Origin of the sequence: Naumannella cuiyingiana (assembly GCF_013408305.1) — a bacterium.
Classification (GTDB): domain Bacteria; phylum Actinomycetota; class Actinomycetes; order Propionibacteriales; family Propionibacteriaceae; genus Naumannella; species Naumannella cuiyingiana.
This window is the reverse complement of record NZ_JACBZS010000001.1, coordinates 228147-341569: the sequence shown is the minus strand read 5'-3', so window position 1 is coordinate 341569 and position 113423 is coordinate 228147. Positions and strand designations below refer to the sequence as shown.

The 113423-nt window shown below is 71.3% G+C and carries 101 protein-coding genes, 1 tRNA gene and 2 pseudogenes (2 of these 104 cut by a window edge); 61 read left to right on the top strand and 43 right to left on the bottom strand.

From position 1 onward, the window contains the following. From GGQ54_RS01470 to GGQ54_RS01455, 4 genes are all read right to left on the bottom strand, one after another. On the bottom strand, positions 1–258 hold the 5' end (the start) of the coding sequence (locus tag GGQ54_RS01470; protein ID WP_179443769.1) for an ABC transporter substrate-binding protein. It extends 630 nt beyond the left edge of the window; 258 of the gene's 888 nt are visible here — the first part of the coding sequence; the start codon lies at positions 256–258; its stop codon lies beyond the left edge, outside the window. Positions 259–372: 114 nt separating this feature from the next. After that, positions 373–4221, bottom strand: coding sequence for a multifunctional oxoglutarate decarboxylase/oxoglutarate dehydrogenase thiamine pyrophosphate-binding subunit/dihydrolipoyllysine-residue succinyltransferase subunit (locus GGQ54_RS01465; protein WP_179443768.1), 3849 nt, complete (start codon positions 4219–4221; stop codon positions 373–375). Positions 4222–4269: 48 nt separating this feature from the next. Then, positions 4270–5598, bottom strand: coding sequence for a glycosyltransferase 87 family protein (locus tag GGQ54_RS01460; protein ID WP_179443767.1), 1329 nt, complete (start codon positions 5596–5598; stop codon positions 4270–4272). 19 nt (positions 5599–5617) lie between these two features. Further along, positions 5618–5689 (bottom strand) — tRNA-Arg (locus GGQ54_RS01455). Between the two features lie 101 nt (positions 5690–5790). Between GGQ54_RS01455 and lysA the strand changes: the two genes are divergently transcribed. From lysA to rho, 5 genes are all read left to right on the top strand, one after another. Beyond that, positions 5791–7191 carry a diaminopimelate decarboxylase gene (lysA, locus tag GGQ54_RS01450; protein ID WP_179443766.1) on the top strand — a complete coding sequence of 467 codons (1401 nt, stop codon included), beginning with the start codon at positions 5791–5793 and terminating at the stop codon, positions 7189–7191. 126 nt (positions 7192–7317) lie between these two features. Beyond that, positions 7318–8655: a homoserine dehydrogenase gene (locus GGQ54_RS01445; RefSeq protein ID WP_179443765.1), complete on the top strand. Its 1338-nt coding sequence runs from the start codon at positions 7318–7320 to the stop codon at positions 8653–8655. 151 nt (positions 8656–8806) lie between these two features. Then, positions 8807–9883, top strand: coding sequence for a threonine synthase (gene thrC, locus GGQ54_RS01440; RefSeq protein ID WP_179446362.1), 1077 nt, complete (start codon positions 8807–8809; stop codon positions 9881–9883). A 5-nt stretch (positions 9884–9888) separates the two neighbouring features. Next, on the top strand, positions 9889–10767 hold the full coding sequence (thrB, locus tag GGQ54_RS01435) for a homoserine kinase (protein WP_425487413.1): 879 nt from the start codon (positions 9889–9891) through the stop codon (positions 10765–10767). Positions 10768–11076: 309 nt separating this feature from the next. Beyond that, positions 11077–12927 (top strand): transcription termination factor Rho, encoded by a 1851-nt coding sequence (gene rho / locus GGQ54_RS01430; RefSeq protein ID WP_246292781.1) that lies wholly within the window; start codon positions 11077–11079, stop codon positions 12925–12927. Between the two features lie 69 nt (positions 12928–12996). Here the strand turns inward: rho and GGQ54_RS01425 are convergent, their stop codons facing one another. Then, entirely contained in the window at positions 12997–13833 is an 837-nt protein-coding gene (locus GGQ54_RS01425; RefSeq protein WP_179443762.1) for an MFS transporter, read from the bottom strand. 55 nt (positions 13834–13888) lie between these two features. Here GGQ54_RS01425 and GGQ54_RS17725 point away from each other — a divergent pair. Next, positions 13889–13990, top strand: a pseudogene (locus GGQ54_RS17725) (hypothetical protein); the annotation flags it as partial. A 36-nt stretch (positions 13991–14026) separates the two neighbouring features. After that, a complete protein-coding gene (locus tag GGQ54_RS01415) occupies positions 14027–14866 on the top strand; it encodes a hypothetical protein (RefSeq protein WP_179443761.1) in 840 nt (279 codons plus the stop codon). On the opposite strand, the gene GGQ54_RS01410 is transcribed toward GGQ54_RS01415, so the two are convergent. Continuing rightward, entirely contained in the window at positions 14867–15283 is a 417-nt protein-coding gene (locus tag GGQ54_RS01410; RefSeq protein ID WP_179443760.1) for a PaaI family thioesterase, read from the bottom strand. Further along, positions 15273–15713 (bottom strand): pyrimidine dimer DNA glycosylase/endonuclease V, encoded by a 441-nt coding sequence (locus GGQ54_RS01405; protein ID WP_179443759.1) that lies wholly within the window; start codon positions 15711–15713, stop codon positions 15273–15275. The genes GGQ54_RS01410 and GGQ54_RS01405 overlap by 11 nt, the downstream gene beginning before the upstream one ends. Positions 15714–15828: 115 nt before the next feature. Here GGQ54_RS01405 and GGQ54_RS01400 point away from each other — a divergent pair, with 115 nt between their 5' ends. From GGQ54_RS01400 to GGQ54_RS01385, 4 genes are read left to right on the top strand one after another with little or no spacing between them, the layout of a single operon-like run. After that, positions 15829–17379 (top strand): ABC transporter substrate-binding protein, encoded by a 1551-nt coding sequence (locus GGQ54_RS01400; protein WP_218843607.1) that lies wholly within the window; start codon positions 15829–15831, stop codon positions 17377–17379. A 30-nt stretch (positions 17380–17409) separates the two neighbouring features. Next, complete coding sequence (locus tag GGQ54_RS01395) at positions 17410–18471, top strand: ABC transporter permease (protein WP_179443757.1); 1062 nt, start codon at positions 17410–17412, stop codon at positions 18469–18471. Further along, positions 18468–19283 (top strand): ABC transporter permease, encoded by an 816-nt coding sequence (locus GGQ54_RS01390; RefSeq protein WP_179443756.1) that lies wholly within the window; start codon positions 18468–18470, stop codon positions 19281–19283. The genes GGQ54_RS01395 and GGQ54_RS01390 overlap by 4 nt, the downstream gene beginning before the upstream one ends. Continuing rightward, the gene (locus tag GGQ54_RS01385) at positions 19283–21121 is read left to right on the top strand and encodes an ABC transporter ATP-binding protein (RefSeq protein ID WP_179443755.1); all 1839 of its coding nucleotides are present in this window, start codon (positions 19283–19285) and stop codon (positions 21119–21121) included. Before GGQ54_RS01390 ends, GGQ54_RS01385 begins: the two co-directional genes overlap by 1 nt. 13 nt (positions 21122–21134) lie before the next feature. Here GGQ54_RS01385 and GGQ54_RS01380 read toward each other — a convergent pair whose 3' ends face one another. Both GGQ54_RS01380 and GGQ54_RS01375 read right to left on the bottom strand, forming a co-directional pair. Then, positions 21135–22502 (bottom strand): short-chain fatty acid transporter, encoded by a 1368-nt coding sequence (locus GGQ54_RS01380; RefSeq protein WP_218843600.1) that lies wholly within the window; start codon positions 22500–22502, stop codon positions 21135–21137. A gap of 127 nt (positions 22503–22629) precedes the next feature. After that, entirely contained in the window at positions 22630–23832 is a 1203-nt protein-coding gene (locus tag GGQ54_RS01375; protein ID WP_179443754.1) for a glycoside hydrolase family 27 protein, read from the bottom strand. 278 nt (positions 23833–24110) lie between these two features. Here GGQ54_RS01375 and rpmE point away from each other — a divergent pair, with 278 nt between their 5' ends. From rpmE to GGQ54_RS01295, 16 genes are all read left to right on the top strand, one after another. Continuing rightward, positions 24111–24320 (top strand): 50S ribosomal protein L31, encoded by a 210-nt coding sequence (gene rpmE, locus GGQ54_RS01370; RefSeq protein ID WP_179443753.1) that lies wholly within the window; start codon positions 24111–24113, stop codon positions 24318–24320. Between the two features lie 15 nt (positions 24321–24335). Beyond that, positions 24336–25427, top strand: coding sequence for a peptide chain release factor 1 (gene prfA / locus GGQ54_RS01365; protein WP_179446360.1), 1092 nt, complete (start codon positions 24336–24338; stop codon positions 25425–25427). Beyond that, positions 25424–26302, top strand: coding sequence for a peptide chain release factor N(5)-glutamine methyltransferase (prmC, locus tag GGQ54_RS01360; RefSeq protein WP_179443752.1), 879 nt, complete (start codon positions 25424–25426; stop codon positions 26300–26302). Before prfA ends, prmC begins: the two co-directional genes overlap by 4 nt. A gap of 50 nt (positions 26303–26352) precedes the next feature. Continuing rightward, on the top strand, positions 26353–27045 hold the full coding sequence (locus tag GGQ54_RS01355; protein ID WP_425487412.1) for an L-threonylcarbamoyladenylate synthase: 693 nt from the start codon (positions 26353–26355) through the stop codon (positions 27043–27045). Then, positions 27038–28171, top strand: a complete 1134-nt coding sequence (locus tag GGQ54_RS01350) for a glycosyltransferase family 4 protein (RefSeq protein WP_179443750.1) — start codon at positions 27038–27040, stop codon at positions 28169–28171. The genes GGQ54_RS01355 and GGQ54_RS01350 overlap by 8 nt, the downstream gene beginning before the upstream one ends. 115 nt (positions 28172–28286) lie before the next feature. Then, positions 28287–28808 carry a hypothetical protein gene (locus tag GGQ54_RS01345; protein WP_179443749.1) on the top strand — a complete coding sequence of 174 codons (522 nt, stop codon included), beginning with the start codon at positions 28287–28289 and terminating at the stop codon, positions 28806–28808. A 110-nt stretch (positions 28809–28918) separates the two neighbouring features. Next, positions 28919–29086, top strand: coding sequence for a hypothetical protein (locus GGQ54_RS01340; RefSeq protein ID WP_179443748.1), 168 nt, complete (start codon positions 28919–28921; stop codon positions 29084–29086). Between the two features lie 37 nt (positions 29087–29123). Further along, positions 29124–29954, top strand: a complete 831-nt coding sequence (gene atpB / locus GGQ54_RS01335; RefSeq protein WP_179446359.1) for a F0F1 ATP synthase subunit A — start codon at positions 29124–29126, stop codon at positions 29952–29954. A gap of 80 nt (positions 29955–30034) precedes the next feature. Beyond that, on the top strand, positions 30035–30253 hold the full coding sequence (locus GGQ54_RS01330) for an ATP synthase F0 subunit C (protein ID WP_179443747.1): 219 nt from the start codon (positions 30035–30037) through the stop codon (positions 30251–30253). 26 nt (positions 30254–30279) lie between these two features. Further along, positions 30280–30816, top strand: a complete 537-nt coding sequence (locus tag GGQ54_RS01325; protein ID WP_179443746.1) for a F0F1 ATP synthase subunit B — start codon at positions 30280–30282, stop codon at positions 30814–30816. Then, on the top strand, positions 30813–31682 hold the full coding sequence (locus GGQ54_RS01320; RefSeq protein ID WP_179443745.1) for a F0F1 ATP synthase subunit delta: 870 nt from the start codon (positions 30813–30815) through the stop codon (positions 31680–31682). Before GGQ54_RS01325 ends, GGQ54_RS01320 begins: the two co-directional genes overlap by 4 nt. Before the next feature lie 78 nt (positions 31683–31760). Beyond that, positions 31761–33398 (top strand): F0F1 ATP synthase subunit alpha, encoded by a 1638-nt coding sequence (gene atpA, locus GGQ54_RS01315; RefSeq protein ID WP_179443744.1) that lies wholly within the window; start codon positions 31761–31763, stop codon positions 33396–33398. A 33-nt stretch (positions 33399–33431) separates the two neighbouring features. Continuing rightward, entirely contained in the window at positions 33432–34337 is a 906-nt protein-coding gene (locus GGQ54_RS01310) for a F0F1 ATP synthase subunit gamma (protein ID WP_179443743.1), read from the top strand. A 7-nt stretch (positions 34338–34344) separates the two neighbouring features. Next, complete coding sequence (gene atpD / locus GGQ54_RS01305) at positions 34345–35805, top strand: F0F1 ATP synthase subunit beta (protein ID WP_179443742.1); 1461 nt, start codon at positions 34345–34347, stop codon at positions 35803–35805. 1 nt (position 35806) lies between these two features. Then, positions 35807–36223 carry a F0F1 ATP synthase subunit epsilon gene (locus GGQ54_RS01300; protein WP_179443741.1) on the top strand — a complete coding sequence of 139 codons (417 nt, stop codon included), beginning with the start codon at positions 35807–35809 and terminating at the stop codon, positions 36221–36223. Between the two features lie 128 nt (positions 36224–36351). Beyond that, positions 36352–36798 (top strand): DUF2550 domain-containing protein, encoded by a 447-nt coding sequence (locus GGQ54_RS01295; RefSeq protein WP_179443740.1) that lies wholly within the window; start codon positions 36352–36354, stop codon positions 36796–36798. A 24-nt stretch (positions 36799–36822) separates the two neighbouring features. Here the strand turns inward: GGQ54_RS01295 and GGQ54_RS01290 are convergent, their stop codons facing one another. Then, the gene (locus tag GGQ54_RS01290; protein WP_179443739.1) at positions 36823–37434 is read right to left on the bottom strand and encodes a cob(I)yrinic acid a,c-diamide adenosyltransferase; all 612 of its coding nucleotides are present in this window, start codon (positions 37432–37434) and stop codon (positions 36823–36825) included. 64 nt (positions 37435–37498) lie between these two features. Between GGQ54_RS01290 and GGQ54_RS01285 the strand changes: the two genes are divergently transcribed. Next, positions 37499–38164: a peptidylprolyl isomerase gene (locus tag GGQ54_RS01285; RefSeq protein WP_343045816.1), complete on the top strand. Its 666-nt coding sequence runs from the start codon at positions 37499–37501 to the stop codon at positions 38162–38164. A gap of 2 nt (positions 38165–38166) precedes the next feature. Here the strand turns inward: GGQ54_RS01285 and GGQ54_RS01280 are convergent, their stop codons facing one another. Together GGQ54_RS01280 and GGQ54_RS01275 are read right to left on the bottom strand one after the other, a co-directional pair. After that, positions 38167–38937 (bottom strand): alpha/beta fold hydrolase, encoded by a 771-nt coding sequence (locus GGQ54_RS01280; protein ID WP_179443737.1) that lies wholly within the window; start codon positions 38935–38937, stop codon positions 38167–38169. Continuing rightward, the gene (locus GGQ54_RS01275; RefSeq protein ID WP_218843598.1) at positions 38934–39200 is read right to left on the bottom strand and encodes a hypothetical protein; all 267 of its coding nucleotides are present in this window, start codon (positions 39198–39200) and stop codon (positions 38934–38936) included. Before GGQ54_RS01275 ends, GGQ54_RS01280 begins: the two co-directional genes overlap by 4 nt. Positions 39201–39278: 78 nt before the next feature. On the opposite strand from GGQ54_RS01275, the gene nucS reads away from it, so the two are divergent. Further along, complete coding sequence (gene nucS / locus GGQ54_RS01270; RefSeq protein WP_179443736.1) at positions 39279–39980, top strand: endonuclease NucS; 702 nt, start codon at positions 39279–39281, stop codon at positions 39978–39980. On the opposite strand, the gene GGQ54_RS01265 is transcribed toward nucS, so the two are convergent. Further along, positions 39932–40618, bottom strand: a complete 687-nt coding sequence (locus GGQ54_RS01265; RefSeq protein ID WP_179443735.1) for a GyrI-like domain-containing protein — start codon at positions 40616–40618, stop codon at positions 39932–39934. The two genes, nucS and GGQ54_RS01265, sit on opposite strands and share 49 nt — an antisense overlap. 47 nt (positions 40619–40665) lie before the next feature. Between GGQ54_RS01265 and GGQ54_RS01260 the strand changes: the two genes are divergently transcribed. Beyond that, positions 40666–41823 carry an alpha/beta hydrolase gene (locus tag GGQ54_RS01260; RefSeq protein ID WP_179443734.1) on the top strand — a complete coding sequence of 386 codons (1158 nt, stop codon included), beginning with the start codon at positions 40666–40668 and terminating at the stop codon, positions 41821–41823. On the opposite strand, the gene GGQ54_RS01255 is transcribed toward GGQ54_RS01260, so the two are convergent. The 4 genes from GGQ54_RS01255 to mce form a co-directional block, all read right to left on the bottom strand. Continuing rightward, positions 41817–42314 (bottom strand): nucleoside deaminase, encoded by a 498-nt coding sequence (locus GGQ54_RS01255; RefSeq protein WP_179443733.1) that lies wholly within the window; start codon positions 42312–42314, stop codon positions 41817–41819. The genes GGQ54_RS01260 and GGQ54_RS01255 overlap by 7 nt on opposite strands. A gap of 39 nt (positions 42315–42353) precedes the next feature. After that, the gene (locus GGQ54_RS01250; RefSeq protein WP_179443732.1) at positions 42354–43538 is read right to left on the bottom strand and encodes an AI-2E family transporter; all 1185 of its coding nucleotides are present in this window, start codon (positions 43536–43538) and stop codon (positions 42354–42356) included. A 28-nt stretch (positions 43539–43566) separates the two neighbouring features. Then, positions 43567–44925, bottom strand: a complete 1359-nt coding sequence (locus GGQ54_RS01245) for a coiled-coil domain-containing protein (protein WP_179443731.1) — start codon at positions 44923–44925, stop codon at positions 43567–43569. Between the two features lie 84 nt (positions 44926–45009). Beyond that, complete coding sequence (mce, locus tag GGQ54_RS01240; protein ID WP_218843593.1) at positions 45010–45459, bottom strand: methylmalonyl-CoA epimerase; 450 nt, start codon at positions 45457–45459, stop codon at positions 45010–45012. A 100-nt stretch (positions 45460–45559) separates the two neighbouring features. On the opposite strand from mce, the gene GGQ54_RS01235 reads away from it, so the two are divergent. From GGQ54_RS01235 to GGQ54_RS01220, 4 genes are all read left to right on the top strand, one after another. Then, positions 45560–46795 carry an acetyl-CoA C-acetyltransferase gene (locus tag GGQ54_RS01235; protein ID WP_179443729.1) on the top strand — a complete coding sequence of 412 codons (1236 nt, stop codon included), beginning with the start codon at positions 45560–45562 and terminating at the stop codon, positions 46793–46795. 43 nt (positions 46796–46838) lie between these two features. After that, entirely contained in the window at positions 46839–47975 is a 1137-nt protein-coding gene (locus GGQ54_RS01230; protein WP_179443728.1) for a DUF6716 putative glycosyltransferase, read from the top strand. A gap of 90 nt (positions 47976–48065) precedes the next feature. Then, complete coding sequence (gene lon / locus GGQ54_RS01225) at positions 48066–50381, top strand: endopeptidase La (protein WP_343045815.1); 2316 nt, start codon at positions 48066–48068, stop codon at positions 50379–50381. Between the two features lie 79 nt (positions 50382–50460). Next, positions 50461–51282 carry an LLM class flavin-dependent oxidoreductase gene (locus GGQ54_RS01220; RefSeq protein ID WP_179443727.1) on the top strand — a complete coding sequence of 274 codons (822 nt, stop codon included), beginning with the start codon at positions 50461–50463 and terminating at the stop codon, positions 51280–51282. Here the strand turns inward: GGQ54_RS01220 and fmdA are convergent. From fmdA to GGQ54_RS16810, 4 genes are all read right to left on the bottom strand, one after another. After that, complete coding sequence (gene fmdA / locus GGQ54_RS01215) at positions 51272–52522, bottom strand: formamidase (RefSeq protein ID WP_179443726.1); 1251 nt, start codon at positions 52520–52522, stop codon at positions 51272–51274. The two genes, GGQ54_RS01220 and fmdA, sit on opposite strands and share 11 nt — an antisense overlap. Positions 52523–52581: 59 nt before the next feature. Continuing rightward, on the bottom strand, positions 52582–53235 hold the full coding sequence (locus GGQ54_RS01210; protein ID WP_179443725.1) for an AmiS/UreI family transporter: 654 nt from the start codon (positions 53233–53235) through the stop codon (positions 52582–52584). 2 nt (positions 53236–53237) lie between these two features. Next, positions 53238–53525 carry an FmdB family zinc ribbon protein gene (locus GGQ54_RS17720; protein WP_179446356.1) on the bottom strand — a complete coding sequence of 96 codons (288 nt, stop codon included), beginning with the start codon at positions 53523–53525 and terminating at the stop codon, positions 53238–53240. Positions 53526–53593: 68 nt separating this feature from the next. Beyond that, on the bottom strand, positions 53594–54025 hold the full coding sequence (locus GGQ54_RS16810; RefSeq protein WP_179443724.1) for a MarR family transcriptional regulator: 432 nt from the start codon (positions 54023–54025) through the stop codon (positions 53594–53596). Between the two features lie 75 nt (positions 54026–54100). Here GGQ54_RS16810 and GGQ54_RS01195 point away from each other — a divergent pair, with 75 nt between their 5' ends. Beyond that, positions 54101–55177: a substrate-binding domain-containing protein gene (locus GGQ54_RS01195; protein ID WP_343045814.1), complete on the top strand. Its 1077-nt coding sequence runs from the start codon at positions 54101–54103 to the stop codon at positions 55175–55177. 57 nt (positions 55178–55234) lie between these two features. On the opposite strand, the gene pgm is transcribed toward GGQ54_RS01195, so the two are convergent. Beyond that, a complete protein-coding gene (pgm, locus tag GGQ54_RS01190) occupies positions 55235–56863 on the bottom strand; it encodes a phosphoglucomutase (alpha-D-glucose-1,6-bisphosphate-dependent) (RefSeq protein WP_179443723.1) in 1629 nt (542 codons plus the stop codon). Between the two features lie 81 nt (positions 56864–56944). Between pgm and GGQ54_RS01185 the strand changes: the two genes are divergently transcribed. Both GGQ54_RS01185 and GGQ54_RS01175 read left to right on the top strand, forming a co-directional pair. Next, the gene (locus GGQ54_RS01185; protein ID WP_179443722.1) at positions 56945–57877 is read left to right on the top strand and encodes a tetratricopeptide repeat protein; all 933 of its coding nucleotides are present in this window, start codon (positions 56945–56947) and stop codon (positions 57875–57877) included. Beyond that, on the top strand, positions 57877–60504 hold the full coding sequence (locus GGQ54_RS01175) for a GNAT family N-acetyltransferase (protein ID WP_246292506.1): 2628 nt from the start codon (positions 57877–57879) through the stop codon (positions 60502–60504). Before GGQ54_RS01185 ends, GGQ54_RS01175 begins: the two co-directional genes overlap by 1 nt. A gap of 3 nt (positions 60505–60507) precedes the next feature. On the opposite strand, the gene GGQ54_RS01170 is transcribed toward GGQ54_RS01175, so the two are convergent. Then, positions 60508–61677, bottom strand: a complete 1170-nt coding sequence (locus GGQ54_RS01170) for an MFS transporter (protein WP_179443721.1) — start codon at positions 61675–61677, stop codon at positions 60508–60510. A 58-nt stretch (positions 61678–61735) separates the two neighbouring features. Here GGQ54_RS01170 and GGQ54_RS01165 point away from each other — a divergent pair, with 58 nt between their 5' ends. Continuing rightward, positions 61736–62701 (top strand): ArsR/SmtB family transcription factor, encoded by a 966-nt coding sequence (locus tag GGQ54_RS01165; RefSeq protein WP_179443720.1) that lies wholly within the window; start codon positions 61736–61738, stop codon positions 62699–62701. Positions 62702–62714: 13 nt separating this feature from the next. Here the strand turns inward: GGQ54_RS01165 and GGQ54_RS01160 are convergent, their stop codons facing one another. The 7 genes and pseudogenes from GGQ54_RS01160 to GGQ54_RS01135 all read right to left on the bottom strand — a co-directional run bounded on the left by GGQ54_RS01160 (position 62715) and on the right by GGQ54_RS01135 (position 72545). Continuing rightward, complete coding sequence (locus tag GGQ54_RS01160; protein WP_179443719.1) at positions 62715–64886, bottom strand: SGNH/GDSL hydrolase family protein; 2172 nt, start codon at positions 64884–64886, stop codon at positions 62715–62717. Positions 64887–65003: 117 nt separating this feature from the next. After that, positions 65004–65597 (bottom strand): hypothetical protein, encoded by a 594-nt coding sequence (locus GGQ54_RS01155; RefSeq protein ID WP_179443718.1) that lies wholly within the window; start codon positions 65595–65597, stop codon positions 65004–65006. Positions 65598–65623: 26 nt separating this feature from the next. Then, complete coding sequence (locus GGQ54_RS01150) at positions 65624–66397, bottom strand: NUDIX hydrolase (RefSeq protein ID WP_179443717.1); 774 nt, start codon at positions 66395–66397, stop codon at positions 65624–65626. After that, positions 66384–68273 (bottom strand): 1,4-alpha-glucan branching protein GlgB, encoded by a 1890-nt coding sequence (glgB, locus tag GGQ54_RS16805; RefSeq protein ID WP_246292765.1) that lies wholly within the window; start codon positions 68271–68273, stop codon positions 66384–66386. Before glgB ends, GGQ54_RS01150 begins: the two co-directional genes overlap by 14 nt. A 1209-nt stretch (positions 68274–69482) precedes the next feature. Next, positions 69483–69761, bottom strand: a pseudogene (locus GGQ54_RS16800) (maltokinase N-terminal cap-like domain-containing protein); the annotation flags it as partial. After that, positions 69758–71764: an alpha-1,4-glucan--maltose-1-phosphate maltosyltransferase gene (locus tag GGQ54_RS01140; RefSeq protein WP_343046007.1), complete on the bottom strand. Its 2007-nt coding sequence runs from the start codon at positions 71762–71764 to the stop codon at positions 69758–69760. The gene GGQ54_RS01140 and the pseudogene GGQ54_RS16800, both read right to left, overlap by 4 nt. 196 nt (positions 71765–71960) lie before the next feature. Then, complete coding sequence (locus GGQ54_RS01135) at positions 71961–72545, bottom strand: FadR/GntR family transcriptional regulator (protein WP_179443714.1); 585 nt, start codon at positions 72543–72545, stop codon at positions 71961–71963. A 104-nt stretch (positions 72546–72649) separates the two neighbouring features. On the opposite strand from GGQ54_RS01135, the gene GGQ54_RS01130 reads away from it, so the two are divergent. Genes GGQ54_RS01130 through GGQ54_RS01120 form a run of 3 tightly spaced genes read left to right on the top strand, consistent with a single transcriptional unit; the run spans position 72650 to position 76687 of the window. After that, a complete protein-coding gene (locus GGQ54_RS01130; RefSeq protein WP_179443713.1) occupies positions 72650–74005 on the top strand; it encodes an SLC13 family permease in 1356 nt (451 codons plus the stop codon). Continuing rightward, positions 74005–75216 carry a CaiB/BaiF CoA transferase family protein gene (locus GGQ54_RS01125; protein ID WP_179443712.1) on the top strand — a complete coding sequence of 404 codons (1212 nt, stop codon included), beginning with the start codon at positions 74005–74007 and terminating at the stop codon, positions 75214–75216. Before GGQ54_RS01130 ends, GGQ54_RS01125 begins: the two co-directional genes overlap by 1 nt. Continuing rightward, positions 75209–76687 (top strand): carboxyl transferase domain-containing protein, encoded by a 1479-nt coding sequence (locus tag GGQ54_RS01120; RefSeq protein ID WP_179443711.1) that lies wholly within the window; start codon positions 75209–75211, stop codon positions 76685–76687. The genes GGQ54_RS01125 and GGQ54_RS01120 overlap by 8 nt, the downstream gene beginning before the upstream one ends. Positions 76688–76714: 27 nt before the next feature. On the opposite strand, the gene glgX is transcribed toward GGQ54_RS01120, so the two are convergent. Beyond that, positions 76715–78901 carry a glycogen debranching protein GlgX gene (glgX, locus tag GGQ54_RS01115; RefSeq protein WP_179443710.1) on the bottom strand — a complete coding sequence of 729 codons (2187 nt, stop codon included), beginning with the start codon at positions 78899–78901 and terminating at the stop codon, positions 76715–76717. A 214-nt stretch (positions 78902–79115) separates the two neighbouring features. On the opposite strand from glgX, the gene GGQ54_RS01110 reads away from it, so the two are divergent. Genes GGQ54_RS01110 through GGQ54_RS01100 form a run of 3 tightly spaced genes read left to right on the top strand, consistent with a single transcriptional unit; the run spans position 79116 to position 82022 of the window. After that, entirely contained in the window at positions 79116–79898 is a 783-nt protein-coding gene (locus GGQ54_RS01110) for an electron transfer flavoprotein subunit beta/FixA family protein (protein WP_179443709.1), read from the top strand. Between the two features lie 31 nt (positions 79899–79929). Next, entirely contained in the window at positions 79930–80877 is a 948-nt protein-coding gene (locus tag GGQ54_RS01105) for an electron transfer flavoprotein subunit alpha/FixB family protein (RefSeq protein WP_179443708.1), read from the top strand. A gap of 2 nt (positions 80878–80879) precedes the next feature. Further along, on the top strand, positions 80880–82022 hold the full coding sequence (locus GGQ54_RS01100) for a cysteine desulfurase family protein (RefSeq protein ID WP_343045813.1): 1143 nt from the start codon (positions 80880–80882) through the stop codon (positions 82020–82022). Positions 82023–82038: 16 nt separating this feature from the next. Here the strand turns inward: GGQ54_RS01100 and GGQ54_RS01095 are convergent, their stop codons facing one another. Further along, positions 82039–83295: an Ig-like domain-containing protein gene (locus GGQ54_RS01095; protein ID WP_179443707.1), complete on the bottom strand. Its 1257-nt coding sequence runs from the start codon at positions 83293–83295 to the stop codon at positions 82039–82041. A gap of 195 nt (positions 83296–83490) precedes the next feature. Here GGQ54_RS01095 and mnmA point away from each other — a divergent pair, with 195 nt between their 5' ends. Further along, a complete protein-coding gene (mnmA, locus tag GGQ54_RS01090; RefSeq protein ID WP_179443706.1) occupies positions 83491–84564 on the top strand; it encodes a tRNA 2-thiouridine(34) synthase MnmA in 1074 nt (357 codons plus the stop codon). Beyond that, complete coding sequence (locus GGQ54_RS01085) at positions 84564–85565, top strand: uroporphyrinogen decarboxylase/cobalamine-independent methonine synthase family protein (protein WP_246292758.1); 1002 nt, start codon at positions 84564–84566, stop codon at positions 85563–85565. Before mnmA ends, GGQ54_RS01085 begins: the two co-directional genes overlap by 1 nt. A 6-nt stretch (positions 85566–85571) precedes the next feature. Here the strand turns inward: GGQ54_RS01085 and GGQ54_RS17260 are convergent, their stop codons facing one another. Together GGQ54_RS17260 and GGQ54_RS01080 are read right to left on the bottom strand one after the other, a co-directional pair. Then, on the bottom strand, positions 85572–85706 hold the full coding sequence (locus GGQ54_RS17260; RefSeq protein WP_281370011.1) for a hypothetical protein: 135 nt from the start codon (positions 85704–85706) through the stop codon (positions 85572–85574). 89 nt (positions 85707–85795) lie between these two features. Then, positions 85796–86056, bottom strand: coding sequence for a hypothetical protein (locus tag GGQ54_RS01080; RefSeq protein ID WP_179443704.1), 261 nt, complete (start codon positions 86054–86056; stop codon positions 85796–85798). A 176-nt stretch (positions 86057–86232) separates the two neighbouring features. Between GGQ54_RS01080 and GGQ54_RS01075 the strand changes: the two genes are divergently transcribed. Genes GGQ54_RS01075 through ligA form a run of 3 tightly spaced genes read left to right on the top strand, consistent with a single transcriptional unit; the run spans position 86233 to position 91316 of the window. Next, on the top strand, positions 86233–87753 hold the full coding sequence (locus GGQ54_RS01075) for a Re/Si-specific NAD(P)(+) transhydrogenase subunit alpha (protein ID WP_179443703.1): 1521 nt from the start codon (positions 86233–86235) through the stop codon (positions 87751–87753). Then, positions 87753–89177, top strand: a complete 1425-nt coding sequence (pntB, locus tag GGQ54_RS01070) for a Re/Si-specific NAD(P)(+) transhydrogenase subunit beta (RefSeq protein WP_179443702.1) — start codon at positions 87753–87755, stop codon at positions 89175–89177. Before GGQ54_RS01075 ends, pntB begins: the two co-directional genes overlap by 1 nt. A 30-nt stretch (positions 89178–89207) precedes the next feature. Then, a complete protein-coding gene (ligA, locus tag GGQ54_RS01065; protein ID WP_179443701.1) occupies positions 89208–91316 on the top strand; it encodes an NAD-dependent DNA ligase LigA in 2109 nt (702 codons plus the stop codon). A gap of 9 nt (positions 91317–91325) precedes the next feature. Here the strand turns inward: ligA and GGQ54_RS01060 are convergent, their stop codons facing one another. Further along, positions 91326–91670 (bottom strand): MGMT family protein, encoded by a 345-nt coding sequence (locus GGQ54_RS01060; protein WP_179443700.1) that lies wholly within the window; start codon positions 91668–91670, stop codon positions 91326–91328. Continuing rightward, complete coding sequence (gene mftR / locus GGQ54_RS01055; protein WP_179443699.1) at positions 91663–92298, bottom strand: mycofactocin system transcriptional regulator; 636 nt, start codon at positions 92296–92298, stop codon at positions 91663–91665. The genes GGQ54_RS01060 and mftR overlap by 8 nt, the downstream gene beginning before the upstream one ends. Positions 92299–92400: 102 nt before the next feature. Between mftR and mftA the strand changes: the two genes are divergently transcribed. Genes mftA through mftD form a run of 6 tightly spaced genes read left to right on the top strand, consistent with a single transcriptional unit; the run spans position 92401 to position 97436 of the window. Continuing rightward, positions 92401–92550 (top strand): mycofactocin precursor MftA, encoded by a 150-nt coding sequence (mftA, locus tag GGQ54_RS01050; protein ID WP_179443698.1) that lies wholly within the window; start codon positions 92401–92403, stop codon positions 92548–92550. A 12-nt stretch (positions 92551–92562) separates the two neighbouring features. Then, the gene (gene mftB, locus GGQ54_RS01045; protein WP_179443697.1) at positions 92563–92895 is read left to right on the top strand and encodes a mycofactocin biosynthesis chaperone MftB; all 333 of its coding nucleotides are present in this window, start codon (positions 92563–92565) and stop codon (positions 92893–92895) included. Then, positions 92892–94058, top strand: a complete 1167-nt coding sequence (gene mftC / locus GGQ54_RS01040) for a mycofactocin radical SAM maturase (protein WP_179443696.1) — start codon at positions 92892–92894, stop codon at positions 94056–94058. The genes mftB and mftC overlap by 4 nt, the downstream gene beginning before the upstream one ends. Beyond that, positions 94058–94867, top strand: coding sequence for a mycofactocin-coupled SDR family oxidoreductase (locus tag GGQ54_RS01035; RefSeq protein ID WP_179443695.1), 810 nt, complete (start codon positions 94058–94060; stop codon positions 94865–94867). Before mftC ends, GGQ54_RS01035 begins: the two co-directional genes overlap by 1 nt. Then, positions 94864–96264, top strand: coding sequence for a mycofactocin biosynthesis glycosyltransferase MftF (gene mftF / locus GGQ54_RS01030; protein WP_218843585.1), 1401 nt, complete (start codon positions 94864–94866; stop codon positions 96262–96264). The genes GGQ54_RS01035 and mftF overlap by 4 nt, the downstream gene beginning before the upstream one ends. Beyond that, positions 96261–97436 (top strand): pre-mycofactocin synthase MftD, encoded by a 1176-nt coding sequence (mftD, locus tag GGQ54_RS01025; protein WP_179443694.1) that lies wholly within the window; start codon positions 96261–96263, stop codon positions 97434–97436. Before mftF ends, mftD begins: the two co-directional genes overlap by 4 nt. A gap of 40 nt (positions 97437–97476) precedes the next feature. Here mftD and GGQ54_RS01020 read toward each other — a convergent pair whose 3' ends face one another. Beyond that, the gene (locus tag GGQ54_RS01020) at positions 97477–98601 is read right to left on the bottom strand and encodes an NDMA-dependent alcohol dehydrogenase (protein WP_179443693.1); all 1125 of its coding nucleotides are present in this window, start codon (positions 98599–98601) and stop codon (positions 97477–97479) included. A gap of 154 nt (positions 98602–98755) precedes the next feature. Between GGQ54_RS01020 and GGQ54_RS01015 the strand changes: the two genes are divergently transcribed. Next, the gene (locus GGQ54_RS01015) at positions 98756–98989 is read left to right on the top strand and encodes a hypothetical protein (protein ID WP_179443515.1); all 234 of its coding nucleotides are present in this window, start codon (positions 98756–98758) and stop codon (positions 98987–98989) included. Positions 98990–99021: 32 nt separating this feature from the next. Here the strand turns inward: GGQ54_RS01015 and GGQ54_RS01010 are convergent, their stop codons facing one another. Further along, positions 99022–99525: a hypothetical protein gene (locus tag GGQ54_RS01010; RefSeq protein ID WP_179443692.1), complete on the bottom strand. Its 504-nt coding sequence runs from the start codon at positions 99523–99525 to the stop codon at positions 99022–99024. 17 nt (positions 99526–99542) lie between these two features. After that, the gene (locus tag GGQ54_RS01005; protein ID WP_179446351.1) at positions 99543–100157 is read right to left on the bottom strand and encodes an ACT domain-containing protein; all 615 of its coding nucleotides are present in this window, start codon (positions 100155–100157) and stop codon (positions 99543–99545) included. 206 nt (positions 100158–100363) lie between these two features. Between GGQ54_RS01005 and GGQ54_RS01000 the strand changes: the two genes are divergently transcribed. From GGQ54_RS01000 to gatB, 4 genes are all read left to right on the top strand, one after another. Then, the gene (locus tag GGQ54_RS01000; protein ID WP_218843584.1) at positions 100364–102016 is read left to right on the top strand and encodes a M28 family peptidase; all 1653 of its coding nucleotides are present in this window, start codon (positions 100364–100366) and stop codon (positions 102014–102016) included. A gap of 222 nt (positions 102017–102238) precedes the next feature. Further along, positions 102239–102556 (top strand): Asp-tRNA(Asn)/Glu-tRNA(Gln) amidotransferase subunit GatC, encoded by a 318-nt coding sequence (gatC, locus tag GGQ54_RS00995; protein ID WP_179443691.1) that lies wholly within the window; start codon positions 102239–102241, stop codon positions 102554–102556. Continuing rightward, positions 102553–104043: an Asp-tRNA(Asn)/Glu-tRNA(Gln) amidotransferase subunit GatA gene (gene gatA / locus GGQ54_RS00990; protein ID WP_179443690.1), complete on the top strand. Its 1491-nt coding sequence runs from the start codon at positions 102553–102555 to the stop codon at positions 104041–104043. The genes gatC and gatA overlap by 4 nt, the downstream gene beginning before the upstream one ends. Before the next feature lie 26 nt (positions 104044–104069). Next, on the top strand, positions 104070–105563 hold the full coding sequence (gene gatB, locus GGQ54_RS00985; RefSeq protein WP_179446349.1) for an Asp-tRNA(Asn)/Glu-tRNA(Gln) amidotransferase subunit GatB: 1494 nt from the start codon (positions 104070–104072) through the stop codon (positions 105561–105563). A 16-nt stretch (positions 105564–105579) separates the two neighbouring features. Here gatB and GGQ54_RS00980 read toward each other — a convergent pair whose 3' ends face one another. From GGQ54_RS00980 to GGQ54_RS00970, 3 genes are all read right to left on the bottom strand, one after another. Next, positions 105580–106077: an FBP domain-containing protein gene (locus GGQ54_RS00980; RefSeq protein ID WP_179443689.1), complete on the bottom strand. Its 498-nt coding sequence runs from the start codon at positions 106075–106077 to the stop codon at positions 105580–105582. Between the two features lie 193 nt (positions 106078–106270). Next, positions 106271–111844, bottom strand: coding sequence for an ATP-binding protein (locus tag GGQ54_RS00975; RefSeq protein ID WP_343045812.1), 5574 nt, complete (start codon positions 111842–111844; stop codon positions 106271–106273). 115 nt (positions 111845–111959) lie between these two features. After that, a complete protein-coding gene (locus GGQ54_RS00970) occupies positions 111960–112484 on the bottom strand; it encodes an SRPBCC family protein (RefSeq protein ID WP_179443687.1) in 525 nt (174 codons plus the stop codon). 74 nt (positions 112485–112558) lie between these two features. Here GGQ54_RS00970 and GGQ54_RS00965 point away from each other — a divergent pair, with 74 nt between their 5' ends. Next, positions 112559–113128, top strand: coding sequence for a TetR family transcriptional regulator (locus GGQ54_RS00965; RefSeq protein WP_218843582.1), 570 nt, complete (start codon positions 112559–112561; stop codon positions 113126–113128). A gap of 3 nt (positions 113129–113131) precedes the next feature. Here the strand turns inward: GGQ54_RS00965 and GGQ54_RS00960 are convergent, their stop codons facing one another. Further along, on the bottom strand, positions 113132–113423 hold the 3' portion of the coding sequence (locus GGQ54_RS00960) for a TIGR03085 family metal-binding protein (protein ID WP_179443685.1). 368 nt of this gene lie beyond the right edge of the window; only the last 292 of its 660 coding nucleotides appear in the window; the start codon falls outside the window, past its right edge; its stop codon occupies positions 113132–113134.

Sequence of the window (113423 nt, the reverse complement as noted above, 5' to 3'; positions counted from 1 at the left end):
GATGTCCATCCCGATGATCGTCTTGCCGTCGGCGTCGAGGAACTCGTTCGGAGCGTAGGACGCGTCCGTGCCGACCACGATCTTGCCCGAGGACTTGATCTTCTCCGGCAGCTTCGCATTCAGCGCCGGGTCGGCCTGCACCTGCGGGGCGGGGGTGTCGGCGCCATCCGGCGCGTTGCCCGTCAGCGAGGTCGAGCCGCAGCCGGCCAGGGCGATCGCCGCGGCCGCGGCGCCGGCGAGTGCGAGCCTCGTCTTCATTGGATGCCTCCCGTCGTGCCGCGCCGATGCGCGGTCGGTCGTTTCGGACATGGTGGCACCAACCGGCGCCACGCGTGGTCGGCCCGGGGCGGTTGCGACCCAGTTGTTACCTGCTCAGGCCTCCAGCGCGCGACGCATCAGGTCCTTGGACTGGTCGTCCGAGGCCTTGTGTACGCCGACCGCGGGGGCCGACGAGGCCGGCCGCGTCACCTTCTGCAACCGCACCTTGGGCAGCTCGCCGCTGGCGGCGACCTTCTCGGCCAGGTGCAGCGCGATGAAGGGCCACGGGCCCTGGTTCTCCGGCTCGTCCTGGACCCAGCGGAAGTCCGTGACCTGGGAATAGGGCGCGAGCGCCTCGACGATCCCGTCGGTCGGCAGCGGGTAGAGCTGCTCCAGCGCGATGATCGCCACCTCGCCCTCCAGGCCCGCCTTCTCCCGAGCCTTGACCAGGTCCCAGCGCACCTTGCCCGAGCAGAGCAGCACCCGGGACACCTTGCTCGGGTCCGTGATCGTCTGGTCGGTCAGCACGGGCTTCCAGGTGTTGTCGGTGAAGTCGCTCGGCTGCGACGTCGCCAGCTTGTTGCGCAGCATCGACTTCGGCGTTGCCACCACCAGCGGCCGGTGCGCGTCGGCGAAGGCCTGGTCGCGCAGCAGGTGGAAGTAGCTGGCCGGGGTCGAGGGCTGCGCGATCCGGAACGCGTCCTCTGCGGCGAGCTGCAGCCAGCGCTCCAGCCGCGCAGACGAGTGATCCGGCCCCTGGCCCTCGTAGCCGTGCGGCAACAGCAGCACCACGCCGGACTTCTGGCCCCACTTGGCCTCCCCGGCGGCGAAGAACTCGTCGGAGATGATCTGCCCGCCGTTGACGAAGTCGCCGAACTGGGCCTCCCAGAGCACCAGCGCCTCGGGGCGGGCGACCGAGTAGCCGTACTCGAAGCCCATCACCCCGTACTCGCTGAGCGGGGAGTCGAAGATCATGAACTTGCCCTGGTCCTCGGCCATGTTGCGCAGCGGCACCCAGGCGTCCCCGTTGCGGCGGTCGATCACCGCGGCGAACCGCTGGGTGAACGTTCCGCGCCGGGAGTCCTGCCCGGTCAGGCGTACCGGACGACCCTCGAGCAGCAGCGAACCGAAGGCCAACAGCTCCGCCGAGGCCCAGTCGATCGGCCCCTCGACCATCGCCTTCGCCCGCCGCTTCAACTGCGGATCGACCTTCGGATGCACGGTGAACCCGTCCGGCACGTTCGTGTGGGCCTCCGCGATCGTCTGCAGCACCGAGGCGTCCACCGAGGTGCCGAGATTGGATCCGGCCTTCTTCGGGTAGTTCGGAACGCGGCGGTACTCCGGTTCGTCCTCGGGCACCGAGCCGCCCTCGCGGACCTCGGAGAAGACCTCCTCCAGCCGCTTCTGGAAGCGCTTCATCGCCGCCTCGGCGTCCTCGATGGAGATCTCGCCCCGGCCGACCAGCGCCTCGGCGTACAGCTTGCGGACGCTGCGCTTGTTCTCGATCAGGTCATACATCAGCGGCTGGGTGAAGCTCGGGTCATCGCCCTCGTTGTGCCCGCGCCGGCGGTAGGAGATCAGGTCGATCACCACGTCCTTGTTGAATGCCTTGCGGAAGTCGAAGGCCAGCCGGGCGACGCGGACCACGGCCTCGGGGTCGTCGCCGTTGACGTGGAAGACCGGTGCCTGGATCGTCTTCGCGACATCGGTCGAGTACAGCGACGAGCGCGACTCGGTCGGCGAGGTGGTGAAACCGACCTGGTTGTTGACGACCAGATGGATGGTGCCGCCGGTGCGGTAGCCGCGCAGTTGCGACATCTGCAACACCTCCATCACCACGCCCTGACCGGCGAAGGCCGCGTCGCCGTGCATCAGCAGCGGCAGGACGGGGAAGTCGGTGCCCTTGTCCAAGATGTCCTGCTTGGCGCGCGCGATTCCCTCGAGCACCGGATCGACGGCCTCCAGGTGGCTGGGATTGGCGGCCACCGAGGTCTTGATCGTCGAGCCGTCGAGCGCGGTGAAGTGGCCCTCGGCGCCGAGGTGGTACTTCACATCGCCCGAGCCCTGCACCGAGCGCGGGTCGATGTTGCCCTCGAACTCGCGGAAGATCTGCCCGTAGGACTTGCCGACCACATTGGCCAGCACGTTCAGCCGGCCGCGGTGCGGCATGCCGATCGCCACCTCGTCCAGGCCGTCCATCGCCGCCTGCTCGCAGATCTCGTCGAGCATCACGATGGTCGACTCGCTGCCCTCCAGCGAGAACCGCTTCTGGCCCACGTACTTGGTCTGCAGGAAGTGCTCGAAGACCTCGGCCTCGTTGAGCTTGTCCAGCACCCGCAGGTGCTCCTCGCGGGGCAGCGACTCGTGCGGCTTCTCGACCCGGTCCTGGATCCAGCGGCGCTGCTCCGGGTCGGCGATGTACATGTACTCGATGCCGATCTGACGGCAGTAGGAGTCGCGCAGCACGCCGAGGATGTCGCGCAGCTTCATCAACGGGCGGCTCGGGCCGCCGAAGGAGCCGGTGGCGAACTCGCGGTCGAGATCCCACAGCGTCAGCCCGTGCGTCTGCACGTCGAGATCGGGGTGGTTGCGCATCCGGTACTCGACCGGATCCGTGTCGGCCATCAGGTGGCCGCGGCTGCGATAGGCGTTGATCAACTCGAAGACCCGGGCCTGCTTGGAGACCTGGTCCTCGTGGTGGGCGCTGCGGTCGGGCGCCCAGCGGATCGGCTCGTAGGGGATCCGCAGCGAGGCGAAGATCTCGTCGTAGAACTCGTCGCTGAGCAGGATGCGTTCCATCTGGGCGAGGAACTCGCCGGACACCGCGCCCTGGATGATCCGATGGTCGTAGGTGGAGGTCAGAGTGAGGATCTTGGAGACCCCGAGGTCGTTCAGCCGCTCGGGGTCGGTGCCGGCGTACTCCGGCGGGTAGCCGATCGAACCGACGCCGATGATCGCGCCCTGGCCGTTCATCAACCGCGGCACCGAGTGGTTGGTGCCGATCGTGCCCGGGTTGGTCAGGGTGATCGTGGTGCCCTGGAAGTCCTCCAGCGTCAGCTTGCCGTCGCGCGCCTTCTTGACCAGCGTCTCGTACGCCGCCCAGAACTGCGCGAAATCGAGCTGTTCGGTGCCCTTGATCGACGGCACCAGGAGCTGGCGGTTGCCGTCCTTGCCGGGCAGGTCGATCGCGAGGCCGAGGTTGATGTGGGCCGGCTCGACGAGCATCGGCTTGCCGTCGGCCTCGGCGAAGGCGTTGTTCATCGCCGGCACCTGCTGGGCCGCCTTGACCAGCGCCCAGCCGAGGATGTGGGTGAAGGAGACCTTGCCGCCGCGGGCCCGGCGCAGGTGGTTGTTGATCACCACGCGCTGGTCGGTGATCAACTTCATCGGGATGGCGCGGACCGAGGTGGCGGTGGGGACGGTCAGCGACGCATCCATGTTCTTCACCGCGCGGGCGGCGGCGCCGCGCAGCGCGACCTGGCTCGACTCCTTGGCCTCGCTGGCCTCCCGGACGGTCGGATTGGGCGGATCGGCCGGTACGCCGCCCGGGGTGCCGGGCTTGGCGGGCCGCGGCTCGCGCACGGTGTTCGGCGGCTCGACCCGGGCCTTCGGCTTGGCCGACCCGTTGGTGGTCGCGGGGGCGTTGGTCGCGGGGGCGTTGGTGGCCGCGGGTGCCTGCTGCTCGGTCGGCGCGGCAGCGGTCTTCGGGGCGGGCTTCTTCTTCGGCGTCGCGGGCTCGGCGGCGGGCTGCTTGGCCGACGCCGAGCCGGTCGGGGCGCCGTTCGCACCGGCGCGGGCCGCGAAGAAGTCCTGCCACTGCTTGTCGACCGAAGTCGGGTCGGCCGAGTAGCGCTCGTACATCTCCTCGGCGAGCCAGTCGTTGGCGCCGAATTCGTCCACTGCTTCAGTTGTCTTCTGGTCGGGCGCGGTGGCCACAATCGCCTTCTTCCAAGGTTGCGTCATTGACACGGGGCGGTGCGCGATCCGCCGCCGTCGATGTTACTCGACCGATCAGACCAGCGGTGCAGTGGTACGCCCCGCGTCGGCGGCTTTTTCCGGCCCCTTCGGCCACGCCCTCCGCACCGCGTACCAAGCGACATCGAGGGTGAGCCAGACCAGGACCAGATTGCGGCCGAGCAGGGCGGCACCCGGCAGCGTCATGTTCTCCGCCTCGCGGGTCATGGTCAGGTCGCTGTAGGTGAGCGGGAAGACCAGTTGGGTGAGCACGGCGACCAGGCAGGCCAGGGCCATCCAGCGCACCGCCGGCCCGCGCTGCTCGTCGTCGGCGACGAGCACGGCAGCGGCGACGGGCGCGCCGAGCCACGCGATGTATTGCGGGCTGAGCGTCTTGTTCACCACCAGCACGATGCAGGTGATCGCGACGACCAGGACAGCGAGAGTGAACGCGGGTGTCGGGTCGCGGCCGCCGCGCATCCGCCAGGCCGTCAGCCCGACCAGGCCGAGACAAGCAGCGACGCCGAGGATGCTCGCGACATCGGCGAGCGCCAGCACCTCCTCCCGGCCGGGTCCGAAGATCTCGAACGCCTTCCACTCGGTGTAGCGCACCGGCCACTGCGGCGGATCGGACATCCGGGCGATCACCAGGGGGATCGCCGGCACCGATTCCACGTGCAGCCCGCGGCCGGACTGGTAGGACAGCGGCGAGAGCAGCCGCGTCGGCCCGGCGATGAGCAGCGCGACGATCCCGACGGCACCGGCAGTCAGCGCGAATCCGGCGGCGGCGTGCCGCCAGCGGCGGCGTTCGGCGAGCAGCGGCAGCGCCAGCACGGCGGGCCAGATCCGCAGCCAGGCCGCCGCGGCGACCAGGGCTCCCGCGACTCCCGGGTGGCGCGCGGCCACCACGACGACGGTGCCCAGCAGCACCCCGAGCAGCAGATCGATGCGCAGCCACAACACCGAGCCGAGCCCGGCGCAGAAGAAGCACCACAGCACCGCTGCCAGGGCGCCGGCGCGGTGATCGCCCCGGCGTACCCCCGCCAGCCAGAGGATCGCGGTGAACGCGACGCCGAGCAGGGCGACCAGAACGACGAAGGCGTCCCGATAGCCCTCGACGCTGCCGTCGGAGAGCAGTCGGGGCAGGTCGAGCACCCAGACCGCCGGGACCGGGTACTCCGGCATCGCCTCCCGGATGCCCGCGACCAGCCCGTGATCGGCAATCGAGGTCAGCGAGTCGAAGTAGTAGCGGGTGTCACCGAACTCGCGCCCACGGAACTTCGCCCAGGTCAGCCACGTGATCGCCGACGACAGCAACTGGGAGATCACGACCACGGTCAACAGACGGCCGCGATGGCGCGGCGGGGCGGGTGGCCGGTCGCTCACGATCGGCGACCCTAGCAAGCGCCCCCGGAAGGATTCGAACCTTCGCACCCGCCTCCGGAGGGCGGTGCTCTATCCCCTGAGCTACGGGGGCTCAGCGCGAAGTGCACTGTAGCAAACCGGGGCCGTCGCGGGCACATCTCACCCGGCGCGGGCCGTGCGCCCGGCGGTGGCGGCGTTTGTAGCATTCGACGCATGAGCCACACCCATGTCGCGGGGTCGATCCACGCCGACGTCTCCGCGCCGGCTCCGGGCTGGCTGCGCCGGCCCGACGACGTCAACGCACTCCTGCCCCAGTTGTGGGCCCGGGGGGTGACGCGATCGCCCTCGGGCGAGCTGGAGGTGGCGGGGATCGGGGTCACCCGGCTGGCGGCCGAGGCCGGTACGCCGGCCTATGTCTTCGACGAGGCCGACCTGCGGGCCCGCGCCCGCGCGTTCGCCGATGCCTTCGCCGGCTGGCAGGTCTACTACGCCGGCAAGTCCTTCCTGTGCACCGCGGTCGCCCGCTGGGTCGCCGAGGAGGGGCTGTCGCTGGACGTGTGTACCGGTGGCGAACTCGCCGTCGCCCTGCGCGCCGGCGTCGACCCCGCGCGGATCGGCTTCCACGGGAACAACAAGTCGGTGGCCGAGCTGGCCGCCGCGCTCGATGCCGGGGTCGGCCGGATCGTGGTCGACTCGACCATCGAGCTGGAACGCCTGTCCGCGCTCGCCGCCGAGCGCGGCGTACGGGCCCCGGTGCTGATCCGGGTCACCGTCGGCGTCGAGGCGCACACCCACGAGTACATCGCGACGGCCCACGAGGACCAGAAGTTCGGCTTCTCGCTGGTGACGGGGGAGGCGATGGCGGCGGTCGAGTCGTGCCTGGCGGCGCCCGGGATCGACCTGCGGGGCATTCACTCCCACATCGGCTCGCAGATCTTCGAGACCTCCGGCTTCGAGATCGCAGTCCGTCGCACGGTCGGCATGCTCGCCGACATCGCTTCCCGGACGGGCCGCGAACTGCCCGAGCTCGACCTCGGTGGCGGGTTCGGGATCGCCTACACGACCCTCGACGACCCGGCCCCGCCGCAGCAGCTCGCCGACGAGCTCGCGGCGCTGGTGCGGGCCGAGTGCGCGGCGCGGGGGATCGGCGTACCGGAACTGTCGATCGAGCCTGGCCGCGCGATCAGCGGCCCGGCGGCGTTCATGCTGTACGAGGTCGGCACGGTCAAGCCGGTGACGCTGTCCGGCGGCGGCGTGCGTACCTATCTGTCGGTGGACGGGGGGATGAGCGACAACATCCGCACGGCGCTGTACGCCGCGGAGTACTCGGCGACCCTGGCCAACCGCGCCTCCGACGCGCCGCCGGTGCTCTGTCGGGTCGTCGGCAAACACTGCGAATCGGGCGACATCGTCGTCCGCGACGAGTTCCTGCCCGGCGACATCGTGCCGGGCGACCTGATCGCGGTGCCCGGCGCCGGGGCGTACGCCCGATCGATGGCGAGCAACTACAACCACGTGCCGCGGCCGCCGGTGATCGCCGCCGCCGACGGCGAGTGGCGCACCCTGGTCCGCCGCGAGACCGTCGACGACCTGCTCGCGCTGGACGTTGGTTGAATCCCGGATGCTGATACTAAGGTGCGCCTCGGGTGGCGCCCCGGCGAGGATCGGCATCGCACCCCTTCCCGAATCGGCGGACGGTGAACCCGCGAGCCCGGGCCCACGAACAAATGGAGCCAGACGATGACCGAGTCCCGCCAGCCGCCGGCCGCCGGGGAGCCCCTGCGGATCGCCCTGCTCGGCTGCGGGGTCGTCGGCTCCGAGGTGGCGCGCCTGATCACGGGCTCCGCAGACGATCTGCGCGCGCGGATCGGCCGGCCACTGGAGCTGGTCGGGATCGGGGTACGCCGGACCGGGATCGAGCGCCCCGGCATCGACCCCGCGCTGTTCACCACCGACACCGCTGCGCTGGTCGCCCGCGACGACGTGGACATCGTGATCGAGCTGATCGGTGGGATCGAGCCCGCCCGGTCCTTGATCACCTCCGCGATCGATCATGGTGCCTCGGTGATCACCGCGAACAAGGCGCTGCTGGCCGAGGACGGCGCGAGCCTGTTCGCCGCGGCCGAGCAGGCCGGTGTCGATCTCTACTTCGAGGCGGCGGTCGCGGGCGCGATCCCGATCATCCGGCCGCTGCGCGAATCGCTGGTCGGCGACGAGATCACCCAGGTGATGGGCATCGTCAACGGCACCACGAACTTCATCCTCGACAAGATGCACAGCCAGGGCGCCGGGTACGCCGATGTGCTCGCCGAGGCCCAGGCGCTCGGCTATGCCGAGGCCGATCCGACCGCCGACGTCGAGGGCTTCGACGCGGCCGCCAAGGCCGCGATCCTGGCCGGACTCGCCTTCCACAGCCGGGTTTCCGGCGCCGATGTGCACCGCGAGGGGATCACCGAGGTCACCCGCAGCGACATCGCCTCGGCTCGCGACATGGGTTGCGTGGTGAAACTGCTGGCGATCTGTGAGTTGTCCGGGGACGGGGCGGACGCGACGATCAACGCCCGCGTGCACCCGGCGATGATCCCGGACTCGCATCCGCTCGCCTCCGTCGGCGGGGCGTACAACGCGGTCTTCGTGCAGTCCCGCTCGGCCGGGCAACTGATGTTCTACGGCCCGGGCGCCGGCGGTAGCCCCACCGCCTCGGCCGTTCTCGGCGATCTTGTCACCGTGGCCCGCAACCGGGTCCGCGAGACCTCGGGTCCCGGGGAATCCAGCTATGCGAGGCGACCGGTGCGCAGCATCGGCGAGGTGGTCACCCGCTACCACCTGAGCCTCGAGGTCGACGACCGGGCCGGCGTGCTGGCCGCCATCGCGAACTGCTTCGCCGAGCACGATGTGTCCGTGCAGACCCTGCGCCAGGTGACCAGCCCGGGCGACGGGGCCGAGGCCCGGATTGTGGTGGTCACCCATCCCGCACCCGACGCGGCGTTGAGCGCCTGCGTCACGGCCCTGTCCGACCTGCCGGCGGTGCACGAGGTGCTCAGCGTGATGCGGGTGGAGGGCATGACCACCCCGTGACCGGATCCGGGCCGGGGTGCCGGACTGATCAATCACGGATCGATCAAACCCGGATCGGTCGGGGGACGCTGGTCAGGAAGAGCTTGATCAACAAGAAGATGATCACCAGAAGGTGATCAACCAGAAGATGATCAAAGAGGAGGCAGCCGCGATGGGCGACGCATCGAGGGCGACCACCAACGGGCTGATCGCCCGCTATCGGGACCGCTTGCCGATCGGCGACGAGGACCCGGTGATCAGCCTGGGGGAAGGCGGGACCCCGCTGGTGCGGGCGGACCACCTGTCCGACCGGCTCGCCTGCGAGGTCTGGATCAAGGTCGAGGGGGCGAACCCGACGGGATCCTTCAAGGACCGCGGCATGACGGTGGCGATCAGCCGGGCCGTGGCCGACGGGGCGAACGCGGTGGTCTGCGCCTCCACCGGCAACACCTCGGCCTCGGCGGCGGCCTATGCCGCTCGCGCCGGGCTGCGCGCGCTGGTCCTGCTGCCGGCCGGGCGGATCGCGACCGGGAAGCTCGCCCAGGCGGTGGTGCACGGTGCCGAGATCGTGCAGGTGGACGGCAACTTCGACGACTGCCTGGAGGTGACTCGCAAGCTGTCGGAGGCCTATCCGGTCGCGCTGGTGAACTCGGTCAATCCCGATCGCCTGGAGGGCCAGAAGACGGCGGCCTTCGAGATCGTCGACGCGCTCGGCGACGCGCCGGATCTGCACGTCCTGCCGGTCGGCAATGCCGGGAACATCTCCGCGTACTGGATGGGCTATCGGGAGTACGCCGCCGACGAGCGGGCGACCCGGACACCCGCGATGTGGGGATTCCAGGCGGCGGGTGCCGCGCCGCTCGTCGCCGGGCATCCGATCCTCGAGCCCGACACGGTCGCGACGGCGATCCGGATCGGCAATCCGGCCTCGGGCGAGCTGGCCCGGCGCGCGGTCACCGAGTCCGGCGGGCGCTTCGGTGCGGTCACCGACGAAGAGATCCTCGCCGCGCAGTCGCTGCTGGCCTCGCGCGAGGGGATCTTCGTCGAGCCCGCGTCGGCGAGCGGCGTGGCGGGTCTGCTCGCGGCCTATGCGGCCGGCGAGCTTCGCCCGGGGCGCCGGATCGTCGTCACCTGCACGGGGAACGGGCTGAAGGACATCGACACCGCGATGCGCGGTCGCGAGGTCGCCCCCGACATCTTGCCGGCCGAGGCGGCCGCGGTCGCCGAGGTGCTGGGGCTGGCCAGTTGAGCGAGCTGCCGCCCCTGGAGCTGCGGGTTCCCGCCACCTCGGCCAACCTCGGCCCGGGCTTCGACAGCCTGGGGCTGGCGTGGGATCTGTGCGACCGGGTGCGCGTCCGGGTTGCCCGCGAGTACGCCGTCGAGGTCACCGGGGAGGGTGCCGGTGACGTGCCTCGCGGTCCGGACCATCTGATCATCGCCACGCTGCTCGGGGCCCTGCGCGACCTCGGCGGCCCGGTTCCGCCAGCGGTGGCGCTCGAGGCCGAGAACGCCATCCCGCACGCGCGGGGGCTGGGATCCTCGGCCGCGGCCGTCGTCGCCGGGTTGCTCGCGGCCTGGACGTGGGCCCGACCCGGCCGGCCGGTCGACGAGCGCTGGTTGCTGCGGCGCGCCCGGGCCGTCGAGGGCCACCTGGACAATGCGGCGCCGGCGCTGCTCGGCGGCCTGACGCTGGTGGTGCCGGGGGAGGACCGGGTGCTGCGGCTGCCGCTGGACCCGCGGGTCGCCGGCGCGGCCTTCGTCCCGGGTGACGCGCTCGCCACCCGGGCGGCGCGCGGCGTACTCCCGCCGACCGTCCCACACACCGACGCTGCCGAGAACGCCGGCGCCGCGGGCCTGCTGGTGCATGCCCTGGCCGGGGCGCCGGAGGAGTTGCTTGCCGCGACCCGGGACCGGCTGCACCAGCCGTACCGGGCTCCGCTGATGCCGGCCTCGGCGGCGCTGGTGGAGCGCCTGCGCGACGCCGGCGCGGCGGCCGTCGTCTCGGGCGCCGGCCCGACGGTGGTGGTGCTCGGGACGGCGGCCGAGCTGGCCGGCATTGCGCCGGCGACCGGGTTCCGGGTGCGGCGGCTGCGGCCCGGCCCGGGGGCGAGCGTCGGCACGCCGGGGGACTGAACGGTTTGCGATCCGCTCCCACCCCGGTGCTACGCTGGACGCGACGGTGATGGTCGGTACGCCCACATCACTCGGCGCCCAGTCAAGCCGGGCGCGGCGATATCTCGATCCAGGGTCCTCGCCACAGACTTCATCCCAAGCGACACTGCGTCGTTCCCTGTCGGGGCTTGAGCAGCGGAATCTGAGTCCACTCCGCACAACGAGGCGGCCATGCCCGGCCGCGAGAAAGAAGGACAAGTGACGGACACCACCGAGACGACGAGCGCCGCGGCGGGAAGCCGCCGGCGCAAGGGTTCGGGTCTGGAAGCCATGGTGCTCCCCGAGCTCAAGAAGGTCGCCTCCCAGCTCGGCCTGAAGGGCGCCGGCACCATGCGCAAGGGAGACCTGATCTCGGCCATTCGCGCCGCGCAGGGCGGGGCCCCGACGGGCGGCCAGGCTCCCCGGGCAGCCGCCGCACCCACCGATGCCCCGGCCACCGATGCCGCGCGTAGCGAGCAGCCGCGAACCGAACCGGCCCGCACCGAACAGGCCCGTACCGAACCGGCCCGCAACGAACCGGCCCAGGCGGCGCTGCCCGATGCGGACGAGCGCGCCGAGGAGGCGCGCCGACAGGCCCGCGAGCGTTCCGAGCAGCGTCGCAACGGCACCGGCGACCAGGCCGGCGACAACCGCCCCGATGGCGCAGAGGGTCGCCCGGACGGCGAGCGCCGCGAAGGCAACCGCAACGAGAACCGCAATCGCGACGAGAACCGCAGCCGCGACGAGAACCGCAGCCGCGACCGGGACAACGGCAGTCGCGACGAGAACCGCAGCCGCGACGAGAACCGCAACCGGGACAACGGCAATCGCGACGAGAACCGGAACCGCGACGAGAACCGGAACCGCGACCGGGACAACGGCAATCGCGACCGCGATGACGACGGGGGTGGCCGGCGCGGTCGCCGCCGGCGCAACCGCGACCGGCAGAACCGCCGCGGCCGTGGCGGGATGGATCGCCTCGAGGTCGATCCGGTGATCAGCGAGGACGACGTGCTGGTCCAGGTCTCCGGCATCCTCGACGTGCTGGACAACTACGCCTTTGTCCGGACCAGCGGCTACCTGCCGGGCTCCGACGACGCCTACGTCTCGCTGTCGATGGTCCGCAAGTTCGGCCTGCGCAAGGGCGACGTCGTGACCGGCGTCATCCGCGAACCGCGGGAGGGCGAGCGCAAGGAGAAGTTCAACCCGCTGGTCCGGATCGAGACCATCAACGGCGACGCTCCGGAGAACGCGAAGAACCGCCCGGAGTTCGGCAAGCTCACCCCGCTCTACCCGCAGGAGCGACTGCGGCTGGAGACGACGCCGACCAACATGACCGGTCGGATCATCGACCTGGTCGCCCCGATCGGCAAGGGCCAGCGCGGCCTGATCGTCTCCCCGGCCAAGGCCGGCAAGACGATGGTGATGCAGAACATCGCCAACGCGATCACCACCAACAATCCCGAGGTGCACCTGATGGTGGTGCTCGTCGACGAGCGCCCGGAAGAGGTCACCGACTTCGAGCGGACCGTGACCGGCGAGGTGATCTCCTCGACCTTCGACCGGCCCGCCGGTGATCACACCACCGTCGCGGAGCTGGCGATCGAGCGCGCCAAGCGGCTGGTCGAACTCGGCCACGACGTGGTCGTCCTGCTGGACGGCATCACCCGGCTCGGTCGGGCGTACAACCTGGCCGCTCCCGCGTCGGGCCGGATCCTGTCCGGCGGCGTCGACTCGGCCGCGCTCTACCCGCCGAAGAAGTTCTTCGGTGCCGCGCGCAACATCGAGAACGGCGGCTCGCTGACGATCCTTGCCACCGCGCTGATCGAGAGCGGCTCGAAGATGGACGAAGTGATCTTCGAGGAGTTCAAGGGCACCGGCAACATGGAGCTGCGGTTGCGTCGCGAACTGGCCGAGAAGCGGGTTTTCCCCGCCATCGACGTCAACTCCTCGACGCGGCGAGAAGAGTTGTTGATGAGCCGCGAGGAGCTGGGCATCGTCTGGAAGCTGCGCCGCGTGCTCAGTGGGCTGGACGGGCAGCAGGCGCTGGAGACGCTGCTGAACCGGATGCGGAAGACGCAGAGCAACACCGAGTTCTTGTTGCAGATCCAAAAGACCACGCCGAACCGCGACGACGACTGATCGGATCGACCGAACGACGGTCGGCCCCGGGCGGATCGCCCGGGGCCGACCGTCGTTCGGTCTGCGCTCTCACCGCTCAGGGCGGCGACGGATCGTCCACAGCATCAACCCGGTCGCACACAGCGTCATCGCCGCCCCGACGAACAGGGGCGAGGCGGCGCCGTGGCCGCCGTCCAACGCCAACCCGGCCAGTGTCGCCCCGACCCAGTTGCCCAGATTCAGTGCCGCGATATTGGCGCTGCTGGCGAAACCGGCGCCGTCGGCCCAGGTCAGGATCCGGGCCTGGGTGGCCGGGGTCAGGCTGAACCCGACCGCGCCCATCGCGAAGACCCCGATCGTCGCCGCGATCGGCCAGGCCGCGGTCAGCCCGAAGCCGATCATGATCATCGCGACGACCGCCGTGACGATCACCGGGAACCGGTCGTCGAGCCGGCCGGCCACCCCGCTCCCGCCGAGCAGGTTGCCGGCAAAGGTGCCGACGCCGAAGACCAGCAGCAGGCCGGCGATCGCCGTCGGCCCGAGGCGGGTGACCGCGCTCAGCGTGTAGGCCAGATACGAGAACGCGCCGAACACCCCGCCGAAGCCGAGCACGCTGACCCCGAGGGTCAGCCAGACCTGCTCCGAACGCAGCCAGCCCGTCTCGGTGCGCAGATCGTTCGGGGCGCCCCGCCCGGTCGGCACGAACGCGATCAATGCGATCAGCACGATCACGCCGATACCGGTCATCACGGCGAACGTGGCCCGCCAGCCGAACTGGTTGCCGAGCAGGTTGCCGATCGGCAGCCCGAGCACGATCGCCAGCGTGATCCCGCTGAACACCATCGCCACCCCCTTGGCCTTGCGTCCCTCGGGCAGCAACTCGGCGGCCAGGGCCGCGCTGATCCCGACATAGGCGCCGTGGCACAAGGAGTTCCGGCACCCGGAGTTCGGAAATCTTGATCTTCGGTTCGAGTCCTTCGAGGTCAGCGACCGGCCGGGACAGCGGCTGCTGTTGCTGAGCGCGGAGCCGGGCTCTGCCTCCGACGCCGGGCTGTCGCTGCTGTCGATGGCCGCTCGCGGCTGACGCGGCGGCGACCCCGCCGGCGGGCACCATGGGCCGATGGAGCGCAGGGCGTTACTGGGCGGGGCCATCGCCGTCGGCCTCGGGGGCCTCGGCGGCTGCGGCCGGTCGGTCACCCCCGACGATCCACCGCCTCCGCCGTCCGCGTCGCCGCTGCCGCCCGACCAGTTGGTGTTCCGGATCCACATCGCCCCGGGGCTGGTCCCCGTCTCCTACCAGGTATTCAACGTGCCGGCGTTGTCGATCTTCGGCGACGGGCGCGTGATCCGGCCGCGACCGGAGCGCACCCTCGGCGACGTGCCCCCGGAGCTCGAGGTGGCGACGGTCGACCCGGCCGCGGTCGCCGGATTCGCCGAGCAGGCGGCGGCCTCCGGACTGCTGGCCGGCATCGACTACGGCTCCCCGGCGATCACCGACCAGCCGGTCACCATGATCAGCATTGCCCCCGCCGGGCCGCCACAACAGATATCTGTGTACGCCCTCGCCGACCCGGCCCGCGATGCGGAGCTGACCGGGCTGACCGCACAACAGCGCACCGACCGGGCGCGACTGTGGGCGCTGTTGGAACGCGCGCGGGCGCTGCCCGGTGACGCGCCCTTCCGCGACTTCGCCCCCGACCGCGCCCGACTGGTGGAACTGCCGGAGCCCACCGACGTGGGCGGGCAGCGCCTCCCGCGCTGGCCCGGTCCCGATCCCGACGCGGTGCTGTCGTCCGGGACGGACGCCCTCGGCGGCCGGTGCGCGGAGCTGGCGGGCGAGGTTGTCGCGCCCCTCCTGCGCGCCGCGCGCGACAACCCGACCACCCAGTGGCGGGTCGGCCGCGTGACCCGCCGGCTGCTGGTCTCGCCCCTGGTGCCCGAGCAGCCGGCCTGCGGCTAGCTAGGGCGAGACGGCGTCGCGGGAGATGTTGTGCAGGCGTACCTGCCCCCGCGCGAGCGCCTTTCCGCTGGCCTCGTCGGTGATGATCACCTGCCACAGTTGCTGGGTGCGGCCGCGGTGCAGCGGCTCGGCCACCACCTGCGCGCGACCGGCCCGTCCGGGACGGAGAAAATCGGTGGCATTGTGCACCCCGACGACGCCGAGCCCCTGATCGGCGACCGCCGTCGCGGCGCCGACGCTGGCCGCCGTTTCGATGATCGCGCAGAACACACCACCGTGGACGATCCCGTAGGGCTGGTGATGCTGCGGACCAAGATCGACATGCCCCGCCAACCGGTCGCCGGTGTTCTCGGTGATCTCCAACCCGATCAGGTCCAGGAACTCGCTCGACGGGAGCGCTGCGGCGTCATTGCTCATGATCGAACCGTACCCGTTCCCACTCGGCCGGTGGCCCGGATGTCACGACGAACAACGGATGTGCCCGGGCCGGGCCCAGCTCGTCCACCAGCTCCGGCGAGCGGGCCGCCAGCTTGGTGATCAGGTGTCGGTGCTCCAGCGCGAGCTGGCCATCGGTCACGGTGAGCTGCCCGCCGGGCGGGCCGGGCCGGTCGATGCGGGCGCGGTCGAAGCGGTAGCCGCGCCGGTCGGCCTCGTCGGCCAGGCCGACCAGATAGCGGCCGATCTCGCGCTGCGGTACGCGCTGGTCGGCGAACCGGGCAAGCTGCGGATGGCGCCGATAGCCCCGGGTACGCCCGGCCAGCACGGCCTGGGCGAGCAGCGCCTCGCGCCAGCCGGCGATCAGGCCCTGCCGGTCGAGCAGTTCGGGATGCAGGGACCACAGGCGCACCCCACCACCGTAGCCACCCGGCCACGCCGAAGAATGGCCAACCTTGACCTCCCGGACGCCGCGTCCTAGCTTCTCAGCAGCAAAGCGAGGTGGTGATGAGTCGATGAGGGCGCAGATGGATCGCCGCGACTTCGTCCGCCTCGGTCTGGCCGGAGCAGCCGGTGCGTCCGGTCTGCTGGCCGGTTGCGGCGGCACCGTGCCCGCGCCGCCCGACCCGAACCTTCCGCAGGTGCCGGGCGGCCGTTATGCCCACGGCGCCACCGGCGGCGGCCTGAACGACACCCTCGACGCGCACTTCCCGGTGACCACCCCGGACATCGCTCGGGTGAACAATCTCTACGAGCCGTTGTTCCAGTTCGATTTCGACGCCCAGGCCCAGCCCTGCCTGGCCGAGAGCGTGGAGCCGAACGCCGATGCGACCGTGTGGACGGTCCGCCTGCGCCCGGACGTGATCTTCCACAACGGCAAGCCGATGACCGCCGACGACGTGATCTTCAGCCTCCAGCGCGCACTGGACCCGGACAATCCGTCGCCGGCCGCCAGCGAGCTGAGCATGCTGGACCCGGCGCGGATCCGGCGGATCGACGACCGCACGGTCGAACTGCCGCTGGACTCGGCCTATGCCGAGGTCGACCAGTTGTTGGCCAACTACGCCCTGGGCATCGTGCCGACCGGTTACGATCCCGCGGCCCCGATCGGCACCGGCCCCTTCGCCGCGCGCGAGTTCGCCCCCGGCGCTCGCAGCGTCTTCAGTCGGTTCGACGGCTACTGGCGCGCGCCCGCGTTCGTCGACGAGCTGATCATCTACGACTTCAACGACGACGCGGCGAAGGTCAACGCGCTGTTGGCCGGTCAGGTGCAGAGCATCGACGGGCTGCCGCAGTATCTCGCCCAGTCCGTCCAGCGGCAGGGGGTCAGCCCGCTGATCGCCGAGACCGGTGCCTGGATGCCGTTCACCATGCGCGTCGACGTGGCGCTGCTGGGCGATGTCGACGTGCGCAATGCGCTGCGGTGGGCGGCCGACCGGCAGCAGATGATCGACCAGGCCCTCAGCGGCTACGGCACGCTCGCCAATGACGTCTACTCACCGTTCGATCCCGCCTACGTCGGCGACCGGTTCGAACAGCGCGAGCAAGATCCCGAGCGCGTGCGGTCCCTGCTCCGCAAGGCCGGCCGCGAGGACCTGCAGCTCGAGCTGGTCACCTCCTCGGCGGTCGGCTCGGGCGCCGTGCAGTCCGCGCAGGTGTTTGCCGAACAGGCGCGCTCGTGCGGCATCGACGTCGCGCTGCGGGTCACCGATTCTTCGGTGTTCTACGGCGAGCGCTACCTGCAGTGGGACTTCGCGATGGATTTCTGGAACACCCGCAACTATCTCGCGCAGGTGGCCCAGTGCGCGCTGAAGGACTCGCCCTACAACGAGACGCACTTCGACGACGCCGAGTTCGTCGCGATCATCGACCGGGCGCGCCGCGAGCTGGATCCCGGCCGGCGGGCCGAACTGCTGGGCGAGGCCCAGCGGATCGAGTACGAACGCGGCGGCTACCTGATCCCGTTCTTCAAGCAACAGGTCGATGCCCATTCCAATCTGGTCCAGGGTCTGCGCCCGAGCCGATTCCTGCCGATGTCTGGTTTCCGCTTCCAGTACGCCTCCCTGGTACGCCCATGAGTCTGGTACGCACATGAGTCTGGTACGCACATGAGCGCCGACCCCGCCGCCACCACGCCCCGCCGGCCCGACGCCGGCCCGGCGTCACCGTCCGGGCGTACCCGGCCCCGCCGACCGGGATCGGCGCGCGGCTGGGCCAGCTGGCTCGCCCGGCGGATCGGCCTGGCGATCCTGACCCTGTTCGTCGTCTCGGTGCTGATCTTCTTCGCCACGGTCGCCCTCGGCGACCCGGTCCGCGCGATCCTCGGCCGCGACTATGTGAACAGTCCCGAACGGGTGGCGACGCTGCGCGCCGAGCTGGGGCTGGACCGCCCACCGGTGCAGCGGTACCTGGACTGGCTGGGCGGCCTGTTCACCGGCGACCTCGGTACCTCGCTGGCCAACCGCACCCCGGTCGCCGACCTGATCGCGCAGCCCGTGATCAACTCCGCCGTACTGGTCCTGATCGCGACGCTGGTGATCATCCCGCTCTCCTTCGGCCTCGCGCTGTGGTCGGCGAGTGCCCGCGGGAAGCGGGCCGATCACATCATCCAGACGGTGCTGCTGGCGCTCGCGGGGCTCCCGGAGTTCGTGATCGGCATCGTGCTCGTCGCCGTCTTCTCCACCACCGTCTTCTTCGTGCTGCCGGCCGTCACGATCAGCCCGGGCGGCGATGCGCCCTGGCTGCAGCCGGCGTCGATGGTGCTGCCCGTGCTCACCCTGGTGCTCACCGTCGCGCCGTATGTGTCGCGGATCGTCCGGGCGACGCTGGTCGAGGTGTTGGACAGTGACTATGTCGCGCTGGCCCGGCTCAAGGGCGTACCCGAAAGCGTCGTCGTCCGCCGGCATGCGCTGCGCAATGCGCTGGTGCCCGGTGTCCAGGTGACCGCGCTGCAGCTCGCCTGGTTGGCCGGCGGGATCGTGATCGTGGAGTACCTGTTCTCCTATCCCGGCATCGGCGCCCAACTGGTCTCCGCGGTGAACAACAACGACGTCCCGGTGGTGCTCGCGCTGGCGATGATCATCGCGGCTGTCTACGTCGTGGTGAACCTGATCGCCGACATCGCCTCGATCCTGCTCACCCCTCGCGCCCGGACGGCGATCGCCGGATGATCGCCCGCCTGCTCCGCCAGCCCCGCTTCGTCGTCGGAGCGGTGATCACCCTGCTGGTTGTCGCGCTCGCCCTGCTCGGGCCGCTGTTCGCCCCGCACGGCGAGAACGACATCGTGGGCAACCCGTTCACCCTGGAGGGGGCATTCCTCGGCACCGACTACCTCGGCCAGGACGTCTTGTCGCGGGTCCTGCACGGCGGTCGGTCGATCCTGGTCAATGCGCTGCTGGCAACGGCCCTGGGGATGGGCCTCGGTGTCACGATCGGGCTGATTGCGGCGTATGCCGGCGGATGGCCCGACGAGATCTTGATGCGGGCCAACGACATCATGCTGGCCTTCCCGCCGATCCTGCTGGCGCTGGTCGTGCTGGCCTCGGTGGCGACGCCCACCTCCTGGATGATCATCGTCCTGGTCGGCATCTCGCACGCCCCGCGCGTGGCCCGGCTGACCCGTGGCGTCGCGCTGTCGCTGGTCTCGCGCGACTACGTGTCGGCGGCCAGGGCCCTGGGTGAGTCGCCGCTGCGCATCGTGCTCTTCGAGGTGTTGCCCCAGATGACGGCGCCGCTGCTCGCCGAGGCGGGCCTGCGGCTGACCTATTCGATCGCGATGATCGCCGGGCTCGGCTTCCTCGGTTTCGCCACGGACCCGACGGCGGCCGACTGGGGTCAGATGATCAACGAGAACCGGCTGGCGCTGCTGGTGCAGCCCTGGGGCGAACTGGCCCCGGTGCTGGTGATCGGCATCTTCACCATCGGCACCAACATGCTTGCCGACGGGGTCTCCCGGGTCGCGGCCGCGGGGGAGGAGCGCTGATGAACGGCGAGCGGCCCGGACCTGCGTGCGTGGTGACCGATCTCGGCGTCGCCCTGTCCGGCACCGGTATCGACGTGGTCGACGACATCGACCTCGTGCTCGCGCCGGGCGAGGTGGTGGCGCTGGTCGGGGAGTCCGGCTCCGGCAAGACGACGGTCGGTACGGCGCTGCTCAATTACGCCCGCGAGGGCGCGGTGATCGATGCGGGAAGCGTGGTGATCGGCGACCGCGACCTGCTGGAGCTGCCGCCGGCGCAGGTCCGGCGGGCGCGCGGCGACGACATCGCCTATGTTCCCCAGGACCCGGCGGCGGCGCTGAATCCGAGCATCCGGATCGGCCGCCAGATCGTCGAGCTGTTGGAACTGCGCGGGGTCGGTACGCCCGCCGAGCGGGATGCCTGGGCCCGGGAGGGGCTGCGCGATGTGGGGCTGCCCGACGACGATGAGTTCCTCGCCCGCTACCCCCACCAGCTCTCGGGGGGACAGGTGCAGCGCGTCGCGCTGGCGATGTGCTTCCTGCCGCGGCCGTCGGTGCTGGTGTTGGACGAGCCGACCACGGGCCTGGATGTCAGCAGCCAGCGGCTGGTCCTGCAGACCATGGCCCGGCTGTGCCGCGACTACGGCATCGCCGCGCTGTATGTCACCCACGATCTTGCCGTCGTCGGCAATGTCGCGGACCGGGTGCTGGTGATGTATGCGGGCCAGGTCGTCGAGCAGGCGCCGCGCGACGCGCTGTTCGCCGACCCGGCGCATCCCTACACGCGGGCGCTGCTGGACGCGATCCCGCATCTGGACACCGCCCGTTCGCTGACCGGCATCCCGGGGACGACGCCCGGCCCCGGCCGACGACCGGAGGGCTGCCGGTTCCATGATCGTTGCGGGTTCGCCGAGCCCCGGTGTGCGGAGACCGCCCCCGCGCTGATCGGCGTGCGGGACGCGGGGGAGTCGCCGGAGCCCGAACCGGTCAGCGGCGAGCCCGGCCAGCACCTGGCCCGTTGCGTACGGATCGGCGAGCTGCCGCGCTGGGACCCCGACCGTGGCGACATCCCCGACGCCGACCCGCAGCGGGCGCGCTCGGTGCTGCTCGAGGTCCGCGATCTGCGGGTGCGCTACGGCCGCAAGGAGGTCGTGCACGGGGTCAGCTTCGACGTCGCCCGTGGCGAGGTGGTGGCCCTCGTCGGCGAGTCCGGATCGGGCAAGACGACCATCTCGCGCGCCGTTGGCGGCCTGATCGACAACTGGACCGGCCAGATCGCGCTGCACGATCGCGACGGCGCGGTGCACGATCTGGCCCGCGGCGCGCGTCGACGCACCGCCCGGGACCGGCAGCGGGTGCAGTACATCTTCCAGAATCCCTACCTGTCGCTGAATCCGCGGATGACCGTCGAGCAGATCATCGCCCGCCCGCTGAAGGTGTTCGGGCTGGCCAGCGGTGCCGCGGCCCGCGACCGGGTCGCCGAGCTGCTGGAGGCGGTGGCCCTGGGCCCGACAGTGGCGCGCTACCGGACCAACCGGTTGTCCGGCGGCGAGCGGCAACGGGTCGCCATCGCCCGGGCCCTGGCCGCCGAGCCGGACCTGCTGGTCTGCGACGAGATCACCTCTGCGCTCGACGTCTCGGTCCAGGGCGCGATCGTCGAGCTGCTGGAGGGCCTGCGCCGCGACCGCGGTATCGGGATGCTCTTCGTCACCCACAACCTCGCCCTGGTCCGGTCGATGGCCGCTCGGGTCCAGGTGCTGCACGACGGTTCGCTGGCCGAGGGCGGCGAGACCGGCGCCGTGATGGACCGGCCGAGCCAGGACTACACCCGGGGACTGCTCGCCGACACCCCGACGCTCTGAGCCGCGGCGCGGCTCAGGTGACGGAGACGATCAGCAGGGTCGCCGCGAACACCAGCCCGCTGGCGAGCAGCGTGATCGTGGTGTAACCGAGGATGTCGCGCATCTTCAGCCCCGCGATCGCCAGCAGCGGCAGCGCCCAGAACGGCTGGATCATGTTGGTCCACTGGTCGCCGTAGGCCACCGCCATGATGGCGATCGCCGGATCCACCCCGAGCCGCGAGGCGGCGTCCAACAGGATCGGTGCCTGGACCGCGAACTGCCCGCCGCCCGACGGCACGAAGAAGTTGACCAGGCCGGCCGACAGCAGCGCCAGCAGCCCGAAGGTCTGCGGCGTGGCGACGGCGACGATCGCATCGGACAACACGCCGATCAGCCCGGAGTCGGTCATGATCCCGAGGATCCCCGCATAGAGCGGGAACTGCAGCAAGATCTCCCCGACATTCGAGGCAGCGTTCTTGGTCAGCCCGATCAGCTCGAGCGGGCTGCGCACGATCAGCAGGATCAGCGCGAGGAAGGACCAGTTGACGATGTCCAGGGTCAGCGATCCGCCGGTGGCGAAGTGCAGGATCAGGTACGCCGTGAGCAGCAGCCCGATCGCCAGCGTCGGGATCCGGGAGGCGTCCAGCCGGTCGGCGGGGGTGGTGATGTCCTCGGCCGGCGCCGCCGGCTCGGCCGCCTGCTCGGCGGTGAGCTCGACGATCTGGCCGCCGCCGCGGGGCGCGACCAGCCAGAGCGCACCGAGGACGGCGAGCACGGTGGCGACGATGGCGATCAGGTTCCAGGTGGAGAACGTGGTTTCGGTGATCGGAATCGTGCGGCCGAGTTGATCGGCGATGAACGAGCCGGGGGTCGCGGCGGTGAGCGGGCCCGAGCCCGAATAACCCATGTGCCAGACCACGAACCCCGAGAAGCCCGCCGCCACCAGCATCGGGAAGTGCAGCCGCAGCCCGCGTTCGCGGCCGCTGCGGGCGACCTCGAGCGCCAGCAGGCCCGCGACGACGAGACCGAGGCCCCAGGTGATCAGGCTGGCCACCGCCGCGACGAGGGCGACGAAAAGGTAGGCCTGCATCGGGGTCTTCGGGATCCGCGCCAGGGCGACGAGGAGGCGGCGTACCGGACGGGTGTTGGCGAGGATCGTCCCGAGCAGCAGGATCAGCGCCATCTGGGTGATGAAGGACAGCAGTCCGGAAAGCCCGTCGCCCCAGGCGATGATCACCTCGACCGGACCGGTCGGGGTCAGCACCAGAGCGGCGATCGCGACGATGAACGTGAGCGCGATCGCGAACACCAGCGCCGACGGAATGAACCGCTCGACGAGGGAGTTGATCGGACGCATCGCCGCCGCCAGGGGCGCGCGGTCGGACGGGGCTGGCTGGGACATCGTCGTCACCTCGTGGTCGTCGTTCGCTGTGCCCGATCAGATCATGCCGTGACGGATCGGCGCGTCAGGACGATCATGCGGGCGCCGGGGCGGTTCGGCAAAGTCGCCGGCCTCGACGACGCGTGGGTCAGCGGCCGACCGGCGTCAGCACGTACAGCGCGGTGTCGTGGGAGGCCACGGACGTCCCGATTCGCCCGCCCGCCTGGCCCTGCACCTGTCCGGTCCACGCATCGGTGACCCGGTAGCGGCCGGTCACCCCCAGCTCGGTGAACGTGGTGCGCAGGTCGGCCGAGGCGCCGCCGGTGTTCAGCAGGGCCACCGCGTAGCGGCCGCCCGTAAGCTCCTTGCGCCAGACGTCGTAGCCGGCTTCGCGCCGGATCCGTTCGGCCTGCCGGCCCAGCGGGTCCTGATCGATGGCGATCACGCTGCGGTTGGCGACGATCTCTCGGGTCTCGGCATCCAGCGCGGTCAGGTCCGTGCCCAGCATCAACGGCGATGCCAGCATCGCCCACATTGCGAAGTGGCTACGGTTCTCGGCGGGCGTCAGGGAGCCATTGCCGATCTGCAGCATGTCCGGGTCGTTCCAGCCCCCCGGGCCGGCATGGGGCGCGAGCTCGGCCTGGCGCTCGATGATGCTCGAGACGGCACTCCAGTTCGGCGCGATGTCGCTGGTGGTACGCCAGAGGTTCGCGATGTCCGGCCCCCACTGCCACGGCTGCGTCTCGCCGTACTCCGAGATCGAATAGACGATCGGGCGCCCGGTCGCGGCGAGCGCATCACGCATCTCGGCGAAGGCAGCCTGCCGCTCGATGCCGTCGCGTTCGGCCTGGCACCAGTCGTACTTCAGGTAGTCGACACCCCACGCGGCGAAGGCGTCGGCATCCACCTGTTCGTAGCCGAGGCTGCCGATGCCGCGGACGGGGTAGTTGTCCCAGGTGTTGGCACAGGTCAGGCTGCCGGGCACGGAGTAGATGCCGAACTTCAGGCCCCGGGCATGCACATAGTCGGCGAGCGCGGCGATGCCCGACGGGAAGCGTTCCGGGTCGGAGAACAACCTTCCGTCGGCACCGCGGCCGCCCTGCCAGCAGTCGTCGACGACCACGTACTCATACCCTGCCTCCCGCAGCCCGGAGTCGACGATCGCGTCCGCGGCGTCCTTGACCACCTGCTCGGAAACGTCATAACACTTGACCTGGTTCCAGGAGTTCCAGCCCATCGGTGGGGTGCGGGCGAGCCCGTTGTCCAGCGCCATTGCCCGCCCGGCCGGCAGCGCCAGCACGGTGATCAGGCAGACGAGGCTGACTGCCAGGCCGGTTCGGCAGCGGTTCATCGGGGGCCTCCGGTGCGACGGTGGAACGGGGAGCGATGAGGTGCGAGGGGCGCAACCGCGCCGGATACATCGGATCAATCCTGCGCGGGAGGGTTCGCGGTTGTCAACGACCCCCGGCGCGGCACGGGGAATAGGGGGCGCTCGGGTTTGGTTGCAACGGGTGTCTGCGGCACAATGACTGGTCGGTGTGCCGCGGGCGCACTCCCTTTCCGATCCGGTTCACGTCGAACGCGCCGCCCGGCGCCGGCGACCCGGGTCACCATGACAAGGAGCTCAGCATGAAGCAGGGGATTCATCCCACCTACGTGGAGACCCAGGTGACCTGCACCTGTGGCAACTCGTTCACCACCCGCAGCACCGCGCCCGACGGCGTGATCCGCGCCGAGGTCTGCTCGGCCTGCCACCCGTTCTACACGGGCAAGCAGAAGATCCTCGACACCGGCGGCCGGGTGGCCCGCTTCCAGAAGCGGTACGCCAAGAAGTCCTGACGACAAGTTGCCGTCCTGACAACGCAGCGTGACGGCGCCGCCGACGGGGTCTTCGACCCCGGCCCGGTCCGCGCCGAGTACGCCGAACTCGAATCCGCACTGGCCGATCCGGCCACCCACGCCGATGCGGCGCGGGTGCGCCGGGTCGGCCGTCGTCATGCCGAGCTCGGCCCGCTGATCCGCGCCTTCGATGAGCGCGAGGCCCTGACCGAGGACCTGCGCGCGGCCCGCGAGCTGGCCGCCGAGGACCCGGCCTTCGCCGTGGAGGCCGACGCGCTGGCCGCCCGCCTGAGCGACAACACCGAGCGGCTGACCCGCCTGCTCGCACCGCGCGACCCCAACGACTCCGCCGACGCGATCGTCGAGATCAAGTCCGGCGAGGGCGGTGAGGAGTCGGCCCTGTTCGCCGGCGACCTGTTGCGGATGTACACCCGCTATGCCGAGGCGCGGGGCTGGAAGGTCGAGGTGCTCGACGCGCAGGAGACCGAACTCGGCGGCTACAAGTCGGTCACCGTGGCGATCAAGTCGCCGGGCACGGGCGGCGACGCCCAGCCCTACGGGGTGCTCAAGTTCGAGGGCGGTGTGCACCGGGTGCAGCGGGTGCCCGTCACCGAGACCCAGGGGCGCGTGCACACCTCGGCCGCCGGGGTGCTGGTGATGCCCGAGGTCGAGGCGACCGAGGTCGAGGTCGACCCGAACGACCTGCGGATCGACGTCTTCCGCTCCTCCGGGCCCGGCGGGCAGGGCGTCAACACGACCGACTCCGCGGTCCGGATCACCCACCTTCCCACCGGCATCGTGGTGTCGTGCCAGAACGAGCGCTCGCAGTTGCAGAACCGCGAGCAGGCGATGCGGATGCTGCGCGCCCGCCTGGTCGCCCGCGCCGAGGAGGAGGCGGCCGCGGCCGCCTCCGATGCCCGGCGCTCGCAGGTGCGTACCGTCGACCGGTCCGAGCGGATCCGCACCTACAACTTCGGTGAGAACCGGATCGCCGACCACCGGATCGGCTTCAAGGCCTACAACATGGACGCCGTGCTGGACGGCGACCTCGACGCCGTGCTGGCAGCGCTCGCCGAGGCCGATCTTGCCGAGCGGCTCGGCCGGTGACCGAACAGGTACGCCGCCTCGCGGCCGCGCTGGCCGGCGGGCCGGGGGAGAGCCCCGCGGCCGAGGCGCGGATCCTGCTCGCGCACGTGCTCGGCACCGAACCCGCGCGGCTGATCACCGCGGCGGCGCCGGACGCCGCACAGCGCGCCCGGCTGGACGAGCTGGTGGCGCGGCGGCTGACCGGCGTACCGATCCAGCACCTGACCGGCGAGGCGTACTTCCGCCGGATCAGGCTGGCGATCGGGCCCGGCGCGTTCATCCCGCGGCCCGAGACCGAGGTGCTGACCGGATGGGCCGTCGAGCGCCTGACGACGATGATCGCCCGCGGTACGCAGACGCCGGTCGTCGTCGAGCTCGGCACCGGTTCCGGCGCGATCGCCGCGGCGCTGGCCGACGAGGTGCCCGGGGCGCGGATCCATGCCGTCGAGCTCTCCGACGACGCCCTGGCGTGGGCGGCCCGTAATCTCGCCGGGACCGGGGTCGACCTGCGACACGGCGACCTCGCCGACGCCTTCGGCGATCTGGATGGCGAGGTCGACCTGGTGATCGCGAACCCGCCCTACATCCCGCTGGAGCACTGGGCGGGCGTACCGGCCGAGGTGCGCGAGCACGACCCCGATCTCGCCCTGTTCTCCGGTCCCGATGGCCTGGTAGCGATGCGGGCGGTCGCCGACACGGCGCGGCGGCTGCTGCGCCCCGGCGCGATGGTCGGCGCCGAGCATGCCGATGTGCAGGGTGAGAGCGCGCCCGCGGTCTTCGTCGGCGCCGGCTTCGACGATGTCGTCGATCATCCCGACCTGGCCGGCCGACCCCGGTTCGTCACGGCGCGGCGGCCCGGAGGCGGCGGTCCCCGCTCTGGCAGGATGGAGCGGTGAACAGCCCCGACCCGGCAGGCGCGGCGCCGGGCGACCCGGCGCCCTCCCGGATCATCGCGACCTCCGACCTGGGCCAGGCGAGCGCCCGGGCGCGCCGGCTGATCGTTGCCGGCAAGTGCATCGTGATCCCGACCGACACCGTGTACGGGATCGCCGCGGATGCCTTCGACGCGGAGGCCGTGCAGCGGCTGCTGGACGCGAAGGGTCGCGGACGCGACATGCCGCCCCCGGTCCTGGTGGCCGACGAGGCCGTGGCGATGGCGCTGGCCGTCGACGTGCCGCAGGCCGCGCGGGACCTGATGGCGCGTTTCTGGCCGGGCCCGCTGACGCTGGTGCTGCAGGCGCAGCCCAGCCTGCGGCTGGACCTCGGCGAGACCGCGGGCACCATCGCCGTCCGGGTTCCCGATCATGAGGTGGCCCGGGCCGTGTTGACCATGACCGGACCGCTGGCGGTGAGCAGCGCCAACAAGTCGGGCCGGCCGGCCGCGCGCACCGCCCAGGAGGCCGACCACCAGCTCGGGCTGTCGGTCGGTGCCTATCTGGATGCCGGGCGCACCGGTGACGGGCCGGCCTCGACCATCGTGGACTTCGCCGTGACTCGCGACGGGCGCGTGCTGCGCCTCGGCGGGATCTCCCTGGACCAACTGCGCGAGGTCGCCCCCGCGGTGGCCGGTCCCGCGGGCCAGCCGCCTGACCCGGGGGTCTCGGGGGACTCGCCGGCGGACGGGCCCGCGCATGCGTGAGTACCTGCTGGTCTTCACCATCGCGGCGATCGTGGCCTACCTGATGAGCGGGCTGTGCCGCCGCGTCGCGGTCCGCGCGGGCGCGGTGGCCACCGTCCGCGAGCGTGACATGCACACCGTGCCGATTCCCTATCTCGGTGGCGTGGCGATGTTCTTCGGCGTGGCCGCGGCCTTCCTGGTCGGGGTCAACCTCCCGTTCCTGGGCCGGCTCGAACTGGTCCGCCACGATGCCTGGGCGGTGCTCGCCGCCGCGGCCGTGATCTGCGCCGTCGGGGTGCTGGACGATCTGTTCGAGCTGAACGCGCTGGCCAAACTCGCCGGTCAGATCCTCGCGGCCGGTCTCGTCGTCGCGCTCGGCGTGAAGATGTTGTGGATCCCGCTGCCGGACCAGATCTTCACCCTGGACGCCACCTCCTCGATCGCGATCACCGTCTTCTTCATCGTCTTGTGCACCAACGCGGTGAACTATGTCGACGGGCTCGACGGCCTCGCCGCGGGGGTGATCGCCATCGGGGCGTTGGCGTTCTTCCTCTATGCCTACTGGCTGACCGCCGATGCCGACATCTCCCGGGCCACCACCGCCAGCCTGATCACGGTCGCGGCGGCCGGGGCCTGCATCGGCTTCCTGCCGCACAACTTCTTTCCGGCCCGGATCTTCATGGGCGATTCCGGTGCCATGCTGCTCGGGTTGTTGTTGGCCACCTCGGCCATCAGCCTGACCGGGCAGATCGACTCCTCGCGGCTGGCCGACGCGTCCGGCCAGGCATCCCAGGCGGGCGGGCTGCTCCCGGCGTACCTGCCGCTGGTGCTGCCGCTCGCGGCCCTCGCCCTGCCGTTCCTGGACTTCGCGCTCGCGGTCGTCCGGCGGACCATCCGGGGTCACTGGTGGTGGGTCGCGGACAAGCAGCACCTGCACCACCAACTCGTCGCGCGCGGCCACAGCCACCGCAACGCCGTCGTGCTGATGTATGTCTGGGCCGCCCTGATCTCGTTCGGCACCATCGCCATCGGGCTGACCGGTCAGTGGATCACCGTGTTGGCCCTGGTGCTGGCCGGCGCCATCATCGCCTGGGTCACCGTCGGCCCGATCAGCCGCAGGATCCAGACCCGCCAGCAGCCGCACTGAGTTCCGCCGCGTCGGCGTTGGCGCGGGCCGCGGAGTTTGTGCTAGCTTTCACAAGCAACGCAGGCGCCACCGACAAGGCTGGCCGATCGGCAGGAATGCGACCACAATGACGACCATGACCGCCCCTGGTGAGCAGTCCGGGGACGCGCCTGTCCGCGAGGTCCTCCCCGGTCCCGTGCAGCGCAGCGTCCTGGCCGGGCGTGCCCGCGCGCTGCTGGTCGGCGGCATGGTCGGTGCCCACCTGCTGGCGCTTCCGCTGATCGTCACCGCCGCCGTGCTCGACGGGGCCCGCGGTGCGGTCTCGGCCGCCCTCGGCGCGGCCCTCGCCCTGCTCTTCTACACCTTCGGCCAGGCCGTCCAGGTCCGCTTCGCCGGCGCCTCGGCAACCACCCTGATGGCCGCCTCGCTCGCGTCCTTCGGGGTACGCGCCGGCCTGCTCGCCGCCGCCTTCACCGGCTGGCTCAATCTCGATCCCGCCGCCCAGTCCCGGCTGGCCCCCGCGGCCCTGGCCGCCGGCGTCGGGGCCGGCGTGATCGGCTGGCTGCTGGGCCTCGCGCGGGCATACTCCAGGCTGCGCATCCTGGCCTTCGACGAGCCCGAGCCGGCGCCCTCCGATGCAGGGGTCGGTGCCAGATGACCGGATTCGACCGGACTGCTAGAGTCCGAGCCGCCGACCCGGCACGGACCCCCTCCGACAGCGATGCGGCGCGCATCGAGGCGGCCGATCACCGGGGCATGAACGAGGGCATGCGAGTGCTGTCGTACCTGATCGCCGGGCCGCTGTGCTACGGGGGTCTCGGCTGGCTCGGTGACCGGTTCTTCCAGACCGGATTCCTCGTGCCGGTCGGCGTACTGGTCGGCACCGCACTGTCCATTGTCCTGATCATCAGGCGATACGCGAGGTCGGATTCATGATCATCGCGTGCAGAGAGGAGACTTCGTGGGCGGTCTGATGCCCCTCGCCTTCCCGCAGGCCGGTGGCGGCGAGGAGGGCGGCGTACCGGAGTACCACGCGCCGTCCGTCGAGAAGGACTTCATGTTCACCGGGGGCTTCATCCCCGGCGTGGACTGGGTCAACAAGCCCTTCGTCCAGGCGTTGCTCGCCTTCCTGATCGTGCTGATCGTCTGGCTGCTGGCCTCCCGCAAGCTCAAGGTCGTGCCGTCCAAGGCGCAGTACCTCGCCGAGTATGCCTACGACTTCGTCCGCAACGGCATCGCCCGCGACGCGCTCGGCCACGAGTTCCGCGGCTACCTGCCGCTGCTGATGAGCCTGTTCTTCTTCCTGCTGATCAGCAATGTCTTCGGGATCACGTTCTTCCTGATGTATCCGACCGCGGCGAGCATCGGCTACGCCTGGGGCCTGGCGTTCCTGGTCTGGATCGTCTACAACGCCGCCGGCATCCGCAAGCACGGTGCGATGTACTTCAGGAACAGCCTGATCCCGGCCGGCGTACCGGTCTGGCTGATGCCGATCATCATCCCGATCGAGTTCTTGTCCAACTTCATCATCCGCCCCGTCACGCTCGGCCTGCGACTCTTCGGCAACATGTTCGCCGGACACGTCGTGGTGCTGGTGTTCACCGTGGGCGGCGGCTGGCTGCTGCTCTACGGGTTGCATGCCGCCAACGGCTTCGGCGTGATCAACAACATCGCCGGCGGTGCGGCGCTGATCTTCTCGATGGCGATCTTCTCCCTCGAGTTGCTGATCGCCGGCCTGCAGGCCTACGTCTTCACCGTCCTGGCCGCCCAGTATGTCGCCTCGGCGACCGCCGAGGAACACTGACCACCCGTCCCGACAACCCCGAACGTCCTACAAGTTGCGAACTTCAAGTAGAAGCAAGAGTTCTCGAAAGGAACCCTGACATGGAAACTGTCGTCTCCGGCTCCCTGAACATGATCGGCTACGGCCTGGCCGCCATCGGCTCGGGCATCGGCGTGGGCCTGATCTTCGCCTCGGTCATCCAGGGCACCGCCCGCCAGCCCGAGGCCCGCGGCGCGATGATGGGCACCGCCTGGATCGGCTTCGCCGTGGTCGAGGCCCTCGCCATCCTGGCGCTGGCCTTCTCCTTCGTTCTGCAGTGATCAACTCCACGACCGACTGAGGACCCATGCAAATCGACTTCGGGCCGCTGCTCCCGCACTACCCGTCGGAGATCATCGCGGCCATCGTGTTCACGATCATCCTGACGATCGTGATGGCCAAGTTCGTCGTGCCTTCCTTCGAGAAGATGTACGCCGAGCGCCGCGACGAGATCACCGGCGGCATGGAACGGGCCGAGAAGGCCCAGCAAGAGGCCGAGGCAGCGCTGAAGAAGTACCAGGCGCAGCTCGCCGAGGCCCGTGAGGAGGCCGCGCGAATCCGGGAGGACGCCAAGAACCAGGGCGCCCAGATCATCACCGAGATGCGCGAACAGGCCAACGCCGAGGCCGCCCGGATCCGCGAGGCCACCCAGGCCCAACTGGAGGCCGAGCGCAAGCAGGCGATGGACCAGTTGCGCGGTGAGGTCGGTGGCCTGGCCACCACCCTGGCCGGCCGGATCGTCGGGGAGTCCCTCGACGACGACGAGCGGGCGCGTCGCACCATCGACCGTTTCATCGCCGACCTGGAGGCCCAGGATTCGGCACCGACCGGCGGTGTGTCGTGACCGACCAACAGCCGGAGCTCGATCTCGAGACGGGTCATCTCCTCGCGGGCCACAACGTGGCCGGCCAGGAGACCCGGCTCGGCACCCTGGACACCGCCCTGGACCGGATCCTCGGCGGCCGTCCGGAGGCCGCGGGGTCGATCGCCCCGGACCTGTTCGCGGTGGTCGACGCGCTCGACGCGCAGCCCGCGCTGCGCCGGGCGCTGACCGATCCGGGTACGCCCGCGCGGACCCGCAAGGGCGTGGCCGAGCGGCTGTTCGGCGGCCGGATCGGCGACTCCGCCGTGGCGCTCGTGGCCGATGCCGCGGCGCTGCGCTGGTCGTCGATGTCCGACCTGGCGGCCGCGCTCGAGCGCGAGGCCGTCCGGGCCGAGCTGATCGCCGCGCAGGCCGACGGCAACCGGTTGGACGCCGTCGAGGACGAGCTGTTCCGCTTCGAGCGACTGGTGGCGGGTGACCGGCCGCTGCGCGACGCGATCGCCGATCGCTCGGTGCCCGTCGCCGGCCGAGCCGACCTGGTCGGGTCGCTCTTGCAGGGCAGGGCCGATCCGGCGACCGCGGTGCTGGCCCGCCGGGCCGTCGCGGCGCGGGAGCGCACCTTTGCCCGGACGCTGGAGCACTACCTGGTGCTGGCGGCCGAGTTGCGGCGTCGTGCGGTGGCCACCGTGCGGGTCGCGCGGCCGCTCGACAGCGAGCAGTTCGACCGCCTGCAGGCCGCGCTCAGCAAGTCCGCCGGACGCGCGATCGCGATGCATGTCATCGTCGACCCGAGCATCATCGGTGGCGTCCGCGTCCAACTCGGCGACGAGGTCATCGAGGGCACCATGGCCGCCCGGCTCGACGAGGCCCGCCGAACCATCCGCTGATCCAACTGACCAGACCACGAGTCACCAGACACGAGTCACCAGACAAAACGAGTCACCAGACAACGAGGAATCCCGCTGATGTCCGAACTCACCATCCGCCCGGAGGACATCCGGAGCGCGCTGGACAGCTTCGTCCAGAACTACACCCCCGAGACGGCGGCGACCGAGGAGGTCGGCACCGTCATCACCTCCGGCGACGGCATCGCCCGCGTCGAGGGCCTGCCCTCGGCCATGGCGAACGAGCTGCTGGAGTTCGCCAACGGCACGATGGGCATCGCGCTGAACCTCGACGTCCGCGAGATCGGTGTCGTGGTGCTCGGCAACTCCGAGGGCATCGAGGAGGGTTCTGAGGTCAAGGGCACCGGCGAGGTGCTCTCGGTGCCCGTCGGCGACGGCTACCTCGGCCGCGTGATCGACGCCATCGGCAACCCGATCGACGGGCTCGGCGAGATCACCCCGCTCGACGGCCGGCGCGCGCTCGAGCTGCAGGCCGCCGGCGTGATGGATCGCCAGGAGGTACGCGAACCGCTGGCCACCGGCATCAAGGCCATCGACTCGATGACGCCGATCGGCCGCGGCCAGCGGCAGTTGATCATCGGCGACCGGAAGACCGGCAAGACGGCCATCGCGGTCGACACGATCATCAACCAGAAGGCCAACTGGGCCTCGGGCGACCCGAAGCAGCAGGTCCGGTGCATCTATGTCGCCGTCGGCCAGAAGGGCTCCACGGTTGCCGAGGTGAAGCGGACGCTGGAGGAGGCGGGCGCGATGGAGTACACCACCATCGTCAACGCCCCGGCGTCGGATCCCGCAGGCTTCAAGTACCTCGCCCCCTACACCGGCTCGGCCATCGGGCAGCACTGGATGTACCAGGGCAAGCACGTGCTGATCGTCTTCGACGACCTGACCAAGCAGGCCGAGGCGTACCGCGCGATGTCGCTGCTGCTGCGCCGCCCGCCGGGCCGTGAGGCGTACCCCGGCGACGTGTTCTACCTACACTCCCGGCTGCTGGAGCGTTGCGCCAAGCTGAACGACGAGCTGGGCGCCGGCTCGATGACCGGCCTGCCGATCATCGAGACCAAGGCCAATGACGTCTCGGCGTTCATCCCGACCAACGTCATCTCGATCACCGACGGCCAGATCTTCTTGCAGTCCGACCTGTTCAACGCCAACCAGCGGCCGGCCATCGACGTCGGCATCTCGGTCTCCCGCGTCGGCGGCGCGGCCCAGACGAAGGCGATGAAGAACGTCACCGGCCCGCTGAAGGTGAATCTGGCCCAGTACCGCGACATGCAGGCCTTCGCGATGTTCGCCTCCGACCTGGACGCCACCTCGCGGCGCCAGCTCGAGCGCGGCGCGCGGATGACGGAGCTGCTGAAGCAGCCGCAGTACGACCCGTACCCGACCGAGAACGAGGTCATCGCGATCTGGGCCGGCAACTCCGGCCACCTCGACGACGTCCCGGTCGACGACGTGTTGCGCTTCGAGTCCGAGTTGTTGGACTACCTCAAGCACAACACCGAGGTGTTGAACGTGATCCGGGAGACCGGGAAGTTCGACGACGACACCGCGTCGGCGGCCGAGAAGGCGATCGCCGAGGTGAAGGCCGGCTTCAAGACCTCCGACGGCAAGTTGCTCGCCGGCAAGGAGGAGTCCGAGCCGATGGAGGACGAGGACGTGGAGCAGGAGCAGATCGTCAAGCAGAAGCGGGGCTGAGCATGCCCGTCAGCCCCGGAGCGGAGCTCAGATATGCCAGCTAGTTTGCGCGAGTTGCGGAGCCGGCGCGCGTCGGTGAGCAACATCAAGAAGATCACCCGCGCGATGGAGCTGATCGCGGCCTCGCGGATCATCAAGGCACAGCAGCAGGCCCGGGCGGCGGCACCGTACGCCCGGGAGCTGACGCGCGCGGTGTCGGCGCTGGCCACCTTCTCCAATGTGGACCATCCGCTGACCACCGAGCCGGAGGCGCCGAAGCGGGCCGGCGTGTTGTTGATCACCTCCGACCGCGGCCAGGCCGGGGCGTACTCCTCGAGCGTGATCAAGGCCGGCGAGCAGTTGAACGAGAAGCTGCACCGCGAGGGCAAGGAGGTCGTCACCTTCATCACCGGGCGCAAGGGGCAGGCCTTCTACAACTTCCGCCGGCGCCCGCTGGAGGCGGCGTGGGACGGCTTCTCCGATTCGCCGACCTATGCCAACGCCCGGGAGATCTCCGATGCGCTGCTCGAGGCGTTCCTGACGCCGACCGAGGAGGGCGGGGTGGGCGAGATCCACGTCGTCTACACCCGGTTCGTGTCGATGCTGACCCAGCGCCCCGAGGTGATCCGGCTGCTGCCGCTCGAGGTCGTCGAGGGTGAGGCACCGCCCGCCGAGGACGAGGCCCTGCCGCTGTACGAGTTCGAGCCCGATGCCGAGACCGTGCTGGACGAGATGCTCCCGCTGTATGTCTCCAGCCGGATCTTCTACTGCCTGCTGCAGTCCTCGGCCTCGGAGCTGGCGGCGCGGCAGCGCGCGATGAAGGCGGCCACGGACAATGCCGAGCAGCTCATCGAGAGCCTGACGCGCCAGGCCAACCAGGCCCGGCAGGCGTCCATTACCCAGGAAATCAGCGAGATTGTCGGTGGCGCGAGCGCGCTCGCCGACGCGACCAGCGAGTGAGGCGAGCATGACCGCGACAACGACCCCTGACCAGCAGGCGACCGACCAGCGCGAGCCCGGCGTGGGCCGCGTGGCCCGGGTGATCGGCCCGGTGGTGGACGTCGAGTTCCCCGCCGACCAGATGCCCGACATCTACAACGCTCTGACCGTCGAGACCGACGTGATGGGTGAGAAGCGCACGATGACCATGGAGGTCGAGCTGCACATCGGCGACAACATGGTGCGCGCGATCGCCCTGAAGCCGACCGATGGCATGCAGCGCGGGGCCAAGGTCACCGACACCGGCGCGCCGATCACGGTTCCCGTCGGCGAGGTGTCCAAGGGCGTGGTCTGGAATGTCACCGGCGAGGCGCTGAACATCGAGCAGTCCGAGCTGAAGATCGACGAGCGCTGGCCGATCCACCGCCCCGCGCCCAAGTTCGACGAGCTGGAGTCCAAGACCGAGATGCTGGAGACCGGCATCAAGGTGCTGGACCTGCTCACCCCGTACGTCCAGGGCGGCAAGATCGGCCTGTTCGGCGGCGCCGGCGTCGGCAAGACCGTGCTGATCCAGGAGATGATCTACCGCATCGCCCACAACTTCGGTGGCACTTCGGTGTTCGCCGGGGTGGGGGAGCGGACCCGCGAGGGCAACGACCTGATCACCGAGATGGAGGAGGCGGGCGTCCTCGGCGACACCGCCCTCGTCTTCGGCCAGATGGACGAGCCGCCGGGCACCCGGCTGCGCGTCGCGCTGACCGCGCTGACCATGGCCGAGTACTTCCGTGACGTGCAGAACCAGGACGTGTTGTTGTTCATCGACAACATCTTCCGGTTCACCCAGGCCGGCTCGGAGGTCTCCACGCTGCTCGGCCGGATGCCGTCCGCGGTGGGTTACCAGCCGAACCTGGCCGACGAGATGGGCCAGTTGCAGGAGCGGATCACGTCGACCCGCGGTCACTCGATCACCTCGATGCAGGCGATCTACGTGCCCGCCGACGACTACACCGACCCGGCGCCGGCGACCACGTTCGCCCACCTCGACGCCACCACCGAGCTGTCCCGCGAGATCGCCTCCCGCGGCCTCTACCCGGCCGTGGACCCGTTGACCTCGACCTCGCGCATCCTCGATGCGCAGTACATCGGCCAGCAGCACTACGACGTGGCCACCGAGGTGAAGGGGATTCTGCAGCGCAACAAGGAGCTGCAGGACATCATCGCGATCCTGGGTGTCGACGAGCTGTCCGAGGAGGACAAGATCATCGTCGCCCGCGCCCGGCGGATCCAGCAGTTCTTGTCGCAGAACACCTACATGGCGGAGAAGTTCACCAATGTGCCGGGTTCGACAGTGCCGGTGGCCGAGACCGTCGAGTCGTTCAAGATGATCTGTGACGGCAAGGTCGACAACCTGCCCGAGCAGGCCTTCTTCAACACCGGCAACATGGACGACGTGGAGAAGCAGGCCGCCGAGCTCGAGAAGGCCAACTGAGATGGCCGAGCAGGCCGCCAACGAGTTGCACGTCGAGGTGGTCTCGGCCGACCGGGTCGTCTGGTCGGGCGAGGCGACGATGGTCGTCGCGCGTACCGTCGAGGGCGATGTCGGTATCATGGCCGGCCACGCCCCGATGCTGTCGGTGATGGTGCCGAACGGCGTCGAGATCGTCACCACCGCCGGGGGGCGTGAGATCGTCGCCGTCGACGGCGGATTCGTCTCCGTGGCTGCCGGTCGGGTGTCGATCCTGAGCGAGTACGCCACCCTGGCCGAGGAGATCTCGCTGGCCGATGCCGAGAAGCGGCTGGCGGCGGCGACCTCGCGGCTGGAGACCACCGGCGACGACGACGAGGACGCGCGCCGCGAGATGCAGCGCGCCGAGGCGCAGGTCCGCGCCGCCCGCAAGGCGAGCTGACCCGACCCGGCGTACCGCCCGTCGTCCCGGTCCGATCCGGGGCGGCGGGCGTTCGCATTGCCACCGGCGTGCCCGAATCGTTACCGCCCGGTTTTGGCGCGATGCTGAGAGCCCGGTAAGTTTCCGCCATGCTGTTGCCGGTGGTCGAGGTGGCGCTGATCCTCATCGCGCTGCTGATCACCGTGCCGTTGGTGGTGTTGATCTTCCGCCGGCGCTGGTTGGCCCGACATGGCGGCCTGTTCGAGTGCAGCGTGAAGCTCCGTCCCGGACGGGACAACTGGGCCCTCGGGGTGGCGCGCTACAGCGGAGAAGATCTGGAATGGTTCCGGGTCTTCTCTTTTTCTTTTGCCCCGCAGGTGGTGTTCCGGCGCGGGCGTACCTCGGTGATCGCGGTGCGCGATCCCGATGCCGAGGAGAAGACGATGCTCTACGACGGGCAGCGGATCCTGCGGCTGGATCCGGTCGAGCCGCCGACCGTCGGCCCCGTCGACCTGGCCATGGCGGCCGAATCGGTGACCGGCCTGATGAGCTGGCTGGAGGCCGCCCCGCCCGGTCTGCGCCAGCGCGGCACCTGAGGCCGATCGCCCCCGGTCACCCGGTCAGGCCGGGGGATCGCGGTCGGTGCCGGGCCGCCACAGCACCTCGTGGTCGGTGCCGTTGACCACCCGGACCAGGACGAACAACAGGTCCGACAGCCGGTTCAGGTAGGTCACCGCGAGCGGATTCACGCCGCCGGACCCGCGCTCGCTCCCCGGCTCGGTCCCCAACTCGGCCACGGCGGCCCAGGCCGAGCGCTCGGCCCGACGTACCACCGTGCGGGCGACATGCAACTGTGCTCCCACCGGGCAGCCGCCGGGCAGGATGAACGAGCGCAACGTCGGCAGACCCTCGGCATGGCGATCACACCAGCGTTCCAGGCGGTCGATCGACGACTGCTCGATCCGCAGCGGCGGATGCTCGGGATCGACGGCGAGCGGCGTGGACAGGTCCGCGCCGAGGTCGAACAGCTCGTTCTGCACCACGCCGAGCACCTCGGCGATCTCGTCGGGCACCGAGCCCTGGGCGAGCGCGACGCCGATTGCGGCATTCGCCTCGTCGACATCGCCGTAGGCCGCGACCCGGGGATCGGTCTTGGCCACCTCGGACAGATCCGACAGGCGGGTGGTCCCGGCATCGCCGGTGCGGGTGTAGATGCGGCTCAGCACGACCATGCGTCTCTCCTCTGTCAGGTCGAGCCTAACCCGGGCGCCGAGTCCGATATGGCACGGTACGCGGGTGACATCTCGTGCACTCGCCGTGCCTGCCGCCCTGCTCCTGGCCGCCGCCGTCGCCGGGTGTGCGCCGCCGGCGCCGGACGGGGCGGACGGCCCGGCGCCCGGCACGGTGTCGTGCGTCTATCGCCCGGACGGTACGCCCGCGCGCCCGGCCGACCCGCCGCCGGCCGAGGTCGCGCCCGGATCCGTCCGGCCCGACTGGGTGATCACCACCAACGAGGGCGAGATCCCGATCACGCTCGACGTGACCGGCACGCCGTGTACGGCGAACTCATTCGCCTCGCTTGCCACCCAGGGCTATTTCGACGGCACCACCTGCCACCGGCTGGTCGACACGGGGATCTTCGTGCTGCAGTGCGGCGACCCGACCGGCTCCGGCACCGGGGGACCGGGCTACGTCTTCGACGACGAACTGACCGGGTCCGAGCAGTACCCGCCGGGCACGATCGCGATGGCGAACGTGGGAGCGAACACCAACGGCTCGCAGTTCTTCCTCGTCTATGCCGACACGCCCCTGCGGGCCGACTACACCGTCTTCGCGACGATGGACGAGGCCGGCCTGGAGGTCGTCAACCGGATCGCGGCGGAGGGCCAGGACGGGTCCTCGCCGTCCGGCGGCGGGCGGCCGAACAATGCCGCCGAGCTGCTCACGGTGGCGCCCGGCTGACCTCAGGCGTCGAGGAAGGCGCGCAGCGTACGGACGAACGCGTCGGGCTGTTCGGAGTGCACCCAGTGCCCGGCGCCCTTCACCCGCACGCTGCGCACGCGCGGGAACAGCGCGCGCATCGCCTCGCGGTGCTCGGGGCGCACGTAGTCGGATTCGGCGCCGGCGACCCAGAGCACCGGCCCGTCGAAGGTGGCATCGGTCGCGGGCCACTCGCCGAGCCGGTCGAGCTGGTCGCCGAGCAGGCCCAGGTTCATCTGCCAGCGCCAGTTCTCCGGCGCGGACGCCCGGCGCAGGTTCTGCAGCAGGAAGCCGCGCACGACCGGGTCGGGTACGCCGTCGCGCAGCGCCTCGTCAGCGGCCTCCCGGCCGGGCAGGGTGGCCAGGTCGATCGCCCGCATCGCCGCCACGTAGTCGCCGAACGCGCTCAGCCCGCGATAGTCGGCGGGTGCGATGTCGACGACGACGAGCCGGCGCACCAGCTCCGGCCGGCGCAGCGCGACCTGCATCGCGATCTTGCCGCCCATCGAGTGCCCGACCAGATCGAGGGGGGCGTGCGGGGCCAACGTCTCGGCGACCAGATCGGCATAGCCGGGGTAGTCGACCCGCTCGGTCCACGGCGAGCGCCCGTGGTCCGGCATGTCGACCAGCAGCGAGGTGTGCCCGGGGGTGAGGGCCTTCGCGATCTGCGTCCAGTTCTTGCCCTGGCCGAACAGCCCGTGGGCGAACGCGACGTCGGGTTCTCCGGCACCGACCGTGGTGGTCGCCAGGCTCATCGCCCGCCCTCCGGGCCGAAGCGCAGCCAGCACGGATGGTGCCAGTGCCGGCGCTCGGCGGCTCCGTCGGCGCTGCGCCAGGCCACCAGGTGCGGCGTACCCGCCGCGATCGGCCGCTGGCAGCCGGGGCAGCGGTACTCCTTCAGCGCTCCGGCGCCGCTCACCCGGCGGACGACCCAGCCGGCCGGCGCGGACGCGTCTGCCGCGAGGCCCGCGGACAGCGGCCGGGCCGGGCGCAGATGCTTGCTGGGGCGGCGGGCCATGATCAGCATCGCCCGGCGGGCGGGTTCGCAGACACCGATTCGCTCACCTCGTCAGTCTGTCAGCTACGCTCCGATGCCGTGCGCCTGGTTGTTGCTGACTGCTCCGTCGACTACGCGGGCCGGCTGACCGCCCACCTGCCGATGGCGACCCGGCTGATCCTGATCAAGGCCGACGGGTCGGTCTCGATCCACGCCGACGACCGGGCCTACAAGCCGCTGAACTGGATGAGCCCGCCGTGCACCCTGACCATCGACGAGTCACCCGAATCGGACGAGGCGGCGCCCGGGGTGGCGCTGGAGGCCCGCTGGCAGGTCCGCGGTAAGGACGGCGAGCTGCTGCAGATCTCGATCGCCCGGGTGCATCACGACTCCTCCCACGAGCTCGGGGTCGATCCGGGGCTGCGCAAGGACGGCGTGGAGGCCCATCTGCAGGAGTTGCTGGCGGCCAATCCCGAGACCCTGGGGCGGGGCTGGGCGCTGGTCCGCCGCGAGTTCCCGACGGCGATCGGGCCGGTCGACCTGTTGTGTCGCGACGCCGATGGCACGCACATCGCGGTCGAGGTGAAGCGCCGCGGCGAGATCGACGGGGTGGAACAGCTCACCCGTTACCTGGAGCTGCTGAACCGGGATCCGCTGTTGGGGAAGGTACGCGGGGTCTTCGCCGCGCAGGCGATCAAGCCGCAGGCCCGGGTGCTCGCGACGGATCGCGGCATCGCCTGCGTGACGGTGGACTACGACGCGCTGCGCGGTCTGGACGATCCGGATTCGCGGCTGTTCTGAGTCCGGACCACCGGCTGGCGCAGGATCGTCCGCAGTCTCTCCGGCGCCGACCGGCGCGGGTCGCCGAGGTAGATCTCGTGGTGCCGACCGGTCAGTCCGAGCCCGTTGGCCGGCAGGAACTCGTCGTGCAACGCGGCCAGCACGGGGCCCTCGGCGTCGTAGGGGCCGATGTGCAGCGTCTGCACCACCAGATCCTCGGCCAGGGTTTCGGCCCGCAGCGCGTCGATCGCCGGGGCGCCAGCCTTGCGGCGTACCGTCTCGCGGGCCTCGGCGACCGCCGCCGCATCGAGCCAGTCGGGGATCATGATCATCGCCGTCCAGTCCCAGCGCGATTTGTCGCGGGCGGCGGTGAACGCGGCCATGTCGTCGGCCCACCACAGCGCCTCCAGCGGCGGAACCGTGTAGTCGCGGCCGAGCTCGGAGCGGCTGGCGAACTTCAATCGGTACGCCACGGGGTACAGCGTGGCCAGCGCATCGGCATAGCTGCTCGCCGTGTTCGGATCGCCGTGTCCGTCGATCATCAGGTAGCGCAACGGCGGCACCGTGATCAACTCGAAGCGCCCGCGCGGCGCGCTGTAGCAGGCGAGTTCGCGCTTGAAGTCGATCTTGCCCGCCGTGGCGTCCGCATTCGCTGGCATGGGCGAATCCTCACAGATCGCAGGGTCGACCAATAGGGTGTTGGCCCATGAAGCGTGCAGCGTTCCTCGCACTGCTCGGGCTCGCCGGTGTCGTCGGGTTGGCGCTGGTGGCACTGGCGGCCGCGGGCTGGTGGTCGATCGGGCCGCTGGCCGGTGCCGGGGTGCTGGTGTTCGGCAGCTACGGGCCGTGGGTCCTGCCGATCTCGGCGGCGGTGCTGGGCATCGGTCTGCTCGGTCGCCGCTTCGGCCGCACCGTGCTCGGCTGGTTCGTCGCCGCGCTGGCGACGGTGTCGCTGCTGGCCGGGCTGGTCGTGGTCACACCGCAGGTGGTGCTGGCGCTCAGCGAGGGCTCGGCGATCGGGCCGGCGAATGCCCTCGGCATCGAGACGGGACCGCCCGCCGAACCCGACCGCGTCGAGGTCTACGCGACGCCGGACGGCACCGAACTGCGGGCCGGCATCTGGCTCCCGCCGCGCGAGGCGCTGGATCCCGGTGCGGCGGTGCTCTGGGTGCATGGCGGAAGATTCGTCGGCGGCGGTTTCGGCGACGATGCGCGGCGGCTGCGCCGGATCGCCGATGCCGGCTACCCGGCGATCTCGATCGACTACCGGCTGTCCCCGCCGCCGCGCTGGCGCGATGCCAACGGCGATGTCGCCTGCGCGCTGGGTTGGCTGCGCGGGCGCGGCAAGGAGTTCGGGATCGACCCCGACAAGATCGTGCTCGGCGGTGCATCGGCCGGCGGGACCCTCGCCCTGAACGTCGCCTACGGGCTGGGCCTTCCTGAGGACGAGGGCGGGGTGACATCGAGCTGCGGCGATCGACCGAAGCCGCCGGCCGCCGTCCTCGCCGTCTCGCCGCCGGTCGACCTCACCCGGCCGAGCCCCAGCGGCGAGTTCCGTTATCGCGACTTTCTCGGTGGCGGGCCCGACGAGGCAGCCGAGGCCTACGCCTACGCCTCGCCGAGCACGAAGATCCGGCGCGGGCTGCCCCGGACCCTGATCGTGCAGGGCGACGCCGACCGGCTGGTCGACCCGGCCGTCAGTTCGGCCTTCGCCGAGCAGGTACGCCGCGCCCGCAACGAGGTCCGCTATGTGAGCTATCCCTTCGGTGGGCACGCCTTCGACCGCCCGGCGACGCTGGGGGAGGCGCTGACCGAGCGGGCGATCATGCGCTGGCTCCAGCAGTGGTTCCCCGTGCCCTACTGAGCCGAGGTGCCTCGATCGGGGAACCGCGCGCGGTGCAACGCCTCGAGCTCGTCCACCAGTTCCGGCGCCGGCCCGTCGACGACGGCTCCCGGCACCACGTCGAGGATCGGCAGGGCGGCCACCGGGCCGGGCGGCACGCCCCACGCGTCGAGCCAGCCCGCGAGCTGTGCCGACGACGCGGCGTACACGATCCGCCCCAGCCCGACCCAGCCGTGACCAGCCGCGCACATCGGGCAGTGTTCACCGGAGGTGTAGACGGTGGCGCCGGCACGCTCGGCCGGGGTCAGGTGCTCTGCCGCCCAGCGGGCGATCGCGAACTCCGGGTGCCGGGTGGCATCGCCGCCCCGGACCCGGTTGCGGTCGGCGAAGAGAGTTTCGCCCGAGGCCGCGACGAGGATCGAGCCGAACGGCTCGTCCCCGTCGGCCAGGGCCTGGCGAGCCAGTTCGACGCAGCGGCGCAGGTGGTCCAGGTCGTCGGGCGTGATCGGCATGGGGGCATTCTCCCGCGCCCGGTCGGGCGACGCGCCGGCTCAGCTCCGGTCGAGTCGCGGGACGAGCACCTCGCGGTAGAGCAACAGCAACACCGCGGCCACCGGGATGGCGAGGATCGCGCCGACGACGCCATAGAGGATTCCGCCGGAGATCGCGGCGATCACGACAATGACGCCCGGCACGTCGACCGAGCGCTGGAACACGCGGGGCTGGATCACATAGGCGTCGAACTGCTGGTAGACGAGCCCGTAGATCACGCAGGCGACCCCCTGCGGGATGCTGAGGGAGAAGCCGATCAGCGCGACGATGGTCAGCGAGATCGTCGAGCCGACGAGCGGGATGAAGGCGAACAGCGCCACCACGATCGCCAGCGCCAGGGCGTACCGGCCGATCCCGGCGATGTTGAGGAAGATGAAGGCGCAGGTCGCCGCGCACAGCGACACGAAGAACATCCCGGTGAGGTAGCCGCCGACCTGGCGCATCATCTTGTCGGCCAGGTAGCGAGCCCGTGGCCGCCGCGACGCCGGCGCGAGTTGGTAGATGGCGCGCTTGATGCTCGGCAGCGAGATCAGGAAGTACAGGGTCAGCACGATCGTCACCACCAGCGAGAAGACCGTGTTGGCGACGGCCACGCCGGCCCCGAGGAGACCACCGAAGGCCTGGTTGGCCCACTGTCCGGACCCGATGAAGTCCGAGAGCCGCTGGCTGATCTGGTAGTCGTGGTCGAGTGCCGCGATTCGCGGATTGGTGAGCAACCGATCGAGGACGGCGGGCATCGCCGCCGACAGCGAATTCACCTGGTCGATCACGATCGGGATGATCGCCCACAGCGCGAGTGCCACCAGCCCGAGCCCGATCACCGCGACGCCGAGCACACCGATACCGCGCCGCAACCCGCGCCGGGTCAGGAACTCCACCAACGGGTTCAGGCCGAGCGCGATGAACAGCGACAACACCACGAGCATGATCACCGACTGGAGCCGGATGACCATCAGGCCGACGCCGAGCGCGGCCAGCACACCGAGCGTGCCGAGAAAGCCGACCGCGAACGGCGACATCTGCGCGAGCCCGCTGCGGATCGGCCCCGATGGTGCCGGCGGCGGAGCCTCGCCCGGGTCGGTATCGCCGGGTACGCCCTCGCCTGCCGGCGGGTCAGTGGGTTGGTTGGTCGTCAGGCCGCGCAGTCGTCCCAACAATCCGCGGCGGGCGGGGTCGGCGCTCACCGGCTGTCGCTCCCTGCTCGGGTGGGGTTCACTGCTTGGTGGCGGCCTTTCCGGGCGTGTCCTCGCCCGGGGTCAGCTTGCGGGTGCTGACCTCGGTCGCGGTCGGCTCGTCGTCCTCGGCCGGCTCGGTGGGATTGGCCGGCTCGGTGGGATCGGCCGGCGCGGCGGGCTTGTTCCCGGCCGGCCCGGCGGCGGGCTGCTGCGGCGAGCGGGTCGCCTGGGCCGCGGGCTTGTTCCTGGCCGGCTCGGCGGCGGGCTTGTTCCCGGCGGGCTTGGTCTTCGGCTGCGCGGCCGGGGGCTCGGCGGCCAGCGTCGCCGACTTGCTCTCCAGCTCGGCACCGAAGTCGCCGACGGTCATGTCGGGGAACTCCTCCGCGGTCTGGGTGGCCAGGGCCGACAGGCTGGTGAGCTGGGCCAGGATCGACTGCTTGCGCTGGTTCAGCATGGCGGTCTCGCGGGCCAACTGCTCCTTGCGCCAGGCGAACTGCTCCTCGGCGCGCCTGGTCATCGCCTCGGCCTGCTTGCGGGCATTGGCGATCTGCTCCTCGGTCTCGCGCGCCGCGAGCACCTTGACCCGCTCGGCCTCCTTGATCGCCTCGCCGCGGATGCGGTTGGCCTCGGCCGCCTGCTTGGCGAGGACATCGTTGGACTCCGCGTGCTGCTGCTTGGCCTCGGCCAGCAGCTTGGTGGTCTCCGTGCTGACCTTCTCGTGCTCGCTACGCACGGACCCGAGCATCTCCTCGCGCTTGCGGGCGGCCTCGGCGGTCGCCTCCGCGGCCTGGCGCTTGGCGCCCTCCAGGGTCTGCTCGGCGCTCAGCCGGGCCTGCTCGACCCGGGCGGCGGCCTGGCGCTCGGCCTCGGCGACGATCGTCTGGGCGCGCCGCTCGGCCGCCTGCACGACATTGGCCGCCTCGGCCTGGGCCATCTCGACGTGCTGGGTGGCCTGCCGGTCGAGGTTGTCGCGCAGTTGTCGCAGGTCGCCCAGCGCCGCGGCCTTGGTGTCCTCGGCCTCGCGCGCGCCGGCCGTGCGCAGCTCATCGCCCGCGCGCCGCGCCTCCTCCTTGATCCGCTCGGCTTCCAGCGCGGCCCGGTCGGTCAGCTCGCGGGCCTGTACCTGGGCAACGCGCAGGATCTCCGTGGCGTGATTGCCCAGATGCTCGAAGTCGCCCTCGGCCGGCACGATCGGTTGCGTCGGCTCCGCGGCGCTCAGGTCCGCATTCTGCTGTTCGAGGTCGCGGATGTAGTCGCGGGCCTGGGCCAGGCGTTCCTCCAGGGAGAGCACGTACTCATCGACCGCGTTGCGGTCATATCCCCGCAGTGAGGTGGGGAAGTTGCCGGCCGCGCTGGCCTTGTCATCGAAAAGATTGAGTCCGGTCATCTCGGTCACGGTGGTGCTCCTGGTAGCTGAGTCGTGCGAGGCTCGGTGAACGGCGCCTGGTACCACGCTAGCGTGCCCGGTGGCAACGAGCCCTCAGCCGCTGGTCGGAGCCGGCTCGACGAGCTCGAGCAAGATTCCTGCGGTGTCCTTGGGGTGCACGAAGTTGATCCGGGAGCCGCCCGTGCCGCGCCGCGGTTCGTCGTAGAGCAGGCGCAGGCCGCGCTCGCGCAACGTCTGCGAGACCGCGGCGACGTCGCGGACCCGGTAGGCGACCTGCTGGATGCCGGGACCCGAACGATCGAGGAACCGACCGATCGCAGAATCCGGCCGGAGCGGGGCGAGCAACTGCACCTGGGCGCCGGAGCCGTCGCCCGCGGCGAGCATGGCCTCGGCCACGCCCTGCTCCTCGTTGGTCTCGCGGTGCACCTCGCGCCAGCCCAGCACCTCGGTGTGGAAGCGCACCGCCTCGGCGAGGTCGGGGACGGCGTACCCGACATGGTCGATCCCCTCGAACAGCTCATCCCCCTCGAACAGCTCATTCATGCGGCCAAGCATGCCGCGCCCGGGGCGCCGTCGCGCGGGTAGGGTGGGCCCGACATCGGCCGCCGCGACGGGCGGCGTTCGGGACAGGGAGGTGCCGGGAATGGCTTCGCAGGGCACACAGGCGCGAGATGACCGCCGGGGCGGCGGGTCCTACATCGTGGGCGGGGCGCGTACCCCGTTCGGCAAGCTGCTCGGCGGCCTGGCGAGTCTGTCGGCGACCGACCTCGGCGGTCTGGCGATTGCCGGCGCGCTCGAACGCTCCGGCGTGGATCCCGGCGAGATCGACTACGTGATCATGGGACAGGTGCTGCCCGCCGGGGCAGGTCAGTTGCCCGCCCGACAGGCGGCGGTGAAGGCCGGCATCGCGATGGACGTCCCGGCGATGACGATCAACAAGGTGTGTCTGTCGGGGCTCACTGCGGTGGCGATGGCCGACCAGTTGATCCGGGCCGGCGAGGCCGAGGTGGTCGTCGCCGGCGGGATGGAGTCGATGACCGCGGCACCACATCTGCTCACGGGATCGCGGGCCGGATACAAGTACGGCGAGGTGACCGCGGCCGATCACATGGCCCTGGACGCGCTGACCGATGTCTACACCGACCAGTCGATGGGCGCGCTGACCGAGCAGTACAACAAGGGTGACGTCGAGGTCAGCCGCGCCGACGGCGATGCGTTCGCCGCCCGGTCCCACCAGCGTGCGGCCGCGAGCGCGGGCGTGCTGGCCGAGGAGATCGTCGAGGTACGCATCCCGCAGCGCAAGGGCGATCCCGTGGTGATCGCCGCCGACGAAGGGGTACGCGGCGACGCGACCGCGGAGGGCCTGGGCAAGCTCCGCCCCGCGTTCGCCCCGGACGGGACCATCACCGCCGGCTCGTCCAGCCCGATCTCCGACGGCGCGGCCGCGGTGATCGTCGCCAGCCCCGAGGCGGCCCGGCGGCTCGGTCTGACCCCGATCGCACGGATCGGCGGGTACGGCCAGGTCGCGGGACCGGACTCCTCGCTGCAGTTGCAGCCGGCGAACGCGATCCGGCGGGCGGCCGAACGGGACGGCATCGACGTCGCCGACCTCGACGTGATCGAGATCAACGAGGCCTTTGCCGCCGTCGGGGTGGCCAGTGCCCGGTCGCTCGGGCTGGACGAGCAGGCCATCGACGACAAGATCAACATCCACGGCGGCGCGATCGCCCTCGGCCATCCGGTCGGCGCCTCGGGCGCGCGCCTGGTGCTCACGCTCGCCACCGAACTCGATCGCCGGGGTTCCGGGGCGGGCGCCGCGGCGCTGTGTGGCGGTGGCGGACAGGGCGATGCCCTGATCCTGCACGCCGTGGGTGACTGACGAACGCCGCCGCCGCGACCGCCCGGCGGATTAGGCTGACCGTGTGATCAGGGTCCTCGCCGTCGCGGATTCGGACCCGAACCTCGAGTGGGGGGAGGGTCTGCTGGGCGGCGCCCGGGACCGGATCGATCACTATTCGGTCGTGCTGCGCGGTCCGGATCCGCCGACCAGGGCACAGATCCGGTCGGCAGCGGGCCGCGTGGTGCCCGTGGTCGGCGCCCACCGGCTGTTGGCGCTGGTCGGGGAACTGGAGCCGGACGCCGTGCTGCTGGCCTGCAGCAGCGGCGTCGTCGGCGCCCTGCTGGACTATCCGGCCCTGCGCGGTCCCGCGCGGCCGGTGCTGATCGCGGGCGCGCCGGGCATCGCGTACCCGGTCGGCCCGACGAAGCTGCGCGCGATGGCCGGGATCGACCTGCTGATCGTGCACAGCCGGACGGAGCGGGCGGCGTACCGACGGTTGCTGGTGGACGACACCGAGTTCGCCGACCAGGCGACCCAGATCGGGCTCGCCACGCTGCCTGCGCTGGCCGGGGCCGAGGTCCGGCGCGGGCGCCAGGCACTGGTCGTGTTCGCGGCGCAGGACGCGGTCCCCGCGACGGCACGGCAGCGCCGAGCGATCCTGGATGCGCTGGCCGCGGTGCCGCCGGAGTACATGCCGGTGATCCAGGCCGGGATCCCCGGACGGCGGCGCGGCTCGGGCGCACCGGCGGCCTATGCCGACCTGGAGCCGCATCCGCGGATCGAGTTCCGCCACGGTGGGGCGGCGGAGACGCTCGACCATGCCGCGGGTTGCGCCACGATCTCGGGGACGGTGGCCCTGCAGGCTCTCGCGCGGGGCATACCGGTGCTGGCCCTCGACGACTTCGGGATCGGCCCGGCGCTCGGCAACGAGGTGTTCGAGGACTCGGGCCTGTTCGGCGGCCTCGGGGACCTGCGGGAGGCAAGATTCCGGTCGCCGGTGCGGGACTGGCTGCTCGCGAACTACTTCCAGCCGGCGGCCGAGGCCGACTGGCTGGCCCGGCTCGACGGGCTCGTGGCGCGCCGCAATTCCGGGGCGCTGGGGGCGGCGACGCCGGGACAGGTGGCCCCGCGGGCCCGGGTGGCGCGGCAGCTGCGGCTGCGGCTGCCGGGCATCAGCAGGTACGCCGATGCCGCGCGCGGCCGGCGCCCGGCGAACTGAATCTCCGGCGGTGTTCGCTGTGGGCGATCAGGGGAAGAATCGCCCGAGCCCGGAGGTTGAGTCGGTGACACTCAATTCCTGGAGGACGACGTGCAACTTCCCATTCTCTTCCTCGGCGAGTTGGTGGTACTGCCCGGCATGGTGGTGCCGATCGAGCTCGACGAGTCATCCCGGTCCGCGGTCGACACGGCGCGGGCCAGCAGCGACGGCCGGCTGGTCGTCGCCCCTCGCCTGTCCGATCGGTACGCGAGCTACGGCGTGATCGCCGAGATCGTCCAGGAGGGCCGTCTCGCCAGCGGCGAGCCTGCCGCCGTGCTGCGCGCCGGGCGTCGGGTGAAGATCAGCTCCGGCGTCGCCGGTCCCGGCACTGCGTTGTGGGTCGAGACCGACGACGTCGACACCGGCACCGTCGATGACGGCGTTCGCGAGCTGGCCAAGGAGTACAAGTCGCTGGTCATCGCCACCCTGCAGCGCCGCGACGCCTGGCAGGTGATCGACAACGTGCAGAAGATCACCGATCCCGATCAGCTTGCCGACCTCGCCGGCTATGCCAGTTGGCTGTCCGATGACCGCAAGCGCGAACTGCTGGAGACCCCGGAGGTCGCCGAGCGGTTGCGGCTGCTGACCGAGTGGACCCGCGACCACATCGCCGAGACCGAGGTCAACGACAAGATCGCCGGCGATGTGCGCGAGGGGATGGAGAAGTCCCAGCGCGAGTTCCTGCTGCGCCAGCAACTGAACGCGATCCGCAAGGAACTGGGCGAGGACGAGCCAGACGGCGCCGACGACTACCGCTCGCGGGTGGAGGCGGCCGACCTGCCCGAGCAGGTGCGCGAGGCCGCCCTGCGCGAGGTCGGCAAGCTCGAACGCAGCTCCGACTCCACCCCGGAGGCTGGCTGGATCCGGACCTGGCTGGACACGGTCCTCGACCTGCCGTGGAACACCACGACGACCGACAACACCGACATCGCCGCCGCGCGGCAGGTGCTGGACGCCGATCACCACGGGCTGGAGGATGTGAAGGACCGGATGATCGAGTACCTGGCGGTCCGCTCCCGGCGCGCCGAGCGCGGGATGCACGTGGTCGGCGGCCGCGGCTCGGGAGCTGTGCTGGCGCTGGCCGGCCCGCCCGGTGTCGGCAAGACCTCGCTGGGGGAGTCCGTCGCCCGCGCGTTGGGCCGCAAGTTCGTCCGGGTCGCCCTCGGCGGCGTGCGCGACGAGGCCGAGATCCGCGGGCACCGGCGTACCTATGTCGGGGCACTGCCGGGCCGGATCGTCCGGGCGATCGGCGAGGCCGGTTCGATGAATCCGGTCGTGCTGTTGGACGAGATCGACAAGGTGGGCTCGGACTACCGCGGCGACCCGTCCTCGGCGCTGCTCGAGGTCCTCGATCCGGCGCAGAACCACACCTTCCGTGATCACTACCTCGAGGTCGATCTCGACCTGTCCGATGTGTTGTTCCTGGCCACCGCGAACGTGATCGAGAACATCCCGGGCCCGTTGCTGGACCGGATGGAACTGGTCACCATCGACGGCTACACCGAGGACGACAAGATCAACATCGCCCGGGACTTCCTGTTGCCGAAGCAGCGCGAGCTGGCGGCGCTGGATGCCGACGAGGTGGAGATCACCGACGCCGCGCTGCGGGAGATCGCGGCGAACTACACCCGCGAGCCGGGCGTGCGGCAACTGGAACGACTGCTGGCCAAGGGATTGCGAAAGGTCGCGACCCGGTTGGCGCAGGGTGTCGACGGCAAGGTGATCATCGACGAGCCGAACCTGACCGAGTTCCTCGGCCGGCCGCGATTCACCCCGGAGGCGCACGAGCGGACATCGGTGCCGGGCGTCGCGACGGGGCTCGCGGTGACCGGGCTCGGCGGCGACGTGCTCTTCGTCGAGGCGAATGCCGTCGACGGTGAGCGAGGGCTCACGCTGACCGGCCAACTGGGTGAGGTGATGAAGGAGTCCGCGCACATCGCGCTCTCCTACGTGCGTGCCCACGCCGAGCAGCTCGGGATCGCCGATCCGAGCGTGCTCGACCGGCGGATCCACGTCCACGTGCCCGCGGGCGCGATCCCGAAGGACGGGCCGAGCGCGGGCGTCACCATGGTCACCGCGCTGACCTCGATGGCCACCGGGCGTCCCGTCCGCGGCGATGTCGGGATGACCGGCGAGGTCACCCTGAACGGCCGGGTGCTGCCGATCGGCGGGGTGAAGCAGAAGCTGCTTGCCGCCCAGCGCGCGGGCCTGAGCGCGGTCTTCGTGCCGCAGCGCAACGAACCGGATCTCGACGAGGTCCCGGCCGAGGTGCTCGAGGCCCTGACGGTGGTGCCGAGCACGGATGTCGCCGCCCTGGTCGAGGCCGCGCTGGAACCCGCCGATCGGGCGGCGAGCGTCGCCGCCTGACCGACCACCCGGCCCGCACCGGATGCCCGGTCCGACCGCACCCCGGGTGGGTGTCGGTGGGACCGGGCATGCTGGCGCCATGACCGATGTGCTCGCCGATGCCGGTGCCGCCCCGCGACTGGGCCTGACCTTCGTGCCATGGGATCGCCCGCCCGAGGACCTGCCCGCCTTCGCCCGCCTGGTGGAGGACTCGGGCCTGGACACGCTGTGGCTGTGGGAGGACTGCTTCGCCCAGAGCGGGCTGGCCTGCGCGGCGACCGCGCTCGCGGGCACGTCGCGGATCCGGGTCGGGGTGGCGCTGCTGCCCACGCCCCTGCGCAATGTCGCGCTGACCGCGATGGAGCTCGCGACGCTGGCGCGGCTGTATCCGGGCCGACTGCTTCCCGGCATCGGGCACGGCGTGCAGGACTGGATGGCCCAGGCGGGGGCGAAGGTCGCGTCGCCGATGACGTTGTTGCGGGAGTACGCCGTGGCGCTGCGCGCCCTGCTGGCGGGCGAGGAGGTCACCGTGTCGGGCCGGTACGTGAAGCTGGACCGGGTGCGGCTGCGCTACCCGCCGACCGAGCCGCTGCCGCTGCTGATGGGCGGATTCGGGGAGAAGACGCTGCGGTTGTCGGCCGAACTCGCCGACGGGGTGTTGCTGGCGCGCGGTGGCGCCGAGGCCGTGGGGCGGATGCGCGGCGTGCTCGACGAGACCGGTTCGCGTGCCGGCATCGTGCTCGGGATCGGGCCCGAGGAGGGCGCGAACATCCCCGGCGCCGCGGAGGCGATCACCGCCGCCGCGCGCGCCGGGGCCACCGACATCACCGTCGAGCCGGCCCCTGACGAGCCCGACCTGCCGGGGCTGATCGAGGCCGTGCGGGCCGCGGGCGGCCATGCCGGAGAAACGATCACGACGTGACCGCGACCTGACCGCGATCCTCGCGAACGGGCGCAGCGCCGGGGCGCGGCCTGATGTCGAAGTCGAAGATCTCGGTCGGCAGGAAGACCGAACAGCAGGCGTTGGGGATGTCGACCACCCCGCCGATCCGCCCCTCGATCGGGGACGTGCCCAGGATCAGGTAGGCCTGTTCGCCCGTGTAGCCCCACTTGCCCAGATACTCGATCGCATTCAGGCAGGCATTGCGATAGGCCATGGTCGCGTCCATGTAGGCATTGGAGTTGTCATCGTGGTTGACCGACACCCCGATGAATGTCAACCATTCCGAATACAGCGGCGCCACCCGCCCCGGCATGAAGACCGGGTTGTTGTGTACGCCGTACGTGTCCATGCCGCCCTTGATCAGATCCACATGCATGTCGATGAATCCGCCCATCTCGATGGCGCCACAGAAGTTGATCTCCCCATCACCCTGGCTGAAATGCAGGTCGCCACCGGACAGGAGGGCGCCTTCGACGAACACGGGGTAGAAGATGCGGCTGCCGCGAGTGAAGTTCTTGATGTCGTGATTGCCGCCGTTCTCGCGGGCGGGCACGGTGCGCGCGCCGTCGGCAGCGATCGCGTCCAACGGCGCCCCCTCGGCGGTCCCGCCGAGGGTGCCGTCCACCAGCGGCGGCAGGGCGAGCGGTGGGACACGGTCGGGGTCGGTGGCGATCAGGGCGCGCTCGCGCTCATTCCACGCGGCCAGCAACTCGGCCGACGGCGCGGTGCCGAACAGGCCCGGATGGGTGATCCCGGTGTAGCGCACGCCGGGAACGTGCCGCGACGTGCACTGTTGCCCCTGGAAGTCCCAGATGGCCTTGTAGGCGTCCGGGAACTGATCGGTGAGGAAGCCCCCGCCGTTCACCTTCGCGAAGATGCCCGAGTACCCCCAGCCCTCGCCACAGTTCGGTCCGACGGTCTGAGGTACCGGTCCGAGGTCGAGGATGTCCACCACGAGCAGGTCGCCCGGCTCGGCGCCCTCCACACCGATCGGGCCGGACAACATGTGGCACGGGGAAAGATCGACATCGCGCACATCGTTGGCGGAGTCGTTGTTGCCGATCTGGCCGTCGGTCCACTCCTTGCACTCGATCCGGAACTCCTGACCGGGTTTCACCATGACGGCCGGGGGAACATCGGGATGCCAGCGGTTGTGACCGGGCACTGCCTGGTCGCGCATCGAGAGGCTCTGGTCGACGCTGAACACTACTTCGGGCATATCGCTTCTCCTTCTTGGGCGGGCTTGTTCGGGTGGATCAGTCCGACGTGACAGCGGGTTCAGGTCCGGACCGACCGTTCGTCGGTGTCGGCGTCGGTGTCGGTGTCGGTGGTGGACGGTGGCGCAGTGGCGAGCCGGCGGCCGAGGACGGCGGAGACCACCACGAGGGCGCCCCCGAGGATCGCAATCACCACGGCCGCTTCGGCCGTGGACTGCCACCGGTCGAAGACGATCAAGATCCCGACCACCGCCGTCAGAACTCCCTCGCCGGTCGCAACGATCCCGGTGGCGGGCGCCCATTCGGCACGTCCCCGAGCCAGGAGCACGAAGAACATCGCCCACAACACCGCCCAGAGCAGCCAGATCACCCCGAAGCCGGGATCGGCCTGGGCGGTGAAGGCGTACCCACCGAAGACGACCGCGCTGACGGCGACGAACAGTGAGAACCAGCCCAGGCCTTCGGCGCCCCAGCCAGTGGCATTCGCGACCCCGACCCAGAGGTAGGTGAACCCGAAAAGGTAGATCGGTGCCGCGGCGAGCACCGCTGCGGGCTCGCCGCCGGAGTTGATCAACGCCAGGGTCGGGAAGATCACCTGCATCGATCCAACCATCAGGTTGAGCGGGGCAGCGCCCTTCGGCGTGATCCGCCCGAGCAGCATCAGGCCGTTCACGATCAGGACCGCGCCCACGTAGAACAGCCCGATCGCTCCCATGATCAGCTCCGGGGCAGCCGTGCCTGCAGCGGGTGCGCGGGTCCCATCGGGCCTGGCGCGGTCACCGCCGGTGGAATCGCGCGGACCACCCGGGGCCGCTCGGCCGACCCGTCGGCCAGGTCGGCGGCCCGGGACAGGCCTGCCGAGATGGTGCGCAGAGCGGGTGCGGTGTAGCGCCGTCGCGCCTCGTTGCCGCACCGAGGGCATCGAGCGCGGGCAGCCGCCTGCGACATCGGCAGGCTCAGATCGAAACCGCCACACCGGCGGCAGGTGAACTCATAGGTCGCCATCGGGTCCTCCATGCGTTCACACGGAATATACCCATTTGAAAATATCTGTCAAGGCAAGCGCCGACGGATCAGCGGTTGGGGTCCGGCAACTCGTCCAGCGCCGCGGCGAGATCCTCCCGGGTCGGCGCCGAGTCCAGTGCCGCACGCTCGATCCCCGCCACCTTGGCGGCGAGGCGTTGGTGCAACGCCTTCCCGCGCCGAGTGAGCCCGACCAGCACGCGCCGCCGGTCCTGCACGTCGGCGATCCGATGCAACAGGCCGGCCGCGACCAGGCGATCGATGACCCGCGTCAGCGTAGGACCGCTGATCAGCGTGGCTTCGGCGATGTCCGACATCGGCCGCTTCGGTCCTGTCGCAAGCAGCTCAAGGGCGCGCCACTCGTCGAGCCGCAGTCCTTCGGCCCGGAGGGGCAGGACAAGCGCCGCCTCGACCCGAGCGACCACGCGGGCAAGTCGCAATGTCGGCCCGCCGGTGCGGTTGAGCTCGGCCGTATCGCTCACAGATGTCCTCCGTGGATCGGGTCCGGTCGCGCACACTCCGGACAAGATTGGAGTAGTTTCATACTGAAATAGGCCGTGGCGAGGCTAGCACGGGGGGCGGGCGTGCACGAGGAACGCAGCTTTCGCGTCGGGTTGGTCATCCCGCAACAGGGACCGCCCGGATTGTTCGCGCCTTCGTGTGAGGCAGTGGCCGAGCTGGCCGCCGATCAGTTGAACGATCGCAGCGGGATCGCGGGGCGGCAGGTGGAGATCGAGATCTTCGACGGCGCTGCTGCGCCGGATACGATCGCCTCCCAGATCCGCGCCGCTGCCCGGACCGGGCGGATCCACGGGGTCACCGGCTGGCACATCTCGGCCGTGCGGCGCACTCTCGTCCCGGCACTGGGTGGGCTTGTTCCCTACGTCTACACCTCGTTGTACGAAGGCGGGGAGCGCGCCAGCGCGGTCTACTGTTCCGGCGAGACGCCACGGATGCAGATCGCGCCCGCCCTGCAGTGGCTCCGGCAACACCAAGGGGTGAAGAGTTGGTGTGTCGTCGGCGATGACTACATCTGGCCGAGGTCGACCGCGCGTTCGATAGCGGCCTACTGCGGCCGGCTCGGCCTGAGAATCGTCGGCGAGCGATTCGTGCCCTATGGCGGGGCGGAGTTCGACGACGCCGCACGCTGGGCGCTGCAGACCGGCGCCCACGGGGTGCTCTTGTTGTTGGTCGGGGAGGATGCCGTGCGCTTCATCCGCGCTTTCGCCGCACTGCCCGGATCCGAGGACATGGTGCGCTACACCCCGCTGATGGAGGAGAACATGGTCCTTGCGAGCGGCGCCGACGCGGCGGACGGTCTGTTCGTCTCTGCCGGCTACTTCGCGAATCTCGCCACCGCCGGTGCACTCGATCTGGTCGGCGCCTACGCCGCGCGGTTCGGCACCGAAGCGCCGGTACTGAACAACATGGCGGAGTCCTGCTACGAAGGTCTGCTCGCCCTCGCCCTGCTGTCCGGCCCGAGACGAGAGCCGCTCGGCTACGACGGGCCGCGCGGGAGCATGGTGCTCGGACGCGGACACTTCGATCAACAGGTCTATCTCGCGCGCGTCGATGGTCTGCAGTTCGAGATCTTGGACACCATCCACCGACCGGGTGCGGCTGCGCCCGGCTGATCATTCTGCGTGGGCGTCGCTCGGGCCCGGTCCGCCCGCGGGCTGCGGCCTCTCGCTTCAGCCGGCGAGTACGCCGTCGACCAGGCTCTGGGCCTGCTCTTGCACCTCGCGAAGATGATCTTCGCCGCGCATCGATTCGGCATAGATCTTGTACTTGTCCTCCGTGCCCGAGGGGCGCGCGGCGAACCACGCATTCTCGGTGGTGACCTTGATCCCGCCGATCGGCGCATCGTTACCGGGCGCGCGGGTGAGCACGGCCGTGATCGGCTCGCCGGCCAGCTCGCTCGCGGAGACGTCATCGGGGGACAGGGCCGCGAGCCGCGCCTTCTGTTCGCGACCCGCGGTGGCATCGGTGCGCGCGTAGGCCGGCGTACCGAAGCGCTCGGTGAGGCCGGCATAGAGCTGGCTCGGTGTCTGCCCGGTGACGGCGGTGATCTCGGAGGCGAGCAGGCACAACAAGATGCCGTCCTTGTCGGTGGTCCAGGTGGCGCCGTCGCGGGTCAGGAACGACGCACCGGCGGACTCCTCGCCGCCGAAGCCCAGCTCACCAGTGCTCAGCCCCGGCACGAACCACTTGAAGCCGACCGGCACCTCCACCAGCCGGCGACCGAGGTCGGCGACGACCCGGTCGATCATGGACGACGAGACCAGCGTCTTGCCGACCCCGGCGCCCGCCGCCCAGCCGGGACGATTGGCGTACAGATAGCCGATGGCCACCGCGAGGTAGGCATTCGGGTTCATCAGGCCCGCATCGGGGGTGACGATGCCGTGCCGATCGGCATCGGCGTCGTTGCCGGTCGCGAGGTCGTAGGCATCGCGACTCGCCAGCAGCGACGCCATCGCGTCCGGCGAGGACGGGTCCATCCTGATCTTGCCGTCGGAGTCCAGCGTCATGAACGACCACGTCGGGTCGACCGAGTCGTTGGTCACCGTCAGGTCGATGCCGAGCCGCTCGGCGATCGCCTGCCAGTACTGCACGCTCGCCCCGCCCATCGGGTCGGCCCCGATCCGCAGCCCGGACCCGCGGATCGCATCGAGATCGATCGCGGAGGCAAGATCATCGAGATAGCGGCCGAGATAGTCGAAGCGCTCCACCTGCCGCGCCGCCTCGGCGTAGGCGATCCGGCGGATGCCGCTCGGATCGCGCAGCAGTTCGTTCGCGCGCGCCGCGATCGCGGACGTGGCATCGGTGTCGGCCGGACCGCCGTGCGGCGGGTTGTACTTGAACCCGCCGTCGCGCGGCGGATTGTGCGAGGGGGTGACGACGATTCCGTCCGCCCGCGCCCCGGAACCCGAGTTGTGCACCACGATCGCCCGGGACAGCGCAGGCGTGGGGGTGTAGTCGCCCTCGCCCTCGGCCAGCACGGGCACGCCGTTGGCGATCAGCACCTCGGTGGCGGTCTGCCAGGCGGGCAGCGACAGCGCGTGGGTGTCCTTGCCCAGGTAGATCGGCCCGTCGATGCCCTGGCTTGCGCGGTACTCGACGATCGCCTGCGTCGTCGCCGCGATGTGCGCGTCGTTGAAGGCCCCGTCGAGGCTGGAGCCGCGGTGCCCGGACGTCCCGAAGACCACCTGCTGGTCGGGGTTGTCCGGATCGGGAGCGACGTCGTGGTACGCCGCGAGCACCGCGTCGACATCGATCAGGTCGCTGCTCTGCGCCGGCTGGCCGGCCCGCTCGTGTGCCATGCCCCCATCCTGCCGCACGGCCGCGTGCCGGGAGGGGTCCGGTACGCCGCACCGGCCGACCCGCCTGCCAGAATGGGCGCCATGACGTCTTCCAGCTTCAGCGGTGCAATGGACCTGTCGGCGCTCAAGGCCAAGGCGCAGGCGGGTGCGCAGGGCGGCGGCGCGCCCGGCGGCGCCGGTAACTACGTCGTCGAGATCAGCCAGGCCAACCTGCAGCAGGTCCTCGGTGAGTCGGTCAAGTACCCGGTGATCGTGGAGTTCTGGTCCCCCCGCGCCCAAGGCGCCGATGAACTGAGCGCCACCCTGAGCGGGCTGGCCAATTCCTCCGGCGGCCGCTTCCTGCTCGGCCGGATCGACGTGGACGCCCAGCCCGAGATCGCCCAGGCGCTCGGCGTACAGAGCGTTCCCACCGTTCTCGCGCTGCTCGGCGGCCAGGTCGCCCCCCTCTTCCAGGGCACCCAGCCGGCCGAGCAGGTCCACGCGATCGTCGATCAGGTGCTGCAGGCCGCCGTCGCGAACGGCATCGTCGGCACCGCGCCGAGCCAGGGCGGCGCGCCCGCCGGTGCCGCCGGTGAGAACGCGCCCGAGCCGCCCGCCGACCCGCGCTTCGAGGCCGCGGACGCGGCGCTGGCCGAGGGCGACTTCGTGAAGGCGGAGGCCGAGTTCGACAAGATCCTCGCCGAGACGCCGAACGACGCCGAGGCGAAGGCGGGCAAGGCGCAGGTCGGCCTGCTCGCCCGCACGAGCGGGGTGAACAACGACCCCAAGGTGGCGATCGCGCGCGCCGATGTCGAGCCCGACGATGTCGATGCCCAGCTCGCCGCCGCCGACTTCGAACTGGTTGGCGGCGACCCGGGCAAGGCCTTCGACCGCCTGATCGGGCTGGTCCGGCGTACCGCCGGCGATGATCGGGAGAAGGTACGCCGCCGCGTGCTGGAGCTGTTCGAGACCGTCGACCCGGCCGATTCCGCCGTGCTGAAGGCACGCCGCGACCTGATGACCGCGCTCTTCTGATGGCGGCGGTGGACCCGGCGGTCGCCGGGCGGTCGGTGCGCCCGGCGCGGGACGCGGACTCGGCGGCGCTGATCGACCTGATCGAGAAGATCTGGGCCGAGTACCCAGGCATCGTGCTCGACGTCGACGGCGAGGAGCCTTGGCTGCGCGCGCCGGCGCAGGCGTACGCGACGACCGGCGGCGAGCTCTTCGTCGCCGAGGACGCCGGCGTACCCGTCGCCACGATCGCCTGGCGCCCGGCGGGGGACGGGGTCGCGGAGCTGAAGTCGCTCTACGTCGCCGCGGCCGGGCGGCGCGGCGGGCTGGGCTCCGGGCTCGTCCGGTTCATCGAGGACCGCGCGCGCCGCGCGGGCGCCGAGCGGATGATCTTGTGGACCGACACGCGGTTCGCCGATGCCCACCGGCTGTACGAGCGACTTGGCTATCGGGCGACGGGCCGCGAGCGCGAGCTCGGCGACCGCTCGCAGACCGAGGAATACGAGTACGAGAAGCCGTTGCGGGCACCGCTCACCGACAGGCGCCCCGCCGAGCGCCGCAACCACGGCGATGTCTTCGTCGACGACTACGAGTGGCTGCGCGATCGGGAAAACCCCGAGGTGATCGCGCACCTACGGGCCGAGAACGCCTATGCCGAGGCGGTCACCGCCGACCAGGCGTCGCTGCGCCGGGCGATCTTCGACGAGATCAGGTCCCGGACGGAGGAGACCGATCTGTCGGTGCCCTGGCGGCGCGGCGAGTGGTGGTACTACCGGCGTACCGTCGAGGGCAGCCAGTACGCTCTGCACTGCCGGGTCCCCGCGCGCGGCGACGATTGGACGCCGCCGGTGATCGACCCCGCCGCGCCGCCGGCGGACGAGATGATCATGCTCGACGAGAACGCCGAGGCCGACGGGCACGCGTTCTTCTCGCTCGGCGCGAGCGCGGTCAGCGACGACGGGAAGCTGTTGGCGTACGCGGTCGATGTGACCGGGAACGAGAAGTTCACGCTGCGCTTCCGCGATCTTGCCACCGGAAATGATCTTGCCGATACGATCCCGGAGACGTTCTACGGCACGGTGTGGGCACCGGACTCGGCGTCGGTGACCTACCTCGTGGTGGACGAGACCTGGCGCCCGCACGAGGTACGCCGGCACGTGCTCGGCAGCGACCCGGCGCAGGATCGGGTGATCTTCCGCGAGGACGACCCCACGCTGTGGACCGCAATCGACCGGTCCGCCGACCACCGCACCCTGATCATCTCGGCCGGCAACTCCGAGGTGAGCGAGACCCGGCTGATCGACTTCGCCGAGCTCGACGCGTCCGACCGGGTCGAGCCGCGGGTGGTGTTGCCGCGGGCGGCCGGGGCGCTGTACGCGGTGGAGCCGCTCGACCTCGACGGCCGCCGGGAGTTGTTGATCACGCACAACCGGAACGGCGCGGAGAACTCGATGGTCTCGCTGCTGGCAGTCGATGAGTTGCCGCTGCCGCTCGCCGAGCAGCACTGGCGCACAGTCGTCCCGCACCGCGACGACGTCCGGATCGCCGTCGCCTTCCCGGCGGCCGGCCAGTTGTGCGTCGGCCTGCGCCGCGACGCGATCCCGACGGTCGCCTTCGCGCCGCTGGACGGCCTGGCCGGCGGCGCGTCCGTCGAGCTCTCCTCGCCGGATTTCGGCGAGCAGCTGTACTCCTGTGATGTGGTGCGCGCCAGCCTGGAGGCGCCGGTCGTGCGGCTCGGCTATGAGTCCTTCGTCACCCCGGGGAGGGTCTACGACTACGACCCTGCCGGCGGCGAACTCCTGCTGCGTAAGGAGATTCCGGTACGCGGTGGCTACCGCGCCGAGGACTATCTGGCCGAGCGGGTCTGGGCCAGGGCCGAGGACGGCACCGCGATCCCGGTCACGCTGGTACGGCGGCGCGACCTCGACCCGGGCATCCCGCAGCCGACGATCGTCTACGGGTACGGCAGCTACGAGATCTCGATGGATCCGGACTTCCGGATCCCGCGGCTCAGCCTGCTCGACCGCGGGGTGCTGTATGCCATCGCGCACGTTCGCGGCGGCGGCGAGCTCGGTCGCCGCTGGTACACCGACGGCAAGAAGCAACACAAGATCAACTCGTTCACCGACTTCGTCGCGGTGACCCGGCATCTGGTCGAGTCCGGGAGGTCGGATCCCGATCGGATCGGGGCGATGGGCGGGTCGGCTGGTGGCCTGCTGATGGGGGCTGTGGCGAATCTCGCGCCGGAGCTCTATCGGGTGATCGTCGCGCAGGTGCCGTTCGTCGACGCCCTCACCTCGATCCTCGATCCCGAGCTGCCACTCTCCGCCCTGGAGTGGGAGGAGTGGGGCAACCCGATCACCGATGCCGAGGCGTACAAAACGATCAAGGCCTACACGCCGTACGAGAACATCCGGCCCGCGGCGTACCCGCGAATCGCGGCGGTGACCAGCCTGGACGACACCCGGGTGCTCTATGTCGAGCCGGCCAAGTGGGTGGCGCGACTCCGCGAGGTCACGACCGGGGACGAGCCGATCGTCTTCAAGATCGAGATGGACGGCGGTCATGGGGGCGGTTCCGGGCGCTACAAGGGCTGGGAGGACATCGCCTGGGACTACGCGTTCCTGCTGGACGGTCTCGGGATTCGCTGATCGTCAGGTCGGCGGTAGGTCCGCCAGTGGCCGGCGGGTCACCGTCGTGGTGATCGCGAGGGACGTCGCCGCAAGAGCGACGATCGCCGGTCCCGGACCGATGAACTCTGCCAGGCTGCCACCCAGCACCGCGCCGACGCCCTGGGCGGTCATCCGGAGGGCGTTCTCCAGTCCTTGTGCCTGGCCGAGGAGATGGTGGGGCGTGGCCCGCAGCAGCCCCTCCTGCAGGGCCAGTGTCGCCGCGTAGCCGATGGAGCCGATGCCCACGGCGATTGCGGCGACGACCAGCGTCGGTGAGGCGGCGAAGATCAGGAACGAGCCGGCGAGCAGTACGCGTAACGGCAATTGCAGGCGTGCGCGACGGGCGGGGGAGAACAGTCGTCCGAGGACGATGTCGCCGAGCATCATGCCGAACGCTCCGGCGAGGTACAGCACGGACGCGCGAGCGTTCGCCCACGGCACGAACAGGGCCTCACAGCCGACAATCAGGCCGTTCGGCACGCTGGCGGCGATGATCAGCCGCCGGATTCTCCCGTCACCGAGCAGGCGGAGGTTCGTCCGCCAGCTCGACAGCAGGGCTAGCCTGCCGGTGCGACGCGCGGCATGTGCGGGTAGCCCGAGTGTGAGCGCGGCCGCCAGGGCGCTGCAGGCGGCAGCCACCCAGAACACCGTATCCACGGTGAAGGCGAGCAGGAGGGCCCCGCCGCCGGCGAAACCCGCTATCTGCAGGGCCCCGACACTGGAGTTGATCAGGGATCGGCCGGGGGCGTACTGGATCGGGCTCAGCAGGTCACCCAGTAGCCCCCAACGAGCACCGGCGGCCACCGCCGATGCGGCGCCGATGATCAGCATCGGCGCCAGGCGCGCGACCGGGGAGAGACCGGGCATGGTCTGCACTGCGAGGCAGGCCGCAATCAGCAGGTAGATCACGCGCAACAAAGTTCTTGGTGGCACCGTGTCGGCGGCAGCGAGCAACGTGTTGGCCCCGATCACCGCCGCCAATGGCGAGGCAAACATTCCGAGCGCAGTCAGCAGCGGTGAACCGGTGCTCTGCTGGAGCCCGGTGGCCAGGGCGAGCGATGCCGCTGTGGTGGAAGCGGTCTGCAGGCTGCTGACCGCGAACAGGATGCGGTAGTCGCGGATGGACAACAGCGCGCGGTAGCCGGGAGTCATGTTGCTCAGCCTTGGCTTGTTCACACCCTCTGCCTAATGTTTCGCTGGGAGGCGAAACATGTCACGATGGCTGGTCGATGCCGACCTACTGGCGCGCAGCCGGTTCGCCGTCTCACCGCTGCTGGAGACGGTCGCCGGGCTGTTGATCCTGGTCGGCGCGCGGTGTGAGCCATGGCAGCTCGAGTGGCGTCGGCGGCACCGGCCCGCACTACGGGCGCAGCTGGCCGATCATCCGGTGCAGGCAGACATCTCCCGGCTCGCGGCGGGCCCCGGGTGGGTGGCCGACTGCCTGACCGTCGCGCCGCCCGCCACGGCTGACGGGTTCGCCGCCGAGCTGCGTTGCGTCAGCGAACGACCCGACCGCATGATTCGCACCGAACTCGGCATGATCGGCGAACTCACGCCCCGGTTGCGCCGGCGGCGAGGGCTGGGGCGAGACGTGGCCGCACTCCTGGAGTGGGTCTGGGAGACCGGCATCGCGCCGGACTGGTCGCGTCGGGAGAGGATTCTTCGCGCCGACGTGCTGCTCAGATCCGCCGTGCTCGGCGCGCGGGGCTGGTCGGCGGTGCTACCCGAGCTGCATCCGCGAATGGCCTGGTTGGCCGACGGTTCGCTCCGGATCAGCAACAACGACCTGCCGGACAAGGACCTGACCAGCGCAGACGAACTGGTCTGGTATCCGGCGGACTCGCCGCGGGCCTTTGTGGTCTGGGATCCGCCACGCCGATTCGGCGCGGCGTACCCCGTTGCCGGGGTCCATGCCGACCCGGCACCGGCCGCCGGTGGGCTCGTTCGGCTGCTCGGCGCCAATCGGGCCGAGGTCCTGCAGCGGCTCGCCGCGCCGCTCAGCACGACGCAACTCGTTCAGTTGACCGGGCTGGGTCTGGGCACGGTGGGTGATCATCTCGCGGTGCTGCGCGGGGCCGGGCTCGTCCAGCGCCGGCGGAGCGGCCGCGAGGTGATCTACCGACGCACCAATCTGGGCGATCGGCTGGTTGCCGAGCAGTGGGCAAACGGGCGGTAGGCGGTCGACGCACTCAATGGCGCCGACGGATCAGCAATCCGATTCCCGTCGCCCCACCCAGCAGGCCCACGAGCAGGCCCGGTCCGGGCCCGCCGGTGTCGGCCAGCGGTGGGCGCGCCGTGGTGCCCGCGCCGTCGGCAGGTTTGTTCGGTTCGCCGCTCGCGCCGGTCGGGGACGACGTGCCGAGGGGCGGCTGGCTGGCGCTCGTCGGTCCCGGGTGGTCGGGGCCCGTCGGGCTTGGCGTGGGCGTCGCCGACGGCGCGAGGATGCGCTCGGTGTAGAACGCGTGCAGGGCATCGGCGTATGCGTCGAAGCCGATCTGCTTGGGGTGGTACGCCTCGGGGCCGTAGGGGTCGCGGATGCCGATCAGCCAGGCGTCCTCGGGCCGCGCGGGATTGTGGGTCTGGTACTTGCCCCGGTTCTGGTCGATGGAGTGGCCGTCGAAGACCTCGGGGATCGTGTCGACCACGTAGACCTGGGCCCCGGGCGTCGCATTCGCCCGGTTCGCGACGCGGCGCTGCAGCGCGATGAAGTCGTCGGTCGCCTGCAGCAGGTCGGGTGCGTAGTCGTAGCGTTCGTCACCGGTGCCGATGGTGACGGAGTCGGCCTCGGTCAGGTCGGGATAGGAGAGCCAGATCAGCTTGGCGTCGGGCCGCAGCTTCTCGCGGATACGCGCGATGCCCTCGTCGGCGCGTCGCTCGACCAGGCCGTCGGGGCGTACCGAGTCGAGGGTCTGGGCCAGGTTCTGGCGGCAGGCGACCGCATCCTCCTGGTCGACGCACACGCCGAGGCCGCCGAAGCCGAAGTCGTTGCCGCCCATCGTCATCAACACGATGTCGGTGTCGGTTGTCACCGCGTCGACCTGCGGCGCCACCGGCCCGCCGGAGTCCTGCTGGCCCGTCAGGTCGGGGAACTGCGCGCCGCCGCATGCGGCGTTGACGTAGCTGCCACCGATCCGTTCGGCGAACAGTTGACCGTACGTGGTCTCGGAGCGGCCGCACCGCAGGTTCTGTACGTAGGTCAACCGGCCGAACGGGTGGGCGCCGACGCCGGAGGAGTAGGAATCGCCGAGCTGGACCACGGCAGGCTTGCTCGCCTGCGCCGGGATGGCCACGTACGGGGGGAGTACGCCCGCCGTCGGCGGTGCCGAGGCGGGGGCGGTCGTCGGCGGGGGCGTCGTCGGCGGGGGTGTGGTTGGGCCAGGAGTAGGAGTAGGAGTGGGGGCGATGTTCGCGACGTAGTAGTCGTGGAGCGCGTCGGCGTACGCGTCGTAGCCGCGCTGCTTGGGGTGGTAGCTCTCGAAGCCGTACGGGTCGTCGAGGCCGATCAGCCACGAGTCGTCGGACTCGGCCGGCAGGTTTGTCTGGTACCGGCCCTGGCTCTGGTCGAGCGAGTTCCCCTCGAACGCGTCGGGGATGGTGTCGACGACGTGCACCTCGGCGCCCGCTTCCGCGTTGGCCCGGTCGGCGACGCGGTGCTGCAGGTCGATGAAGTCGTCGATCAGCCGGCGCAGGTCGGGGACATAGTCGTAGGTGTCGTCGCCGGTGCCCAGCGGCACGGAGTCCGCGCTCGTCAGGTCGGGATAGGACAGCCAGATCAGCTTGGCATCGGGACGCAGCTTCCCGCGGATCAGCCCGATCCCCTCGTCGGCGGTCCTCTCGACCTTGCCGCCCGGCCGCACCGAGTCGAGCGAGGACGCGAGGGCCTCGCGGCACTTCGCCGCGTCCTTGTCGTCGAAGCAGGGGCCGATGAGCGCGGGGAAGCCGAAGTCGTTACCGCCCATCGTCATCAGCACGAGGTCGGCGTCGGTGCTGACGGCGTCGAGCTGTGGCGCCACCGGACCCCAGAAGTCCTGCTCGCCCGTCAGGTCGGCGAAGGTCGCGCCGCCGCACGCCGCATTCACGTAGCTGCCGCCGATCCGCTCGGCGAACTGCTGACCCCAGTTGGTCGCGGAGCGGCCGCACCGAAGCTGCGCGTAGTTCAGTACCTGCCCGAACTCGTGCGCGCCGACGCCGGAGGAGTAGGAGTCGCCGAGTTGCAACACGTTCGGCTTGCCTGCCGCGGGGGCGATCGCCACGTACGGTTCGAACCCGTCGGCCGCGTGGGCCGTGGCCGGGGCCGTCAGACCCAGCAGCGCGGTCGCGGCCAGGACGGCGGGGATCCGGCGGCGCATCGGTTGTCTCATGTGGCGGCTCCGTCGTCGCACAGCGTCTCCTTCGACTCCCCGAGAGGGGTATCGAAGTACTTTAATCAGCTGTCGCCGCGATGCGCCAGAGTTTCGCGGGAACGATTTCGGTGCCGGTCAGTCGGCGGCGTCGAGTTCGGCGCGCAGGCGACGGACCTCGCGGCCGCGGCTGCGGCGGATGTAGCCGAGGATCCACAACACGATCGCGACCGCACCGGCGATCGCGGCGCCGATACCGGTCGCTCCGCGGAACCAGGGCGCGTTCACGTCCATCGTGGTACGCGCGATCTCGTTCGCCCGCCCCGGTGCCACCGAGACGCTCAGGGTGATCAGGTTGGGCACGGCGAGCAGGATCGCGAGCACCGCCAGGGCGATGCGCACGCCGAGGTACTTCCAGTTCCGGAACAGCGCGACGCCCATGATCAACAGCGGCACCAGGGTGAACAGGAAGCCGAGGATCAGGCCCCAGCCGACCCCACCGGAGAAGGTGCCTCCCGTCTGCCGACTGATCGTCTGCGCCCACCAACGGGGCAGGAACGAGGTCCAGACGAAGAACAGCAGCAATCCGGCAGCGACCAGCAGGGCGCCGACGACCAACCAACGACGCCAGTGCCGGAAGTGCCCCGGATCGGGCGACGGCTCCGCGGCGGGGCCCTCGACCGCGTCCTCCGTCGGCCGTGCTGCCGATGACTCGCGATGGGGTTCGGTCATGCCGACAGTCTGGCACGAGCGGCGATTCACCCCGGCGGGTCGCCATCCTCCAGGTAGTGCGTCGCGCCGGGCCGCTCCGTGATCAACTTCAGGCGCCGGGCCGCGCCGGCCCGGAGCATCGGGTAGGCCTGCTCGGCGCTGGTCCAGTGCACCGCCGCGATCTCGCTCGGCTGCAGCACCATCGCCGCACACTGCTCGGCGCTCAGCTCGCCGCCGTCGAAGATCAACTCCAGGGCATCGTCCCAGCCGAGATAGGGCGGCAGCCAGTCGACGGCCAGCACCTCGCCCACCTCGACCGCCAGCCCGAGCTCCTCGGCAACCTCGCGAACGGCGCCGGTGCGCGGGGACTCGCCGGGCTCGACCACCCCGCCCGGCAACTCCCAGTCGGTCTTGAACACGGTCTGGCAGAACAGATACTGCATCGGCCCGCCGGCGGGATCGGTACGCCGGAACAGCACATGCGCGATCAGCCGGGTGCGGGGCAGGACGGTGTTCATCACCTGGGAGAAGGCGAGCGGGCCCGCCACCTCGTCGTCGGCGAGCCGCGCATAGATCCGGGCATCGAGCATCGCGCCGCCCGGACCGGGCAGGGCGCGGCGGCGTACCCCCTCGGAGCGGAAGCCGGCCTGGTGCAGTGCCCGTCGCGCGGGCACGTCGGTGTCTGCGACCTCGGCCTCCACCCGGTCGGCCTGGTCCAGCGCCTGCGCGGCGGCGGTCGCGATCATCGCGCGGTCGGGAGCGCCGTCCCAGCGCAGCCGGGCCGTCCGGTCGGGACCGATGGTGATGTCAACCGAGGTCATCGACCGGGCCGTGCGGATCGTGAACGAACCAGAGCGCGGCCAGCGGCGGCAGCACGATCGATGCGCTCGCCGGGAAGTTCCCGTGCGGGACGGGCCGGGCGATCACCTGCCCCGAGTTGCCGAAGCGCCCCGTCCCGTCGTAGAACTCCGCATCGGTGTTCAGCACCTCGCGCCAGGTGCCCTCGGCGGGCAGTCCGATCCGCAGGTCCTCCCGCGGCTCGGGCGAGAAGTTGATCACCGCGGCCAACTGCTCGCCGTTCGCGCCGAACCGCAGGAAGGAGAAGGCATTGCCACCGGAGTCATCGGCGTCGATCCAGGCGAAGCCGCTCGGTGCGTTGTCGATGCTCCACAGTGCGGGGTTGTCGCGGTAGGTCCGGTTCAGGTCGCGGACGAGCTGTTGCAGACCGTTGTGCCCCCACAGGTCGCTGACCCACCATTCGGGGGGCACCGACTCGTCGAACTCCGGCCGCTGCCCGAACTCCTGGCCCATGAACAACAACTGCTTGCCGGGATGGCTCCACATGAACGCGTAGTACGCCCGGAGCGTGGCGAACTTCTGCCAGTCGTCGCCCGGGACCTTGTTGATCATGGAGCCCTTGCCGTGCACCACCTCGTCGTGGCTGATCGGCAGGATGAAGTTCTCGCTCCAGGCGTAGACCATCGAGAAGGTCATGTCGTGATGGTGGTACTGCCGGTGGATCGGCTCGCGCCCGAGATAGGACAGCGTGTCGTTCATCCAGCCCATGTTCCACTTGAAGGTGAAGCCCAGGCCCCCCTCGGCGGCCGGCCTGGTCACCCCCGGGAACGAGGTCGACTCCTCGGCGATCGTCATGATCCCCGGCACCCGGTCGTGCAGGTGGGTGTTCACATAGCGCAGGAAGTCGATCGCCTCGAGGTTCTCCCGGCCGCCGTACTGATTCGGCACCCACTCGCCCTCGTTGCGGGAGTAGTCGAGATAGAGCATCGAGGCGACGGCGTCGACCCGCAGCCCGTCGATGTGGAACTCCTCGATCCAGTACAGGGCATTGGAGACCAGGAAGCTCTTCACCTCGTTGCGACCGAAGTTGAAGATGTAGGTGCCCCAGTCGGTGTGCTCGCCCTGTCGGGGGTCGGCGTGCTCGTACAGCGCCGAGCCGTCGAAGCGGCCGAGCGCCCAGGCATCCTTCGGGAAGTGCCCGGGCACCCAGTCCAGCAGTACGCCGATGCCCGCGGCGTGCAGCCGGTCGATCAGGTAGCGAAGATCATCCGGGTCGCCCATCGTCGACTGCGGCGCGAAATAGCCGGTCACCTGGTAGCCCCAGGACGGGGCGAACGGGTGTTGGGCGAGCGGCAGGAACTCCACATGCGTGTAGCCCTGCCAGGTCACGTACTCGATCAGCTCGTCGGCCAGCTCCCGATAGCCCTTGGCGCCACGCCACGAGCCGAGGTGAACCTCGTAGATGCTGATCGGCTCGACCCTGGGCTCGCTCCGGGCGCGCCGGGCGAGCCACTCCTCGTCTCGCCACTCGTAGCCGGACTCCCAGACGATGGAGGCGGTGGCCGGCGGCTGCTCGGCGTAGCGCGCCATCGGGTCGGCCTTCTCCAGCCACTCGCCGTCCCGGGTCAGGATCTGGAACTTGTACAACGCACCCACGCCGACGCCCGGCACGAAGCCCGCCCACACCCCGGTCCCGGGCATCAGCTCCAGCGGCGTGCCCGCCCAGCCGTTGAAATCGCCCGCGACCGAGACCGCGCGGGCCTGCGGCGCCCAGACCGCGAACCGGGTACCGCTGACCGGACCGTCCGGGCCCGGCACGGTCAGCACGTGCGAGCCGAGGCGCTTCCACGCCTCCGTGTCGCCACCGCTGTGGAAGCCCTCCAGGTCCCAGCCGGCCAGGCCGCCGAAGCGGGTCTGGTCGACCGGCCGTTCCGCGGCCGACGGGTCGGAGTCCGGTGCGGGTGCATCGGGTGCGGGTGCATCGGGTGCGGGTGCATCGGATGGGGGTGCATCGGGTGGAGGCGCATCGGGCGCGGGCGGATCGGGTGTCGTGCCGGTCCCGGCCAGCGCGGCCAGCGCCGCGAGCGGGATCGGCAGCCAGTCCGGGCGGTGCCGCGTCTCGTACGCGGCCTCGTAGGCGGCCTTCGTCGCCGCGCCGGCGGCCAGCAACTGCTCGCCCGCTTCGTCGCGTTCGGGTGCGTAGGCGTCGATGAAGGCTCGCTGCGCCTCGCGTACCCACGCGGTCGTGGCCGCCTCGTCGGCACCCGCGCGACGGGCGGTCGCGCCGGCGTAGTCCAGCGAGCGCAGCACCCCGGCGGCGTCGCGCCAGACACTGTCCGGCGCCCGCCGCTCGTCGATCGCGCGCAGCGGCTCGCCCTCGAAGTCGATGATCTTCCAGCCGTCGGCCGTGCGCAGGGCCTGGCCGAGATGGAAGTCGCCGTGGATCCGCTGGGTGGGCACCCGGTCCTGGGCGGCGACGGGCTCCAGCAGCCGCTCCGCGTGCGGGAGGTACGCCTCGAGCTGCGCGACCTCACGCGATGCGCGGGTGAACTCGTGCCGCAGCCGCCCGGCGAACACGTCGCCGGCGACCTCGGAGGTCCCGAACGCCTCGGCGAGCGCGGCGTGCAGCCGGCGCAGCGTCGTGCCCAGCTCGGCGGCCGGCCCGGTGAAGTCCGCACCCTCGCGCGCCGCCGCGACCGCCAGCTCCCAGCCGTCGTGGGTGGCACCGTCCGTCGCCGCCGGCACCTGGTCGGTGATCATCGCCAGGTCGGCCCGACCCGGCTGGTCGTCGGCGTCCTCGCCGGGCCACTCGGCCTCGACGACCCCGCGAAGATCGACCGTCGGGCTGCCGGGGCCGGCGGGCAGGGCGCGAAGCACCTCGATGTCCACGCTCGGTCCCGGCTGCAGTCGCCGGAAGATCTTCAGCAGATAGTCCCCGCCGACCAGCAGCGAGGTGTTGGACTGCTCGCCGGCGACCGGGCGTACCGCCAGCCCCGGCCGCAGCGCCCCGAAGGTGCGGAACCGCAGCAGGTGCCCGCCGTCGCGAACCTCGCCACCGGAGATCAACCGGTCCAACAGCACGCCGAGCGCCTCGCGGTCGGCGGTCGCGTCGAAGACCGCCACCCGGCCCAGCTCCGGGTGTTCGATCACCCCGAGGGCGCCCTCCGGCGCGCCCCAGGCCGGCCGATAGGCGAGCACCACCTGGTACTGGTGCACCGAGCCGTCGTCCAGCTCGACCTCGGCGAGCTCGGTGCGCACCCACAGCGGCCGCCCCGACAGCCAGGGCAGCGCGACGATGTTGACCAACCGGCCGGAGCGGCCGGAGAACCAGCGGCTCGACCGGATGTGTCGCCACACCAGTTCCGTCGCCACGAGCGTCGGGCTCATCGCACACCCCTTCCCGCGCCCCGTCGGACGCTGAACACGTGCGCCGGGTGCTCCGGCGTCAGGCGGACGAAATTGCGCGCGCCCCACTCGAAGGTCTCACCGGTCAGCTCGTCGCGGACGGTGATCAACTCGTCCGGTTCGAGGCCGAGCGCCTCGGAGTCGAGGAAGACCTCCGACTCGACCGTCGCCTTCGGCTCCAGGCTGACCGCGACGATGACCTCGTCGAAGTCGCCCGCGGCCGGTGCGCCGTCGGCGTCCACGTGCGCCGGGTCGCGCTTGGAGTAACACATCACCTGCGCATTCGGCGCGTGGTGGAAGGTCAGGTTGCGCAACTGCTGCAGCGCGGGGTGCGCGCGGCGGATCTCGTTCAGCCGGGTCAACAAGATGCCCAGATTCGGCTCGGCGGCGTAGTCCCGCGGCCGGTATTCGTACTTCTCGGAGTTGAGGTACTCCTCGCTGCCGGGCCGCAGGTTGACGTTCTCGAACAGCTCGAAGCCCGAGTAGACCCCCCAGGTCGGCGACAGTGTCGCCGCCAGCACCGCGCGGACGGTGAACGCGGGCGGGCCGCCGTGGACGAGATATCCGGGCAGGATGTCGGGCGTGTTGACGAAGAAGTTCGGCCGGAAGAACGCGTCGGTCTCGGTGCTCAGCTCGGTGAGGTACTCCTCGAGCTCCCACTTCTCGTTGCGCCAGGTGAAGTAGGTGTAGGACTGGTGGAAGCCGATCTTGCCGAGGGTGTGCATCATCTCGGGCTTGGTGAAGGCCTCGGCGAGGAAGATCACCTCCGGATGATCACGGCGTACCTCGGCCAGCAGCCAGGCCCAGAACTCCACCGGCTTGGTGTGCGGATTGTCCACCCGGAAGATCGTCACCCCGTGATCGATCCACAGGTTCACGATCCGCAGGCATTCGCTGTAGATCCCCTCGGGATCGTTGTCGAAGTTGATCGGGTAGATGTCCTGGTACTTCTTCGGCGGGTTCTCCGCATACGCGATCGTGCCGTCGGCGCGGGTGGTGAACCACTCCGGATGATCATGCACCCACGGATGGTCGGGCGAGGCCTGCAGCGCGAGGTCGAGGGCGACCTCCAGGCCGAGTTCGCGGGCGCGCGCCACGAATCGGTCGAAGGAGTCGAAATCGCCGAGATCGGGGTGGATCGCGTCGTGGCCGCCCTCGGCGGCGCCGATCGCCCACGGCGAGCCGGGGTCGTGCGGGCCCGGGGTGAGGGTGTTGTTGCGTCCCTTGCGGTACGCCCGGCCGATCGGGTGGATCGGCGGCAGGTAGACCACGTCGAAGCCCATCGCCGCGGCGGCCTCCAGGCGCTCGTGGGAGGAGTCGAAGGTGCCCGAGGTCCAACTGCCGTCCTCGTGGTGCACCGCACCCGCCGAGCGGGGGAAGAACTCATACCAGGAGCCGAACAGCGCCCGCCGGCGCTCGCACCACAACGGATAGTCCGGCGTCGGGGAGACCAACCGGCGCGGGCCGTGGGCGCGCATCGCGGCGGCCAGGGCGGGGGAGTCGGCGCTCTGCCACAGGTCGGGTCCGGGCCGGCCCGGGTCCAGTGCGCGCGCGGCGTCGCCGAGCGCGGTGACCGCGGCCCGGTCGCCTGCCGTGCGGGCGGTCTCGGCGGTCTCCTCGATCAGGGCCCGGCCCTCGGCACAGACCAGTTCGACGTCGATGCCGGCGGGGAGCTTCACCTCGGCGACGTGGTGCCACGTGCCCCAGGGGTCGTCCCAGCCCTCGACCCGGAACGTCCACGGGCCTTCGGCGTCCAGGCGTACCCATGCCTCCCAGCCGTCCAGCCCGAGCGGCCCGAACCGCGCCATGTCGACGCGGCGCTCGGCGCCGTTCGGATCGGTCAGCACCACCGAGGCGTTGACCGCGTCGTGCCCCTCCCGGAAGACCTTGGCCCGGATCGGCAGCTCCTCGCCGACGACGGCATTGGCCGGATAGGCGCCGCCCTCCACGACGGGGGAGACCTTGGTGACCGGAATCCGGCCGATGCCGGTGGGGCGCGGCGGCTTGCGCCGGCCACCCTTGTGTCCCGCCGGGCCGGTGCTGGCCGTCGACCCGCCCGCCGGATCCTTGCGCTTCTTGCCCTTCGCCGCTGTTGCCGGAGTCACGCTCCCACGCTATCGGGCGCGGTGCTGGATGGGCAGCGGCGGTGGGCACCCAATCGGGGCGCAGAGCGGGGAATGTTCACCACAGCCCCCACGCGGCCTCGGCGGCCAGCTCGGGCCGGCCGCTGCGCACGGCGGCCGCCAGCCGGGTCAGGGCGTCCGTGTCCGGGTCCGCGCCGCCCGCCGCGGAGACGACCTCCTGCACCGCCGTGGCCAGCGCCTCGTCGTCGGCCAGCCGGCGCAACGCGCGCCACAGGTCGGGCCAGGTGGGCGGTGTACCGTCCGGCGCGAGCATCGCCTCGCGCGCGGTTGCCCCGGCTCGTTCGGCGGCGAGCCGCGCCAGACCGGAGACCAGGCTGGCGCGCAGGCCCGCGAGCTGGGGCGGCGCGAGTCGGCCGGTTGCCCAAGGGTGGTCCGGGTCGACGCGCCCCAACACCACCGCGCCGTTGCCGTGCTGCACCGAGACCAGCCCCCGGACCTCGAGTGCGACCAGGGCGCGGCTCAGTGTCGCCCGGCTGACGCCCAGCTCCGAGGCCAGTGCGCGCTCGGGCGGCAGCCGATCGCCCGGGCCGAGGCCCTGGGCGTCGATGAACGCGGAGATGTGCTCGGCGAGCTGCTCGTACAGCGGGGGACGGGCCAGCGGCCCGGGGCCCGAGGTGGCCATCGGATCTCCCGTCGGTCGACTTCGACGTGCTTGACAATCATGGCACCGGCCTAGAGGCTAGGCCAATATTCCGCTGGGCCCGCCGACAGGGAGGTCGCGCACCAATGAGCGTCCAGATCATCTCACTCCTCGTACTCGCAGCCGTCTTCCTGATCGCGACCGTGCGTCCGGTGAACATGGGCGCCCTCGCCCTGGTCGCCGCCGCGGTGGTCGGGATCGTCGTCTTCGGCGGCGATGTCGACGATGTGCTGGCGGGTTTTCCGGCCAGCCTGTTCGTCATCCTCGTCGGCGTCACGTACCTGTTCGCGCTGGCCAAGAACAACGGCACCGTCGACTGGATCGTGCATGCCGTGGTGCGCGCGGTGCGCGGCCGCGTCGCGCTGATTCCGTGGGCGATGTTCGCCGTCTGCGCGGCGATCACGGCGGTCGGTGCCGTGTCCCCGGCCGCGGTGGCCATCGTCGCGCCAATCGCACTCGGCTTCGCCAGCCGCTACCGGATCCACCCGGTGATGATGGGCATGATGGTGGTGCAGGGCGCGACCGCCGGCAGCTTCTCACCGATCGGCATCTTCGGCTCGATCACCAACGGTGTCGTCGAGCGCAGCCAGTTGCCCAGCAATCCGCTGGTGCTGTTCCTGACCACGTTCGGCGCCTCGCTGCTCATCGCCGGACTCGCCTTCGTGGTCTTCGGTGGCCCGCGCCTCGTCGGCCGCGGCGCCGGCGCCGATCTCGATGCCGCGGCCGAGCAGGCCGAACGAGTCGCCCACGCCGAGGTCACCGGGACCCCCGAGGCGGCCGTCCGCCGCGGCCAGGCCGGCTCGGCGGGCAGCGCCGCGGCAGAGCCGCCCGATGAGGGGCACCGGCTGAATGCCCCGCGCGCGCTGACCCTGCTGGGCCTGGCCGCGCTCGCCGTCGGCGCATTGATCTTCAAGCTCGACGTCGGCTTCACCGCGCTCGCCATCGCCGTCGTGCTCACGCTGATCTTCCCCGGCAGTGCCAAGGGCGCGGTGGACAAGATCGCCTGGGGAACCGTCTTGCTGATCGGCGGCATCGTCACCTACGTCGGTCTGCTCGAGGAGCAGGGTGTCGTCGCCTGGCTCGGCGAGTCCGTCGCCGGTATCGGTACGCCGCTCCTGGTGGCCCTGCTGATCTGTGTGATCGGCGCGGTGGTCTCGGCCTTCGCCTCCACCACGGGCATCCTGGGCGCCCTGATCCCGCTCGCCGTGCCCTTCCTGGTCACGGGGCAGGTCGGCGCGGTCGGCATGATCTGCGCGCTCGCCATCGCCTCGTCGGTCGTCGACTGCAGCCCGTTCTCGACCAACGGCGCGCTCGTGGTGGCCAACTCCGAGACCGAGGATCGTGACCGGGTGTTCCGTACGCTGTTGATCTGGGGGATGTCGATCATGGTCATCGCGCCCGTCGTGGCCTGGCTCGCGCTGGTGGTGCCAGGATGGCTGTGATGCACAACGATTCGAATCCCTCGCACCCCGGCCCACTGTCCGACCTCGTCGTCATCGACCTCACCCGCGCGCTGGCCGGGCCGCATGCGGCAATGATGCTCGGCGACCTCGGTGCCCGCGTGATCAAGGTCGAGGCGCCGGGTTCGGGCGATGAGACCCGAGGGTGGGGCCCGCCGTTCGTCGACGGGGTGTCCACCTACTTCCTGTCCTGCAATCGCAACAAGGAGTCCGTCGCGCTCGACCTCAAGTCCGACGACGGGCGCCAGGTGCTGCGCGAGCTGATCGCCCGCGCGGACGTGGTCTGCGAGAACTTCCGGACCGGGGTGATGGATCGTCTCGGTCTCGGCACCACCGAGCTGTTGGAACTGAACCCGCGCCTGGTGATCTTGTCCATCACCGGCTTCGGGCACGATGGGCCGGAGGGCGGCCGCGCGGGCTACGACCAGATCCTGCAGGGCGAGGCGGGGCTGATGTCGCTGACCGGCCCGGGTCCGGAGGAGCCGACCCGCGTGGGCGTACCGATCGCCGACCTGCTGGCCGGCATGTACGGCGCCTTCGGCGTACTGGCCGCGCTGCACGAGCGCGAGCGCACCGGTCACGGCCAGGTCGTGCGGACATCGCTGCTCGCCTCGGTGGTCGGGGTGCACGCCTTCCAGGGCACCCGCCAGACCGTCGCCGGTCAGACCGGACGCGCCCAGGGCAACAGTCACCCGTCGATCACGCCCTACGGACTGTTCCACTGCCGTGGCGGGTCGGTGCAGATCGCCGCCGCCAATGATTCGCTGTGGCGCAAGCTGTGTGCGGCCTTCGGGCTCGATCCGCAGACTCCGGGGATGGTGACCAATGCCGAGCGGGTCGGCAATCGGCAGCAGGTGACCGCGCTGCTCGAACAGACCTTCGCCGACCTGTCGCCGGACGAGGTGTTGGACCAACTGGCGACGGCCGGGGTGCCGGCCGGTCGGGTACGCGATCTCGCCGAGGTCTACAACTGGGAACAGACCGCCTCCCAGGGGCTGCTGATCGATGTCGACCATGATCAGCTCGGCGGAATCCGGCTGCCCGGCCCTCCGCTGCGGTTCTTCTCGGTCGATTCCTCCGGTGCGGAGCGCGAGGTCACCCGCACGCGGCACGCCGCGCCTCCGGTGCTCGATGCCGACGCCGACGCGCTGCGGCGGTGGGTGGCCGGTGAGTCCGTTGCCGGCGATGACTGAGGCCCCGCGGCTCAGCGGTCCACAACTGCTGGCCGCGACGCTGGACGCGGATTCCTTCGTCAGTTGGGATTCCCCGGTCCCCGAGCCGGCCGACCCGGACTATGCCGCCTCACTCGCGGCGGCCCGGGACCGGACTGGGCTCGACGAGTCGGTGATCACCGGTTGCGGCACCCTGGACGGGCGCCGGGTCGCGGTGATGGTCTGCGAGTTCGGTTTCCTTGGCGGATCCATCGGGCGCGCCGCGACCCGACGGCTGATCGACGCCGTGCACCGGGCCACCGCCGAGCGGTTGCCGCTGCTCGCGGCCACGGCCTCCGGCGGGACCCGGATGCAGGAGGGTACGCCGGCCTTCGTCGGCATGATCGGGATCGGCGCGGCGCTCGCCGCACACAAGCGGGCCGGGCTGCCCTATCTGGTCTATCTGCGCCATCCGACCACCGGCGGTGTGCTGGCCTCCTGGGGCGCGCTCGGGCATCTGACGGTGGCCGAACCCGGTGCGCTGATCGGCTTCCTCGGGCCGCGGGTCTACGAGGCGCTCTACGGCGCGAGTTTCCCCGAGGGCATCCAGGTCGCGGAGAACCTCTACGCCCACGGGCTGATCGACGCGGTCGTCCCACCCGATCAGCTCGCCGAGATCGCCGCGCGGGCGTTGCGGGTGCTCGTCGGTGACCGGATGGCGGCACCGGCCGAACCGCCCGCCGAACCGATCGAGCCGGTGCCGGCCTGGGAGTCGATCACCCGTTCGCGGCGCCGCGACCGGCCGGGGGTACGCCGGCTGCTGAAATATGCGGCCACCGATGTGTCGATGCTGAACGGCACCGGCCAGGGGGAGCGTGATCCCGGACTGATGCTGGCGCTGGCCCGCTTCGGCGGGGTGCCCTGCGTGCTGCTCGGCCAGGATCGCCGCGGCCAGACCGCCGAGCAGCCGCTCGGGCCTGGCGCATTGCGCGAGGCTCGCCGCGGGATGCGACTGGCCACCGAGCTCGGGTTGCCGCTGCTGACCGTGATCGACACCCCGGGCGCCGCGCTCAGCGTGGCGGCCGAGGAGGGCGGGCTGGCCGGCGAGATCGCCCGCTGCCTGACCGACCTGGCCACGTTGCCGACGCCCACCGTGTCGGTGATCATCGGTCAGGGCACCGGCGGCGGCGCGCTCGCCCTGCTGCCGGCCGACCGGGTGATCTGCGCCCAGCACGGCTGGCTCTCACCGCTCCCGCCCGAGGGCGCGTCGGCGATCATCCACCGCGACACCGATCACGCGGCCGAGCTCGCGGAGGCCCAGGGCGTCAGTTCGGCCGAGCTGCTGGCGGCCGGCATCGTCGACAAGATCGTGCCCGAGCGGCCCGATGCGGCCGAGGAGCCGGCGGCGTTCTGCCGCCGGATGGGCCAGGTGCTCGCCCACGAGCTCGCCGAGCAGGCGAGCATCGATTCCCACGAGCGCCTGGCGCGCCGCGCGGCGCGCGCGAGGGGCTGATCGGCCCGAGTCGGACGGGCGCTCGGCTCAGCGCGGACCGGGGCGGCCCCGCTGGCTCGGGTCGCCCGCCTCACCGGCGGCCGGGCGTGCCTGCTCGCGCGCCCGGTTCGCCGCGGCCCAGACCGGCACGTCCGCGCGCAGCACCGCGACCGTGCGGCCCGGCAGCCGCAGCGTGGTGCCCGGCTCCAGCGGGTGTGCCGGCAGCTCGCCGGGCGGACCGGTCTCGATCTCCAGGTGCCACGAGGTCGCCCAGGGGGCGGCCGGCAGCACCACCTCGACCTCGTCGGGGCCACCGTTGAACCAGCTCAGGAACGCGGCGCGCCGATCCGAGACGTACCAGCCGAGCAGGCGCCGGGACCCGTCGGCCCACTGGTCGCCCGTCATCTCCGTACCGGACTCGGAGAACCAGGCGACGTCCTTGCGGCCGAGCGGCTTGCCCTGCAGATCGGACAGCTCGCGACCGTAGTGGAAGCGATTGCGGCGCAGCACCGGGTACTTCGCCCGCAGCGCCAGCGTCGCCCGGACCAGCCCGTGCAGCTCGCCGTGTCGGTCGAGCAGGTCCCAGTGCACCCACGAGATCGGCCCGTCCTGGCAGTAGGCGTTGTTGTTGCCGCCCTGCGTGCGGGCGAACTCGTCGCCGGCGGTGATCATCGGTACGCCGACGGCGAGCAGTTGCGTGATCATCAGATTCTTCATCTGGCGCGTCCGGAGCGCGTTGATCGCCGGGTCGTCGGTCTCGCCCTCGACGCCGCAGTTCCAGGAACGGTTGTCGTCGGTGCCGTCGCGATTGTCCTCGCCGTTGGCCTCGTTGTGCTTGCCGTCGTAGGTGACCAGATCGCGCAGGGTGAACCCGTCGTGCGCGGTGACGAAGTTGATCGAACTCGACGCGGGGCGGCCGTCGTGGTCGAAGATGTCGGCGGAGCCGGCGAGCCTGGTGGCGAGCTCGTCCACGCCGTCGGTGTGCCCGCGCCAGAAGTCCCGGGCGTACCCGCGGAAGCGGTCGTTCCATTCGCTCCAGCCCGGCCCCCAGTTGCCGACCTGGTAGCCGTAGGGTCCGAGGTCCCAGGGCTCGGCGATCATCTTGATCCCGTCGAAGGTGGGATCCGATTCGATCAACGCCTTGAACTCGTGCTCCTGGTCCACATGGTGTTGATCATCGCGAATCAGCTCGGTGGCCAGGTCGAAGCGGAAGCCGTCAACGCCCATCTCGGTCACCCAGTAGCGCATCGAGTCGATGATCATGGTGAGCACGCCGGGATGCGCGGTGTCCACGGAGTTGCCGCAACCGGTGACGTCGTAGTCGTTGCGCAGGTCCTCGGTCAGCCGGTAATAACCCGCGTGATCGATCCCCCGGAAGCTCAGCGTCGGGCCCTCATGGCCACCCTCACCGGTGTGGTTGTAGACGACGTCCAGGATCACCTCGATGCCGGCCTCGTGCAGCGCGCTGACCATGTCCTTGAACTCGCGCACCTGCTCCCCGGTCGTGCCGACCGAGCCGTACGCCGAGTGCGGGGCGAAGAAGCCGAGGGTGTTGTAACCCCAGTAGTTGGACAGCCCGCGGCCCACGATGAACGGCTCGGAGACGAAGTAGTGGCTGGGCAGCAGCTCGACCGCGGTCACCCCGAGCTCGGTCAGGTAGTCGATCATGGCCGGGTACGCGAGCCCGGCGAACGTGCCGCGCAGGTGCTCGGGCACGGCCGGGTGCAGCCGGGTCAGGCCCTTGACGTGCGCCTCGTAGATCACGCTCTCGGCCAGCGGCCGGCGCCGCGCGATCGGGGTGGGGGGCGGGGAGTCGGCGACGACGACGCTCAGCGGCACCGCCAGGTAGCTGTCGGTGGTGTCCACCTCGTAGTCGGACTCGGCGGTGTGATCGAGGATCGGCCCCGAGTAGTCCACCCCGGCGGTGATCGCCCGTGCGTACGGATCGAGCAGCAGCTTCGCCGGATTGAATCGGGCCCCGTCGTCGGGGTCCCACGGGCCGTGCACCCGAAAGCCATAGCGCTGCTCGGGACCGACGCCCGGCGCGAACACCGTCCACACGCCGTCGGCATCGGAGCGTTGCATGTCGAGATTGCGCTGCTTGCGCTGGGGATCGACCAACGCCAGCTCGACCCGGGTGGCGCGTGGCGCCCAGAGCCCGAAGCGCGTGCCCCCCTCGCAGAGCCGCGCGCCGAGGACGCGTGAGTCGATCACGGGGGGCGGTGGGGTCGACATGCTGTCCCTTCCGTCGGGGTTCGGCGCTTTCGCCGCATGGTCTCGCTCGACGATGAACGGGTCAGTTCTAGCGCATCACGGTCGGTGGGTCGGCACCGCCACGCAACGTTACCTGAGCGACCGCTAGGCTGGTCATGGTCGCGGAAGTTACCCGGGAGTAGCATTGGTACGCTCCATCCTCGACGGCGACCCCTACACGGTGAAGTGGAGAGAGATGAAGATCGTTGCACTGGTGAAGTACGTGCCCGATGCCACCGGCGACCGCGAGTTTGCCGATGACGGCACCGTCGACCGCGACGGCGCCGACGGCATCTTGTCCGAGCTTGACGAGTACGCCATCGAGCAGGCGCTCCAGGTGGCCGAGAACGGTGACGACGTCGAAGTGGTCGCGCTGACGCTGGGCCCGGACGACGCCGCGGACGCGATCAAGAAGGCGCTGCAGATGGGCGCCGATGCCGGTGTCCATGTCAGCGACGAGCAGGTGCACGGATCCGATGCGCTGGCCACCAGTGAGATCCTCGCCGCGGCGATCGGCAAGATCGGCCCCGACCTGGTGATCGCGGGCATGGCCTCCACCGACGGCACGATGGGCGTCGTGCCCGCGATGCTCGCCGAGCGGCTCGGCTGGCCGGGCGTCACGCTGGCCAGTGAGCTGTCGGTCGACGGCGACACGGTGAAGATCCGCCGCGACGGCGATTCCGCCAGCCAGCGGATCGAGGCCACCCTGCCGGCGGTGGTCAGCGTCACCGACCAGTCGGGCGAGGCCCGCTACCCCTCGATGAAGGGGATCATGGCCGCTAAGAAGAAGCCCGTCGACGAGTGGACGCTGGAGGACCTGGGCGTCGACGCCGGCGGGGTCGGCCTGGCCGCCGCCCGGACCAAGGTCACCGAGACCGCGCCGCGTCCGCCCAAGGAGGCCGGCAAGGTCGTGACCGACGAGGACGGGTCGGGCGCCACGGCGCTGACCGAGTTCCTGGTCGCCGGCAAGTACCTGTGATCCCGACGACGAGCGATAAGGAGAACCGAGAATGAGTGATGTCCTGGTGGTCGTCGAGGCGGCTGACGGCAAGGTCGCCAAGCCGACCTTTGAACTGTTGACCCTGGCGCGCCGGATCGGTGAGCCGGTCGCCGTGGTGTTCGGCGACGACGCGGCCGCACTGGCGCCGCAGCTCGCGGAGTACGGGGCGACGAAGACTCTGGCCGTCGGCGATCCGGCGATCGCCGAGTACCTGGTGGTGCCGAAGGTCGATGCGCTGGCCGGGCTGGCCGGCGACGACACGGCGGTGCTGCTCAGCTCGACGCCGGAGAACAAGGAGATCGCCGGTCGCCTGGCGGTACGCCGCGGCGGCGGGCTGATCACGGACGCCGTCGACGTGAACGCCGGCGGGGACGGTGTGAGCACCAAGCAGTCGGTCTTCGCCGGCAACTGGACCGTGAACGCCGATGCCGGCGCCGCGCCGGTGATCACCGTCAAGGCCAACTCGGTCGCACCCGAGGCGGCGGCAGGCAGCGACGCCGTCGAGGACGCAGCGGTCACCATCTCCGATGCGGCCAAGGGCGCGCGGATCGTGTCCTCGGAGGAGAAGCCCGCGACCGGGCGGCCCGAGCTGACCGAGGCGGCGATCGTCGTCTCCGGCGGCCGTGGCACCGGCGGCAACTTCGACGAGGTCGAGGCCTTCGCCGATGCGCTCGGCGCCGCCGTCGGCGCCTCGCGCGCCGCGGTCGACTCCGGCTGGTACCCGCACAACTTCCAGGTCGGCCAGACCGGCAAGACGGTGTCCCCGCAGCTCTACGTCGCGGCGGGCATCTCCGGTGCCATCCAGCACCGCGCCGGGATGCAGACCTCGAAGGCGATCGTGGTGATCAACAAGGACGAGGAGGCGCCGATCTTCGAGCTCGCCGACCTCGGCATCGTCGGCGATCTGCACACCGTGCTGCCCGCGGCGACCGAGCAGGTGAAGGCGGCCCGGGGCTGAGCGTGCCCGACGCCCGCAGCTATCTCGATCACGCGGCCTCCGCCCCGATGCGGGCGGAGGCCGCGGCCGCGTTCGCGGCCGAGGCCGGGCAACCGGGCAACCCCTCGTCGCTGCACGCCTCCGGTCGCCGCGCCCGCCGGGTGCTGGAGGAGGCCCGGGAGTCCATCGCCGCCGATCTCGGCGCCGCGCCGCCGGAGGTGATCTTCACCTCGGGCGGCACCGAGGCCGACAACATCGCGGTCCGTGGCAGTTGGATCGCGCGTCGGGCACAGGCCAACCGGATGATCATCTCCGCGACCGAGCACCCCGCGGTGGCGGCGAGCGCAGCCGCCTGCGCCGCCGAAGGGGCCGAGCTGATCGTCGCGGGCGTGGATGCCGACGGCCGCATCGACCCGGACGAGATCGGGCGGGCGCTGCGCGTACCCACGGCGGTGCTGTCGGTGCACTGGGCCAACAACGAGACCGGCGCGTTGCAACCGGTCTCCGCGCTGGCCGCCGCGGCCCGGCAGGCCGGTGCCTGGTCACACAGCGATGCCGTCCAGGCGGTGAAGACGCAACCGGTCGATTTCCGCGCCAGCGGGCTGGACCTGCTGTCCGCGACCGCCCACAAGATCGGCGGACCGGTCGGCATCGGCGTACTGCTGGCCCGCAAGGAACTGGCCCCGGCGGCGCTCGGCCACGGCGGCGGGCAGGAGCGCGACGTGCGGTCGGGAACGCTGGCGGCGGCGCTCGCCGCCTCGTTCGCGGCGGCCCTGCGGGTGACCGTCGCCGAACGGGACCGCGAGGCCGCGCGCCTCGGGGCGTTGAAGGACCGGGTCGTGGCGGCGGTGGCCGCCCTGCCCGGCACCGCGATCAACGGGGAGCCGGGCAGCCCGGCGATCGTGAACGTCGAGTTCTCGGGTACGCGGGCCAGCGACCTGCTGTTGCTGCTCGATGCCGCCGGGATCGACGCCAGTTCCGGCTCCGCCTGCTCGGCGGGTGTGTCGCGGCCGAGCAGCGTGCTGTTGGCGATGGGCCGAGACGACGATGCGGCGTCGGCCGCTCTGCGCTTCTCCTTCGGTTCGACCACCACCGACGGAGACGTCGATCGCCTGGTCGCGGCCCTGCCCGCGGCCCTCGACCAGGCCCGTGCCGCCTTCGGCTGAGCACGGTGTCAGGCGATCAGAGCGCGGAGCCCTTGCGGTAGTCGGCGAAGGACAGGTTCCAATCGCCATAGCCGTTGTCCGGGTCGGTCTCGCTGTCCGAGCCGGTGTACTCCACGGGCGTACCGATCGGCGAGCGCTCGTACAGCCAGTACGCGTCGTCGGTGTCGAGCCCGGTGCAGCCGTGGCTGGCGTTGGTCTCGCCCATGTTGCCCGCATTCCAGGGGGCGGCGTGCAGGAACTCGCCCGAGTTGGTGATCCGCATCGCCCACTGCACCTTGAGGTTGTAGGCCTCGGAGCCGTAGATCGAGACGGTCTCGGAGTTCATCTGTCGCGAGTCGCTCTTCTCGCTGATCACCTTGATGCCGGACCGGGTGGTGAACCCCTCCTTGCCCGCACTGATCGGCAGCGTCTTGGTGACCTTGCCGTCCTCGATGTATTGCAGCGTGTGCTTGCGCAGGTCGACCTTCTCCACGACGTTCTTGCCGATGTTGAACTTCTCGTGCACGCTCTGTTGGCCGTAGCGGCCGCCGCCCACGCTCACGCCGTTCAGGTACGCGTCGAGTTTGATCTTGCTGCCGGCCTTCCAGTACGTCTCCGGCCGATAGCGCACCACGGTGTCGGAGAACCAGTGCCAGCTTCCCTGCTGGGCCGGCTCGGCGGTCACCCTCAGCCGCTTCTCGACCGCCGCGCGATCCTTCACCGGCAGGTCGAAGGTGATCTGGATCGGCATCCCGACCCCGTAGGTCTCGCCGTCACTGGTCGCGGTCTCGGGGTAGACCTGATCGTCCAGGGTCAGCTCGGCGGTGCTGAACTGCGAGCGCTGCTCGACGCTCTCGCCGTCGGCCCCGCTGAGCTTCAGCGTCGCGCGGTACTTCTCACCTGGGTCGAGCCCCTCCGATGCCTCCCACGTCGCGCCGTCATCGGCGAGCTCGCCGGCGACCGGGCCGTCCTGCTTGCCTTTGGCGTCGCCGTTGCCGTGCTCGATCCTGACCGATTCGATCCGGGTGCCGGGCGCCGCCTCGACCTTGAGCACGGTGTCGACCTTCACCCGCTTGGCGCCGTCGGCGACATTCAGTTTCGCGGCCGCCGGGCCCGGCTCCGGTGTCGGTGTGGGCGCCGCGGTCGTATCGACCGGCGCGCTCGCGACGGGGGTCGGCCGGGTGTCGTCGGCCGGGCCGCCGGCGGACTCGGGGCCACAGCCGGCGGCGGCCACGGCGATCAGCGCAATCGGCGCCGCCAGCCAGCGACGCCATCGACGATCAGCCTGACTCACACGAACCTCCTCGGGGCGTCTGTCGACGCCCGCTGCGGCCCAGCGTAGACGCGGCGAGGACCGGTCCGGGGCAGCCGCGCTGGACCGGGCGCCGCGATTCGGGGGGCGCCGGCCCCGGGACTAGACTGTGCGGCCGGACGGGCAGGTGGACCCGAACAACGAGCGGCCCCGGGACCGGGCCGGGAGGAGAGCGGGATGAGGGTGCTGGCGGCGATGTCCGGCGGTGTCGACTCGGCCGTGGCGGCGGCGCGGGCGGTCGACGCGGGCCACGACGTCACGGGCGTGCACCTCGCGCTGTCGAAGAACCCGCAGTCCTTCCGCAGCGGCGCGCGGGGATGCTGTTCCAAGGAGGACTCCGGGGATGCCCGCCGGGCCGCCGATGTGCTCGGCATTCCGTTCTACGTCTGGGATCTGTCGGACCGGTTCGCCGAGGACGTGGTGGACGACTTCGTCGCGGAGTACGCGGCCGGCCGCACCCCCAACCCGTGCCTGCGCTGCAACGAGAAGATCAAGTTCTCCGCGGTGCTGGACCGCGCGCTGGCGCTCGGCTTCGACGCCGTCTGCACGGGCCACTATGCCCGGCTGGCCGAGGTGGACGGGGAGCCGGCGATGTTTCGCGCCCGCGACACCGACAAGGACCAGTCGTATGTGTTGGGCGTGCTGACCCGGGACCAACTGACCCACTCGCTGTTCCCGCTGGGCGACTCGTTGAAGACGCAGGTACGCGCGGAGGCCGCCCGGCGCGGCCTGCTGGTGGCCGACAAGCCCGACTCCCACGACATCTGCTTCATCCCCGACGGCGACACCCGCGGCTTCCTCGAGGCGCGGCTCGGCGCCCGGCCGGGAGAGATCCGCGACGCCGACGGGGCCGTGGTCGGTCGGCACGACGGCAGCCACGGCTTCACCATCGGTCAGCGCCGCGGGCTGCGGCTCGGCGTACCCGCCCCCGACGGCCGACCCCGCTATGTGCTCGACATCTCCCCGGTGGACAACGCCGTGACCGTCGGACCGCGCGAGGCCCTGCAGGTACGCACCATCGACGGCATCCGGCCGGTATGGAGCGGCCCGGCGCGGCCCGGCGAGGACTGGGCCGCGACCGTCCAGGTGCGCGCACACGGCGCGCCGTTGCCAGCCCGGGTGAGCGCCGCCGACGGCGCGGTCCGGGTCCGGCTGGCCGAGGCCGCCACCGGCATCGCGCCCGGGCAGGCCGTGGTGATCTACGACGGCGACCGGGTGGTCGGCTCGGCCACGATCTCGGCCGCCGCGTGATGGCCGGGGTCCGCCACGCCCAGGTCGGGTCGCTGCCGGGCACCGACTTCGCCGCCGCCGCCCGCTTCGCCCTGGCCGAGACCCCCGACCCGTCGCACCTACCAGAACTGCCCGCCCGCGGGGCCCCGGCGCAACTCGTCGGACGGGCCACCGCGCTGGCACCGGGGCTCGCCTTCGACCTGCAGCCGGCCGGCTGGCGGCTGACCGGCGGCGCGCTCGGCGTCGGCGACAGCGCCGACGCCCGGCGCGCGCGGGCGCTGCTGCGCGACGACCTGGACCGCTTCGAGGAGGCGGCCCAGGGATTCGTCGGGCCGGTCACGGTCTCCGCAGCCGGGCCGCTGACCCTGGCGGCGAACGTGGAGTTGCCGCGCGGGGACAAGGTGCTCGCCGATCCCGGCGCGCGGCGCGACCTGGGACAGGCGTTGACCGAGGGGCTGCGCGGGCTGGTCGATGAGTTGCGCGGCCGACTCCCTGACATCGAGTGGTCGCTGCAACTGGACGAGCCGCAGGCCGGCGCCGTGCTGGCCGGCTCGGTGCCGACCGCGAGTGGCTACGACCGGCACCGTCCGCTGCCCGCGCCGCAGGCGGCCCAGGAGTACGCGGAGTTGGCGCGAGCCCTGGCCGGCGTACCGCTCGGACTGCACAGTTGCGCCGCGGAGTTCCCGTGGGAGCTGAGCGCCGACCTGGACTCGGTCAGCCTGGACGGCGAACGGCTGGGAACACGCGATCGGGACGAGATTGCGCGCTGGCTGGAGTCCGGCCGCGAGCTGCGGCTCGGGGTGGTGCCGACGACGACCCCCGGCCGGGTGCCGGGGGTCGACGAGGTGATCGGGCGCACGCTGTCCGTGCTGCGCCCGCTGGAGCTGGGGGAGGCCGCGGTGCAGAACCTGGTGCTCACGCCGGCGTGTGGGCTGGCCGGATGGTCGGCCGCCGACGCGCACCGGGTGCTGCGCACCCTGCGCGACGCGACCGAACCGGTGGCCGAACAGCTCACGCGCTGACGCGGGTCAGCGCCGCGAGCGGAACTTCTGCCAGGCCTCGCGGGCCTTGCGCTGGTTCTCCGGCTTGCTCAGCTCACGCTGGGCGACCTGCAACACCTTGGCGACGATGGCGCCCTTGACCAGACCCTTGACGAATCGCATGTCGACAACGCTACTCGCCCGCGCCACCGATCCCGGCCGGCTCAGGGGCGAGTGGGGGTCACCCCTGGGTCCGGACGGGCGGCCGCTGCTCAGCCGTTGTCGTGTTCGTGCCGGCGGCTCTGCGCGAGGTCGCTGGCGGCGACGGAGCGCTCCTCCTCGGTGGCATTCGGGTCGCTCAGCACCTCGCCGGCCTCCGAGGCGACGCGCTCGGAGGTCTGGTCTCCGGTGCTGCGCTGGGAAAGATCGCTGCCGGCGATCGAGCGGTCCTCGGCGCTGGCGTTCGGATCCGCGAGGATCTCGCCGGCCTCCGAGGCGGTCGTCGAGCCGGTCTCGTCCGGGTTGTTGGTCATCTGCCTCACCTCTCGTTGTCCGTGCTCCCGCGACCTGCGGGGATCTCTCGATTGTTCTCCATCAACCGGTTGCTGGGAAGGCATGTCGTCAGACGATGCAGCCGTGAAGAGACTCGGGAGGCCAGTGCGGCGGGACGTGACCGGTGAGGACCTGGCCAGCCCGCTACCCTGCACCCGTGCTCATCGGTGTGCCGGCGGAATCGCGTACCCCTCTGGTGGCGGCGACGCCGGCCAGCGTGACCGCCCTGCGCCGGCTCGGCCACGACGTGCTGATCGCCGCCGGGGCCGGCGAGCGGGCCGGGTTCACCGATGCCGACTATGCGGAGGCCGGCGCGCGCGTGGTCGACGACGGCGGGGCGTGGCGCACCGACCTGGTGCTCAAGGTCGACCCGCCGAACGCTGCGGAGCTGGGCCGGCTGGCGCCCGGGACGCGGCTCGCGGCGCAGCTCGCGCCCGGACGATCACCGGCCCTGCTGGAGGAGCTTGCCGCCCGCGATCTCACCGCCCTCGCGCTGGACGCGGTGCCGCGGATCTCGCGCGCCCAGTCGCTCGACGTCTTGTCCTCGATGGCCAATCTCGCCGGCTATCGCGCGGTCGTGGAGGCGGCGAGTGCCTACGGGGGCATGCTCGGCGGCCAGGTCACCGCCGCGGGCAAGGTCCCGCCCGCGCGGGTCTTCGTGGTCGGCGCCGGCGTGGCCGGTCTGGCCGCGATCGGGACCGCGCAGAGCCTCGGCGCCCAGGTGCGGGCCTTCGACGTGCGGCCCGAGGTCGCCGAGCAGGTCGCGTCGATGGGCGCGACCAATGTGTCGCTGGACATCGCGACCGGCAGCGACCGCAGCGACGGGTACGCCGGTGAGCTGACCGGTGCCGCCGAGGCCGCGGCCGCCGAGATGTATGCCCGCGAGGCGGCCGCCGCCGACATCGTGATCACCACTGCGCTGATTCCGGGCCGCCCGGCGCCGCGGCTGATCGATGCGGAGACCGTCGCGCGGATGCGGCCGGGCTCCGTGGTCGTCGACCTGGCGGCGGCCAACGGTGGCAATGTCGCCGGCACGGTGGCCGGGGAGCAGGTGATCACCGACAACGGCGTGACCATCCTCGGCTGGACCGACCTGCCCGCCCGCCTGCCCCGGCAGGCATCCACGTTGTACGCGACCAACCTGGTGAATCTGATCAAGCTGCTCACGCCGGACCGCGACGGGCGGCTGGTCGTCGACGAGACCGACGACGTGCAGCGCGGGATGCTGGTCGCCGACAAGGGCGCGGTGACCTGGCCGCCGCCCCCGATCGCGGTCAGTGCCGCGCCCGCGCCTGCGCCGGTCACGGCCGAACCCGCGGCCCCGAGACCGCGCGGGCCGTCCCGGGCGATCACGCTCGGTCTGGTGGCGATCCTCGGCATCGTCGCCGCGATCCAGCTCGAGTGGGTGCTGGGCGACAATCTGGTGATCTTCGCGCTCGCCGTGCTGCTCGGTTACTACGTGATCTCCCGGGTCACCCACGCCCTGCACACGCCGTTGATGTCGATCACCAATGCCGTCTCCGGGATGATCCTGGTCGGGGCGATGCTCGAGGTGGGCGACAGCGACCCGCTCGTGGCGGGGCTGTCCATGGTGGGCATCTTCCTGGCCTCCATCAATGTCTTCGGCGGCTTCTTCGTCACCCGGCGGATGCTCGCGATGTTCCGAAGGAGCGAGTGATGATCATCGGCGGTGTCGGATCGGTCGTGCAGGTCGGCTACCTGGTCGCGGCGTTGCTCTTCGTCGGTGCGCTGGCGGGCCTGTCGCGGCACGAGACGGCGCGCCGGGGGCTCGGCTTCGGCATGGTCGGAATGATCATCGCCGTGGCTGCGACCGTGCCCCTGGCGCTGGCCAACTCCGACCGGCCACCGCTGGTCACGGTGCTGTTGATCGCGGTGCCGATGCTGGCCGGGGCGGCGGTCGGGCTGTGGCGCGCGCGTACCGTCGCGATGACCGGCATGCCCCAGTTGATCGCGCTGCTGCACAGCTTCGTCGGCCTGGTCGCGGTCTTCGTCGGCTTCATCACCTACCTGACCCACGGTTCGACACTCGCGCCCGAGACACCCGTCCTGCGGATCGAGATCTGGCTGGGCGTCTTCGTCGGGGCGATCACCCTGACCGGCTCGATCGTGGCGTGGGGCAAGCTCAGCGGCCGCTTCGCCGCCCGCCCACTGACCCTGCCCGGGCGACACCTGATCAATCTGGCGATCGTGCTCGCGAGCATCGCGCTCGGCATCTGGTTCGTGCCGACCAACCACCCGGCCCCGCTGCTGATCATGACCGTGCTCGCATTGGCCCTGGGCTGGCATCTGGTGGCGGCCATCGGCGGTGGCGACATGCCCGTCGTCGTCTCGATGCTGAACTCCTACAGCGGCTGGGCCGCCGCGTTCTCCGGATTCATGCTCGGCAATCCACTGCTGATCATCGGCGGGGCGCTGGTCGGCACCTCCGGCGCGATCTTGTCCTACATCATGTGCAAGGGCATGAACCGATCCTTCGTCAGCGTCATCGCGGGCGGATTCGGCGACGCGCCGGCCGCGACCGGCGCCGACGAGGCGGACGGTGAGATCCACGAGGTGAGCGCCGAACAGGTCGCCGAGCAGCTCGCCGGGGCGCGGTCGGTGATCATCGCGCCGGGGTACGGGATGGCCGTCGCCCAGGCCCAGCACCCCGTCGCGGAGCTGACCACCCGGCTCCGCGAACGGGGGGTCGCCGTGCGCTTCGCGATCCACCCGGTCGCCGGCCGGCTGCCCGGTCACATGAACGTGCTGCTGGCCGAGGCGCGGGTGCCCTACGACATCGTCGAGGAACTGGACGAGATCAACGACGACTTTGCCGAGACCGACATGGTGTTGGTGATCGGCGCCAACGACACCGTCAACCCGGCCGCGCTGGAGGTGCCGGGCAGCCCGATCGCCGGGATGCCCGTGCTGCAGGTCTGGAAGGCCGGCCGGGTGGTGGTGTTCAAGCGCTCGATGGCGGCGGGGTACGCCGGGGTGCAGAACCCGCTGTTCTTCCGCGACAACACCGAGATGCTCTTCGGCGACGCCAAGGAGCGGGTGAACGAGATCGTGGCGGCGCTCCCGGTCGCCGCGCGCGGCTGATTGTCGCCGTGCGCCGCTAGATTGTCGCGGGTGAGCGAGACCCCGACCGTGCAGCAGCCGCCGGCGCAGGCCAGCCAACGGCACAAGGAGCTGGCCGAGGAGCTGAACGAGCACCGCTGGCGCTACCACGTGCTGGACGCGCCGACGATCTCCGACGGGCAGTACGACGCCGGCATCCGCGAGCTGGCCGAGCTCGAGGAGCGCTGGCCCTCCCTGCGTACCCCGGACTCACCGACCCAGACCGTCGGCGCACCGCCGAGCGCGACGTTCGCCCCGGTGACCCATCTGCAACCGATGACGAGTCTGGACAACGCCTTCGAGCCCGCCGAGCTGGACCGCTGGGCCGAGCGCGTCGTCCGCGCGGTCGGCGAGCAGGCGATCGCGGAGTCGGGGTACCTGTGCGAGCTGAAGATCGACGGGCTGGCGCTCGACCTGGTCTATGAGAACGGCCGGCTGACCCGGGCGGCCACCCGCGGCGACGGGCGGACCGGCGAGGACGTCACCGCGAACGTGCGCACCATCGCCGCGGTGCCGACCCGGCTGGCCGGCGACGACGTGCCCGCCCTGCTGGAGGTGCGGGGCGAGGCGTTCTTGTCGCTGGAGGCCTTCCGGGCGCTGAACGAGTCGCTGGTCGCCGCCGGCAAGGAGCCGTTCGCCAACCCGCGCAACTCGGCCGCCGGCTCGTTGCGGCAGAAGGACCCCAAGGTCACCGCCGGTCGCGATCTCGGCTTCATCGCACACGGCATCGGCGCGATCGAAGGCGTCGAGCCGGCGCGGCTGTCGGAGGCCTACGACCTGCTGGCCGGCTACGGGCTGCCGGTCTCGCCGCACCGCAAGGTGGTGGGCGACCTGGCGGGCGTGCACGACTACATCGCCTGGGCGGGGGAGCACCGCCACGACTTCGCCCACGAGATGGACGGCGTGGTGATCAAGGTCGACGAGCGGCGGCTGCAGGACCAGCTCGGCTACACCTCGCGCGCGCCGCGCTGGGCGATCGCCTGGAAGTATCCGCCGGAGGAGGTGACCACGAAGCTGCTCGACATCCGGGTCAACGTCGGGCGGACCGGCCGGGTCACTCCCTACGGGGTGATGGAGCCGGTGCTGGTGGCCGGCTCGACCGTGGCGAATGCCACGCTGCACAACGCGGGCGAGGTGCGCCGCAAGGGTGTGCTGATCGGCGACACCGTCGTGCTGCGCAAGGCCGGCGACGTGATCCCGGAGATCCTCGGTCCGGTCACCGACCTGCGCGACGGCTCCGAGCGCGAGTTCGAGATGCCGACGCACTGTCCGTCGTGCGGCACCGAGCTGGCCTTCGAGAAGGAGGGCGCCGCCGACCTGCGCTGCCCGAATCACCGCTCCTGCCCGTCCCAGTTGCGCGAGCGGCTGTTCGCGCTCGCCGGCCGCAATGCCCTCGACATCGAGGTGCTCGGCTGGCAGGCCGCCGACGCCCTGCTCGGTGCCGGGCTGCTCACCGACGAGGGCGACCTGTTCTCGCTGACCGAGGAGCGGCTGACGGGCGTACCGCTGTTCACCACCAAGGCCGGCACCCTGTCGGCCAACGGCCGCAAGCTGCTGGCCAATCTCGCCGATGCCCGGCATCGGCCGTTCGCCCGGTATCTGGTCGCGCTGTCCATCCGGCACATCGGCAAGGGGGTCGCGCCCGATGTCGCTGCCGCCTTCCGCGACATCGATGCGCTGTCTGCTGCCAGCGAGGAGGAGCTGGCCGCCGTGGAGGGGATCGGGCCGACGATCGCGAAGTCGATCATCGACTGGTTCGCCGTCGACTGGCACCGGGCGATCGTCGACAAGTGGCGCGCCGCCGGCGTGATCATGGCCGACGAACCCGGCGCGGTCAGCGACCTCGAACAGAACCTGGCCGGGTTGTCCATCGTGATCACCGGATCGCTGCCCGGCTACACCCGCGACGGTGCGGCCGACGCCGTCACGGCTCGGGGCGCGAAGGCCGCCTCCTCGGTGTCGAAGAAGACCGACTTCGTGGTGGTCGGGGACGCGCCGGGTTCCAAGTACGACAAGGCGGTCGCGCTGAAGCGCCCGATCCTGGACGCCGCCGGCTTCGAGATCTTGATCAACGAGGGCCCCGACGCCGCGGGCCGGGTGGCGCGGGTCGGGGAGTCCTGACCGCGCCGGTCACGGTTCCTCGCCGAGGGCGCGCATGTGGGCGGCGTACGCCTCGGCCAGGGCGGCCAGGTCCGCCCGGTGGTCGCCGATCCGACAGCCCTGTCGGTTCGGCTTGAGGCGGATGCCCTCGGCGGCCCAGTGCTCCATCCAGCGCTCGGAGGGGCGTACCGGATGATCACCGGCGGCATTGGTCACCCGCCACCAGGGGACGGTCGAGCCGTACTCGCGCAGGATCCGCCCGACCAGGCGCGCGGAGTTGCCCGTGACCGCCCCGATGTTGCCATAACTCGCGACCCGGCCCGGCGGGATCAGCTCGACGGCGGCCAGCACCCGCTCCAGCCGCAGCTCATCCATCGTCGCTGCCGTCGGCGGCCCATCCGGATTCCAGTTCGCGCAGCGCCCGCGCCAGGTAGCGGCTGAGCGGCGCGTCGGCGTGCTCGGCCCAGATCTCGTAGGCCGCGCGACAGACCGCCAGTGTGGCGGCACCCAGGGCCCGCGCGGCCAGGCCGTCCGGGTCGGCGCCGAGCCGGTCCGCCGCGAACTCGGTGATCGCGGCCTCCCAGGCCCCGTAGTGGCGAACCGCGAGCGCCTGCAGCTCGGGCGCGGTGCCGATCAGCCGCATCCGCAGGCGCAGCTCGGGCAGGTCCTCGGGGCGGTAGCGGTTCGCCCCGAGGACCGCCTCGCGGATCGCCGGGAACATGGCGGTGCCGGCTGGGGTGGCGGCCAGCAGCCGCCGGATCTGGGCGACCTCGGAATCGAAGTCCAGCCACACCACGGACGCCTTGTTCGGGAAGTACCGGAAGAAGGTACGCCGAGACACGCCGGCCGCGGCGGCGACCTCGTCGACGGTGACCGTCGCATAGCCCTGCCGCTCGAACAGCCTCATCGCGACCAGCGCCAGCTCCCGTCGCGTCGTCGACCGCGGCCGCCCGGGACCGGCCGCGACGGCCGGGCGGGAAGAATCCGCGGGGGAGCGCGCCATGGCCGTCGACCCTAGCGGTCGGCCGCGCCGTCGGCACCCTTGCGGATAGCGACACGGAGTGCCAAAATCGGCGGAGCGACTCACCGACGAGAGGAGACGATCATGACGATCATCGACGAGCAGCAGGCACCGGTGCTCGAGGACGAGCGCACCGAGCCGCTCACCGGCCCGGCGAACACCGAGTCCGCCGACGACGCCGAGGAACTGCTGATCGAGGAGGTCTCCATCGACGGTATGTGCGGCGTCTACTGATCGGTCGCGATCATGACCACCCCGACGACGGCGACGGCCGAGCCGGTCTTCGACGCGGCGCGCCCGTGGCGGCTGCACCCGCAGGTCGCGCTCCGCCCGGAGCCGTTCGGCGCGATGCTCTACCACTTCGGTACGCGCCGGCTGACCTTCCTGAAGACGCCGACGCTCGTCGAGCTGGTCCGCGACCTGGGCGAGCGGGCCAGCGCCGAGGAGGCGTGTCAGGCCGCCGGGGTCGGGGGGTCGGCGGCCTACCGCAAGGCGCTGGCCGGGCTCGCCGCAACCCAGATGATCATCCCCGCCGACGAGGCGGAATCCCCGCGAGAACCGAACGGAGCACAGTCGTGACCGCGCAGGCACAACCTCTGGTCGAGACGTTCAGCCACGGGCTGGACGCGCCGATCTGCCTCACCTGGGAGCTCACCTACGCCTGCAACCTCGCCTGCGTGCACTGCCTGTCCAGCTCGGGTCGTCGCGATCCGGGCGAGCTGAGCACCGAGCAGTGCAAGGCGGTGATCGACGAGCTCGAACGCATGCAGGTGTTCTACGTGAACATCGGCGGCGGTGAGCCGACCGTGCGACCCGACTTCTTCGAGCTGGTGGACTACGCGACCGATCACCGGGTCGGGGTGAAGTTCTCCACCAACGGGGTGCGGCTGGACGAGCGCCGGGCCCGCGAGATCGCGGCCAACGACTACGTCGACGTGCAGGTCTCGCTCGACGGTGCTACGGCCGAGGTCAACGACGCCGTGCGCGGGCCGGGGTCGTTCGACCTGGCGGTGCGCGCGCTCGACAACCTCGCCTCCGCCGGGATGCGCAACGCCAAGATCAGCGTCGTGATGACCCGGCACAACATCTCCCAGCTCGACGAGTTCGCCGAGCTGGCCGACCGCTACGGCGCAACGTTGCGCCTGACCCGGTTGCGACCCGCCGGCCGGGGCGCCGACACCTGGCACGAGCTGCATCCCTCCCAGGAGCAGCAACGGGCGCTCTACGACTGGCTGCTGGTCCGGGGGGACAGCGTGCTGACGGGCGACTCGTTCTTCCATCTGTCCGGTTATGGCGAGACACTGCCCGGCCTGAACCTGTGTGGTGCAGGCCGGGTGGTGTGCCTGATCGACCCGGTCGGCGATGTGTACGCCTGCCCGTTCGCGATCCATGATCGTTTCCGGGCCGGCAACCTGCTCACCGACGGCGGCTTCGGCGCGGTCTGGCGGGATTCTGAGCTCTTCGCCGAGCTGCGGGCGCCGCAGTCGGGCGGGGCCTGCACCTCCTGCTCGGCCTACGACGCGTGCCGCGGTGGTTGCATGGCGGCCAAGTTCTTCACCGGCCTGCCGCTCGACGGCCCGGACCCCGAGTGCGTGCGCGGCCACGGCGCGCCCGGGCTGGCGGCGGTCGACCCCGACGCCGCCCCGCGACCCTCGGGTGATCACTCCCACCGCGGCAAGCGGGTCTTCCTGACGCTCGGCCGCCGGCCCGATCGCGCCTGCGACACCTCACCGCTGGCCTGATGCGCGTCGCGGTCGTCACCGGCGCGGCGCGGGGCATCGGCGCCGCGACGGTACGCCGGCTCGCCGCCGACGGCTGGGCGGTGCTCGCGGTCGACGCCGCGGCCGACGACCCGAACCTGCCGTACCCGCTCGGCACCAAGGACGAGCTGGCCGCGGTCGCGGCCGAGGCCGGGCGGATGGCCGAGCGGGCCAGTGCCGGCGAGCCGCGGATCGCCCACCGGGTCGCCGACGTGCGTGACCCCGACGCGCTGGCCGCCGCCGTTGCGGAGGCGCAGGAGCGCTGGGGCGTCCTACACGCGGCGATCGGGGCGGCGGGCGCGATCGCGGGCGGCGTACCGCAACCCGAACTCGCCCCGGCCACCGAGCGCGCGCTGATCGAGATCAATCTCGGCGGCGTGCTGAACCTGGCCCGCGCGGCGCTGCCGGCCCTGCTGGCCGCGCCGCAGCCGCGCTCGGGCCGGTTCCTGGCGGTCGCCTCGGCGGCGGCGACCCGCGGACTGCCGCTGCTCGCCGCGTACTGCGCCGCCAAGGCCGGGGTCGCCGGGCTGATCCGGGCACTGGCCGCCGAGCTGGGCGACAGCGGTGTCACGGCCAATGCCGTCAGCCCCGGCTCGACCGATACGGCGATGCTGGCCGAGAGCGCGCGGATCTACCGTCTGGCGGCGGCCGAGGCGTTCGCCGACCAGCAGCCGCAGCGCCGGCTGCTGCGGCCCGAGGAGATCGCGGCCGCGCTCGCCTTCCTGGCCGGCGAGGATTCCTCGGCGGTGACCGGGGCGGTCGTCCCGGTCGACGGCGGCCTGGCACTGTGACCGGCCCGCCCCGGTCTCCCGAACCCGCGAGCCCGCTGCCGAGCGGCTGGCGGCTGCGCGTGGACCGCGACACCCGCGCGATCGGTGAGCGCACGCTGCGGGGCGGTACGCCGGCGCGCGGGCTCACGCTGAGCGCCGCCGGCGCCAGGGCCTGGCGCGCCCTTGCCGCCGGCGCGCCGACCGACTCACGCACCGCGGGCCTGGCCCGCCGCCTGACCGATGCGGGCCTCGCGCACCCGGTGCCGCCGGCCGCCGCGGTCGTCCCGGACGTGACCGTGCTGATTCCCGCCTGGAATCGGCCCGAGCCGCTCGCGGCGTGCCTGGCCGCGCTGCCGCCCGGGCGGCGGGTGCTCGTGGTGGACGACGGCTCCGACGATCCCGGCGTCGGCGCGGTGGTACGCCGCGGCGGCGCCGAACTGCTGCGGCTGCCGCGCAATCGCGGTCCGGCGGCCGCGCGCAACGCCGGGCTGGCCCGGATCGACACCGAGCTGGTCGCGCTGCTCGACAGCGACTGCCGGGGCGCCGCCTGGATCGACGCGCTCGCTCCGCACTTCGCCGACCCGACCCTGGCCGCCGTGGCACCGCGGGTGCGTGGGGACCGGGCCGGCGCGGTGAGCGCGCTCGACCTGGGCGACCGGCCGGCGCCGGTGCGCCCCGGATCGCGCGTGCCCTGGGTGCCGTCGGCGGCGCTGCTGGTGCGCCGAGGCGCGGTGCTCGGGGCCGGCGGCTTCGACGAGCGGCTGCGGGTGGGGGAGGACGTCGACCTCGTCTGGCGCCTCGTCGAGGCCGGCTGGCGGGTCCGCTACGAGCCGGGCGCCGAGGTGACCCACGCCGAGCCGGTCGGCGCGCGCGCGATCCTGGTCCGGCGCTACCGCTACGGCACCTCCGCGGCCCCGCTCGCCGCCCGGCACCCGGCGGCGTACACGCCGCTGGACCTGCACCCGGGCCATGCCCTGGCCGCCGCCGCGCTGCTCGCCCGGCGCCCGGGAATGGCCGCGCTCGGCCAGGCGGCGGTGACGCTGCGGCTGGCCCGGCGGTTCGCCGCGGCGGGCCTGCCGGCCCGCGGCGCAGCGCCCGAGGCGCTGCGCGGGAGCTGGCTGACGCTGCGCGCGCTCGGGCGCGCCGGGGTGCAGCTCGCACCGGCCGCGCTGCTCGCCGGGTTGCTCGCGCGCCGCACCCGACCCGCCGCGGCGCTGCTGCTCGGCGCCGCCCTGACCGCGACCCGCCCGCCCCGGGCGCTCGGCCTGGCCGAGGAGATCGCCTACGGCGCGGGCGTCTGGGCCGGCGCCTTGCGCGCGCGCGACCCGCGCGCCCTGTTGCCTCGCGTCCGCCTCGGCGGCGCGTCGACACCGCCGGCCGACCGGCGTACCACCAGCAAGGAAGGAAGTCACAGATGACGCAATGGTTCGAGACGGTGGCCCAGGCCCAGCGGCTCGCCCGCCGGAGGTTGCCGCGATCGGTCTACAAGGCGCTGATCGCCGGCTCGGAGCGCGGCAGCACGCTGCGCGCCAACCTGTCCGCCTTCGATGCCATCGGGCTGTCCCCGCACACCGCCGGCCAGCCGGCGCAGCGCGAGCTGGCCACCCGGGTGCTCGGCCAGGACCTGTCGATGCCGGTGATCATCTCGCCGACCGGCGTGCAGGCCGTGCACCCGGACGGCGAGCTGGCCGTGGCCCGGGCCGCGGCCGCGCGGGGGATCGCGATGGGACTCAGCTCCTTCGCCTCGCAGCCGGTGGAGGAGGTCGTGGCCGCCGGCGCGCCGACGTTCTTCCAGGTGTACTGGTCCGGCTCGCGCGAGCAGATCGCCGAGCGGCTGGCCCGGGCCAGGCGCGCCGGCGCGGTCGGCGCCATCGCCACCCTGGACTGGTCGTTCTCGCACGCGCGGGACTGGAACAGCCCGCACATCCCCGAGCGGATCACCCTGCGCGAGGCGCTGCGCTTCGCGCCGGAGGCGCTGACCCACCCGGCGTGGCTCGCGAGCTGGCTGCGGGCCGGCGAGCTGCCCGACCTGTCCGTGCCGAACATGGTCGCCGAGCCGGGTACGCCCGCGCCGACGTTCTTCGGCGCCTACGGCGAGTGGTACGGGACCCCGCCGCCGAGCTGGGAGGACGTGGCCTGGTTGCGCGAGCAGTGGGGCGACGGGCCGTTCGTGATCAAGGGCGTGCTGCGTACCGACGACGCGCGGCGGGCGGTGGACGCCGGCGCGACCGCGATCTCGGTGTCCAACCACGGCGGCAACAACCTCGACGGCAGCCCGGCGACGATCCGGGCGCTGGCCGCGGTCGCCGAGGCGGTCGGCGATCAGGTGGAGGTGCTGCTCGACGGCGGGGTACGCCGCGGCTCCGACGTCGCCAAGGCGCTCGCCCTGGGCGCCCGCGCCGTGCTGATCGGCCGGGCCTACCTGTGGGGGCTGGCGGCGAACGGGCAGGCCGGCGTGGAGAACGTGTTGGACATTCTGCGCTCGGGCCTGGACTCGACCCTGCTCGGCCTGGGCCGGGGTTCGGTCGACGAGCTGGCCCCAGAGGACCTGGTGATCCCGCCGGGCTTCGAGGTCCGGCTGGGCGGCTGACGGCCACCGCGCGGGCGGTGGCCGTCAGGTCGCCGCCCGCTCAGGACTCGTAGTCGATCCAGCCGCGCACGGTGTCGCCGGCGTGCATGTCTTCGTAGCCCTTGGCCACCTGGTCGATGGTGTAGGACTTGGTCATCATCTCGTCCAGCTTGAGCAGCCCCGAGGTGTAGGCGTGCAGCAGCGTCGGCACCGAGTTGAACGGGCTCCAGTTGCCGAAGATCACGCCCTGCAGGCGCTTTTGCATCATCGGGTACATCAGCGCGTTGGTGGTGATCTGCATCGGCTCTTCGGACTTGCCCATGCCGGTCATCGCGACCGTGCCGCCCTTGCGGATGGACTCCAGCGCACCCGAGATGTGGTCGCCGGTCACCACGCCGATGGTGACGATGGTGGAGTCGGCGCCCTGGCCGTTGGTGACGGCGCGCGCGGCCTCGGTGGCCTCGTCGAGGGTCTCGAAGGTGTCGGTCGCGCCGAACTGCTTGGCGGCCTCGCGCTTGTAGGGCACCGGGTCGACGACGATCACGCTCGCGGCGCCGGCCGCCGCCGCGCCCTGCACCGCGCTCATCCCGACGCCGCCGACGCCCATCACGATCACCACATCGCCCGGCGTCACCTCGGCGGCGTTCACCGCGGCGCCCCAGCCCGTGCCGGCCGCGCAGCCGAGCAGGCACAGCGGCTTCAGCGGCACCTCCTTGGGCACCTTGTACGCCGACATCACGTTCACCGTCGTGTACTGGCTGAAGGTCGAGACGCCGAGCTGCTGGCCGACGGGCTCGCCGTCCAGGCTCATCCGGTAGCTCGACTGGTCATCGATCCGCGCGCCGGTCAGCGAGTACGCGCCCTGGTCGCACAGTTGCTGCATCCCGCGCGCGCACCACAGGCAGCGCCCGCAGGCCGGCAGGAAGGTCATCACGACGTGGTCGCCGACCTCGAACCCCCTGGTGTTGGGCCCGACCTGCTCGACGACCCCCGAGCCCTCGTGCCCGCCGCACATCGGCAGATGCCGGGTGGGCATGTCGCCGGTCGCGGCATGATCATCGGAGTGGCACAGGCCGGAGGCGACCAGCCTGATCAACAGCTCATTCTGGCGCGGCTCGTCGAGTTCCAGTTCGGCGGTCTCGAAGGTCCCGGGCTGGCTGCGCAGGATGGATCCGGTGGTCTTCATTCGTTGCTCCTCAACGCGTCATTGCGTACCGCCGCGCAGGCGCGGCCGGTCGGCCGAAGTTCTTCGGTGCGAGATCAGTGTCCACCAGGATCGCCCGAGCGCGTCAAGGGGCGCGGGTGACAATCGCGACCCTGCGGCGAGTACATTTGCGAGGGTGTCCTTCTCCGACCTGAACCTGAACGGTCCGACTCCCGCCCGGGTACGCCCGAAGCTCGGCGAGTGGGGTCCGACCGAGGTCCCGGGGACGAAGGCGAAGCGGCGACAGCGGCGCCTGGTGCCGTTCGTCTTCGCCGCGGCCCTGCTGGTGCTGTTCCTGACGGGCTGGCTGAACTACTCGTTGATGACCGGCCGGATCGGCTTCGGTCTGGATCCGCTGATCGCGCCCTGAGTCACCGCCGGGCGCTGCTCACCCGGCGGCGGTCAGCCGCGCCAGAGAAGGCTGATGCCGAGCCCGACGATCCCGAACCTGACCGTCAGGCCCGCGGCTGCGGCGACCGCGAACAGGGCCGCCGGCAGACGGGTGCCGGCCACGACGGCGGTCAGCGGGTACAGCGGGGGAATGCCGCAGGCCGCCGAGAGCGCCACGACCGGGCCGCCCCAGCGCGGGCGCGCAGCCAGCTCCGACAGCCGCGCCCCCCAGCGGGCGACCCGCGCGACCACGCCCGCCCCGGAGGTGACCCGGGTGGCGAGCGCGCTGCTCCGGCGGCGCAGCCAAGGGAGGCGATAGCCGTGCCGCAGGCCGATCAACAGGCCGGTCTTGGCGGCCGCGTTGCCCAGCGCCAGCGCGACGCAGACGGCGGCGAGCAGCGGTGAGCCGAGGACCCGGGCAGCGATCACGAAGGGCTCGGCGGCAAACACCGGCACGGCGCCGGACAGCAGGCCGTAGCCGAACGCCCCGAGCACCTGCCAGAGCTCGTTCGCCATGGGGTGTGGGGTGGGGCTCAGCCGGCCATCGCGGCCAGATGCCGGATGCGGGCCAGCTCCGAGGGCAGGAAGCTGGGGCCGCCCTGCCGACCGACGATCAGCGCGAGGTTGTCCCGCACGGGCGCCACGGCGACGACGGCCTCGCCCCAGTCGGGCAACCAGCCCTCCAGCAGCTCCCGCGTACCGATGTCGTCGAACGGGCCGAGCAACTGCAGCGTCTCCGCGGTCAGATCGGGCGCCATCTCGGTCGCATAGCGGACCACCGACTCGGAGCGGTCGGCGAGCAGTGCCCACTCGCAGTGGAAGACCGAGGGGGCCGCGCCGGCCAGGATCTCAGGAGCCGTGTCGGGTGCGGCAGTCATCCGCTCCAGCGTCTCGATGTCGGCCTCCAGCCCCTCGCCCTCGGGGTAGCGGGAGAACCACAGCACGCGCACGTCCTCCAGTGCGGTGCAGGCGCTGACCAGCTCATCGGGCATGGTGCCGGGCGGCAGCGCCAGCATGAAGTCGTCGATGGCGTACCCGTCCTGGCGACCCACCACCTCGACCGCATGGATGTCGCCCCCGACGGTGCCGACGATGGACGCGACCGCGCCCAGGGAGCCGGGGCGGTCGGGGAGGGCGACGCGCATCAGGAACACAACCGCCATCATTCCCGACCGCACCGACGTGCTGCCAGCGGAAGGGATCCCGCATAGAGTGACTCGCGTCACCAGACCCCGTCAGGTCACGATCTGGTGACGGTTGCCACAGATTTTCACATGGAATCGTGAGGAAACGCTTAGGTGAGGCATCGGCTTCCCCTGCGATTTTCCCCCCGATCGACCGAGCCAGGAGTGAGATGAGAATGCGCAAGACGTACGCCGGTGCGGTGCTCGCCGCGACCGTGCTGGCGGTGGGCGGCGCGGTGCCCGCCTGGGCCGCCGAGCCGCCGAACATCGACGAGATGGTCGCGGCCGTCAACCCGGACAACGTGATGGGGCATCTGGCCGAGCTCCAGAAGATCGCCGATGCCAACGGCGGCAACCGCGCCTCCGGGCTGCCCGGCTACGAGCAGTCGTCGGCCTACGTCGAGTCGGTGCTCGCCGAGGCCGGCTACGAGCCGGTGCGGCAGACGTTCCAGTTCCCCTACTACGAGGTGAACTCGAGCTCGCTGGTCGGCTCGGAGGGGACCGAGTACGAGAACAACCCGATGGTCTTCGCCCCGAGCACGGACGGCGAGCTGACCGCGGAACTGGTGGCGCCGCCGACGGCCGAGGGCTGCGATGCCGCCGCCTGGGGGAATGTGGACGCGACCGGCAAGATCGCGCTCGTCAAACGCGGCACCTGCACCTTCGGCGAGAAGGACCTGGCCGCAGCGGCGGCCGGTGCCGAGGCGGTCGTCATCTACAACAATGCCGAGGGTGCCCTGAACGGCACGTTCGGCGAGACCAACGACGGCTTCGTCCCCGCGACCGGCATCAGCCAGGCCGACGGCGAGGCGCTGGTCGGGGCGATGGCGGCCGGCCCGGTGTCGCTGACCTTCAACCTGGACGCGACCAGCGAGGTCCGCGAGACCTGGAACATCATCGCCGAGACCCCGGGCGGGCGGACCGACAATGTCGTGATGGCAGGTGCGCACCTGGACGGCGTCGTCGAGGGACCGGGCATCAACGACAACGGTTCCGGTTCGGCGGCGCTGCTGGAGACCGCGGTCACCCTGGCGAAGTACCCCGACAGCGTGAACAACAAGGTGCGGTTCGCGTGGTGGGGTGCCGAGGAGCTCGGGCTGCTGGGCGCGACCAACTACGTCAGCGACCTGCAGGCCAACAACCCGGCCGAGCTGAAGAACATCGCCGGCTACCTGAACTTCGACATGGTGGGTTCCCCGAACTACATCGTCGGCGTCTACGACGCAGACGAGTCGACCTACCCGGCACCGGAGGGCGTTCCGATCCCGGCGGGTTCGGCCGCGCTGGAGAAGATCTTCACCGATCGCTTCGCCGCCGTCGACCAGGCGTGGGTGGACACCGAGTTCTCGGGCCGCTCGGACTACCAGCCGTTCATCGACGCCGACATCCCGTCCTCGGGCCTGTTCTCCGGCGCCGACGGGGAGAAGACGGCCGAGGAGGTCGCGAAGTTCGGTGGCCAGGCCGGCGTGCTGTACGACCCGAACTACCACTCCGCCGCCGATGACCTCGACAACGTCAGCGCCGAGGCGATCGCGATCTTCACCCCGTCGATCGCCCACGCGATCTTCACGCTGGCCTACGACGCGTCGTCGGTGAACGGCAAGTACCCGATCGAGCCGACCCCGACCGGAACGGCGGAGCCGAGCCCGACCGCCACCACGGAGCCGAGCGCGACCGGGGCACCCGATGACGACGACGCCGAGCCGGTGAAGCCGCGCCCGCCGCTGGCCGACACCGGTGCCGCGAGCCTGCTGGTGCCGGGCGCGCTGGCCGGCGTCGCCCTCGCCGGTGCCGGGTACGCCCTGACCCGGCGTCGCCGCTGAGGCAGCACCGCAGTACCGAGCGGATCGCCGCCCACTCCGTACCGGGGTGGGCGGCGGTCTGCGTCCGATCCGTGTCCCGGGCGATCCGTGTGCGGGCGATCCGTGTCCCGGGCGATCCGGGGGCGCGGGCGATTCGGCGCACCGTTCGGCGGAGCACTATCTTGGCTCCGACCCGCGGGCGGTACGCCGCTCGCGCACCAACCCCGATCGAGAGGACCCCACGTGGCGCAGACGAGCCCCGAGACCCGCCTCAGCGCGGACGACGTCGCGCGGCTGGGCAGGCTGGCCCGGATCGAGCTGAGCCCCGACGAACTGGACCGCCTCGCGCCGCAGCTCGAGGTGATCCTGGACTCGGTGGCCCGGGTCCAGGAGGTGGCCGTCGCCGACATCGCGCCGACGTCGCACCCACTGCCGCTGCGCAATGTGTTCCGCGCCGACGAGGTGGCGCCGTCGCTGGACGCCGAGGCCGCGCTGGCCGGCGCCCCGGCCGTCGAGGACGACCGCTTCCGGGTGCCGCGGATCCTCGGGGAGGAGCAGTGAACGAGTTGCTGCGCCGCTCGGCCGCCGACCTGGCCGGACTGATCGCCGACGGCGAGGTCAGCGCCGCCGAGGTCACCGACGCGCACCTGGACCGGATCGCCGAGACCGACGGCGAGATCCATGCCTTCCTGCATGTCGACGCCGACGGCGCCCGGGCCGCTGCCGCGGCGGCGGACGAACGCCGCGCGGCGGGGGAGGCCCGCGGGCCGCTGGACGGCGTACCGCTGGCCCTGAAGGACGTGCTCGCCCAGGAGGGCGTACCCACCACCGCGGGCTCGAAGATCCTCCAGGGCTGGATCCCGCCCTACAGCGCGACGGTGACCAGGCGGCTGGTCGATGCCGGGCTGGTGATCCTCGGCAAGACCAACATGGACGAGTTCGCGATGGGCAGCTCGACCGAGAACTCCGGCTACGGGCCGACGCGCAATCCGTGGGACGTGGAGCGGATCCCGGGCGGATCGGGCGGTGGCTCCGCCGCGGCCCTCGCCGCGTACCAGGCCCCGCTGGCGATCGGCACCGACACCGGCGGCTCGATCCGTCAGCCCGGCGCCGTGACGGGAACCGTCGGCGTCAAGCCGACCTACGGCGGCACCTCGCGCTACGGCCTGATCGCGCTGGCCTCCAGCCTGGACACCCCGGGCCCGTGCACCCGGACCGTGCTCGATGCGGCGCTGCTGCACACCGTGATCGGCGGCCACGATCCACGCGATGCCACCTCGATCGACGCGCCCGTCCCGGACGTCGTCGGCGCGGCCCGCAACGGCGATGTCGCCGGGATGAAGGTCGGCGTGGTGCGCGAGCTCGGCGGGGAGGGGTACGCGCCGGGCGTGGAGGCGATGTTCGCGAAAACCGTTGCCCTGTTGGAGAAGCTCGGCGCCGAGGTGGTCGAGGTCTCCTGCCCGAACTTCGAGTACGCGCTGGCCGCCTACTACCTGATCCTGCCCGCGGAGGCGTCGTCGAACCTGGCCCGGTTCGATGCGATGCGGTACGGCCTGCGCGTCGGCGACGACGGCACCCGATCGGCCGAGGAGGTGATGAGCCTGACCCGCGAGGCGGGCTTCGGCGACGAGGTGAAGCGGCGGATCATCCTCGGCACCTATGCGCTGTCGGCGGGCTACTACGACGCCTACTACGGCTCCGCGCAGAAGGTCCGGACCTTGATCAAGAACGATTTCGACGCAGCCTTCGGCGCGGCCGATGTGCTGATCAGCCCGACCGCGCCGACCACGGCGTTCCGGATCGGTGAGCGGATCGACGACCCGCTGGCGATGTACATCAACGACCTGTGCACCATTCCGGCCAATCTCGCCGGGATCGCGGCGGCGTCCTTCCCGGTCGGCGTCAGCGCCGACGACGGGCTGCCCGTCGGCTTCCAGGTGATGGCGCCGGCGATGGCCGACGACCGGCTCTATCGCGTCGGCGCCGCGCTGGAGCGCGAGCTTGCGGGCGAGTGGGGTCTGGCGAAGCTGGGGGAGGGCGCGAAGTGAGCGATTCGATCATGGACGGTTCGATCATGGACGGTTCGATCATGGACTATGCGGACGCGCTCGAGCGCTTCGATCCGGTGCTGGGGCTGGAGGTGCACGTCGAGCTGAGCACCGCGTCCAAGATGTTCTGCGGCTGCTCCACCGAGTTCGGCGCGGACCCGAACACCCAGACCTGTCCGGTCTGCCTCGCGCTGCCTGGCGGGATGCCGGTGATCAACGGCGCCGCCGTCGAGTCGGCGATCCGGATCGGCCTGGCGCTGAACTGCGAGATCGCCGAGTGGTCGCGGATGTCGCGGAAGAACTACTTCTATCCCGACATGCCGAAGAACTACCAGATCAGCCAGTACGACGAGCCGATCGCGCACGACGGCCATGTCGACGTCGAGGTGGACGGCGAGGTGATCAGGATCGGCATCGAGCGCGCCCACATGGAGGAGGACACCGGCAAGTCGCTGCACGTCGGCGGGGCCACGGGCCGCATTCACGGGGCGAGCCACTCGCTGCTGGACTACAACCGCGCCGGCGTACCCCTGATCGAGATCGTGACCAAACCGATCGAGGGCACGGGGGCCAGGGCACCGCAGGTCGCGCGGGCGTACGTGCAGTTGGTACGCGACCTGATGCGCGCGCTGAAGGTGAGCCATGCGCGGATGGAGCAGGGCAATGTGCGCTGCGATGCGAACGTGTCGCTGCGGCCGATCGGGCAAATCGAGTTCGGCACCCGGACCGAGACCAAGAACGTCAACTCCCTGCGCTCGGTGGAGCGGGCCGTCGCCTACGAGATCTCCCGCCAGGCGCAGGTGCTGGCGGGCGGCGGCATGATCACCCAGGAGACGCGGCACTGGCAGGAGGGTTCCGGCATCACCACGCCGGGCCGGTCGAAGGAGACCGCGGAGGACTACCGGTACTTTCCCGAGCCGGACCTGGTGCCGATCGCGCCCGACCGGGACTGGGTCGAGTCGCTGCGCGCGACCCTGCCGGAGCCGCCGGCCGAACGGCTGAAGCGGCTGGCCGGCGAGTGGGGCTTCTCCGAGCTGGAACTGCGCGATGTGGTCGCCGCCGGCGCGGTCGACGTGATCGAACAGACCGTCGCGGCGGGATCGGCGCCCCAGCCGGCGCGCAAGTGGTGGCTGTCGGAGCTGGCGCGGCGCGCGAACGAGGCCGGCGTCGAGCTGGAGGAACTCGCGATCACGCCGCAGCAGGTGGCGCAGGTGCAGGCGCTGGTCGAGGCGAAGACGATCAACGACAAGCTGGCCCGGCAGGTGATCGACGGGGTGCTGGCCGGCGAGGGGGACCCGGAGCAGGTGGTCGAGGCCCGCGGGCTCGCCGTGGTCTCCGACGACTCCGCGCTCGGCGATGCCGTCGACCGCGCGATCGAGGCGAATCCCGATGTCGCGGAGAAGATCCGCGGCGGCAAGGTCGCGGCCGCCGGCGCGCTGATCGGTGCCGTGATGAAGGAGATGAAGGGCCAGGCCGACGCCGGCCGGGTCCGCGAGTTGATCATCGAACGGCTGGGCTGAGTCGAGTCCGGCTGGATCAGTCCTCGAGTACGCGATCCACGAAGCGGTCGACATTGGCCCGGAGCCGGATGATCTTGGCCTCGACCGACAGCGTCTCGCCCATCGGGCGGGCTGCCTCGGAGGTGAGTACGCCGCGCACGTAGAGCGGGCAGCGCAGGTTGGCGCAGATGTAGGTGCCGACCGTGTCACCCCGGCGACCGCCGGGCCCGGAGCGACGCGCGGCGAAGAGCGCGACATCGGCCATCGGGTGCACCGTCAGGCACAGCGAGCACATGGCCGCCTTCGGGTCCCGCCGCGACGGCTCCTGGGTGCGCAGCGCCACCCCGGTCAGGCCACCGTCGCGGGGCGCGACCAGGTAGCCCTGTTGGGGCGCCTTCGGGTCGCGCCAGCCCAGGAAGTCGAGATCGTCCCACCGCTCCGTGGCCAGGTCGGCCGGAACGGTGAGCTTCTTGAGCTGCGACCGGGTCGTGTTGACGAAGCTGGCGCGGACTTGCTCGGCGGTGATGGGCTCCATGCGGATCGGGCTCCTTTCCGGCGGTCGAGGCTACTCCCGGCTCGTCCCCACTGCCCGCGGTTTTCCTTCCGCCCGTGCGGCTTCGGTCGGGTTCGCGGGTGCCGGTCGGGTTCGCGGGACGGATGCATGCCGAACTTGCGGTTGCCTGCGGGGCCCAGCAGGCAACCGCAAGTTGGGCATGCGGCTGGGGAGGTCAGGGGCGGGGGGACTGCCCGGCGGCCCAGCGCTCGATGGTGGCGATGATCTTCGGCCGCAGCTCGGCGGGGGAGATGACCTCGTCGACCGACCCGACCTCGACGGCCCGGTGGATCGAGTGCACGCCGTCGAACTCCGCGGCGATCTCGGCGATCTTCTCCGCCCGCAGTTGCTCGCGCAGCTCCGCCTGCTCGACCACCAGCTCGCCGCGTTCGGCCGCATCGGCTGCCTCGATCCGCGCCTCCAGCTCGGTGGCCCTGGGATCGGCTGCCGCGCGCTTGTCCACCTCGGAGGCGAAGACCACCGCCGCCGCCGGCGCCCCGCCCAGCACCGAGGCATAGGAGCCCTCGATCGCGAGCACCGTCATGCCCGGGTTCAGCCGCTTGGAGAAGACCACGAACGCGCCGCCGTGATAGCGCGAGATGACGCAGAACACGATCGGGCCGTCGAAGTTGACGATCGCCCGGCCGATCTCCGCGCCGTACTCCAGTTGCAGCTTGCGCATCGACTCCGGCGAGCCGTCGAAGCCCGACAGATTCGCCAGCACCACCAGCGGCCGGTTGCCGGACGCGGCATTGATCGCGCGCGCCACCTTCTTCGACGACTGCGGGAAGAGCGTACCCGCGGTATAGGTGTCCGGCCCGTCGGTCGGCGGGAATCCCTGCCTGGCAACGGGTGTGGACTCGATGCCGATCAGACACACCGGATAGCCACCGATCCGGGTATCGGCGACCACCGCGGTGTCCGCATCGGCCATCTGCGACCAGCGCTCCAGCAGACCATGATCGGCATCGGCCAGCGCACGCATCACGGTACGGATGTCGAAGGGTCGTTTGCGGTCGGGATTGTGGATCGGGGAGAAGATGTCGCCGACGGTCGCGAAGTCGCCGCCGTGCGCATGATCACTGACATCGCGATCGCTCGGATCGGTCGTCGGCGCGCGCCGGGGGCCCGGCTCGCCCGGCGCCACATAGGTGTGCGCGTAGTGCTCCATCAGGACCTCCATCGCGCCGGCCAGGTCGGGCGCCCAGTACTGCGCCTGCCCGTTCGGTCCCATCACCCGGTCGTAACCGCCGATCCCGAAGTTGTCCTCGGCCGACACGCCGCCGGAGAAGTCCAGCGACTGCTTGCCCGTCAGCACCATCGCGCTGTCCGGAGTCATGATCAGGATGCCCTTGGTGTGCATCAGCATCGTCGCCTCGGCATTCCAGTACGGCTGCGCGCCGACATTGATGCCGGCCACCACGACGTTGATCTCACCGCCCGCCTGGGTGAACTCGACGATGCGCTTCAGCGCCGCCGCCACCCAGTCCATGTTCTCGGTGCCGCTGTCCATCGACACCCGGGCGCCGGCGGACAGGGCGAACCATTCCAGCGGTACGCCGAGCTCGTCGGCCAGGTCGATCGCCGCGATCACCCGGCGGCACTCGGCCTCCGACAGCGCCCCCAGCGCCCGGGTCGGGTCGCCGCAGAGCACCACCCGGGTGATCCCGTCGGGATGCAACGACGTCGGGGTGGTCACCACGGCGACGATGATCCCCGCGGTGTTCCGGCCCGGCGGACGGTCCACGGGGACCAGCCGCCCGGACCGATCGAGATCGTGCTCGACCAGGCTGCCGCCGCCGGCGAGCACCGATGCCAGCTCGTAGGGATAGACCAGCCCGCGGCGCTTGGCCCGCAGCGCCCGGCTGGCGTAGTCGTCCACCGGGGCCAGCGGTTCGGTGGGCGGGGCGATCACATCGGCGACCGTGCCGGCACCCGGTTGGGCGTGGAAGCGGATCGCGATCGGCTGCGCCGGCCCGCCCTCGCTGGCGATCCGGCCCTGGGCCAGCACCTCCTCCAGACCCGCCCCCTCCGAGAGCGGGATGATCTTGTCCTGCAGCGCCGTCAACTGCGAGATGTCGGCCTCGACGACCGGCCAGACCGTGACCCAGACGTGGTTCTGGTCCAGCCGGGCGCCGGCCCGGCCGCGCGACGTGCGTACCCGCCGGATCGCCTCCAGGCAGTTCTCCACGGCCCGCTCGGCATGCGGCAGCCCGACCACCCGTCCCTCGTCATCGCGGACGACGGCGAGCTGGCGCACCTGGGCCGCCGCGACCAGCCGGCGATCGGCCGGATTCGACTTCGCCACGCATTCGTAGAGCAGCACATCGTCCGGCGCATCGAGCCGGGTCACGTCGAACTCGGACAGCCGCCACAGGTTCAGCCGGCGGCCGACCATCGGGTGCATCCCGCGGACCAGGGTGTCCTCGACCAGCCCCTCGCCACCCGGCCGGAAGGTGAAGTAGTCGACCGGTCGCGGCGCGCGCGGGCAGACCGCCACCGAGACCCGGCGGCAGCGGCTCACCCAGGGCTGGTCCGCCAGCGTCGAGGCGAGCTCTGCGGAGACGTCGTCCGGGCGCGCCGGAGGCTGCGGCCAGCGCAGATAGATCTCCACGACATTGTCATGATCATCGGCGAACTCGCCGGCGACCAACTCACCCAGCGAGCCGTCGGCGAGCTCGGCGACGTCGCCGATCGTCGAGATCACCCGGGTCGGGCCCTTGGCCCCCGCGTCGTACTCGGCGCGTACCACCGGTCGCCCGAGCGCCGTCGCGACCGATCGATCATGCAGATCGAGCTCCAGATAGTGACGCCCGATCAGCACCTCCAGCAGCGGCTCGCGCTCGGGCAGCCCGTCGGCCATCCGATCGCGCAGGAAGGAGACCAACTGCTCGGGGATCGCCGTCAGGGCGGCGATCCGGGCGGCACGGTCCGGCGCGTCGAAGTCCGTGAGCTGCGCCACCTCCGCGCCGACACCGGCCAGCACCTTGTCCCGCTCCGCATCCACCGCGGGCTGGTCGAACCAACGGAACCGGATCGACCGGGCGATGTCGCCGACCACGGGGAACCGCAACTGCGTTGCCCGGACCATCCGCTCCAGCATCGCCCGAGCCCGGATCGCGCGGTCGGCCGGCGGCGCCGGCTCGCTCAGCCAGTGCTGCAGCAGCCCGAGCGCGATGTCGACATCGGAGACGTGCTGCTGGGCCAGCGAGATCCGGAACAGCGCCTCCTCGAGCTGCGGTGTCCGCTCGAGATCGGCAACGCCGTAGTGCCCGAGGACGCGCAGCAGCTTCTCGGTGAAGTGATCCGGCAGTCCGCTGCGCTCGGCGTCAACGCTGCGCAGGTAGCTGTGGAACAGCTCGCGCGAGCTGTGCACCCGCAACTCGGTGTGCAGCTCCTCGCCGGCCGGGCGGTTCCGGCTCAGCTCGGCATAGTCGGTGAACAGGTCGAGCAGCGCCATCTCGGCGCCGAAGACATCGATTCCGGCCGCCGCCAGCGCGTCGCGGTCGGCGAGGTAGTCGGCCAGCACATCGCCGCGGTGATCCGCGTCCACGTCGTAGCCCATCAACAGCCCGCGCAGGCGGCCGAGCGCGGCCCGCGCGCGTTCGCCGGCCGACGGTACGCCGTCCGCCGGCTCGGGCAGGTCGAGATCGGGCCGCTCCGTCACCGCGGACGCCTCGTCGGCCTCCTCGCCGACCGGCTCCAGCCGCGCCAGCGCGGCGCCGGTCTCCACCTGGCTGCCGGTGCGTACCAACAGTTCGGTGATCCGCCCGGCATAGGGCGCCGGCAGTACCGTCTCCATCTTCATCGATTCCAGCACCAGCACCGGCGCACCGGCCGCCACCTCCTCGCCGACACCGTGCGGGGTAGCGACGACCAGCGCCGGGGCCGGGGAGCGCAGCACGCCCCCCTCCTCGCGGCTGATCCGATGGGTGACCCCGTCGACCTGGACCAGGTGCACGGGGCCGTGGGTCGCGGTCACCAGCCGGTACCGACGACCGCCCACGGTGAGCCGCCCGTGCACCTCGTCCAGGCGGTCCAGCTCCGCGGTCACGGTGTGCGCGACATCGCCGTCGGCGACCGTGACCCGGTAGCGCTGCGGCGAGGTCTGCCAGACGCTGACCCGGTAGGGCGTACCGCGCAGCGACAGTTCGACCGTCCGGCCCGGCTCGTGCTGCAACTGCGGCCGCCCACCCTGGGCGGTCTGCAGGAAGCGCGCGATCTCGGTCCGCTCGGCCTCGGAATAGGCGTCGATCGCCGCGGCCACCAGCGCCACGCCGGCGTGCTGACGGGCCACCAGCCGCCCCTGCGCGCGTACCCGGTCGATCCAGCCGGTGTCGGCCCAGTCGGGCTCCCCCCGGGTCACCTCGGGCGCTGCCAGGAGCTCCTGCACGAAGCTGGAGTTGGTAGCGCCACCGTCGATCACCACGGTCGTCTCCGACATGGCGCGGCGCAGCCGGGCGAGCGCGGTCTCCCGATCGGGCCCGTGCGCGATGATCTTGGCGATCATCGAGTCGAAGTCGGCGGGGATGGTGTCGCCCTCGGCCACCCCGGTGTCCACCCGGATCCCCGGCCCCGCCGGGAACTCCAGTCGCGCGATCCGTCCCGGCGACGGCGCGAAATCGCGATCGGGATCCTCGGCGTTCAGCCGGGCCTCGACCGCGTGCCCGCGCTCCTCGGGCCGGGCGCCCGCGACCTCGGTCAGGCTGCGCCCCGAGGCGATCTGGATCTGCAGCGCGACCAGGTCCAGCCCGGTCACCACCTCGGTGATCGGATGCTCGACCTGCAGCCGCGTGTTCACCTCGAGGAACGCGAACGTGCGGTCGGCGGGGTGGTAGAGGAACTCGACGGTGCCCGCCCCGGCGTACCCGACCGCCAGCGCGAGCCGTTCTGCGGCGGCCCGCAGCTCTGCGGTCTGCTCCGCATTCAGCAGCGGCGACGCGGACTCCTCGATGATCTTCTGGTTGCGGCGCTGGATCGAGCAGTCGCGGACGCCGACGGCCCAGGCCTCTCCCTGCCCGTCGGCGATGAGCTGCACCTCGACGTGCCGGGCTCCGGAGACGGCCTTCTCCAGGAAGACCACGCCGCTGCCGAACGCGCGCTCGGCCTCGTCGCGGGTGCGCTGGTAGGCGTCGGCGAGCTCGTCGGCGCTCTCCACCTTGCGGATCCCGCGCCCGCCGCCGCCGGCGGTCGCCTTCAGCATCAACGGGTAGCCGATCCGCTGCGCGGCGGCCAACGCGTCGTCGAGGGTGTCGACGCCGCCACCACTCCACGGGGCGACGGGTACGCCGACCTCCTCGGCGAGCAGCTTGGAGCCGATCTTGTCGCCCAGCCGGCGCATCGCCTCGGCGCTGGGTCCGATGAAGGTCACGCCGAGCCGCGCGCACAGGTCGGCGAAGGCCGGGTCCTCGGCGACGAAGCCCCAGCCGACCCAGACGGCGTCGGCCCGGGTGTCGACCAGGGCGCGCTCCAGCACCGCAAGGTCGAGGTAGGGGCGGTCGGCGGCGGCGCCGAGCAGGTACGCCTCGTCGGCCTCCCGGACGAAGGCCGCGCCGGCGTCGACATCGGTGTGCAGAGCGACGGCGGTCAGCGGCTCGCCGCCGGGCGAGCGTCCGTTGAGATCGCGGACGGCATGGATGAGTCGCATCGCGGCCTCACCCCGGTTCACGATGGCGATCCGGGACAACGGGGCAATCCGGGACAACGGGGCGATCCGGGACGACGGGGCGGTTCGGGACAGCTCGGGCACGCCCCGACCCTGCCACCTCGGAGGCGGAACGCCCAGACGACAAGCGGCTCCGCGCGGGTCGTCGCGCATGCTTTGTCGAGGGCTACAGATTCTGTCCCACGGCCTTGTGGGGGACCTACAGCGCCGCCGTTTCGGGCGCCGCCGGCGCCAGCCTGTCGACCAGCCAGCGGCGCGCACGGACACCCATCCGGAACGGGGTACGCCGCACCGGCGTACCCGCCATCGCCGCCTCGGCGCCGTCCAGCAGGTCCTCCAGGAGTTGATCATGCAGCGGCACCACGACCAGCCGGGTGAGCAGGTCGGGGGCTTCGATGATCAACTCGTGGGTCCAGCGGACCCCGGAGCCCTCGCCGGCGAGGGTGAAGGTGTGGCGCCCGACCAGGTCGTCCGCGTCGAAGCCGAAGGTGATCGTGCCGGGGGCCGAGGTATCGACCCGATAGCGGATCGGGCCGTGGCCGCCCGCGCTGCCGGTGGCCAGCCCGCGGTCGAGGACCAGGGGCGGCCAGCGGTCGGTCGGCCACAGCGGGTTGCCCGGTTCGGCGATGCCCTGCAAGAGGGCCGCTGCCGCCTCCGGCGGTCCCGCGGTGAGGCGGCTGTGCACGTTGCGGATGCCGGTCGGGGTGCGGCTGGTCCAACCCATCGTCCTCTCCATTCGCTGGCGTATGGTTAACCGTACGCCTGCGTATGGCCGATGTCGAGGGTAGCGTCGTGCCCGTGTCCGCCGATGCCTCCGCCCGCCGGCGCCTGAGTCGCGCCGACTGGATCGCGGCAGCGCGGGCGCTGCTGGCCGAGCAGGGGGTGGAACGCCTTGCCGTCGAGCCCCTCGCGCGCCGCGTGGGCGCGACCAAGGGCAGCTTCTACTGGCACTTCGCCGACCGCGGCGCACTGCTCGAGGCCGTGCTCGCCGACTGGTCGGACCGCGCGACGGCGGCCGTGATCACCGAGGTCGAGCGCGCGCCGGACGACGAACGACTCGCAGCGCTGCTCGCGCACGCCCTGGGCGAGGCGGACGACGAAGACGAGGCGCTCGAGCGCGCGGTCCTGGCGGCCGCCGACGACCCCAGGGTCACGCCCGCCGTGGCGCGGGTGCACGCCGCGCGGGTGGAATACCTGTGCCGGCTGTTCGCCGACCGCGGCCTGCCTCCCGCTCGGGCGCAGGCGCGGGCGCGGATCTGTTATGCCGCCTATCTCGGCGGGCGCCAGCTCGACGCGCTGCCCGGTGGCCCGCCCGGCGCGCGTGTGGCGTACCGCGAGGAACTGCTGCGGATGGTCACCGCTCCCTGACCCTCACAGGCCGAGTTCGACCTCGCCGAGCTTGATCAACGCCGCCGGCTCGCCCACCGACAGGACCTGGGCGCGGTCGCCGCGCCCGTACGCGTACAACATCAACTCCGACGGTCGGCCGACCAGCGTGACGGTCTCCGGGCCCGAGGAGACCCGAATCGTCTCGGGCTCCCGATCCCCGCCCGCCTCGCCGTCGGAGCGTTCCAGGACGACCCCGACGCCCGCGCGGCGGAAGAACGCGCGGCCCATCAGCCGCAGCCGTCGCCACATCCAGTCCTCGGCCTCGGCGTCCAGC

What these genes read in the sequence shown, in the direction of transcription:
- GGQ54_RS01465 (WP_179443768.1), bottom strand. Translation starts at nt 4,221, where the DNA reads ATGACGCAACCTTGGAAGAAGGCGATTGTGGCCACCGCGCCCGACCAG.
- lysA (WP_179443766.1), top strand. Translation starts at nt 5,791, where the DNA reads ATGAGCCACACCCATGTCGCGGGGTCGATCCACGCCGACGTCTCCGCG.
- GGQ54_RS01445 (WP_179443765.1), top strand. Translation starts at nt 7,318, where the DNA reads ATGACCGAGTCCCGCCAGCCGCCGGCCGCCGGGGAGCCCCTGCGGATC.
- thrC (WP_179446362.1), top strand. Translation starts at nt 8,807, where the DNA reads ATGGGCGACGCATCGAGGGCGACCACCAACGGGCTGATCGCCCGCTAT.
- rho (WP_246292781.1), top strand. Translation starts at nt 11,077, where the DNA reads ATGGTGCTCCCCGAGCTCAAGAAGGTCGCCTCCCAGCTCGGCCTGAAG.
- GGQ54_RS01415 (WP_179443761.1), top strand. Translation starts at nt 14,027, where the DNA reads ATGGAGCGCAGGGCGTTACTGGGCGGGGCCATCGCCGTCGGCCTCGGG.
- GGQ54_RS01410 (WP_179443760.1), bottom strand. Translation starts at nt 15,283, where the DNA reads ATGAGCAATGACGCCGCAGCGCTCCCGTCGAGCGAGTTCCTGGACCTG.
- GGQ54_RS01400 (WP_218843607.1), top strand. Translation starts at nt 15,829, where the DNA reads ATGGATCGCCGCGACTTCGTCCGCCTCGGTCTGGCCGGAGCAGCCGGT.
- GGQ54_RS01395 (WP_179443757.1), top strand. Translation starts at nt 17,410, where the DNA reads ATGAGCGCCGACCCCGCCGCCACCACGCCCCGCCGGCCCGACGCCGGC.
- GGQ54_RS01390 (WP_179443756.1), top strand. Translation starts at nt 18,468, where the DNA reads ATGATCGCCCGCCTGCTCCGCCAGCCCCGCTTCGTCGTCGGAGCGGTG.
- GGQ54_RS01385 (WP_179443755.1), top strand. Translation starts at nt 19,283, where the DNA reads ATGAACGGCGAGCGGCCCGGACCTGCGTGCGTGGTGACCGATCTCGGC.
- GGQ54_RS01380 (WP_218843600.1), bottom strand. Translation starts at nt 22,502, where the DNA reads ATGTCCCAGCCAGCCCCGTCCGACCGCGCGCCCCTGGCGGCGGCGATG.
- GGQ54_RS01375 (WP_179443754.1), bottom strand. Translation starts at nt 23,832, where the DNA reads ATGAACCGCTGCCGAACCGGCCTGGCAGTCAGCCTCGTCTGCCTGATC.
- rpmE (WP_179443753.1), top strand. Translation starts at nt 24,111, where the DNA reads ATGAAGCAGGGGATTCATCCCACCTACGTGGAGACCCAGGTGACCTGC.
- GGQ54_RS01350 (WP_179443750.1), top strand. Translation starts at nt 27,038, where the DNA reads ATGCGTGAGTACCTGCTGGTCTTCACCATCGCGGCGATCGTGGCCTAC.
- GGQ54_RS01345 (WP_179443749.1), top strand. Translation starts at nt 28,287, where the DNA reads ATGACCGCCCCTGGTGAGCAGTCCGGGGACGCGCCTGTCCGCGAGGTC.
- GGQ54_RS01340 (WP_179443748.1), top strand. Translation starts at nt 28,919, where the DNA reads ATGCGAGTGCTGTCGTACCTGATCGCCGGGCCGCTGTGCTACGGGGGT.
- atpB (WP_179446359.1), top strand. Translation starts at nt 29,124, where the DNA reads ATGCCCCTCGCCTTCCCGCAGGCCGGTGGCGGCGAGGAGGGCGGCGTA.
- GGQ54_RS01330 (WP_179443747.1), top strand. Translation starts at nt 30,035, where the DNA reads ATGGAAACTGTCGTCTCCGGCTCCCTGAACATGATCGGCTACGGCCTG.
- GGQ54_RS01325 (WP_179443746.1), top strand. Translation starts at nt 30,280, where the DNA reads ATGCAAATCGACTTCGGGCCGCTGCTCCCGCACTACCCGTCGGAGATC.
- atpA (WP_179443744.1), top strand. Translation starts at nt 31,761, where the DNA reads ATGTCCGAACTCACCATCCGCCCGGAGGACATCCGGAGCGCGCTGGAC.
- GGQ54_RS01310 (WP_179443743.1), top strand. Translation starts at nt 33,432, where the DNA reads ATGCCAGCTAGTTTGCGCGAGTTGCGGAGCCGGCGCGCGTCGGTGAGC.
- atpD (WP_179443742.1), top strand. Translation starts at nt 34,345, where the DNA reads ATGACCGCGACAACGACCCCTGACCAGCAGGCGACCGACCAGCGCGAG.
- GGQ54_RS01300 (WP_179443741.1), top strand. Translation starts at nt 35,807, where the DNA reads ATGGCCGAGCAGGCCGCCAACGAGTTGCACGTCGAGGTGGTCTCGGCC.
- GGQ54_RS01295 (WP_179443740.1), top strand. Translation starts at nt 36,352, where the DNA reads ATGCTGTTGCCGGTGGTCGAGGTGGCGCTGATCCTCATCGCGCTGCTG.
- GGQ54_RS01290 (WP_179443739.1), bottom strand. Translation starts at nt 37,434, where the DNA reads ATGGTCGTGCTGAGCCGCATCTACACCCGCACCGGCGATGCCGGGACC.
- GGQ54_RS01280 (WP_179443737.1), bottom strand. Translation starts at nt 38,937, where the DNA reads ATGAGCCTGGCGACCACCACGGTCGGTGCCGGAGAACCCGACGTCGCG.
- GGQ54_RS01275 (WP_218843598.1), bottom strand. Translation starts at nt 39,200, where the DNA reads ATGGCCCGCCGCCCCAGCAAGCATCTGCGCCCGGCCCGGCCGCTGTCC.
- GGQ54_RS01265 (WP_179443735.1), bottom strand. Translation starts at nt 40,618, where the DNA reads ATGCCAGCGAATGCGGACGCCACGGCGGGCAAGATCGACTTCAAGCGC.
- GGQ54_RS01260 (WP_179443734.1), top strand. Translation starts at nt 40,666, where the DNA reads ATGAAGCGTGCAGCGTTCCTCGCACTGCTCGGGCTCGCCGGTGTCGTC.
- GGQ54_RS01255 (WP_179443733.1), bottom strand. Translation starts at nt 42,314, where the DNA reads ATGCCGATCACGCCCGACGACCTGGACCACCTGCGCCGCTGCGTCGAA.
- mce (WP_218843593.1), bottom strand. Translation starts at nt 45,459, where the DNA reads ATGAATGAGCTGTTCGAGGGGGATGAGCTGTTCGAGGGGATCGACCAT.
- GGQ54_RS01235 (WP_179443729.1), top strand. Translation starts at nt 45,560, where the DNA reads ATGGCTTCGCAGGGCACACAGGCGCGAGATGACCGCCGGGGCGGCGGG.
- GGQ54_RS01220 (WP_179443727.1), top strand. Translation starts at nt 50,461, where the DNA reads ATGACCGATGTGCTCGCCGATGCCGGTGCCGCCCCGCGACTGGGCCTG.
- fmdA (WP_179443726.1), bottom strand. Translation starts at nt 52,522, where the DNA reads ATGCCCGAAGTAGTGTTCAGCGTCGACCAGAGCCTCTCGATGCGCGAC.
- GGQ54_RS01210 (WP_179443725.1), bottom strand. Translation starts at nt 53,235, where the DNA reads ATGGGAGCGATCGGGCTGTTCTACGTGGGCGCGGTCCTGATCGTGAAC.
- GGQ54_RS17720 (WP_179446356.1), bottom strand. Translation starts at nt 53,525, where the DNA reads ATGGCGACCTATGAGTTCACCTGCCGCCGGTGTGGCGGTTTCGATCTG.
- pgm (WP_179443723.1), bottom strand. Translation starts at nt 56,863, where the DNA reads ATGGCACACGAGCGGGCCGGCCAGCCGGCGCAGAGCAGCGACCTGATC.
- GGQ54_RS01185 (WP_179443722.1), top strand. Translation starts at nt 56,945, where the DNA reads ATGACGTCTTCCAGCTTCAGCGGTGCAATGGACCTGTCGGCGCTCAAG.
- GGQ54_RS01175 (WP_246292506.1), top strand. Translation starts at nt 57,877, where the DNA reads ATGGCGGCGGTGGACCCGGCGGTCGCCGGGCGGTCGGTGCGCCCGGCG.
- GGQ54_RS01170 (WP_179443721.1), bottom strand. Translation starts at nt 61,677, where the DNA reads ATGACTCCCGGCTACCGCGCGCTGTTGTCCATCCGCGACTACCGCATC.
- GGQ54_RS01165 (WP_179443720.1), top strand. Translation starts at nt 61,736, where the DNA reads ATGTCACGATGGCTGGTCGATGCCGACCTACTGGCGCGCAGCCGGTTC.
- GGQ54_RS01160 (WP_179443719.1), bottom strand. Translation starts at nt 64,886, where the DNA reads ATGAGACAACCGATGCGCCGCCGGATCCCCGCCGTCCTGGCCGCGACC.
- GGQ54_RS01155 (WP_179443718.1), bottom strand. Translation starts at nt 65,597, where the DNA reads ATGACCGAACCCCATCGCGAGTCATCGGCAGCACGGCCGACGGAGGAC.
- GGQ54_RS01150 (WP_179443717.1), bottom strand. Translation starts at nt 66,397, where the DNA reads ATGACCTCGGTTGACATCACCATCGGTCCCGACCGGACGGCCCGGCTG.
- GGQ54_RS01135 (WP_179443714.1), bottom strand. Translation starts at nt 72,545, where the DNA reads ATGGCCACCTCGGGCCCCGGGCCGCTGGCCCGTCCCCCGCTGTACGAG.
- GGQ54_RS01130 (WP_179443713.1), top strand. Translation starts at nt 72,650, where the DNA reads ATGAGCGTCCAGATCATCTCACTCCTCGTACTCGCAGCCGTCTTCCTG.
- GGQ54_RS01125 (WP_179443712.1), top strand. Translation starts at nt 74,005, where the DNA reads ATGCACAACGATTCGAATCCCTCGCACCCCGGCCCACTGTCCGACCTC.
- GGQ54_RS01120 (WP_179443711.1), top strand. Translation starts at nt 75,209, where the DNA reads ATGACTGAGGCCCCGCGGCTCAGCGGTCCACAACTGCTGGCCGCGACG.
- glgX (WP_179443710.1), bottom strand. Translation starts at nt 78,901, where the DNA reads ATGTCGACCCCACCGCCCCCCGTGATCGACTCACGCGTCCTCGGCGCG.
- GGQ54_RS01110 (WP_179443709.1), top strand. Translation starts at nt 79,116, where the DNA reads ATGAAGATCGTTGCACTGGTGAAGTACGTGCCCGATGCCACCGGCGAC.
- GGQ54_RS01105 (WP_179443708.1), top strand. Translation starts at nt 79,930, where the DNA reads ATGAGTGATGTCCTGGTGGTCGTCGAGGCGGCTGACGGCAAGGTCGCC.
- mnmA (WP_179443706.1), top strand. Translation starts at nt 83,491, where the DNA reads ATGAGGGTGCTGGCGGCGATGTCCGGCGGTGTCGACTCGGCCGTGGCG.
- GGQ54_RS01085 (WP_246292758.1), top strand. Translation starts at nt 84,564, where the DNA reads ATGGCCGGGGTCCGCCACGCCCAGGTCGGGTCGCTGCCGGGCACCGAC.
- GGQ54_RS17260 (WP_281370011.1), bottom strand. Translation starts at nt 85,706, where the DNA reads ATGCGATTCGTCAAGGGTCTGGTCAAGGGCGCCATCGTCGCCAAGGTG.
- GGQ54_RS01080 (WP_179443704.1), bottom strand. Translation starts at nt 86,056, where the DNA reads ATGACCAACAACCCGGACGAGACCGGCTCGACGACCGCCTCGGAGGCC.
- pntB (WP_179443702.1), top strand. Translation starts at nt 87,753, where the DNA reads ATGATCATCGGCGGTGTCGGATCGGTCGTGCAGGTCGGCTACCTGGTC.
- GGQ54_RS01060 (WP_179443700.1), bottom strand. Translation starts at nt 91,670, where the DNA reads ATGGATGAGCTGCGGCTGGAGCGGGTGCTGGCCGCCGTCGAGCTGATC.
- mftR (WP_179443699.1), bottom strand. Translation starts at nt 92,298, where the DNA reads ATGGCGCGCTCCCCCGCGGATTCTTCCCGCCCGGCCGTCGCGGCCGGT.
- mftA (WP_179443698.1), top strand. Translation starts at nt 92,401, where the DNA reads ATGACGATCATCGACGAGCAGCAGGCACCGGTGCTCGAGGACGAGCGC.
- mftB (WP_179443697.1), top strand. Translation starts at nt 92,563, where the DNA reads ATGACCACCCCGACGACGGCGACGGCCGAGCCGGTCTTCGACGCGGCG.
- GGQ54_RS01035 (WP_179443695.1), top strand. Translation starts at nt 94,058, where the DNA reads ATGCGCGTCGCGGTCGTCACCGGCGCGGCGCGGGGCATCGGCGCCGCG.
- mftD (WP_179443694.1), top strand. Translation starts at nt 96,261, where the DNA reads ATGACGCAATGGTTCGAGACGGTGGCCCAGGCCCAGCGGCTCGCCCGC.
- GGQ54_RS01020 (WP_179443693.1), bottom strand. Translation starts at nt 98,601, where the DNA reads ATGAAGACCACCGGATCCATCCTGCGCAGCCAGCCCGGGACCTTCGAG.
- GGQ54_RS01010 (WP_179443692.1), bottom strand. Translation starts at nt 99,525, where the DNA reads ATGGCGAACGAGCTCTGGCAGGTGCTCGGGGCGTTCGGCTACGGCCTG.
- GGQ54_RS01000 (WP_218843584.1), top strand. Translation starts at nt 100,364, where the DNA reads ATGAGAATGCGCAAGACGTACGCCGGTGCGGTGCTCGCCGCGACCGTG.
- gatB (WP_179446349.1), top strand. Translation starts at nt 104,070, where the DNA reads ATGGACGGTTCGATCATGGACTATGCGGACGCGCTCGAGCGCTTCGAT.
- GGQ54_RS00980 (WP_179443689.1), bottom strand. Translation starts at nt 106,077, where the DNA reads ATGGAGCCCATCACCGCCGAGCAAGTCCGCGCCAGCTTCGTCAACACG.
- GGQ54_RS00970 (WP_179443687.1), bottom strand. Translation starts at nt 112,484, where the DNA reads ATGGGTTGGACCAGCCGCACCCCGACCGGCATCCGCAACGTGCACAGC.